Genomic DNA, 115,343 nt, shown 5'->3' with positions numbered 1-115,343 from the left:
GGCCGCGCAGGGCCCCTTCGGGCGCACCATCGCCCACGGGTTCCTCACCCTGTCGCTGCTGGTGCCGCTCACCAACCAGGCCACCACGGTCCATGGAATCCGCATGGGAATCAACTACGGGCTCAACAAGGTTCGCTTCATCACCCCGGTGCCCGTGGGCGGCCGCATCCGCGCCCGCGTGCGGCTCGATTCGGTCACCGACATTCCCGGTGGGGTGCAGGCGCAGCGCACCGTCACCCTCGAACTGGAGGGTGCCGAGAAACCGGCCTGCGTCGCGGAAGGTATTGCGCGCTACCTGGTTTGAGGCCTAGGTGGCCGGAGTCAGCCTCAGGACGGGGAGCTGGCGATCGGTCTTCTGGGCGTATTCCGAATACCGCGGCTGTTCGGCGGTGATTCGTTTCCAGGCGGCCTCGCGGGCGGCGCCCTCCAACTGCTCGGCCCGCACCCGGAACTTGGTACCGCCCACCTCCGCCCACACCTGATCGGGGTGGGCGGCGATGTTGTGATACCAGGCCGGATGCTGGCGTGAGCCGCCGAGGGAGGCGACCACCAGCCAGCCGTCGTCCTCCGGGAAACGTGTCACCGGAACCCGCCGCTGCTGCCCCGACTTCGCCCCCACCGTCGTCAGATACAGCAGATCCATCCCCATGAACCGGTCCCCGCGCCAGCGGTGATACCGCTCCATCCCCCGCATCAGCAAGCGTGTGACCGCATTCGATTGCGGCGCATTCTTTCCCCGTGTCCCCGCCGGAATCTTCTGGAAGCTCATGGCCTGCTCCTCGCTGCCCTGCTCCCTGAAGTTTAGAAGGTTTCGACTCCCCGTCAGTCCGAACCGAGTTGGTTGGTGACGGTGACCCAGCGATCCAGCAGGGCCGCCGCGGCGCCGCTGTCGACGGCGTGCGCGGCCCGCTGCAGGGCCGCGCCGAGGGCGTCGTGGAGGTCGTTGTCGGCGGTCTCCGGGCTCAGGTCGCAGGCGGCGATGGCGGCGGCGGAGTTGAGCAGCACCGCGTCACGCACCGGGCCGGGCGCGCCGGCGAGCATATTGCGGGCGATGACGGCATTGGTTTCGGCGTCGCCACCGCGCAGGTCGTCGGGCTGGGCGCGGCCGACACCCAGCCGGGTCGGATCGATGGTCGTGTGCGTGAGATGTCCGCCGCTCACCACCCACGCCTCGGTCGTGTCGGCGGTGGTGATCTCGTCCAGACCGTCGTTACCGCGCACGACGAGCGCATTGGCGCCGCGCTCGGCGAATGCGCCCGCGATCACCGGCAGCAGGTCGGTGAATGCGCAGCCGATCAGCCCGGCGCGGGGCTGGGCCGGATTGGTGAGCGGCCCCAGCACATTGAACACCGTCGGAATGCCGATATCCCGGCGCGCGGCCGCGGCGAACCGCAGCGCCGGATGGAACAGGGGCGCGAAACAGAATCCGATGCCCACCTCGGTGACGCACTGTGCGACCGCCTTGGGGCCCAGCGCGATCCGCACGCCGAGCGCCTCGAGCACATCGGCGCCGCCGCTCTTGGACGAGGCCGCCCGGTTGCCGTGCTTGACCACCGGCACCCCCGCGGCGGCCACCACGATCGACGACATCGTGGAGATGTTGACCGTGCCCGACCGGTCGCCGCCGGTGCCGACGATATCGACCGCCCCCACGTCCAGCGTGACCCGCCGCGCGTGCCCCAGCATGCCCTGGGCCAGGCCGGACAGCTCGGTCGCGGTGGGGCCCTTCATCTTCATGGCCACGCCGAAGGCGGCGATCTGGGCGGGGGTGGCATTGTCGGAGAAGATTTCGTCGATGGCCCACGCCGCCTGCTCCGCGGTCAGATCGACCCCGTCGGTGAGGGCACCGAGAATCTCGGGCCAGCTGCGCGCGCTCATCAACATCTCCTGTCGCGTACTTCGCACCTCACGTGCTCGGCTAGCAGCCTAGTGCGATCCCGCAATCCGTTTATCGCCCGGCTGCAATGCGTCCCACCCCCGCGCGACCCCGTCGTGGCGCTGGGCCAGCCCCGCCATCCGCGAGCGTTCCTGCGAACAATGCAGCGCATCGAGCAGCTGCACCCGCCGCAGGACCAATTCCACGATCTGCGCATCGGACTCGGTGCGCTCGGCGGGCGCGTACCCGTCCTGGGCGGCGATATCGATGACCCGATCCGCCTGGTCGACGGGAACCCGCAGGTGATGGCGCAGGACGGCCGGGTCCTCGGGCACCCAGCCCGCCGCCCGCCGCAGGGCTGCCGAGCATGCCTCGGCATCGTCGAAACTCGACACGACCACGACCAGATCGTCCCGATCCGGATCCAACCCCGTCGCGTCGGCGCGCCCGAGCAGGCGCCGCCACCCCGATCGCAGTCCCATCACACCCGCTTTCGAAATTTTTCCGTTTCCCGGGAACCGGGAGCCTCACCCATCCGACTTCAACAGTAGAAAACACCTCCGTCCGGACCCGCGGAACCGGCCCGAGCTGCGCATTTGCATGACACGCCGGGCCGCCGGTGAGACCCCGTCTCGCCGTGCGGTTTCCGACACGGACCATGAAGAATCCCACCCGGGTACGCCTGTCGTACTACGACGAGTCATACTTACCGGCGTGACGACCGCAGTAGGGACCCCAGGATCGGCCATTACTCAGCGTGTGCACTCGCTGAACCGGCCCAACATGGTCAGCGTCGGAACCATCATCTGGCTGTCGAGCGAGCTGATGTTCTTCGCCGGCCTGTTCGCCATGTACTTCGTCGCGCGCGCGCAGGCGCACGGCAACTGGCCGCCGGAACCGACCGAGCTGAACATGTATCTCGCCGTGCCGGTCACCACGGTGCTCATCCTGTCCTCGTTCACCTGCCAGATGGGCGTGTTCGCGGCGGAGAAGGGCGACGTCTTCGGCCTGCGGCGCTGGTATGTGATCACCTTCCTGATGGGCCTGTTCTTCGTGCTCGGCCAGGGGTACGAGTACTACAACCTCTACAACGAGGGCACCACGATCTCGAGCAGCGTCTACGGCTCGGTGTTCTTCATCACCACCGGCTTCCACGGTCTGCACGTCATCGGTGGTCTGATCGCCTTCATCTTCCTGCTCGTCCGCACCACGGTCAGCAAGTTCACCCCGGCGCAGGCCACGGCGGCGATCGTCGTCTCCTACTACTGGCACTTCGTCGACATCGTGTGGATCGGGCTGTTCGCCACGATCTACTTCGTCCGGTAAACGGGCAGCCACGCTTCGAAGAGCACACCAGCTTCAGCATCAGTCGGTTCCGTCTACTCCAAAGGGACACAGATGAGTTCATCTCCCCCGTCAGCGCCAGATCCCATCAGCCCCGGGGTCGGCAGCGCGAAGAACGACCAGGCCACCAAGACTCGCAAGCAGCGCCGGATGCGCCGCAAGCTGGCGGGCGGCCTGGTTCTTCTGATGGGCCTCGTCGGAGCCGGCTTCGCGGCGTCGGCGCTGACCCCGCGTGCGCAGGTCGCGACGGCGAACGAGGATCAGAGCGCCCTGATCCGCGAGGGTAAGCAGATCTACGACACCTCCTGCATCACCTGCCACGGTGCCAACCTGCAGGGTGTGCCCGATCGCGGCCCGAGCCTCATCGGCGTCGGTGAGGCCGCCGTCTACTTCCAGGTCTCCACCGGCCGCATGCCCGCCGCCGCCAACGGCGCGCAGATCCAGCGCAAGCCGCCGAAGTTCGACGAGCGCATGACCGACGCCCTGGGCGCCTATGTCGCGGCCAACGGCGGTGGCCCCACGGTCGTGCGCGATCCGGACGGCAAGATCGCCGAAGAGTCGCTGACCAAGAACGCCGACATCGCCCGCGGTGGCGAGCTGTTCCGCATGAACTGCGCGTCGTGTCACAACTTCACCGGTCGCGGTGGCGCCCTGTCGTCGGGTAAGTTCGCCCCGCCGCTGGTCCCCGCGAGCGAACAGCAGATCTACACCGCGATGCTGACCGGCCCGCAGAACATGCCGAAGTTCTCCGACCGGCAGCTGACCCCGGAGGAGAAGCGCGACATCGTCGCCTACGTCAAGAACCGGACCGAGTCGCATCCGGAGGGCGGTTACGGCCTCGGCGGCTTCGGTCCCGCGACCGAGGGCCTGGCCATCTGGGTGGTCGGGATCGTGGTCCTGGTCGGAGCGGCGATGTGGATTGGATCTCGCTCATGAGTGAACAGGAGCCCAAGGACATGGGTCGGCCCGAAGACCCCCACGGAAATCTGAACCCGACCGACGACCAGCTCGACGCCATGTCGCGCGACGATCTGGTCAAGCTCGGCACCGAACTCGACGGCGTCGACGTCGCCTACCGCGCGCCGCGCTGGCCGGTTCCGGGCACCCGCGCGGAGAAGCGGGCCGAGCGGCAGGTGGCGCTGTGGTTCGCCATCTCGGCGCTGTCGGGTATCGCACTGATCGGTGTGTTCCTGTTCTGGCCCTGGCACTACAAGGGCGAGGGCGAGGACGGCGCGGGCATCTACTCGCTGACCACCCCGCTCTACGGTCTGCTGCTGGGTATCGCGGTGCTGGCCATCGGCATCGCCGCGGTGCTCATCCGCAAGAAGTTCATCCCGGCCGAGATCTCGATCCAGGATCGCCACGACGGCCCCTCCGACGAGGTCAACCGCCGCACGCTGGTCGCCGAGCTGACCGACGCGCTGGACACCTCCACGCTGGGCCGCCGCAAGCTGATCACCCGCACCGCGGGGCTGGGCGTCGGCGCGCTGGGTATCGGCGCGCTGTTCATGTTCGTCGGTGGTCTGGTCAAGAACCCGTGGGCCAAGGGCGACAAGTCGGAGCTGTGGGTGTCGGGCTGGACCCCGGACTACCCGGGCCAGACCATCTACCTGCGCAAGGACACCGGCCGCCCGGAGGACATCGTGCTGGTGCGTCCGGAGGATCTGGACGCCGGTGGCATGGAGACCGTCTTCCCGTGGAAGGAAGAGTGGCGCGGTAACGAGCACGAGACCCTCGAGTCGCTGCGCGGTATCCGCAACGCCGTCATGCTGATCCGCCTGCGCACCGAGGACGCGCAGAAGGCGATCAAGCGCAAGGGCCAGGAGAGCTTCAACTACGGCGACTACTTCGCCTACTCGAAGATCTGCACCCACCTGGGCTGCCCGACCTCGCTGTACGAGCAGCAGACCAACCGGATCCTGTGCCCGTGCCACCAGTCGCAGTTCTCGGCGACCGAGTGGGGTAAGCCGGTCTTCGGTCCCGCCGCTCGTGCGCTGCCGCAGCTGCCCATCACCGTCAACACCGAGGGCTACCTGGTCGCCAACGGCGACTTCATCGAGCCGCTCGGCCCGGCTTACTGGGAGCGTCGTTCATGAGTCCTAGCAAAGCGGCCGCACAGGCCAATGAAATGGATGAGCGCTACCACATGGCGGCGTTCGTCAAGCGGTCGATCAACAAGGTCTTTCCGACCCACTGGTCGTTCCTGCTCGGCGAGATCGCGCTGTACGCCTTCATCATCCTGATCCTGTCGGGTGTGTACCTGACCCTGTTCTTCGATCCGTCGATGAGCGAGGTCGTGTACAACGGCGCATATCAGCCGCTGCGCGGCGTCACCATGTCGCGGGCCTACGAGACCGCGCTGAACATCTCCTTCGAGGTGCGCGGCGGTCTGTTCGTGCGCCAGGTGCACCACTGGGCGGCACTGCTGTTCGCGGCGTCGATCATCATCCACCTGTTCCGCATCTTCTTCACCGGCGCGTTCCGCAAGCCGCGCGAGGCGAACTGGGTGATCGGTTCGCTGCTGCTGATCCTGGCGATGTTCGAGGGCTTCTTCGGCTACTCGCTGCCCGACGATCTGCTCTCGGGTACCGGTCTGCGCGCGGCGTTCGGCGGTATCACCATGGGTATCCCGGTGATCGGCACCTGGATGCACTGGCTGATCTTCGGCGGTGACTTCCCGGGCACCATCATCATTCCGCGGTTGTTCATCGCGCACGTGCTGCTGTTCCCGGGCATCATGCTGGCCCTGGTCGCCGCGCACGTGGCGCTGGTCTGGTACCAGAAGCACACGCAGTTCCCCGGTCCCGGCCGCACCGAGAAGAACGTGGTGGGCGCCCGCATCGTGCCGGTGTTCGCCGCCGATCAGGGTGCGTTCTTCATGTTCACGCTGGGCATCGTCGCCATCATGGGTGGTGTCCTGCAGATCAATCCGATCTGGAACCTGGGCCCCTACAACCCCTCTCAGGTGTCGGCGGGGTCGCAGCCGGACTTCTACATGATGTGGACCGACGGTATGGCGCGTCTGATGCCGCCGTGGGAGCTGTACCTGGGCCGCTACACCGTGCCCGGGCCGTTCTGGGTGGCGCTGATCATGGGGCTGGTGTTCACGGTGCTGATCGCCTACCCGTGGATCGAGAAGAAGCTGACCGGCGACGACGCGCACCACAACCTGCTGCAGCGGCCGCGTGACGTCCCGGTGCGCACCTCGATCGGTGCCATGGCCATCGCCTTCTATCTGGTGCTGACCCTGGCCTGCGTCAACGACATCATCTCGCTGAAGTTCGATGTCTCGCTGAACGCGACGACCTGGTTCTTCCGGATCGCGCTGCTGGTCGCTCCGCCGCTGGCCTACTTCGTGGCCTACCGGATGTGCCTGGGTCTGCAGCGCAGCGACCGCGCGGTGCTCGAGCACGGCATCGAGACCGGCGTGATCAAGCGGCTGCCGCACGGTGAGTACATCGAGGTGCACCAGCCGCTGGGCCCGGTCGACGAGCACGGCCACCCGATTCCGCTGGAGTACCAGGGCGCCCCGGTGCCGAAGAAGATGAACAAGCTCGGTTCGGCCGGCAAGCCGGGCCTGGGTTCGCTGCTGCGGCCGGATCCGGCACAGCAGGCCGAGGCGCTCGTCGAGTACGAGCACGAGCAGGAGCGCAAGCAACTGGCGGTACTGGCCGAATACCAGGACCGCACCAGTGGCGGTAAGCACAGCCACTGACGGCAGAACCACGAAGGCCCCGAGTCGCATGCGACTCGGGGCCTTCGCTGCGCTCAGGCAACAAGGGTTCTGCGCAGGCCATGGGGCCGACTATTCGCCGATGGAGAACCCGGCCTCCACTTCGGCGCGCGAGTACGACTTGAACGCGATGTGAGTGTCGGTGCGCAGCACGCCTTGGGTCTTGTTGATCCGGCCGGTCACCACCTCGGCGATCTGCTCGTGATTGCGAACCCGCACGACCGCGATGAGGTCGACGTCGCCCGCGCACGAATACACCTCGGTCACACCCTCGAGATCGGCCAGCGCCTGCGCGGTCTCGGCGATACGGGCGGCTTCGGCGTGGATCAACACGATCGCGGTAATCATGCCGCCGAGTCTATGTTTTCGGCGCTGTGTTTTTGGCGTCGGCTCCGCGAACCGTTGTGGTCGCCGTCGCCGTGAGCTAGGGCAGCCCGGGGTCATTTCAGCGGGTCGGCGTGGGTCAGGGAGGCGGCGCGGGCGGCGGATTCGGCGCGCTCTAGCCAGGACAGCCAGGGGCCCGCGCCGAGGCGGGGCTCGCAGTAGCCGGCGGTGGTGCGGACGATGCGGGTGCCCGGTTGGTCGAGCCAGCGGACGATCAGGGCCGTTTCCTCGGGTGGGGCGCCGCGCAGGGGAGGGTACGGCTCGTCGCACGCGGTGGCGAGGCGGGTCGGCACGACGGTTTCGGCGGAGGCGACGAGGCTCTCCACGACCGGCATGGGGGCGATGCCGCGGGTGGCGGTGCCCGCGGCGGCCAGGCGGCCGTAGCGGATGACGGCGAATTCCCAGCCGCCGGTGCCATCGGGTCGGGCGGCGATCAGTTCGGCGATGCGGGTCAGTGCCGAGAGGCGCTGGGTGCGGCGCAATGCCCGCACGACCGCGGCGAATCGGTCGCGTAGGCGGGCGGCGGCCTCGAAGTTCTCTGCGGTGGCGTGATTTTGGACCCGGTCGCGCATGGCTCGCAGGGGTGCGTCGCCGAGGCCGGTGAACAGGTCGCGCACCGCTCGCGGCGCGGGGGAGTACTCGGTCGAATCCAGGTGCCGTCCGGAGGCACCGGCCGGGCAGCCGCCGACCGCCGCGGGCGGGCAGTCGGCGCCGTGGCTGCCGTGCCGGGGAATGCGTGTGGTGCAGGTGCGCAGTCCGCAGTATTCGGCGAGGGTGGCGGCGACCTCGGTGGCCTCGGCGCGGGAGCCGAACGGACCCAGCGCATCCCGATTCGGGGTGCGGACGATCGCGAAGCGGGGGAACGGTTCCTCGGTGAGCGTGATCCACCAGGCCCGTTTGGGAAACTTCGAGCGTCGGTTGTACGGCGGCGTGTGCGCGACCAGCAGGCGCAGCTCCCGCACCCCGGCCTCGAGCCCGTGCGCACACGCCACATGGTCGACCCGGGTGGCCAGCGCCACCATTTCCCGCATGCGCGTGCGGGTCTCGGAACCGGTGAAGTAGTTGCGCACGCGGCGGCGCAGATTCACCGCGGTCCCTATATAGAGGACTTCCTCCGAGGGCCCCCGGAACAGATACACCCCTGGACCGGTCGGGAGATCGGCGGCGAGAAAGCGTTTGGACCGCTGGCGCCTGCTCACCTCCGGCAGATAGTCGACCAGTTCGGTCAGGCTGTGCACGCCCTGGTTCCCGACCCGTTCGATCAGCGCATGCAGGACATCGACGGTGGCGCGGGCATCGTCGAGGGCGCGGTGGGTCGGCATCGTCCGTGCTCCCAACAGCCGTGCCAGCGCGGACAATCGGACCGTCGGCGTCTCGTCACGGGCCAGGATGCGCCGGGCCAACTGCACGGTGCAGAGCACCTGGAAGGCGGGCCAAGCGATCGCGCAGCGGGCGGCGGCGGCCTTCAGGAAGCCCATATCGAAGCGCGCATTGTGGGCGACGAGCACTGCGCCGGAGGCGAATTCGAGAAAGCCCGGCAGCACCGCCTCGATCCGCGGGGCATCGCGCACCATCGCCGTCGTGATGCCGGTGACCTGAACGACCTGCGGCGGGATCGGACAACCCGGATCGACCAGGGTGGCGAATTCGCCCAATACCTCGCCCCCGCACACCTTCACCGCCCCGATCTCGGTGATCGCATCACCCTCCGGGCTGGTGCCCGTGGTTTCCAGGTCGACCACGACGAATGTGGTGGCATACAGCGGCGTATCAAGATCGTCGAAGGCCAGCTGGGCCGGACGCGGCGCGGTCTCGGGCACGGCGTGCAGCGTAGAGCGGGGGTACGACAAGTCGTCGTGGCGCGAAGAATGTCCGGTATGACGCTTCGGGCGATTTGTCGGAGAGGGTGCGAAGGGGCTGTCTACACCTGAATGAGACCAGGGTCACAGCAATTCGGTTCTGCTATCAATCCGGCGAGTCGACCCGAAGGTGGCGTAGCGGTGCCCGGGGCATGCCCGCCGACGAGCCCGTGATCGTTAACAAGAGGGAAACTGATCGGTCGCGTTTGACACGAAAGGCTCTTGCCGACGTGGTGATTCCCCAGTCTGCCCGGCGTGAAACCGATTCTCGCCAGACCGTTCTGACCGGCCGGTAGCTTGACGGAAACCCGCAGGTCGCGGGCCTGCGTTATTGTTTCGTGATTGGTGTGATTTATCTCGCAGAAGGCAGGGGTGGAAATTCTTGGGAACCCTGTTTTGGCATGTCTGCGGCTTTACAACGCGCCGTTATGCCCCCGTAACCTTTTCGAGACCTCACGGAGTCCGACGCACCACCGGGTGCGGCGTCGTGGGGCAGATGAGGAGTACCGCATCATGGCGATCAAGCGACAGGTCTTGGGGCTGCCTCGCAACGCCCACCGGGCCGTTGCGGCCGGAGCCGTTGGAGCTGCCACCCTCAGCGCTTTGCTGCTGCCCGCCGCGCCCGCCTCGGCGGCGCCGGTCACCGTTCCGGGCGTCGGGACCGTCGACGTGCCGGATCAGATCCTGGCTCAGATCCCGCCGGGTGCCATCCCGGCCAACATCCTTCCCCCGGGCTTCGAGATTCCGGGCGTGAACATCCCGGGTCCGGGCCTGGCCCCGCAGGAGACCGTCGGCCAGCGCGCGGTCGATGCCGCGATGAGCAAGGTCGGCGCGCCCTACTCGTACGGCGCCGCCGGTCCGAATGCCTTCGACTGCTCCGGCCTGGTGAAGTGGTCCTACGAGCAGGCCGGCATGGAGCTGCCGCGCACCAGCTACGAGCAGCTGTCCGCCGGCGCCCCGGTGTCGATGGACGACCTGCAGCCCGGCGACGTGGTGTCGTTCTACGGCGGCAGCCACTCCGGCCTGTACGTCGGCGACGGCAATGTCGTGCACGCCTCCACCTACGGCCAGCCCGTCTCCGTCGCGCCGATCTCCTCGATGCCGGTCGCGGGCGCCCGCCGCTACTGAGATTCCGGCGATTCCGGCACACCTTCGGTCGGAATCCGGGCATACGGGACGGGCGACCGTGATCATTCTGTGGCCTGCTGGACATAGACGGTCGCCGTTCCGTAACCTGATCGAGACCTTCGTGTGAGCACAGAAACGGGGCACGGCAGGCAGTGACAGGGCAGCGTCGCAACAACAGAACCAGACGCCTGGTAGGCGGCTCGCTGGCCGTGGGAGCACTGATCTTCGGGAGCCTCCCCGGCGGGGCCGCGGCCGATCCGGCCGCCGCGCCGGCCAGCGCCAGCGATGCCGTGCAGCGGCTGATCGATCTGTCGCATCAGTCCGAACAGCTCAACCAGCAGGCCCTGGCCGCACAGGCCGATCTCGACGCCAAGCAGGCCGTCGCCCGCGACGCCGAGGCGAAACTCGCCACCGCCAACGAGGCCGTCACGGCCGCCGAGGCGGAGATCCACAAGTATCAGCCGGTCATCGATCGCACCGCGATCGCCGCCTATCAGGGCGCCCGCACCAACCGCCTGTTCTCGGTGCTGGTCAGCGATTCCCCACAGCAGCTGCTGGACCAGATGTCCACGCTGGACGTGATGACCACCCAGACCCAGGATCAGCTGGCTCAGTTCCAGAAGGCGACCGATGCGGCCACCGCGGCGCAGACCGCGGCCCACACCGCCGCCGAGGCGGCCGAGGCGGCCTCGAAGAAGGCCGACGAGGTCCGCGCCGATCTGGAACGCAAGCGCGCCGATCTGCAGGGGTCGATCGCCCAGACGATCCAGGCGTGGGGCTCGATGTCGGCGGGTGACAAGGCTTCTCTGGCCGGGACGCTGTTCCCGCCCGGCTTCGATCGCGACGCCCTGCTGCGCGGGCTGGTGCCCGGCAGCGGAACCAGTGCTCTCGCCGCCGGACTCACCCGGGTCGGCGATCCGTACGTGTGGGGCGCGACCGGTCCCGATCAGTTCGACTGTTCGGGCCTGGTGCAGTGGGCGTTCCACCAGGTCGGCATCAACCTGCCGCGAACCAGTCAGGCGCAGGCCAATGTCGGCACGCCGGTCGACAAGAACCATTTGCAGCCCGGCGATGTGGTGTTCTTCTATTCGGATGTCTCGCACGTGGGTATCTACGCGGGCAACGGCCTGATGCTGCACGCCTCGACCTTCGGTGTTCCGGTCCAGGTGGCTCCGATGGGCTCGACTCCGTACCATTCCGCGCGGCGCTATTGGATCGGGATGCCGTAACCACACCGAGGTGAGGATGACTGCGTTGCTGCGGGTCCGTACCTGGCTGGCGGCGCGACGACGGTTCGAATTCGTCGCCACCGTCGCAACGGTGGTCGCGTTGACCGCGATCACCGGAGCCCTCGTGCTGCTACCGAAGTCGGCGCTGCCCAAAATGCGCCCGGAGCCCGCCGCCGCGCAGTTCGCGGCACCGCTCGTTCCGGCCGACCCGCAGCTGGCCGAGGTGCGCCGTGTGATGGAGTCCTACGGTCCCGTTGTCACCCAACAGGTGTCGGCCGAGGACGGCCGCCTGTCGGTGGTGTTCGGGCACCCCTACCAGCGCGCGGAGGTCGACACCCTGGCCCGCGAGATCGGCCCGGCGGTCGAGGCGGTGACCTCGGTGTGGGGACCGGACTGGTCTCGCGCGGCCGTAATCGCGGTTGCCTCCGGCCCGGCCGAATTCGCCGCCCTCACCCACGCCACGCATACGGTGTCGAGCGAGGTGGCCGCGGCGTCGGTCTCCGACCCCTTCCTGCCCGGCGCCCGGCCGACCGGTCAGCGGGTCGTGTTCGCGGCCGATGCGGGTCGCCGGCTCGGCGCCGATGGGCTGCGCGAAACGCTGCGGCACGAGCTGACCCATGTGGCCGCGCGGGCGCGGACGGTGGACGGTTCGCCGCAGTGGGTGCTGGAGGGCTTCGCCGAATTCTGCGCGCACCGTGGCGAACAGCGCAGTTTCGAGCAGCTGGCACCGACGGTCACCGCCCGCGCCCGCAGCGGTGAGTTGCCCGCCGACCTGCCGTCGGACGCGGCGTTCGCGCCCACGCCCGGCAACAATGCCGCCCTCGCCTACGAACAGGCATGGGCCGCCAACGCCTTCACCGCCGCCCAGTTCGGCGAAACCGAACTGGTCGACCTCTACCGCCACCTCGCCACCGGCCCGAAGGATTCCGCCGCCCTCGACGACGTCCTGCAGGACACCCTCGGCATCGGCCACGCCGATTTCGTCTCCCGCTGGCGCGACTGGATCAAATCCCGCACCTCCTGAGCCGAATCCGCGCACCGTCCCACACGGCTGTGCCGCCCCGCTGGCCTTGTGGCCCAAACGGTTTCATACCCCGTGGGCCCGGCGGGCCGCGGCGGCGGACGCGGCAATAGACTCGCCCCATGGCGCGCACCCTGCTGGTTACCAACGACTTTCCGCCGCGTCCCGGTGGGATCCAGTCGTATCTGCATTCGCTGGCCATGCAGCTGCCGGCGGACGAGCTGGTGGTGTACGCGCCGCGATGGCGAGGGGAAAGTCATCTGAAATTCGATGCCGACCAGCCGTTTCAGGTGGTGCGGCATCCGACGACGCTCATGCTGCCGACACCGCTGGTGCTGCGGCGGGCGGCGAAGCTGCTGCGCGACGAGCGCTGCGACACCGTCTGGTTCGGGGCCGCGGCCCCGCTGGCGCTGCTGTCGCCGCTACTGCGTCGCGCGGGGGCCCAGCGCATCGTCGCGAGCACACACGGTCACGAGGTCGGCTGGTCGATGCTGCCGGCGGCCCGGCAGGCGCTGCGAGTGATCGGCAATCACACCGATGCGATCACCTACGTCAGCAAATACACGCGGCGGCGGTTCTCGGCCGCGTTCGGCCCGCAGGCGGGGCTCGAGTATCTGCCGCCCGGCGTCGATACCGAGGTGTTCCGGCCGGATCCGGCGGCGCGGGCCGAACTGCGCGCCCGCTACGGCCTGGGGGAGCGGCCCACCATTCTGTGCCTGTCGCGGCTGGTCCCGCGCAAGGGTCAGGACATGCTGATCATTGCCATGCGCGAGATCAAGGAGCGGATCGACGGCGCGGTGCTGGTGATCGCCGGAAGCGGGCCCTACGAGGACAAGCTGCGCGCGCTGGCCACCGCCCTCGGCGTCGGCGACGACGTGGTCTTCACCGGCCGGGTGCCCGCCGCCGAACTGGCCGCACACCACACCATCGCCGACGTATTCGCCATGCCGTGCCGCACCCGCGGCGCCGGACTGGACGTGGAGGGCCTGGGCATCGTGTTCCTGGAGGCCTCGGCGACCGGCGTGCCGGTGGTGGCGGGCAACTCCGGCGGTGCCCCGGAAACGGTCCAGGAGGGCCGCACCGGCACCGTGGTCGACGGCCGCAACTACCGCCAGCTCACCGACGCCATCGTCACCATCCTGTCCGACCCCGACGCCGCCACCCGAATGGGCGCCGCCGGCCGCGACTGGGTGAGCGAACACTGGCGCTGGGATGTCCTCGGCGCCCGCCTGCGCGAACTGCTCGACGGCACCGCACGATCCAGCAGGACGGGCGGGTCGATGTAGGCTCGCCGCATGAGGGAGTCATGAGTGAGGCGGAGTCATGAGTTCTGTGCAGGTGGCTGATCAGACCTTTGTCGCTGCGCCGGGGGCGCGGGTTGCGGAGGTGCTTGCCGACCGTGGGCGGTGGCGGCGGTGGTGGCCGGATCTGACGCTCGAGGTGCGGGAAGATCGGGGCGACAAGGGGATTCGCTGGGTCGTGCGTGGGGCGCTGACCGGCACGATGGAGGTGTGGCTGGAACCCTGCCTGGACGGGGTGATCCTGCACTACTTCCTGCACGCCGAACCGCAGGGCGCGGCCACACTGTCGATGCGGGAGCTGATGGCGGTCAATCGGGCCCGGCGGGTGGCCGGTAAGAAGATGTCGTTCGAGGTCAAGGCCCGTTTGGAGGCCGGCCGCGCGGCCGGTGTCCCCCCGGCGCCGGTGCCCTCGGTCTCCTGATTCCGGCCGCGAGCATGCCGGAAACCATTCTCCCGTAGCCGGAAAGGAAACGCTGTCAGTCATGGCCGACCGGACCCAGAGGTCGATCATCATCGACGCCCCATCGGATCGGGTGATGGCCGTCATCGCCGACCTGGAGTCGTACCCGGAGTGGGTGTCGGCGGCCCGGTCGGTGGAGGTGCTCGACAAATTCCCCGACGGCCGCGCCCGCACCGCGCGCTTCGTGCTCGACGCGGGCGTCGTCAAGGACAGCTACGTGCTGTCCTACACCTGGCGTCCCGACGGTAAGGCCGTGACCTGGCAGCTGGTCAGCGGTGATCTGCAGCGGGCCCAGGACGGCACCTACGAGCTGATCGACCAGCCCGACGGCACCACCCAGGTGATCTACGAGCTGACCGTGGATCTGACGATCCCGATGATCGGCATGTTCAAACGCAAGGCCGAGAAGGTGATCACCGATACGGCGCTGAAGGAACTCAAGAAACGGGTCGAAGGCTGACCACTTCCGTGTCGTCGGGGCGCGCGGCGGGGACGCGTCTGGAGCTGTTCATCGGCAAGGGCGGGGTGGGCAAGACGACGCTGGCCTGCGCGACGGCCATGGCACACGTCCGCGCCGGAGAGCGGGTGCTGATCGCCTCGATGGATCAGGCCCATTCGCTCGGTGACGCTCTCGGTTTCCGGTTCCCGCACGATCCGGGCACGGTGGCCGGGGTGCGCACGGTCGCGCCCGGGCTGGACGTGACCGAGATCGATTCCCTTGCCCTGCTGGAGGATCGGTTCCGCGAGGTGGTTCGGATGCTGGCCGGGGCGGGTCACGACCACGGCATCGATCTGGCGGCCATGGATCCGGCCGAGCTCACCGGCCTGCCCGGCGTGCAGGAGTTGCTGATGCTCACCGAGATCGCCGACTATGCCGACGAGGACGACTGGGATGTCATCGTCGTCGACTGCCCGCCCTCGGCGGATATGTTGCGCATCGTCACCGCCCCCGAGACACTGCTGGGCTATCTGGATCGGATGTGGCCCGCGCATGCCCGCGTACTCAGTGCCACCGGGGCGGACCTGCGTCGCGCCGTGCTGGCCACGACCGTCGAGCGGATCGCGGCGGCGGTGACCGCGGTCCGGGATCTGCTGGCCGACCACCGCCGCACCGGGGCCCGCCTGATCACCGGACCCGAACGGGTGGCGCTGGCCGAATCCGCGCGGGTGCGCTCGGCCGCCGCGCTGCTGGGCCTGCGCCTGGACGAGGTGGTGGTGAACAAGGTGCTGCCGCCGGTCCCGCCCGCCGACCAGTCCGCCCACCCGGCCGTGCGGTGGTATCTCGACCGGCGGGCCGAACAGCTCGACGTGATTGCCGAACTGCGCCGCCGCCTGCCCGACGTGCCGGTGACCGTCGCCCATCACAGCGGTCCGGAGCCGGTCGGGCTCCCCGCGCTGACCGCGCTGTCGCAGTCGGTGGATTCGCGCGGGAACCGGGTAGTACCAGATCCAGACCCTATGCTTGGCGACGAAGCGGATACCGGGCCCGCCCGCGCCGGTGCGCCGAGTGTGCGTCTGGAATCGGGTGCGGGCCTGCACTCGGTGTTCGCGCTGCGGATGCAACTGCCCGTGGTCGACCCGGCGACGCTGCGACTGGGACGAGTGGAGGACGATTTGATCGTGGGAGCGGACGGGGTCCGGCGTCGGCTGCGCCTGGCGCCGGTATTGCGGCGATGCACGGTCGAGGGCGCCGAACTCGTCGGGGATCAGCTCGTGGTGCGTTTTCGTCCCGATCCCGAGGTGTGGCCGCAATGACCGACAGCGAGCGCGGCGCCGCCGGGCACACCCGCGACGATCATTTCGCCGAATTGGCCGAGGAACTGCGGCTGCTGGCCGAGGCGGTGCTCGAACGGGTGGAACCGGTCCTGCGCCGGGCCGCGGCCGACGGCCGGACCGAATGGGACAGCTGCAGCTGGTGCCCGGTGTGCGCGGCGGCCGCGCTGGTACGCGGCGAACACCACGATGTGGCGGCCGCCGTCGCCGACCACGGCATCGCCATCGTGACCGTGCTGCGCGAGGCCCTGGCGGGGGTGCCGGTGGAACCGGTCGTCCCGCCGGATCTCGAGCAGGACGACTCTGCCCCGCACGGGGATTCGGGCCCGGCGAGCCCGCCTGGGGGCGGTACGGCCGAGGCGGGTGATCCGCCCGCCGGGCCCGATGGCACGATGGGGCGAGTGTCCGAAACCGCACCCACGACTTCCTCCGGTACCACCGCCGCAGGTCGCCACGCCGACGATCGGGACCCCGGCGGCCGGCCGTCGTTCGGAACGGCATTGTTCGGCGCCGTGGCCGAGCGTCTCTCCAACGCCTCCACGGGCCGCGATTCGCGTGGCGGCACGGGCGATTCCGCATCCGGTGTCCGCCCGCGCGCCGGCAGGCGGTCCGGCTACATGCCGATCCCGGTGCACATCAAGGCATGACGACACGGATCGGGCGAGAGATGCCCCTCACCGTCGGAATCGATATCGGCGGCACCAATATCCGCGCCTCGGTGGTCGACGGCGCCGGTGAGGTGCTCGACACCGTGCAGGCCCCGACCCCGCACGCGGAGCAGGCGCTCGAGGACGGACTCGAGCGGGCCGTGCGCGAGCTGTGCTCCCGCCACACCATCGGTGCGGTCGGGCTGGCCGTGGCCGGATTCGTCGACGAGACCCGCTCCTCGGTGCGGTTCGCCCCGCATCTGCCGTGGGAGGACACACCTGTCGCGCATCGGCTCGGCGAGCGGCTCGGGCTGCCGGTCATCCTCGAGCACGACGCCAACGCCGCGATGTGGGCGGAGTACCGGTTCGGCGCGGCCGCCGGGGCGCACAACGGCGTGCTGGTGGCGATCGGCACCGGCATCGGCGCCGCGCTGCTGGTGGGCGGCGAGCTGTATCGCGGAAGTTACGGCGTGGCACCCGAATTGGGGCACCTGCAGGTGGTCCCGCACGGCCGGGCCTGCCCGTGCGGCAAGCGCGGCTGCTGGGAACGCTATTGCAGCGGAACGGCTCTGGTGGAGACCGCCATCGAGATGCTGGCCACCGATCCGGTGCGCTCGACGATCCTGGCGCGCGAGGTGTTTCGCGATCCGGGCTCGCTGACCGGTCGGCGGGTGGCCGGTGCCGCGCAGGACGGTGATCCGGTGGCGCTGCGGGTGATGGCCGATTTCGCGCGCTGGCTGGGGCTCGGCCTGGCCTTCGTCAGCGATATCTTCGATCCGGATCTGATCGTGATCGCCGGTGGTGTGAGTTCGTCGGCGCCACTGTTTCTCGACGACGCCCGCGATCACTACGCGGCCTCCATCACCGGGGCGCGGCACCGGCCGCTGGCCCGCATCCGCACCACTCAGCTGGGGGAGGCCGCCGGCATGATCGGGGCGGCGGAGCTGGCCCGTGCCGCGCTGACACCCAAACGCGCTGCGGGCGCGGGGGTTGCGACGAAGGCCGGGACGGGCCGCCGGACCAATGCCGCGGACCGGTCGGCCAAGGGCGCGAAGGGCGGCGGATCCGGCGCGTCGGCCGAACGCGCCGCGAGCCCGGACGGCAAGGCGGGCGCCCGGCGGTGACAGTGTGGTCCGAGCCGGTGTGAAATCCGCGTGCGGGCTTGGTCACAACTCGATACCGACGGTAGAGTCGGCACCGACGATTGGTGCCTGCGACGAGGCCGGTCCCGAAGGCTTACAGGGGAAAGGACGCGATGTTCTACTGGCTGCTGAAGTTCGTGTTTCCGGGACCGTTCATGCACCTCTACAACCGGCCCAAGGCCGAAGGCGTGGAGAATATCCCGACCCACGGCCCAGCCATCCTCGCCGGGAATCACCTGTCGTTCACCGACTGGCTGTTCACCCCCCTGATGAGCCCGCGCAGGATCACCTATCTGGCCAAGGCCGAGTACTTCACCACCCCGGGCCTGAAGGGCCGGTTGCAGAAGTGGTTCTTCTCCGGCGCCGGGCAGTACCCGATCGACCGCAGTGGCGCCGACGCCGCGGAAAGTGCGCTGAACACCGCGCGCAAGCTGCTGGAGGAGGGCCGCCTGGTGGGCCTCTACCCGGAGGGCACCCGCTCGCCGGACGGCCGACTGTACAAGGGCAAAACCGGCGTGGCGCGCCTCGCGCTGGAGACCGGCGTCCCGGTGATTCCGGTGGCGCTGATCGGGACCGACGAGGTGTGCCCGCCCGGTCCGTTCCGCTGGCGCCGCCGCAAGGTGACCGTGAAGTTCGGCGCCCCCATCGACTTCTCGCGCTACGAGGGCATGGGCGGTAACCGCTTCGTCGAGCGCGCCGTCACCGACGAGATCATGTACGAGCTGATGCGGATGTCCGGCCAGGAATACGTGGACGTCTACGCCGCCAGCCTCAAGAAGGCCGCCCCCTCCGACACCCGCCCCGACGCCGACCGCATCCCGGAGACCATCGCCTCCTGACGGCCCCGCCACCAGCCGCACCACTTATTCACACACGCACCCCCTTCAAGCCCTGAAGGGGGTGCGTGTGTCGGTAAGGGGTGCGGCTGGTGGGGCTAGGACGCCTGGCGGCGGCGGTATGCCTCGATCGCCTCGTACTTCGCGAGGTTGTGGCGGGCGTCGGCGAGCGCGTCGTGTGCGTCGGCGGGAACCGGCGGCAGCGGGGGGCGGCCGAACATCTCCCAGTACTGGCGCAGCTCGTTGGTGTAGCGGGGCAGGGCGGTGGGCAGATCCACCATCGACCCCCACAGCTGGCACAGCGCCACATGGTCGTAGGCCCCGACCCAGGCCCACAGCTGCGGCTCCACGCTCGCCCGCGGCACCAGGAACCGGTAGAGCTCGTCGCGGATCTGCTCGCGGCTGCGCCACAGCGGCGAGGCCGGGGCGGGAAGTTTGGGCAGCACATTGCGCCGCACCCAGGGCCCGGCCCGGTCCGGATCGAATTCGGTTGAGACCGCGTAATACTCGCGCCCGTCCTCGCAGACCACGCCGATCGAGACCAGGTCGATGACCCTGCCGTCCTCGATGAACTCGCAGTCGTAAAAGTATTTCAACGCGATCGGTCTGCTCCTCGTGCGGCGGTGCCGGTTCCGGCGGTCGGTTCGAGACTACGGACACACCGGGCCACTCCCGAGCACCGCCCCCTCACCTCCGGGTTACCACACCATGCACTACGGTCTCTATTCTGATCTGGTGAACTGGACCGTCGACGTACCGATCGATCGCTTGCCGGAACTGCCTCCGTTGCCCGCCGAGCTGCGTCGGCGTCTCGACGATGCCCTGGCCCGTCCCGCCCTGCAGCAGCCGTCCTGGGATCCGGACCTGGCCGCCAAGATGCGCACCGTGCTGGAGAGCGTGCCGCCGATCTGCGTGCCCGCGGAGGTGGAGGAGCTGCGGCAGCGGCTGGCCGAGGTCGCGCGGGGCGAGGCATTCCTGATGCAGGGCGGGGACTGCGCGGAAACCTTCGCCGACAACACCGAACCGCATATCCGCGGCAACATCCGCACCCTGCTGCAGATGGCGGTCGTGCTCACCTACGGCGCCAGCCTGCCGGTGGTGAAGGTGGCCCGCATCGCCGGACAGTACGCCAAACCCCGCTCGGCCGACCTGGATTCGCTGGGCCTGCGGTCCTACCGCGGCGATATGGTCAACTCGCTGGTGGCCGACGCCGCCCTGCGCGAACACGATCCGTCGCGGCTGGTGCGCGCCTACGCCAACGCCAGCGCCGCGATGAACCTGGTGCGCGCGCTCACCGGCGCGGGCATGGCCGATCTGCACAAGGTGCACGACTGGAACCGCGATTTCGTCGCCCAGTCCCCGGCCGGTGCCCGCTACGAGCAGATGGCCGAGGACATCGACCGCGCGCTGGCGTTCATGACCGCCTGCCGCGTCCAGGATCCGAGCCTGCAGGCCGCCAAGATCTACTGCAGCCACGAGGCGCTGGTCCTCGACTACGAGCGGGCGATGCTGCGCCTGGCCGAGAACGCCGCCGGGGATCCGGTGCTCTACGACCTGTCGGCGCATTTCCTGTGGATCGGCGAGCGCACCCGCCAGCTCGACGGCGCCCACATCGCCTTCGCCGAACTGCTGGCCAACCCGATCGGGCTGAAGATCGGCCCGTCCACCACGCCGGAGCAGGCGGTGGAATACGTCGAGCGGCTGGATCCCAACAACGAGCCGGGCCGGTTGACCCTGGTGTCGCGGATGGGCAACAACCGGGTCCGCGATGCGCTGCCGCCGATCATCGAGAAGGTGCAGGCCACCGGCCATCAGGTGATCTGGCAGTGCGATCCGATGCACGGCAACACCCACGAATCCTCCACCGGCTACAAGACCCGCCACTTCGACCGCATCGTCGACGAGGTGCAGGGTTTCTTCGAGGTGCACCATGCGCTGGGCACCCACCCGGGCGGCCTGCACATCGAGCTGACCGGCGAGAACGTCACCGAATGCCTCGGCGGCGCCCAGGACATCTCCGACCTGGACCTCGAGGACCGCTACGAGACGGCCTGCGACCCGCGCCTGAACACCCAGCAATCGCTGGAGCTGGCGTTCCTGGTCGCCGAGATGCTGCGGTGACGGTCCGGCAGTGAACGTCGTCTTCCGCGAGGACGGTCTCCGCCGGGTCGACCCGGCGGACCGGACCATTCTGCGGCTGCTGCGCGATCGCGACCGTGACGGGGTGCCGTCGGAGGTCGTGCTGCGCGACGGCAGCCGCCTGCTCATCTTCAACATCTCCTGGGGCTACGACCCGTCGGCGGTATCCGCGCAGGTGACCACGAATATCAGCCCGGCGGTCGGCGGTGCGCCGGTGGACGTGTTCACCACCGCCGCGGTGGTCGCGATCAACGATCCCGAAACCGGGACACCCCTACTCGCCGTCGCCTGATTCCGCCACCGGGGGATGTCATCGAGGTTAAAAGTTAGCCAAAGTGTTGCTGACTTGAGTTCCCTGGCGTAGTTTCGGGTCTGTCCGATTGCTCAGCGATCGGGCTCTATGCGGGATCTGTCGTGGGAGGCCTGATGAAAAGGGTAGCGGTAGCCGAGGAATTGCGACTGGGCTCCGGCGGAATCGGAGCCAGTCTGCGGCCGGAGCGGCGGACGACCGCCCTGGCGCAGCACGAGTTCACCCTGGACGGGGTGCCGGTGTCGGTGGTGATCGAACGACCCGAGGTCGACCTGGCGGGCATCGCCTGGCGCTGCCGGGTGCGGGTGCTGCGCGGCGCCGGCCGGGTGGAGCAGTCGCAGGTCGTCGGGGGCAGCGCCAGCGCGGTCCTGCAGCAGGCTCTGGACCTGGTGTCGACGCGGCTGGGAATCAGCGAGAGCGAACTGCTCGGCGGCGCGAGCGTGGGGTTGTTGCTCTAGAACGGCAGCACCGTCAGCGTGACGGTGGACCCGGGCTCCACCGCCGACCCGGCGAACGGGGTCTGCACCCGGACGGTGCCGCGATCGTTGCTGAAGACCTGATTCAATACGACCTTCAAGCCCATGCCCTCCAGTTGGGCGCGGGCGGAGGCGGCGGTCATACCCGTGACGTCGGGGACGTGGACCGCGTCGGAGACGATCAGCGCGACCGCTTGGCCGGACAGGGCGCTGGAGTCGGCGGCGGGATCGGTGCCGATCACCTGACCGGACTTGATCTTCGGATCGAACTGGGTCCTGGTGTCGCTGACCGTGAATCCCTTTTTCTCCAGCGCCGCGCGGGCCTCGTCGACCGTTTTGCCGCGCACGTCGGGCACCTTCGTCGGCTGGGATCCCTTGCTGCGGAACACCTTCACCGACGCGCCCTCGGGTAGCACCGTGCCCGGCTGCGGATCCAGCCTGGCCACACTGCCTTTGGGCGAGGTGTCGGCCACTTCGCCGCCGTCCACCGGTTGGAGCCCGGCGTCGCGGATGAGCTGTTGGACGGCCTTCACATCCTGGCCGGGGTGGAACTGCGGCACCTGTGGTTTGCCGCTGGACACCAGGATCGCCACCGTCGAGCCCTTGACGACGCGGGTGCCCGCGGGCGGATCGGTGCCGACGACGCCTCCGACCGGGATGATGTCGGAGGCCCGGTTGCGGACCGTCGTCTCGAATCCGGCGTCGCGCAGGGCCGTGGTGGCGCGGCCCGTATCCATCCCGCCGATCGGCGGTACCGCCGAATACCGCTCCACGCCGAGCCACCAGCCGCCCGCGCCGAGCAGCAGCGCCAGCGCCACCACGATCCCCACCCAGATCAGCACTCGCCGCCGGGAACGGCCGCGGTCGGTCCCGTAGCCCGGGCGGTGCGGTGGTGCGGGCGGCGGGGCGACTGCGGTGTGCCCGTTGGCTTCCGAACGCGGCTGGGTCGCGGTCATCACCCGGGTGGGATGCGGCGCCGCTTGCTGGGGCGGTTCGGCCGCCAGGCGGGTGGTCGCATCGGGTACGGCGACGGGGGCGACGCGGGGCGCCGGGGTGGGCCCGACCCGGTAGCGGGCCGAGAGATGTTCGGCCGACTCCTTCGGCGCGGGCACCCGGTACACCGGTAGTCGCAGGTCGGCGGCGATGCGGCGGAGATCGGCGGCCATCTCGTCGGCGTCGGCGAACCGGTGGGCGGGTTCGCGGGCGGTGGCGTGGGCGACCAGTTCGTCGAATTCCGGCGGCACCCCGGCGATGAACCGGCTCGGGCTCGGCACGTCCTTCTCGACTCGCTGGTAGGCGATCGACAGCGAGTTGTCGCCGGTGAACGGGGTTCGGCCGGTGAGCATCTCGAAGATCAGGACGCCGAAGGAGTACACGTCGCTGCGGGCGTCGGCGCTGCCGTCGGTGACCTGTTCCGGTGACAGGTAGTGGGCGGTGCCGAGGATCACGCTGGCCGAGGTCATATTGGATCCGGCCACCGCGCGCACCAGGCCGAAGTCGGCGATCTTCACCTCGCCGGCATCGGAGATCAGCACGTTCTCCGGTTTGATGTCGCGATGGATCAGCCCGGCCCGGTGCGCCACCCCGATCGCCTCCAGCACCGGTTCGGCGACCGCGCGCACCGCGTGCGGGGGCATCGGCCCGCGCTCGCGCAGCAGTTCGCGCAGCGTGCCGCCCTCCACCAGCTCCATGATCAGGAACGGGTACTCGCCGTCGATGCCCTGGTCGTACACCGCGACCAGCGACGGATGCTTGAGCTTGGCCACCGACCGGGCCTCGAATTCGAACCGGTTCAGAAACTGCGGATCCCCGGCGAACTTCGGATCCATCACCTTGATCGCCACCGGCCGGTCCAGGCGGGTGTCCACCCCCCGGAACACCATCGACATACCACCCCGCGCAATCGGCGCATCGATGCGGTAGCGCCCGTCCAGCATCTGGCCGATCAACTGATGTCCTCCGACTTTCACAAAGCTCTCACCTCTCGCTTCGGCTGCGACAAGCGGATGCCGCCCCCGTGGCGGCTCACCCGATGGTATAGGCGGAAACGGGCCGGGTGTCTCACCCCGGGCGGGACGGGACGGTCTACCGTTGTTCGCGTGAGTGCATTTCCATGCAGCGACGATGTCCTTCCGGAGTCGGTGACCCTGATCCCACTACCGGACGTGGCCGAGCAGCTCGGCATCGCGGTGACCAGGGTGCATCAGATGCTGCGCGACCATCAGCTCATCGCGGTTCGCCGGGACGGTGTCGCCGGTGTGCCGAAGGATTTCTTCGACTCCACCGGTGCCGTAGTCAAGCCCCTGCCCGGCCTGATCACCGTGATGCGTGACGCAAAATACACCGACGAGGAAATCCTCGAGTGGATCTACACCGAGGACGAAAGCCTCCCCGGCCGCCCCGTAGACGCCATCCACGGCCCCCTGGCCAGAGAGGTAGTCCGCCGCGCCGCGGCCGAGCCGTTCTGACCCCTCGCTCCGCTCGGGGAGGTAAGTGACTGCCCGGGGACGGTAAGTGATTGCCCGGGGACGGTAAGTGATTGCCCGGGGACGGTAAGTGATTGCCCGGGACGGCCGATGACCGCCCGGACGGCAAGTGGCCGCTCGGGCTGGAGATGGCCGCTCAGGGACCCGCATACCTTCCCCAGCATCGGGTTGTCCGCATTCCTCGCCTCCCCGGCCCTGGGCGGGGGAGGCGAGGATCTCCCAACGCGAGTCAGCGCGGCCGCCGGATAGGCCATTCACCTTCCGAGCCGCCAAGGCGTCCTTCTTCCGGCGCCCGGGGATCGTCCACGCATCCCTCATGCCCGGTGGGCTGCCAACGCGAATTGTCTTGCGGCGACGTATAAGCGGCGGTGGGTTGGGACGATGGCGCGGCGGTTGAATACTGCGTAGTCCGATCGTTCGATCTCGCTGAGGATTTCGGCGTACAGCACCGCGGCGGTGCGGATGGCCGGGCGTACCCGCGGCTGTAGGAGATCGATGCCGGAGGTGGCGGTGCGGTACAGGTCGCGATTGATCGCGATCAGATGGGTCAGGGCGCGGCGCATGCGCGGGTCGGTGTGGGCGGTGCGGCGGCAGTGGGCCAGGAGTTCGTCGTCGACGCCGAAGGCGGCCAGTTCCTGGGCGGGGAGATACACCCGACCGCGGTCCAGGTCCTCGCCGACGTCGCGCAGGAAATTGGTCAGCTGGAATGCCTCGCCCAGGGCGGCGGCCGCGGGCTCGGCCTCGGCGACCGGCACCACCGTCCCCAGGACCGGCAACAGCTGCAGGCCGATGGCGGCGGCCGAACCGCGCATATAGGCGCGCAGATCGGTCATCGTCGGATAGCGGTTGCGGAACAGCGGCGTGCCCGGGATATCCATCCGCATGGCGTCCAGGAACACCCAGAAATGTTCGGGGGCAATGCGATACCGGGTGATGGTGTCGGCCACCGCGAACAGCACCGAGTCGGCCGGATCGGGTGGATTCGGGCCGTCGAGTCGTTCGCGCAGCCGCTTCTCGAGGCGATCCAGCTGTCCGGCGGCATCGGGCGCGCCGCAGTCGACGATGTCGTCGACGGTGCGGGCGAAGGCGTAGAGCGCGTGCACGGCCGGGCGGCGGTCCGCCGACAGCAGCCTGGTGGCCAGGAAGTACGTGCGCCCGTGGGCGGCGGCGACCGTCCTGCAGTGCCGATAGGCCGCTAGCTCACCGCCGGAATCGCGCGTCATTCCTTCGTCTTGCCCGTGCCCGCGCGCAACCGCAACGGATCCACGGTGCGCAGCGACAGCGCCGCCACGACGGCGGCGAAGGTGGCCGCCGCGACATGCCCGAAGTTGTACAGCCCGATGGACCCGTCCGGCTGGAACACCAGCATGAGCCAGGTACACAGCCCCACCAGCACCATCAGCGTCGGCGTCGACAGCGCGAACCCGGCCGCCAGCGCCAGCGGCCACGAGTAGTACCAGGGCAGCGCGGCGGGGGACAGGATCACGATCGCGACGAAGGCGATCAGGATGCCGAACACGGCCTCCCGCTCGCTGTGCTTGAACCGCCACCACGTCCACGCCAGGATCGCCACCAGCGCGACCGCGCACAGCAGGCGGGTGCCCTCATTCAGGATGACGTCGAACCGCAGCGGCGTCACCCAATCCACCACGTACGCCAGCACGGTCGGCAACGACAGCCAGTTGATGATCTTCTTCGATCCCGACAGCGCGGTGAGCCAGCCGATCCCGACCCCGGCGGTCACCGAGGCCGCCGCGAACACCACCGCGAACACCGACAGTCCCAGACCGCCGATCTTCACGAACGTCCGAACCGGATGCGGCATCGGCCCCTTGTTCTCCGCCGCGCGGCGTTCGCGCTCGTGAATCATCCAGATCCACACCAGGAACGGCAGTGCCACACCCGCGGTCGCCTTGATCGCCACGCCGATCGCGACCACCACGATGCCCGCCACGTGCCGATGCTCGAGCACCAGCGCGATACCCGCGGCCATCAGGCCCACCATCAGCATCTCGTTGTGCACGCCGCCGATCAGATGGATCAGCACCAGCGGGTTGAGCACCGCCAGCCACAGCGCGACCGTGGGCTTGCCACCGAGATGTTTGGTCAGATGCGGGATGGCCCACATCATCAACGCCAGCCCCGGCAGCATCACCAGGCGCATCGCGATCGTGCCCGCCACCACATTGTCGCCGGTCACCATGGTGATGGCCCGGCCGAGCAGCAGGAAGATGGGGCCGTAGGGGGCCGTGGTGTCGGTCCAGACCGAGCTCACGTTGTCCAGCAGCACGTTGCCCGGCTGCAGGCCCTGCACGGGGCTGACCCGGTACGGGTCCAACCCGTTGCGCAGCAGCGTGCCCTGGGCCAGGTAGGAGTAGACGTCCTTGCTGAACATCGGCACCGCGAACAGCAGCGGGAAGATCCAGATGCCGACGATCGCGCGCAGTTCGTTGAGCGTGACCGTGCTGGTCCCGGCGTAGGGGCCAGTGCCGATCGTGATGCGCCCCAAGCGGACCCACGCCACGATCATCGCCAGCACGCCGACCCAGACCACGATCGACGCCAGCGCGTAGCCGTGGCCGAAACGCAGCCACGACAGGTGCGCCTGTTCGAGCAACGGATCGTTGCGACGCGTCGCGCCCGCGCCCAGACCGCCGAAGGTGATCATGAGCGCGCCCCAGAAGCCGAGCAGCGCGGCATGGCCCTCGGGGCTACGGAAGAAGTCGGCGGACAGGCGTGTCCGCCAACGCAGGTTGTGGGATACCGCCGCGGCGGGCAGCGGCGTGGGCTCAGCGGCCACGGTGGTCGCCGCGGTGGCGGTATCCGGCTCGGGGGTCGGCATAGGTCGTCGTTTCCCCCCGGAAAGTCGGTGCGGTCGAGACCGCGATGAATAGGTCGCGGGCCAGTTTAGTAGTTCGTCGGAGACATTACTGCGTCGGTTGGCCCGGAGAGCCTTTCGGTATGTCGTAGCTCACCGGTGAGACGCTCGGCGGCGAGCCTTCCGGACAGCAGCGTGGTCGGCACGCCGACGCCCGGTGTGGTGCCGCATCCGGCCAGGACCACGTTGGCGGCGGTGCGCGGCAGATTGCGGGTGCGGAACGGCCCGGTCTGGCGGAACAGGTGGGCCGCCGAGAACGGGGTGCCCGCGAGCATGCCCTGGTCGTGCCAGGTCTGGGGCGTGTCGAGATGGTCGACGGCGAAGTGTTCGCCGATGCCGTGATAGCCGCGCCGCTCCAGCACGGTCAGCAGCTCGCGCAGATAGGCCGGGCCCAGCCGGTCCCAATCCAGCGGGGCCGCATCGAGATTCGGACAGGGGGCCAGCAGCGATAGGGGTTCGTGCCGGCCGTCGGCCCGGTCGATGAACAGTCCGGGGTCGGTGAGGGCGGGACGGGTCAGCAGCAGCGACGGATCGCTCATGAGACGACCCTTCGTGCTGCTGAGCCCCCACCCGCGTAGGGGGGCGATCTCGGCGAAGGTGCGGTCCCAGGCGGCGCCGAAGTCGATGGTGTGGTGGGCCTGAACCGGCCATCCGGCGGCGATGTCGGCGGGGATCGTGCCGTGCGCGACGACGGCCGACGGCGCGGCCCGCAAGCGGCGGGGCCGGATGCCGAACCGGTGCAGTGACCCCAGGTCGGCGGTGAGGATCACGGCGTCGCAGTCGAAGTCGCGGCCGTCGGCGCTGCGGACCCGGCGGGCCCGGCCGTCGGCGTAGTCGATGCCGGTCACCTCGGTGCCCAATTCCAGTCGGCCTCCGGCGGCGGTGAACGCACGGGCGAGTGCGGCGGTGATCGCGCGCATCCCGCCTTCGGGGAAGTACACGCCCAGCGAGGTGTCCATGTGGGGGATCGCGCCGTAGACGGCCAGCGCCTGCGCGGGTCCCATTCCGGCGTAGAGGGCCTGGAAGGTGAACAGCCGGGCCAGGCGCCGATCGTGCAGGATCCGGCCCACCTGGGGCCCGAGCCGCCCGAAGGCGCCCAGCCGCACCAACTCGGCCAGGGCCGCGCGCTTGTCCGGATAGCGGATCATGTCCAGCGGCGAGTCGAAGTTGGTGTCCATGAACTGCTCGTAGGCCGCGCCGTAGATACCGGCCAGCCACTGCCGCAGCCTCCGATAACGCCGCACCTCCGCGGGCCCGCAGGTGCGTGCCACCTCGGCGGCCATCTCGTCCGGATCGTCGAATACCGCGATCGTCGAACCGTCGGCGAAGCGCGCCCGATAGGCGGGCGCGAGCCGGTGAATGCGCAGCCCACACGCCCGAGCGTCGGTACCGACCGCCCCCAGCACCTCATCGATGAGTCCGGGCAACGTGAGAACCGTAGCCCCGGAATCGATCTCGTAATCCGGTCCGCGATACACACCGACCCTGCCCCCGGGATGATCGGCCCGCTCCAGCACCGTGACCGCCCGCCCCGCCCCCACCAGATGCAACGCGGCCGACAATCCGGCCAGCCCCGCCCCGACCACTACAACCCGATCGGTCGGTCCTGCAACGGTTTTCACAGCCACCCCAGTCCACCCCGGCGACGAAGAACGCGGATCATGCGACGCGTTTGGTTGCGGCCGAGGCCATGGTGCGCAGGCGCTGTTTGGCCTCGGGGGTGGCGGAGCTGGAGTCGAGGGCGGACAGGCCGCGGTCGGTGAGGTCGGTGATGCGGCGCTCGACGTCGTCGACCGCGCCGAGTTCGGTGATGACCGCGCGCAGGCGGGTGACCTCGTCCGGGCTCAGGTCGGTGCCGAGAGAGGTGCGCAGCAGTTTCGCCGCGGTCGGGTCGGTGCCGTCGGCGCGGCGCAGCGCCTCGGCGACCAGGACGGTGCGCTTACCCTCGCGCAGGTCGTCGCCGGAGGGCTTGCCGGTGACCGCTGGATCGCCGAAGACGCCGAGCAGATCGTCGCGCAGCTGGAAGGCGATGCCGATATCGGTGCCGAACTCGCGGTAGGCCGCGATCAGGCCGGGATCGGCATCGGCGAGCGCGGCGCCCAGGTGCAGTGGCCGCTCGATGGTGTAGGCGGCGGTCTTGTACCGGTTGATCCGCAGCGCCGCCTCGACCGAATCGTCGGCACCGGCCTCGCCGTGGATGTCCAGCAGCTGCCCGCCCAGCACCTCGGTCCGCATCGCGGCCCACACCGGCGCGAACCGGGCATGGGCGGCCGGGGCCAGACCCGCCGCGGCAACCATGTCGTCGGCCCAGGCCAGGGCGAGATCACCGATCAGAATCGCCACGCTGATCCCGAAATGCCCCGGGTCGCCGCCCCAGTCGCGCTCCCGGTGACGGCGTTCGAAATCCACGTGGACGGTCGGGAAGCCGCGGCGGGTGCGGGAGGAGTCGATGATGTCGTCGTGAATCAGGGCACACGCCTGCACCAGCTCGAGCGCCGCGCAGGCCTGCAGCACGGCCGGGGCGTCCGGACCGGCCGGGTCGCCGCCCGCGCCCAGCCAGCCGGTCCAGGCGAAGGCCGGGCGGGTGCGCTTCCCGCCGCGCAGCACGAAATCCTGCAGCGCCTCGGCCGCGCTCACGAAGACCGGGCCCAGTTCGGCGACGAGGTCGCGACGGGTGGCGAAGAATCCGGTGAGAGCGTCCTGCACGGCAGCGACCAGCGCCGCGGTGTCCGTGGAGGCCGGACGTGTCGGAGTATCCGGTCCAGCGGACAACAGAACCTCCCGAAGGTGACTCGATGCATTCGGGTGCGATCACACCCGGTGGGAACGATACTGCGTCCCCGACACCCCGGCCGACACGCCCACCTCCGACCGGGCGTACGGGATGGAGCCCGGGAAGGTCACCGAAGCCGCCAATTACACTGAACCGGTGAGTTCTGACAACGTACGGGGACGTTCGACCCCAGGCCGACCCACCCGGACGCCGCAGGTTTCCGGAACTCCGTCCGTCGTGGACGCGCTGCGAAAGCGCCCCGACGGGAAAATCCCCTTCTCGGCGGAGTTCAACCCGCCGCGCGACGCGGCCGCCGAGGCACGGTTGTGGCGGGCCGCACGCGAATTCGAGCGCATGCATCCGGCCTTCGTGTCGATGACCTACGGCGCGGGCGGCTCCACCCGCGATCGGACCGCCCGGGTGACCGGGCAGCTGGCGCGCGAGACCACCCTGCTGACCGTGGCCCATCTCACCGCGGTCGGTCACAGCGTCGCCGAACTGCGCTCGATCATGGGCACCTACGCCGACTCCGGCATCCGCAATCTGCTGGTGTTGCGCGGCGACCCGCCGGGCGACCCGCTGGGGGAGTGGCGCAAACATCCCGAGGGCCTGGAGTACGCCGAGGAATTGGTGCGCATGGTGCGCGGGCTCGGCGACTTCCACGTCGGGGTGGCCTCGTTCCCGCAGGGCCATCACCGCTCCCCGGACCTGGACCACGACACCCGCTACCTGTGCGCGAAACTGCGTGCGGGCGCGGAATATTCGATCACCCAGATGTTCTTCGACGTGGAGGACTATCTGCGGCTGCGTGACCGGGTGATCGCCTGCGATCCGATCGAGGGCGCCAAACCGATCATTCCGGAGCTGATGCCGATCACCTCGCTGCGCACCGTCGCGCGGGCCGAGGAATTGTCCGGGCGTCCCCTCCCGGCGCGGTTGATGGAGCGGCTGGAGAAGGCCGCGGGCAACGATCCGGAAGCCAACCGCGACGCCGTGCGCGCGGTCGGCATCGAGATCGCCACCGAGATCGGCCAGCGCCTGATCGACGAGGGCGCACCGTGCCTGCACTTCATCACCCTCAACTTCGCCAAGGCCACCAGCGAGGTGCTGACCAACCTCGGCTATACGGTCACCGCCGCACCGATCAGCGCCTGATCCGGCGTTTCGCACGAAGATAGCGGTCCATTTGCCCGAACCCGGGGTACCGTCACGTCGTCCGTGACGAGGGAGATTGTCCGACAGGAGAATTCCGTGTCCCGTGTGTCCGCTCGGCTATCCGTGGCTGTCGCCGCATCGACCGCTCTGATCTGCGTATTTTCTGGCGTTTCGGTGGCCGCCGAGCCGGCACCGGCCGCGGTGATCGCCCGAGCCGGACAGGCCGCACAGCTCGCGCCGGAAGCCGATCTGGCGGCCTACGAGAGCGCTCTCGAGGGTTTGCAGCGGTTGGGTGTGATGCCATTCCTCTGGCCGTCGGTATCCCCGTTCTGCTCGGACTTCACCCAGCTGGGCATGGCCCCGGCGATGGCAGGCGCACTGCCGGGACCCTGGCCGAAGCGCACGCTGGTGATTCCGGGCCTCGAGCTGGCGGAAGTGCAGGCCGGGCACACGTTGTTCGCCTTCGTGCCCTTCGGCCTGTGGCCGGACGGTCCGGACACCTCCGGCATGCACGTGGCCTGGCTCAACACCACGACCGGCCAAGGCGGTCTCGCCCCGATGGGCCCGCTGTCGAAACTGGTGAGCGTCATGGTCCCACCGCAGGTGCCCCCCGCGATGCGCCCGCTGGCCGAACACCTCGTGCGCACCCTGCTGTTCTCCGTCCTCCCCTTCGGTGGCGTCCGGATGGCTCCGGTGAACACCGGCTCGGGCACCGTCCTCGCCGCCATCTTCGGCACCGTCCGCAACGGCCTGAAAACCTGCTTCTTCCTCCCCACCGTAGGAATCGTCAGCGTCCCTTGAGGCCCCACCGCCATCCCGGCATGCTGCCCACCGCCATCCCGGCATGCTTTTGGCCGGGATCAGCCCGCGCGGGCGGTGAGGGGGCGGCCCTTCCAGGTCAGCTCGCCCGCGCGGTGCAGGCGGTGGGAGCGGGCCGACAAGCGGAGGTAGGCGGCGATGGACAGCGGGTGGGCAAGGGCGGCAAGGACATCCGCGGGGGCGGGCGCGCCGCCGGATTCCAGCGAGCGGGCGAGCAGGCGGCCGGTGACGGCGGCGGTGTACCCGAGCAGGCCGGTGCGGCGGGTGGTGCCGCGGCCGAAAAGTGCGGCCAGCGGCGGAATCCAGTAGGCGAGGGCCGCCGCCGCGCCGACGGCGGTGCTGCCCGCCGCCGAGCCGTAGGCCGACCACAGCCAGCGGGTGTACCCGGCGTCGAGATCGCCTGCGCCCCGGTACATCCGCGTGTGCGCGACCCGTCCGGCCGCGATCAGCACGGTGCGGTACCCGGCCCGGCGCAGCGTGCGCCCCAGTGCCAGATCCTCGGTGACGTCCCCGGCCACCGCGGCATGGCCGCCCACGGCGTGGTAGGCGGCGGTATCGAATACCAGGAACTGCCCGCAGGACACGGCGGTCGAGGGCCGCAGGCTGTGGTTGGCCACCCGCACCGGCAGCGTGCTGGCCCACGACCAGCACAGCAACGGCTGCACCAGCGCCTCGGCCGGCGACCCGGCCTGCTGATACGGCCACGGCGACACCGACCCCGCACCGGCCCTGCGCAATTCGCCGACCGCCGCCGCGATCGCGCCCGGCCCCAGCCGCACGTCGGCGTCGAGGAAGATCAGTACTCCGGCGGGGGAGTCCTCGGAATCGGCCGTGACACCGGCGATCTCGGCGAGCCGAGCGCAGGCGGCGGTCTTGCCGGTCCAGCCCGGCGGCGGGTCGGTATCGGTGGTGGCCACGGTGAACCGCTCGTCACCCTCCACTGCCGCCACCGCGGCCTGGTAGGTCTCGTCGTCGGATCGGTCGTCGAGGATCAGCACCCGCATCCGCGACACTCCGCGCTGGGCACGCAGATCGGCGATCAGCTCCGGTAGCCGATCGGCCTCGTCCCGGGCGGGCACGCAGACCGTCACCGGTTCGATGACCGTGGTGGCCACGGGACCGAGCTGGCGCACCGTGAGCCGGTTCGCCGCCGCCAGCGCGCATCCCGCCACGGCGACGACGCCGCCCGCGGCGACCAGTCCCCGCGTGGTTAGCTCAGCAGTCCTGTTCATCCGAACTCCAGCCTTCCACACCCGGTTCGCGCTGTCGCCCCCCGAACGACGGCGCGTAGGGGTCAGGCGTCGTGCCGGGTCACCCAGGGCGGGCTGGGGTTGCGGTTGACGTAGGCCAGCACCGCGACCAGGGCGGCGACCGCCAGGGTGATACCACCGACGATGCCCGCCCACCCGGCGAACGAGCGGGTATTGGGATCGGCGTAGCTGACCTCGGCACGCAAGTTGCTCACATCGCCGGCAGGCAGCTTCCACGACACGATCGAATCACCCTCGCGGGTGCCGTTGGTGGTGGCCACCCGGGCCGGAAAGGCAATGCTGAACTGCACATCCGAGCCCTGCGGCGGCAAGGTCTTCAGATCGACTCGGCCCTTGAGGGTGACCAGATCGCCGGTGCGGGTGAACTGCAGATCGAACATGCCCTGAGTCTGATCCGACAGCGCACCGAGCTGCTGTATCTCGCCGAAGGTGAGATCGTCGAAGTACACCTGGCTGCCCACGTAGCCGTCCTGCGAATAGGGCTCGACGCGCACGTTGGCGGCCAGCGTCTCCGGCGCCTTCAGTTGCGGGCCCTTGTCCTTGTCGTTGGCCGGCACCGCCGCCGCGACGATGCGTCCGGACACCCGGTCGTTCGACGACACGCCCATCGACACCTGCACGCGCAGGCACCCGGCCAGCAGCGGCAGCAGCAACGCGGCCAACAACGCTATGGACCAGCCACGATGGCGGCTACGGCGCGGCGATGGCGCGCTCGTGAAGTCGGATGTCGATATCGTCGGACTCGGCTGCACGGCTCACATCGTGCCATGACACGCCGACCGCAGCGGCATGCGACGGCGCGCGCCACCGCACGGACCGCCGTGGCGGGATCTCACCGCCAACGCCATTGCGAGAATGCCCATGCCGATCCCTCCGTAGACCGCCGAACTGGGCAGGTGCAGGAAGACCGCATGGGCGAGGGTGGAGCCGAGCCACGTCCACAGGAATACGGCGATCGGCACCGCGAGCGAAGGATCCCTGGGCGCGGCGCCGCGGGTGAGCAGTTCCAGCAGCGCGGCCATGATCACTGCGACGGCGAACCAGCCCAGATAGTTGGTGTAGGGAATCTGCGGCAGGCCGGGCAGTCCCGGCGCTGCGGAGCACCACGTCCACTGACCGTCGGCGACCATCTGCGGATCCAGGAACAGATCCCACCCGACCGCCCCCAGCGCCGTCATCGGAATGCGCAGGGACGCATGGTGGTACACCCGCCGGGCCACCACCCACACCGGATACATTCCACCGGTCCAGGCCAGCGGAACCAGCAGCGGCACAGTCGCCAGCTCCGGTCCCAGCCTGCCGTGTGCGTAGTGATAACAACCGAACGGGAATCCGTATGCGGTGCCGATGATTTCGGCCGTCAGTCCCAGGCCCGAGACGATCAGCAGGAATCCGGCGGCGAACCGCGGCCCGCGGCTCACCCAGGCGTGCGCCAGCGCCGTCGCCGCCGACAGCAGCACGACCACGACCGTGACCCGGTCGCGCGCCGCACCGCCGGTGAGCGGATAGGCGATCTGGGCCAGCACCCACGCGACCGCCGGAAGCACCGGCAGCCAGCGGCTTTTCATCGCCGTCCGAACAGCGGCAGCCGGGGTCCACGCAGTTCCCGCAGTGCCAGCTGCGCCGCCGTGCGGCCGCTGGCCCCGGACACTCCGCCGCCGGGATGGGTGGAGGCTCCCGTCAGATACAGCCCGGGCGCGCCCGGAACCCGCTGCCCGGACAGCTCGGGCAGCGGCCGCCACAGAAACATCTGGTCGAGCGACATCTCCACGTGCATCACATTGCCGCCGAGCAGCCCGAGCTCCCGCTCCAGATCGGCGGGCGTCTGCACGAACCGCTGCCGTACCGATGCGGCGAATCCCGGTGCGACGGCGTCGACCTCGGCGATGATGCGGTCGCCCTCCCGGTCGGCATGGTCACTCCAGTCGCTGCCGTCGGCGAGCCGGTACGGATGCCACTGCGCCCACAGCGACAGCTGATGCTCCCCGGCCGGGGCGATCGATGGATCCAGTGCACTGAAACTCATGGCCAGCACCGCCGGCCGCGGCGGCAGCTCTCCCGCGAGCGCGGCGCCGTGCGCGGCACGCAGCTGCCGCCGGTCCGAGACGAGAAGTTGCAGCCCGCGGGCGGATTCGTCGGCCGTGGCCCCGGGATACCGGGGCAGCGCGGAGGTGGCCGCGCGCACCACCATGCCGATACCGGGCCCGACCCGGATGCGGCGTCGCCAACCGCCGAGCACGGTGGGGTCGAAACCGCCGCGCTGCAACAGATCCAGCGTGGTCAGGATGTGGGTTCCGGCAATGACCGTGCGCGCGGACAGATTCCGCCCCGCCGCCGTCCGGACCCGCCAGCCGTCGCCCTCGCGCCGCAGCTCGGTGACCGCGTCACCGGCCGTCACCACGCCGCCGTCGGCGCGCAGCCGAGCCATCAGAGCCGTTGTCAGCGCGCCACTTCCGCCCACCGCCCGGCCCGGCGGCAGGGTGTGCATCAGCGCGGCGAAACCCACCATCGGTGCGGTGCCCGGCTCCGACATCGGCGGCCCGGACTGGGCGCCGAACCAGGCCAGGGCCGCCTTGAGCCGTTCGCTGTCGAAGTAGCTGTCCAGCAGCGCATCCCCGGACTGCAGAAACTCTCGCGAGAGCGCGCTGCCGCCGTCGCGGGCGTCCAGCCCCCAGAACGAGCGAACCAGCCGCCCGGGTCGCGGCGGCCCGGAGAAGGATCGCATCACCCGCTGGGTGCGCGGACCCCACACGCGCACGAACCGCCGATACGCGTCGGCGTCGCGGGCGCCGCAGGCGGCGGCGATCGAGGCGCAGGTGCGGTCGAGATCCCGGTGGAAGACGAGGGGTGCGAGATCGCTCCCGGGCGGGGCGGGCGCGAAAGCCCAGGGATCGCAGTCGATATAGCGCAGCCCGAACCGCTCGAGCTCGAGTTCCTCGACGATACCGGTGTGCCGGATCATGATGTGCGCCGACGAGCCGCGATCGACCAGATGGCCGGGGAAGCGCGGCACCGTCGAGACCGCCCCGCCCAGCACCTCGTCGCGCTCGAGCACCTCCACGGAATGACCGGCGCGCGCCAGATAACAGGCGGCGACCAGCGCATTGTGGCCGGAACCGACGATCAGGACCGTCACTGCCGCGGCGCTTCCAGCGGCAGCGGCCGACCCAGCACCGCGAAGCGGCGGGTGTCGCCGGAGAAGACGAAATGCCGCACCACATCGGTGAATCCCTGCCGCCGATACAGCCGCCAGGCCCGGTTGTCCTCCTGATCCACCTCCGGGGTGGACAGCAGCGCCGTCTGCTCGGGGCGATTGCGCAACAGCCGCACCAGCAGCGTCTCGCCGATCCCGCGGCCCTGCGCGCTGGGGTGCACATGCAACTCGGTCAGCTCGAAATAGTCCGCCAGCAGGTCCCGGGCCGCGTGCTCCGGCCAGCCCGACCGGCGCATCCCGCTGTGCACCTGCTGATGCCACCACTGATGCGGGGCGCCGTGATAGCCGTAGGCGATCGCCACCAGCGGTGCGGTGCGCAGATCGAAGTAGCCGCTGTCCTCGGGCAGCACCGCGGCCACGGCCTGCCAGCCGGGCCGGGTGGTGTGCTCGGTCCACATCGGCGCGCGATGGTGTTCGGTGCCGCGCGGATAGTCCATGGCCGCGACGTAGACCGACAGGGCGTCGTGCAGTCGGGCGCGCAGGGCCGCGGCCGAGAGGTCGACGACGACGGGGGCGGGAGCGTGATGGGATCTGACGGCGGTCATGTCTCGGCGGCGCGGCTCTCGTTCGACGCGGGCGTCCGGCTCGAGGAACGTGAGCGCGGGCGCGGAAAGTTGTCGGTGGTCCTCTCTATATTCACACTCGAACGACATTCGAATACCTGTTCGGTCCGTGCGGTCGGCGATGCACCGGTGGGCCGGGGTATGCGAGGGGTGGAGGTACAGCGATGGCTGGTCGGATGGACCATCCGGGGCGTTCCGGGCGGGCGGGAAATTTGCTGGACCGCGCCGACGGCCTGCTGCTGCAGGCGGGTGCCGAACCCGACCCGCGCGAGCGTTTTCGCACCGCGTACCTGGCGGCGCTGCGCGGCGCGGGGGCTGTGCTGGCGCTCACAGGGGCCGATCGCGCGCCGCGGGCACGTTCGCGCAACGCCTGGGTGCTGATGCAGCAGGCCGCGCCCGAATTCGTGATGTGGTCCGATTATTTCAGCTCCTTCTCCGAGACACGCGCGGCCCTCGAGGCCGGGCTCGACCGCCCGATCGATGTGCGCAGGGCCGACGAGTTCGCTTCCCGTGTAGGAGCATTCCTGCACGACGTGGAAGATCTGATCAGCGCCAACGCCCGGCTGAGGCCGATTGCGGGGTGGGTTGCCGACGGCACGGCCTGAACATCGTGGAGTAGGTGGTAGCACGCTGATCGAACTCGTATCATTGGTGGCAGGTAGCCGCCAAGGTCGGCTACTAGTCGTCTACCCGGAGGCGACCACCACGACCTAGTGCCGGGGGAGGTACCGTGCCACTCTCCGAGCACGAGCAGCGCATGCTCGAACAGATCGAGAGCGCGCTCTATGCTGAGGACCCCAAGTTCGCCTCGACCGTCCGCGGCGGGCGACTACGTTCGGCCAGCGGCAGACGCAGACTTCAAGCGGCCGCTCTGTTCGTCCTCGGCCTTGTTCTTCTCATTGCGGGTATCGCGCTGCCGGTGAAGCCGGGCGGATTCCCGATCATCAGCCTGCTCGGTTTCATCGTGATGTTCGGTGCGGGCGTGCTGTTGCTGGTGGGCAGTTCGGCGGCACCGGGCGCCGGTCGCCGCGGTGGTGAGCCGCAGCCGGGCCCGAGCGGGGGCGGCGGCGGGCGCGGTAAGCAGCGCAAATCGGGCGGCTTCTCCGCCCGGATGGAGGACCGGTTCAGGCGCCGGTTCGAGGAGGGCGGTTAGCGGCGCCGACTCGGGTTCGAACGCCGGGACCGACACGACAACAGAGATCTACGCGACACGCCGTGCATTGCGCGGCGTGTCGTTTTGTTCTGTCCGAGTCCTCCGGGGGGTTCACGGCACTCCCCACCGATATCCCCGAAACACCCCACATCTCCCCACGTGACGTCCCCACAGTGCCCCACCGGCCGCGGTGAGCGGCCGCGATCTGCGGGTTTGCTGATAGTTGTCGGATGATCCGCCGTGTCGCCTGCGCGTGTCGGGGGAACTCGGGGAAATCTCCCCACCTGGGTGATAGCTGGTGTGACCTGGGAAATCCGCCACGCGGGGATCGAGATCACCGTGGGATTCGATTGAAAGTGGGGGAAAGTGGGGTAATGTGGAGCGCGCACTGAAGGAGGCCGACCAGACGGGGTGATCGAGCGGGAGGTGTCGAGACGGTGTTTCTCGGTACCTACACGCCCCGGCTGGACGACAAAGGGCGACTGACGTTGCCTGCGAAGTTTCGCGACGAACTGGCGGGAGGGTTGATGGTCACGAAGGGGCAGGACCACAGCCTTGCCGTGTATCCCAAGGAGGAATTCACCGCGCTCGCGCGGCGAGCCGCCGCGGCTTCGCGAAACAACCCGCAGGCAAGGGCTTTCGTCCGCGCCCTGGCGGCCTCCACGGATGAGCAACGTCCGGACGCACAGGGCCGGATCATGTTGTCGGCCGAACACCGGCGCTACGCGAACCTGTCGAAGGACTGCGTGGTGATCGGCTCGGTCGACTTCCTCGAGATATGGGACAAGCAGGCGTGGGAGTCCTACCTCGCCGAACACGAGGAGGATTACTCGCTGGCCAGAGACGAGTCGCTGGGCGGAATCTTCTAGCCCCGAGCGAGGCGAGTGCCCTGCGGCCTCTGCCCGACGCCGGACCCTGACGTACTTCCCCAACGCCAGGTGCCGTCGCTCGGTCAGAGACCACGGGGCATTGGCCATCCGACGTGAGAGTCCAATCGCCCAGGATCCGGGAGGTCGAGGTGAACCATGAAGACCCCGGCCCCCGCCATGTTCCGGTTCTACTCCGCCGCGCCGACGAAATCCTCGGTCCGGCACTGAGTTCCGGCGGCGTCCTCATCGACGCCACGCTCGGCCTGGGCGGACACGCCGAACACTTCCTGCGCACCTACCCGGCCATTCGGTTGGTGGGGCTGGACCGCGACACCGAGGCACTGAGGCTGGCCGGTGCACGGCTGCGGCCGTTCCAGGACCGAATCACCCTGGTGCACACTCGATACGATGGCATTCCCCAGGCGTTGCACGAGGCCGGGCTGCCCGCGAGGAATTCGGTCCGCGCGATTCTGATGGATCTGGGCGTGTCCTCGATGCAGCTCGACGAGGCCGACCGCGGATTCGCGTATTCGGTCGACGCACCGCTGGATATGCGCATGGACTCCACCGGCGGGCCGACCGCGGCCGATGTGCTCAACACCTACAGCCACGGCGAGCTGGCCCGAATTCTGAAGACCTACGGCGAGGAACGCTTCGCCGGGCGCATCGCGAGCGAGATCGTCAAGCGCCGCCAGCGCCGCCCCTTCACCACCAGCGGCGAATTGGTGGAGCTGCTCTACGACGCGATCCCCGCCGCCACCCGGCGCACCGGCGGGCATCCCGCCAAGCGCACCTTCCAGGCGCTGCGCATCGAGGTCAACCGCGAACTGGAATCGCTCGAGGCCGCGCTGCCCGCGGCGCTGGATGCGCTGGAGGTGGGTGGCCGCATCGTCGTCATGTCCTATCAGTCGTTGGAGGACAAGCTGGTCAAACAGCTGTTCGCGCAGCGGTCCGCGTCCCGGACACCGGTCGACCTGCCGGTCGAACTGCCGGGCATGGGGCCGGAATTCCGGCTGCTGACCCGCGGTGCGGAGAAGGCGTCGGAGGACGAGATCGCCGAGAACCCCCGCGCCGCGCCGGTGCGCATGCGGGCGGCGGAACGGATTCAGGTGGTAGGGGAGGCGAGAGCATGAGTGTGCGTACCCGGGTCGACGCACCGGATCGGGCGACGCGGCGGTCTGCGAAGCAGCCGGCGCGGCGAGACACGCCGCGGCGTGCCGAGTCCGCGGAGCGTGTGAAATCCGGTGCGGCGCAACGTGCCTATGCCCGCCGACGCAACCGCACCCAGACCGGTGACGGCCGTGCCCCGCTGCCGGGCCGCGCCGCCTCGGCCATGGCGGGCCGGCTGCCGTTCGTCGCCGGAATCATGGCGCTGCTGGGCTGCGGCCTGGCGCTGACCCTGCTGTTGACCACGCGCGCCGCCGAAGACAGTTACCAACTGGGCGACGCACGCCGCATCAACCGCGCCCTGCTCGACGAGCGCGCGGCCCTGCAGCGCGAAGTGGAGGCCGCCGACTCGGCCCCGGCCCTGGCCGACCGCGCCCGCGAACTGGGCATGATCCCGGCCAAGGACCCGGCCCGCCTGATCATCGCCCCCGACGGCTCGGTCACGGTCATCGGCAAGGAAACCCCCGCTGAGGGCGCTCCGCCCCCACCCCTGAACACCTCCCCGGCCTCCCCGGCCGCCCCACCCCCGAAACTGGTTCAGGCCCAGGGCGAACGCCTGGTCCCGGTCACCCCCAAGCCCCAACCCCCGGGCCAACCCCAAAATCCGGCCACCCAGGCCGCCGCGGGCCAACCGGCCCAGAACCCGGCCACCCCGCCCGCACCGGGCCAAGCCGCCACCCCCGGAGCCGCCCCCGCCCAAGCCGCTCCAGCCCCGGCTGCGCAGCCCGCGCCGGGTGCCGATCCCGCGACCCCGGGCACTGCGCCCGGCCAGGCCGCCGCTTCCGTCCCGGGTGCACAGCCTGCCGCCGCTCCCGCTCCGGACGCCGATACCTCCATCGCGGGAACTGCCACCGCACCTGAGGTACCCGCCCCTGCGCCGGGTGCGTCGGTTGGGGGCGGCCGATGAGGTCGGGTAGGTCCGGCACCTCCCAGCGTGGTCGTCAAACTGCGCGGAAGGCGGCGCCGCGGCGGCGCCCGCCTGCCAGACCTCGGACGGGGACCGCGCTCGACGGCTCGTTCCGGCTGCGGTTCGGGATGGGGCGCATCGTCATGCTGGTGGCGTTGCTGGTGGTGGCGGTCCAATTGCTCTGGGTGCAAACGGTTTCCGCGCCGACCCTGTCGGCCGAGGCCGCCAATCAGCGCACCGTGCACGTGACCGATCACGCCATCCGCGGGGCTATCACCGATCGCAACGGCAAACCGCTGGCCTTCTCGATACCGACCAAGAACCTGCACTTCCAGCCGGTCGCGGTCCGTAAACAGTTGGCCGAGGCACGCGCCAAGAGTGACAAGGCCCCCGATCCGGACGAGCGGCTGAAGGCGATCGCCAAGACCGTTCACGAGAAACTCGGCGAGGGCGCACCCTCGGAGGCTGAGCTGCTCGCCAAGCTGCGCAGCGACGACCAATTCACCTATCTGGCGCACCGAGTCGACCCCCGCGTGGTGAGCCAGATCCGGGAGCAGTTCCCGGAGGTGGGTGAGGACGACGAGCCGTCGCGCCCCCATCCCGGTGGCTCGTTGGCCGCCAACGTGATCGGCGCTACCGGTTGGGACGGCCACGGACAGCTCGGGCTGGAAGCGACGATGGATTCGGTGCTGGCCGGCACCGACGGTTCGCACACCTACGACAAGGGCTCCGACGGCGCCGTGATCCCCGGAAGCGAACGCGACAGGCAGCCCGCCGTGAACGGCTCCCAGGTCGAGCTGACCCTGGACTCGGATCTGCAGTACTACGTCCAGCAGCAGGTGCAGCAGGCCAAGGAGACCTCCGGCGCCCAGAGCGTGACGGCCGTCGTCCTCGACGCCCACACCGCCCAGGTGCTGGCCATGGCCAACGACAACACCTTCAATCCGGATCTCCCGCCGCGGCATTGGAACCCGAACCAGATGGGCAACCCGTCGGTCACCGATGTGTTCGAACCCGGTTCGGTCAACAAGATCGTGACGGCGTCCGCGGCGATCGAATACGGCCTGACACATCCCGAGGAGGTGCTGCAGGTCCCGGGCAGTATCCATATGGGCGGGGTGGACGTGAGTGATGCATGGGCGCACGGAGTTGTGCCCTTCACCACCACCGGCATCTTCGGCCACTCGTCGAATGTGGGGACGCTGATGCTCGCCCAGCGAGTCGGCGAGGACCGCTATGCCGACATGCTGAAGCGTTTCGGGCTGGGGCAGCGCACGGGCGTCGGATTGCCGGGCGAGAGCGCCGGTGTGGTGCCGCCGCGGGACCAGTGGTCGGGCTCGACCTTCGCCAACCTCCCGATCGGTCAGGGCCTTTCGATGACCCTGTTGCAGATGACCGGCATGTATCAGGCGATCGCGAACGACGGTGTGCGAATCCCGCCCCGCATCATCAAGGACACGGTCGCCCCGGACGGCTCCCGCAGCCAGGAGCCCGCCCCGGAGGGGGTGCGGGTCGTGAGCCCGCAGACCGCCAAAACCCTGCAGAGCATGTTCCAGGCCGTCACACAGCGGGATCGCAACGCCGCGCAGCAGGGCACCGGCCCCTCGGCGGCCGTCGACGGTTACCAGATCGCGGGGAAAACAGGAACGGCGCAGAAAATCGACCAGAAATGCAAGTGCTATTCCAACGACAGCTACTACATCACATTCGCGGGTATCGCACCGGCGGACAATCCGCGCTATGTCGTCGGCCTCATGATGGACGAGCCGATTCGCGCCAGTGACGGCGGCGGCGCCCCGACTGCCGCCCCGCTGTTCCACAATATTGCGTCCTGGGCGCTGCAGCGGGACCGCATTCCGCCGTCCCCACCGTCGAAACGTTTGGTGCTGCAAGTAGATTGAGAGCGGCACAATGATAGGCTTCGGGCCTGCTCGGGAAATCGAGGACGACGTCGTACCATCGACCGGGATTTCGGAGTGGTCTGCCATCGTTCGATCCGACTACTGCCGGAGGGGCCTTTCCGCCGAATGGCTCGGGGAAAGCGCCCCCTCGTCGCGTATTCATCGAGATTCGGTTACCGGCCGTGCGCTCGCACGGGTGAACCGGCCGGGAGGCGCCCCGCTCCGGAGCTTTCGACATCCGGTGAGAAGTCCGGCGCGGACCGGCGCGCTGGGTGCCGAACCGTCCGGTAGGACAGGCAGAATACGAGCCGCGTTGCCCGGGCGTGACACATCGTCGGTAACCTGACTCGTCGATCCGAGTCCAGCCACGCCGGATTGCCGACGAAACCGTATAGACCGAGAGGAGCTCCGTGCCCGTGCAGCCCAGCCCGCAGGTGCTGCGTCCGGCCGCACCGCCGGCCACACCGCTGCGGACGCTCGTCGAGCGCACGGGCCTGCGCCCGAGCGGTGACGACAGCGACGTCGTCGTCACCGGGATCGAGCAGCGCTCGCATGCCGTGCAACGGGGTGACCTGTTCGCCGGATTGGCCGGGGCCCGGGCGCACGGTGCCCGTTTCGCCCACGACGCCGTCGAGCGGGGCGCGGTCGCCGTGCTCACCGATCCGGCCGGGGCCGAGCTGATCGGAGCCATCGACGTCCCGGTCCTGGTGCACGACGCCCCGCGCGCGGTGCTCGGCGAGGTATCGGCGGCGATCTACGGTGATCCGTCGCAGCGGCTGCAGGTGATCGGCATCACCGGCACCTCCGGCAAGACCACCACCTCCTATCTGATCGAGGCGGGTCTGGCCGCGGCCGGATTGTCCACGGCCCTGATCGGCACCATCGAGACCCGCATCGGCGGGCAGCGGGTGCCCAGCGCGCTGACCACCCCCGAGGCGCCGCAGCTGCACGCGATGTTCGCGCTGATGGTCGAGCAGGGTGTGCAGGCGGTGGTGATGGAGGTGTCCAGTCACGCGCTGGCGCTGGGCCGCGTCGACGGGGTGCGCTTCGCGGTGGGTGCCTTCACCAACCTGTCTCAGGATCATCTGGATTTCCACGCCGATTTCGAGGACTACTTCGCGGCCAAGCGGCGGCTGTTCGAACCGGAGTCGCCGGTCGCGGCCCGCACCTCTGTCGTTTGCGTCGACGACGCGTGGGGGCGGCGCCTGGCCCGCGAGGTGGGCGGCCGCACGACAGTGGTGACGGTCGCGACCACGCCCAGCCCCACCGACGAGGCGACGCCGGACTGGTCGGTCACCGCCGCCGGGTCCGTACCGGGTGGCGGACAGGAATTCACCGCGACCGGTCCCGACATGGAAGTCGATGTCCGGCTGCGTCTCCCGGGCCGCTACAACATCGCCAACGGGCTGCTGGCCGTCGCGGTGTGCGCGGTGGCCGGTGTCGACCCGGCGGTGGCGGCCGCGGCGCTGGCGCAGGTGGACGTGCCGGGCCGGATGCAGCGAGTCGATCGCGGACAGGACTTCCTGGCCGTGGTGGATTATGCGCACAAGCCCGCGGCCATCGAATCGGTCATCGCGACGCTGCGGGAGTATCTGAAGCAATCCGGCGGGCGGCTGGCCGTGGTGGTCGGCGCGGGCGGTGATCGCGATTCCGGTAAGCGGCCGCTGATGGGCGCGACCGCGGCCCGCGGCGCCGATCTGCTGATCGTCACCGACGACAATCCGCGCAGCGAGGACCCCGCGGCCATTCGGTCCGCGATCCGGTCCGGGGCGCTGGGAATCGCGGAGTCCGAACGCGGCGAGGTCGCCGAGATCGGCGACCGCGCCGCCGCCATCGCCGCCGCCGTCGACTGGGCCCAGCCCGGCGACGTGGTCCTGGTGGCGGGCAAGGGACACGAGACGGGGCAGGAGATTGCGGGTGTGAAGTATCCGTTCGACGACCGCGAGGTGCTGGCGGAGGCCCTCTCTCGGAAAACGAAGGACCTGACGGTTTCATGATCGAGATGACCCTGCGGGAGATCGCGGACGTCGTCGGCGGCACGCTGCACGACGTACCCGACCCTGCGGTGACGGTGACCGGCGCGGTCGAATTCGACTCGCGCCGAATCGGATCCGGCGGCCTGTTCCTCGCCCTGCCGGGCGAGCGGGTGGACGGCCACGACTTCGCGGCCGCCGCGGTGGAAGCCGGTGCGGTGGCGGTGCTGGCCGCGCGGCCCGTGGGCGTGCCCGCGATCGTGGTCGAGCCTCTCCCCGGCGAAAAGCATGCCGGGGAACGAGGATTTTCTGGTGCCGGGGAACGAGAGGTTTCTGGTGCCGGGGAACGAGAGGTTACTGGTGCCGGGGAACGAGAGGTCTCTGGTTCCGGGGAACGGGGGGGCTCGCGGCAGGGCACTGCCTACGCGTTGGCCCACGACACCGATGGTTCGGGGGCGGCGGTGCTGGCGGCGCTCGCGAAACTGGCTCGGGCCGTGGTGGATCGTCTGGTCGCGGAGAACGGCCTGACGGTCATCGGTGTCACCGGGTCCTCCGGCAAGACCTCGACCAAGGATCTGCTGGCGCGCGTGCTGGCCCCGCTCGGCCCGGTGGTCGCCCCGCCGGGATCGTTCAACAACGAGATCGGTCATCCCTGGACCGCCCTGCGCGCGACCACCGATACACGGTTCCTCGTGCTGGAGCTGTCCGCGCGCGGGCACGGACATATCAAGTCGCTCACCGAGATCGCCCCGCCGAAGATCGGCGTGGTGCTCAATGTCGGCACCGCGCACCTGGGCGAGTTCGGCAGCCGCGAGGCGATCGCGCAGGCCAAGGGCGAACTGGTGGAGGCGCTTCCGGCCGACGGTGTCGCGGTGCTCAATGCCGACGATTCCAACGTCGCCGCCATGGCCTCGCGCACCGCGGCCCGGGTGGTGACGGTCGGCCGAGCCGAGGGCGCCGACGTGCGCGCCACCGACATCGTCCTCGACGAGGCCGCTCGCGCACGATTCACCCTGTCCGCCAAGGGGTCCACCGTCGAGATCCGGCTGGCCGTGCATGGCGAGCACCACGTCGGCAACGCGTTGGCCGCCGCCGCGGTGGCCTTGGAATGCGGTGCCGATCTCGATACCGTCGCGCGCGCCCTGTCCGGTGCGACCGCCGCGTCGGCCCATCGCATGGACGTGCGCACCCGCGCCGATGGCGTGACCGTGATCAACGACGCCTACAACGCCAATCCGGATTCCGTGCGCGCCGCGCTCAAGGCCCTGGTGACCATGTCCAAGGCCGGTGAGCGACCCCGCCGCAGCTGGGCGGTGCTGGGCGAAATGGCCGAACTGGGCGAGGAATCGGTGGTCGAGCACGACCGCATCGGCCGACTGGCCGTGCGGCTGGATGTGGATCGGCTGGTCGTCGTCGGCACCGGACGCCCGTCCCGCGGCATGCATCAGGGCGCGGTCATGGAAGGGTCGTGGGGCGAGGAATCGGTGCTCGTACCCGATATCGACGCCGCGATCGCACTGCTGGACAACGAGATCGCGGCGGGTGACGTGGTGTTGGTCAAGGCGTCGAAAGCCGTCGGGCTGTGGGTCGTCGCCCAACACCTGACCGAGTCCGCCGTGCCCGCGGCGGGCGCGGAGGCGGACACGGAGGCGGCCGGATGAGACAGATTCTGTTCGCGGCGGCGATCGCGCTGGCGGTGTCGATTCTGTTGACGCCGCTGCTGATCCGCATGTTCGCCCGCCGCGGGTTCGGCCAGGAGATCCGCATCGACGGCCCGGAGAGCCACAAGGCCAAGCGCGGCACGCCGACCATGGGCGGTGTGGCGATCCTGATCGGCATGTGGGCCGGGTATCTGGGATCACATTTGATCGGGATCGGCTATCGCGCCGAGGGCCCGACCGTGTCGGCGATGCTGGTGCTCGGCCTGGCCACCGCGCTGGGCGCGGTCGGTTTCATCGACGACTTCATCAAGATCCGCAAACAGCGCAACCTCGGATTGACCGCGGCGGGCAAATACATCGGGCAGCTGGCCTCCGCGGTGATCTTCGGCGTGCTGGCATTGCAGTTCCCCGGCGCGAGCGACCGCACCCCGGCCAGCCGTCACCTGTCCTATGTGCGCGACATCAACACCGTCTCGATGGGTGTGGTGATCTTCCTGGCGTTCGTATGCCTGGTCGTGGTCGCCTGGTCCAATGCGGTCAATCTGACCGACGGGCTCGACGGCCTGGCCGCCGGATCGATGAGCCTGGTGCTGGGCGCCTACGTGATCATCACGTTCTGGCAGTACTACCACGCCTGCGAGGTCAAGGCCGAGGCCGGCTGCTACAACGTGCGCGATCCGCTGGATCTGGCGCTGGTCTGCGCCGCGGGCGCCGCCGCCTGCATCGGATTCCTGTGGTGGAACGCGGCTCCGGCGAAGATCTTCATGGGCGACACCGGCTCGCTGGCGCTGGGCGGCCTGATCGCGGGCCTGTCCATCACCACCCGCACCGAACTGCTGATGGTCGTGATCGGCGCGCTGTTCGTGGCCGAGGCCGCGTCGGTGGTGCTGCAGGTGGCGGTGTTCCGGACCACCCGCAACCGGTTGTTCAAGATGGCGCCGTTCCACCACCACTTCGAACTCAGCAAATGGGCCGAGACTACGGTAATCATTCGGTTCTGGTTGCTGGCCGGCATCGCTTCGGCGGTCGGACTGGGCTTGTTCTACAGCGAATACCTCTCTCAGGTCGGGTAAATAGGCAGCGATGGTCGAACACACTCCGCGGGCCCTGCGATCGCCAGGGCCCATGCTCGAATTTCTGCGTGGCCGCGACGTTCTCGTCGCCGGATGGGGGGTGTCGGGCCGCTCGCTGGTCGAGCCGTTGCGCGATATCGGCGCCCGACCGGTGGTCACCGACGCCGGTGAGAAGGCGATGGCCGAGGCCGCCGAGCTCGGCTTGACCACGGCCACCGGCGACGAGCTGCTCGAGCCCGGCGCCCTGGACCGCTTCGCGCTGGTCATCACCAGCCCGGGCTGGCGCCCGGATTCGCCGGTGCTGGTCTCGGCCGTCACCGAGGGCATTCCGGTCTGGGGCGACGTCGAATTCGCCTGGTGGGTGGATCAGGCCCGGCTGTACGGGCCGGTCCGCAAATGGCTGGTGGTGACCGGGACCAACGGCAAGACCACCACCACCCAGATGACCCACGCCATCCTGCGCGCGGCCGGTATCGCCAGCGTCGCCTGCGGCAATATCGGCCTGCCCATCCTGGATGCGTTGCGGCGCAATCCGGGTCCGCAGATCCTCGCCGTGGAGCTGTCGTCGTTCCAGCTGCACTGGGCGCCGTCGGTGCGTCCGGAGGCGGGCGTGGTGCTGAATGTGGCCGAGGATCACCTGGATTGGCACGGCGGGCTGGACGCCTATGCCGCGGCCAAGGCGCGCGCGCTGACCGGCCGGGTGGGTGTGGTCGGCCTGGACGATCCGGTCGCCGCGGCGCTGGCACGAAAGTCCAAGGCGCGCCGCACGGTCGGCTTCCGGGTGGGTGTGCCCGCCGACGGCGAACTGGGCGTGGTGGACGGCAAACTGCTCGACCGTGCCTTCACCAAGGCCGCCATCCTGGCCGAGACGGGCGATATCAGCCCGCCCGGTCCGGCCGGTATCGCCGATGCGCTGGCCGCGGCCGCGCTCACCCGATCCATCGACGTGGCACCGCAATTCGTCAAGGAGGGTCTGCAGGAGCACAAGGTGGGCCCGCATCGGGCGGCCTTCGTGCGGGAGCTCGCGGGCGTGGAATTCGTCGACGACTCCAAGGCCACCAACCCGCATGCCACGCGCACCTCGATCCTGGCCCATCAGCAGGTGGTCTGGATCGCGGGCGGTCAGCTCAAGGGCGCCCACATCGACGATCTCATCGAAGAGATCGCCGACAGGTTGGTCGCGGCCGTGCTGTTGGGCCAGGACGCCGCCGTGTTCGCCGCCGCATTGGCGCGACACGCGCCCGATGTCCCGGTCGTCGAGCTCCGTTCGGGTGACGATGCTGGGATGGGTGTGGAATTCACGTCCGAGGTCGACAGCGCGGACGAGGTGATGGCCCGCGCCGTCCGCATCGCCGCCGGATACGCCCGCCGCGGTGACACGGTGCTGCTGGCGCCGTCCGCGGCCTCATTGGATATGTTCGCCGACTACACCCACCGGGGACGCAGTTTCGTCGCGGCGGTGCAGGCGCTCGACGAGGGAGATATCGGGAGCACGCAGTGAGCGAGCTTGCGAGCGAACCATCGACACAGCGACCTTCGGTCAGGGTGGCACCGAGCGCTAGCGAGGGGACAGCATGACAGAAAAGGCGCGCAAGCACACGGGCACCTGGTTCGGTGCCTGGCTGGCGCGCCCGCTGGCCGACTTCCATCTGGTGGTCACCATCGCCACCCTGCTCACCACGCTCGGGCTGGTGATGGTGCTGTCGGCGTCCAGCGTCGAATCCTATTCGGCCGACGGGTCGGCGTATTCGCTGTTCATCCAGCAGGCGGCCTTCGCCGTGCTGGGTGTGGTGCTGTTCTATCTGGCCCTGCGGATTCCGCTGCGCATGCTGCGGCGGATGTCGTTTCCGGTGTTCGCGATCTCGGTGGTGGCGCTGGCGCTGGTGCTGGTTCCCGGCATCGGGTCGCGGGTGCAGGGCTCGCGGCGGTGGTTCGATCTGGGGTTCGTGTCGCTGCAGCCCTCGGAGATCGTCAAGGTGACGCTGATCGTGTGGGGTGCGCACCTGCTGGCCGCGCGGCGCTCGGACAACGTCGGTTACCGCGACATTCTCATGCCGCTGGTTCCGGCCGGGCTGCTGGTGTGTCTGCTGATCGTGCTGGAGCCGAATCTGTCCACCACGATCGCGGTCGGCATCGTGCTGGCGGCGCTGCTGTGGTTCGGCGGGCTGCCGGTGCGGCTGTTCGTGACCATCGGCGTCTCCGGTTCGGTGGCCGCGGGCATTCTGGCGCTGACCGCCGGTTATCGCTCCGACCGCATGCGGGCCTTCCTCAATCCCAGCGAGGATCCGCAGGGCATGGGCTATCAGGCCCGCCAGGCGCTGTTCTCGCTGGCCGACGGCGGTATCTGGGGCCGCGGGCTGGGACAGAGCCGGGCCAAGTGGAGCTATCTGCCCAACGCGCACAACGACTTCATCTTCGCCATCATCGGCGAGGAACTCGGCTTCCTCGGATGCGCGCTGGTGCTGGGACTTTTCGCGCTGTTCGTCTATGTCGGGCTGCGCATCGCGAGCCGCTCGGTGGATCCGTTCCTGCGGCTGATGGCGGCGACCGCCACCACCTGGATCACCGGTCAGGCCCTGATCAATATCGGATATGTGGTCGGGTTGCTGCCGGTGACCGGCCTGCAGTTGCCGCTCGTCTCGGCGGGCGGGTCGTCATTGGCGATTACGCTGTTCATGTTCGGCCTCATCGCCAGCGCCGCCCGGCACGAACCGGAGGCCGTGGCCGCGCTGCACGCCGGGCAGGACGGGCGCTTCAGCCGGCTGCTGCGGCTGCCCAAGCCCGAGGTGTATTCGCCGAGCCGGGCGCAGGCCGCGCGGTCACGCAACGGACTGCGGGCGGCGCCGCCGAAGCGGGAGCTGCCGCCGTCGCGGCGGCGGGGTGGTGCCGACCCGGCCCCGCGCCGGTCGATAGATTCGGATTCGGCGCGTCGGCGCGCCGGCAGCACCATGTCCTGGCGGTCCACGCGGGCATGGGAGCCCAGCTATCCGATGACACATGCGAGAGAACGGGGTAATCCGAGGTGACACGGGCGATCTCGGTGATCGTCGCGGGCGGTGGTACCGCCGGCCATATCGAACCCGCCATGGCGGTCGCCGATGCGCTGCGTCGGCTCGATCCGTCGATCAGGATCACCGCGCTGGGCACGCAGCGGGGCCTGGAGACCACGCTGGTACCCGAACGCGGATACCCGCTGGAGCTGATTCCGCCGGTGCCGTTGCCGCGCAAGCCGACCGCGGATCTGTTGCGGCTGCCCGGCCGGGTGCGGTTGGCGGTCGCCCGCACCCGCGAGGTGATCGATGCGGTCGAGGCCGATGTGATCATCGGCTTCGGGGGATATGTCGCGCTGCCCGCCTATCTGGCCGCCGGTCGCGGTCTGCGCAGGCGGCGGCCGGTGCCGGTGGTGGTGCACGAGGCGAATGTGAAGGCGGGTATCGCCAACAAGATCGGTGCCCGCCGGGCGACCCGGGTATTGGCCGCCGTGCCGAATTCGGGAGTGCATGTGCGCGGGCGCGCCGATGCCGAGATCGTCGGCATCCCCGTGCGGGAGTCGATCGCGACCCTGGACCGGGCGGGGCTGCGGGCGCAGGCGCGCGACCACTTCGGTCTGCCCGCGGAGGGACCGGTGCTGCTGGTGTTCGGCGGTTCGCAGGGCGCGCGCCGGCTCAACGAGGCGGTCTCGGCGGCCGCAGCGCAGTTGACCGCCGCGGGAATCTCGGTGCTGCACGCCCATGGGCCCAAGAACACCGTCGAGATCACCGGCATCGATCCGGAGGGTCCGGCGAAGTATGTGGCCGTGCCCTACCTGTCGCGGATGGATCTGGCCTATGCGGCCGCCGATGCGGCGGTGTGCCGCTCGGGCGCCATGACCGTCGCGGAGGTGTCGGCGGTCGGCCTGCCCGCCTTCTACGTCCCGCTGCCGCACGGCAACGGCGAACAGGAGTTCAATGCCCGCCCCATCGTGGATCAGGGCGGTGGCAGGATTGTTCCCGATGCGGAGTTGACCCCGAAGTACGTGATCGATGAGGTAATCCCGCTGCTCACCGACCCGTTGAGGTTGTCGAATATGGCGGTGGCCGCGGCCGGTGCGGGGCATCGGGACGCGGCGGAGAAGGTGGCGCGGATCGTGGTGGAGGTGGCGGGCAGGTGACGGAGGGCAACGACACGGCCGACGGCCACCCGGCCCCGGTCGCACCACACACCGATCTGCCGCCGCTGCTGCAGCGCGTGCACATGGTCGGCATCGGCGGCGCGGGCATGTCCGGTATCGCGCGGATTCTGCTGTCGCGCGGCGGCGCGGTCTCCGGCTCCGACGCCAAGGAGAGCCGCGGTGTGCTGGCCCTGCGGGCCCGCGGCGCCGAAGTGCGCATCGGCCACGACGCCGGTGCGCTGGATCTGCTGCCCGGCGGGCCCACCGCGGTCGTCACCACCTACGCCGCCATCCCCAAGACCAATCCGGAACTGGTCGAGGCGAACCGGCGCGGGGTGCCGGTGCTGCTGCGCCCGGCCGTGCTCGCCGAACTCATGCGCGGGCACCGCACGCTGCTGGTGTCGGGCACCCACGGCAAGACCTCGACCACCTCCATGCTGGTGGTGGCGTTGCAGCACTGTGGGTTCGATCCGTCGTTCGCGGTGGGCGGCGAACTCAACGAGGCGGGGACCAACGCCCATCACGGCACCGGCGGCTACTTCGTCGCCGAGGCCGACGAATCCGACGGTTCGCTGCTGCAGTACGACCCGGACGTCGCGGTGGTCACCAATATCGAATCCGACCATCTGGACTTCTTCGGCTCCGATGAGGCCTATGTCCAGGTCTTCGACGATTTCGTGGCCCGGTTGACCGCCGGTGGACTGCTGGTGGTGTGCCTGGACGACCCGGGGTCGTGGGCGCTGGCCGAGCGCGTCGCCGCCCGGATCGCCGCCGGGGAACTCGACATCCGCGTCCTGGGCTACGGCGCGGGGGATCTGTCCGGTGCGCCCGTCCCGATCGGGGTGCGGCTGCTGGCGTGGGAGCCGCGCGATGTGGGCGGGGTGGCCACCTTCCAGCTCGCCGACGAGCCCGCCCCGCGCACGCTACGACTGTCGGTGCCCGGACGGCATATGGCGCTCAACGCCCTGGGCGCGCTGCTGGCCGCGCGCGACGCCGGTGCCGATCTCGACGAGATCCTGCAGGGACTGGAGGGTTTCGGCGGGGTGCACCGCCGGTTCCAGTTCGTCGGGCGGGAGAACGGGGTGCGCGTCTTCGATGACTACGCGCATCATCCGACCGAGGTGCGGGCCGTGCTCGGTGCCGCCGCGGAGTTGGTCCGCCAGGAGGCCGCCGACGGCGCGCGCTCCCGCCAGGGGCGGGTCATCGTGGTCTTCCAGCCGCATTTGTACAGCCGCACAGCCACATTCGCGGCCGAATTCGGGGCCGCCCTGTCGGTGGCCGACGAGGTGGTGGTGCTCGACGTCTACGGCGCGCGGGAGAAGCCGCTGCCCGGTATCAACGGAGCGCTGGTCGCCCAGGCCGTCACCGAGCCCGTGCACTACCAACCGGATATGTCACGGGTGGGCCGCCAGGTCGCGAGCCTGGCCCGTCCCGGCGACGTCGTGATCACCATGGGCGCCGGTGATGTCACCATGCTCGGCAGCCAGATACTCGACGGTCTGCGGGTGCGCCCGCCCGCCGGACGATGAGTGCGCGCCGGTCCGGGGAGAGCCGGGATCCACAGTCCGAAACCGGCTTCCGCCGCTTCCGGAGTGGCGGTCGCCGCACGACCCCCGCGCAGCGTCGTCGAATCGCCTTGTGGTCCTTGGGCGTTGTCGCCGTGCTGATCGTGCTGGCCGGGGTGGCGTGGTTCACCCCGGTGCTGTCGGTGCGCAAGGTGGAGATCCGGGGGCTGGCCGCGGTGCCCGAGGAGCAGGTGCGCGAGGTGCTGCGGATTCCCGAGGGGATCTCTATGCTGCGCATCGATACCGATGCGGTGGCCGAGCGGGTGGCGGCGCTGCCCAAGGTGCGTTCGGTGCGCGTGCAGCGGGTGTTCCCGGCCACCGTGCGGGTCACCGTCGTGGAGCGGGTCCCGGTGCTGTACTTCGACAGTCCGGAGGGCCCGCACCTGCTCGACGCCGATAGCGTGGAATTCGCCATCGAGCCGCCACCGCCGGGAGTGCCCAAACTCACCACCGATCATCCCGGTGTCGACGATCCGGTCACCCGGGCCGCCGTGGCGGTGCTCGACGTCGTTCCCGCTCCGCTGCGTGCCCAGGTGGGAGAGGTTGTGGCACGGTCGGTTTCGGATATCGAGCTGAATCTGCGCGACGGGCGTACAGTGCTGTGGGGAGGGACGGGCGATGCCGAGCGCAAGGCGGCGGTGGTGCTGCCGGTGCTGACCCGGCCCGGAACGGTATTCGACGTTTCGAGTCCCGATCTGGTAACGGTAAAGTAAGTGATACCCGTTGTGGCTTCAGCGTTTTCGGTGCTCACCGGATTCGCCGCGGACACAAGGAACGATTCCCGGTACCGGGTGCAGCCGTTCACGATACGATGCGGGGCGGGGCTCGAACGAGAAGGATCACACAAGATTCTCAGGACTCGTTTCGGCGCGCCTGCGCGCGTATCGCGGCGGGTGCGAATAGCGTTCCGCACCATCGGATACTTGACATAACGCTAACCCTATGGTTGAGGTTGAGGGTTTGCCCGAGCGAAAGCCCGGGTTTGCCGCCTCGGACCATTTCCGGTCGGCGTTCTGCCGAGAATCCGAAAACGACAGGCTTTAGATCGAAGGAAGGCGAGAGCCCATGACGCCCCCGCACAACTACCTTGCAGTGATCAAGGTCGTCGGTATCGGCGGCGGCGGCGTGAATGCCGTCAACCGGATGATCGAACAGGGACTCAAGGGTGTCGAGTTCATCGCGGTCAATACCGACGCGCAGGCACTGCTGATGAGTGATGCGGACGTCAAGCTCGACGTCGGCCGTGAACTCACCCGCGGCCTGGGCGCCGGTGCCGATCCCGAGGTGGGCCGCAAGGCCGCCGAGGACCACAAGGACGAGATCGAAGAGGTGCTCAAGGGCGCCGATATGGTCTTCGTGACCGCCGGTGAGGGCGGCGGCACCGGAACCGGCGGTGCGCCCGTGGTGGCCAGCATCGCCCGGAAGCTGGGCGCGCTGACCATCGGCGTGGTCACCCGGCCGTTCTCGTTCGAGGGCAAGCGGCGCAGCAACCAGGCCGAGGCCGGTATCCAGGGGCTGCGCGAATCCTGCGACACGTTGATCGTGATCCCCAACGACCGGCTGCTGCAGCTGGGCGATGCGGCGGTGAGCCTCATGGACGCCTTCCGCTCGGCCGACGAGGTGCTGCTCAACGGTGTTCAGGGCATCACGGATCTGATCACCACGCCCGGCCTGATCAACGTCGACTTCGCCGACGTCAAGAGCGTCATGTCCGGCGCGGGCTCGGCCCTGATGGGTATCGGCTCCGCGCGCGGCGAGGGCCGGTCGGTGAAAGCGGCCGAGGCCGCGATCAATTCGCCGCTGCTGGAGGCGTCCATGGACGGTGCGCACGGCGTGCTGCTGTCCATCGCGGGCGGTTCGGATCTGGGCCTGTTCGAGATCAACGAGGCGGCGTCGCTGGTGCAGGAGGCGGCCCACATCGAGGCCAACATCATCTTCGGCACCGTCATCGACGATTCGCTCGGCGACGAGGTCCGCGTCACCGTCATCGCCGCGGGCTTCGACGGCGGCACTCCCGCCCGGCGCATCGACACCGCGGGCCGCGGCACCATCGGCTCTGGCCGCGCAGGCGAAATCGGCCAGCACACCCCCCGCGGGTCCGACTTCCCCACCCCCCGCCCCGCCGAGCCCACCCCCGCCCCGTCCACGGTCGAACGCGGCCCCGCGCCTTCCTACGGCGCCCCACCCCGCCCCACACCCGACCCTACGGTTGCCCACAACGCCCGCAACCACATCCAACCCCCCGACGAAGACTCCGACGACGACGTAGACGTCCCGTCGTTCATGCGTCGCTAGGCCCTGTATCCGGCGCCGGCGCCGGATACAGGGATTGTGAGAGCCCACGCGGCCCTGGAAGGGGATTGCGGCTGAGCCTGTAGGCGGCATGACGGCGGTGGTTGCCGCGGGGTGGCTACTAATCTCGTCGGTATGACGACTTTGGTGCGGACTCGGCGGGTTACTACGACGCGGGCGGGTGGGGTCTCGCGGGCGCCGTACGATTCGTTCAACTTGGGGGATCACGTCGGGGACGATCCGGAGGCCGTGCGGCGCAATCGGTTACGGCTGGCCGAGGGGATCGGGCTGGCGCCGGAGCGGCTGGTGTGGATGGAGCAGGTGCACGGCCGGACCGTGGAGATCGTGGACGGGCCGCGCGCCGAACCGGTTCCGGTGACCGATGCGCTGGTGACCCGCGTGCCGGAGCTGGCGCTGGTGGTGCTGACTGCCGACTGTGTGCCGATCCTGCTGTCCGACGACGAGGCGGGCGTCATCGCCGCCGTGCACGCGGGCCGGGTGGGGGCCCGGATCGGCATCGTGCCGCGCGTGCTGGACGCGATGGTGTCGCTGGGCGCGCACCCCGAACGCATCGGCGCCTTTCTCGGCCCGGCCGCCAGCGGCCGCAATTACGAGGTCCCCGCCGCCATGCGCGACGACGTCGAGGCCCATCTGCCCGGCAGCGCCACCACCACCGACAAGGGCACCCCGGGACTTGATCTGCGCGCCGGAATCCGCCGACAGCTCGAACAGGCCGGTGTCGGCGCGGTCGCGGTCGACCCGCGCTGCACCATCGAGGACGAAACCCTTTTCAGCCACCGCCGCGGCGCACCGACCGGTCGTCTCGCGAGCGTCATCTGGATGCACACCGAGGAGCCGCATGCATGAAACCCCGATCCGCCCTGCCCCGCGCGCATGAACCCGCAATCTTCCTTGCCCCTATTTTCTGGGGTTGCCGTCGAGATCAGGACGAGATATGAGCAGAAATTCTCCCAATCGGCACTTTCGGGGGCATTCGTGATGAGTTTCGCAATTCAGGGAGTTCTTCTATGACCACCGAATCCGGAGCCACCGCCGTGGAATCCACGCGCACGGCCGAACTGTCCAGTGCTCTGACCGGTCTGTTGGCGCGAATCGAGTCCGCCTGCCGGGCGGTCGGGAGGGATCCGGCCGAGGTGAAGTTGCTTCCGGTCACAAAGTTTTTCCCCGCCTCGGATATCGAGATCCTCTATGGATTGGGGCGGCGCGAATTCGGTGAATCGCGAGATCAGGAGGCCGGAGCGAAGGTGGCCTCTTTGGGACATCTGTCCCAAATACGCTGGCACATGATCGGCCGGTTGCAGCGGAACAAGGCCAAGTCGGTGGCGCGCTGGGCAGATGCCGTCCACTCGGTCGACAGCGAACGCCTGGCAACGGCTCTTGACGCCGGTGTCGGGGCCGCGCGCGACGCCGGGGAGCGGGACGTGCCGCTGCAGGTGTTAATCCAGGTCAGCCTGGACCGCGACCCCGGCCGAGGCGGGGTGGCCCCGGCTGATCTCCCGGCCCTGGCCGCGCACGTCGCCGAGTCCGCGAACCTGCAGCTGGCAGGCCTGATGGCTATCCCTCCGCTGGACGTCGACCCGGAGCCCGAATTCGCCCGGCTGGCAACGCTGCACGAGCGGCTGCTGGCCGAGCACCCGCAGGCGAGGGAACTGTCGGCCGGCATGTCGGGCGATTTGGAGGCCGCCATTCGACACGGCTCGACCTGCGTGCGTGTCGGTACTGCCTTGATGGGCGCTCGACCGATAACCTCGAGATAGCAAACAAACCTCATCAGTCACATTCGAAACATATGCTTGTGACGGAAGAGGTTGAGCAGGACTTAACACCCCAGGCCAGCCGGGTGCCGTAGGAAGGTCGACCAGGATGAGCACGCTGCACAGGTTCAAGGCGTACTTCGGCATGGTTCCGCTCGAGGAATACGAAGACGACTACGTCGACGACCGCGGTCCGCGGGGTGTCGAGGAGCGTGGCTCGCGCCGGTCCCGCGAGTACGGCGAGCCGCGCTACTACGACGATGAGCCCGGCTACCCCGAACCCACCTACAAGGCTCCCTACCAGCCCGGATACACCGTGGCCCGCCGCGACGACTACGCCGACGAGCCCTACGCCGACGACCGCTACGAGCCGCCGCGCCGTCCCACCCGCATCGAGTCCGCGCCGTCGGGGCGTTCGCGCGGCCTGGGTGCCGCCCCGATGGTGCGCGGCACCACGCACGGCGCGCTGGCGGTGGACCCCGAGGTCGAGCGCAGGATGGAAGAGCGGCGGGTGGAGGAGCGTGCCCGCTTCGAACCGGCCCCGCGCCGCGCGCCGGTCTTCGAGGACGGAGGCCCCTTGTCCAAGATCACCACGCTGCGCCCGCGCACCTACGCCGAGGCCGCCATCATCGGCGAGCGGTTCCGTGACGGCACACCGGTGATCATGGACCTGGTCGAGATGAGCAATGCCGACGCGCGCCGCCTCGTCGATTTCGCCGCCGGGCTGGCCTTCGCGCTGCGCGGCTCGTTCGACAAGGTCGCGACGAAGGTGTTCCTGCTCTCACCGGCCGATGTCGACGTATCGGCCGAGGAGCGCCGCCGGATCGCCGAAAACGGCTTCTACAACCAGAAATAACCGTTTCTCCCAGGGCGATGCGGGCGACCGTCCGCCCTGGTGGACACGCCGCCAGCGGGGGGAGCGCCGCCGGTCCGGACGGCGCGGGGAGTTTGCAGGACACCGAATCTGAGGCAAAGTGGACGCGTGGCCTTGTTCCAGGTGCTGTATGTACTCCTGTTCCTCTTCTGGCTGTTGTTGATCAGCCGAGTGATCGTCGAGTTCATCCGGAGCTTCGCCCGGGACTGGCACCCCCGGGGCGCCGTCGCCGTCATCTTGGAGGTGATCTTCACGATCACCGATCCTCCGGTGAAACTGCTGAGGCGTTTGATACCTCCGGTGAACTTGGGTGGAATTCGCCTCGATCTGTCGATTATGGTGCTGCTTTTCATCGTGTTCATCTTGATGACGATCACGAACAGGCTCGGGCAGCCGGTAGCCCCGGTGTGACAGAATGGGCCGTGAAGAATAGCTTGCTAGATCTACTGCTAGATCTCCGTACGAAGCGTGAAGGGATCCTTCCATGCCGCTGACCCCAGCCGATGTGCACAACGTCGCGTTCAGCAAACCGCCGATCGGGAAGCGCGGCTACAACGAGGATGAAGTCGACGCCTTCCTCGACCTGGTCGAGCAGGAGCTCTCACGCCTCATCGAGGAGAATGCCGATCTGCGCCAGCGGGTTGCCGAGCTGGATGCCGAACTGGCAGAGGCCAAGAAGGCGCGTCCGGCGCCGCAGGCGGTGAAACAGGCTCCGCCGCAGCCGGAACCGCCCAAGCCCGCCCCGGTGGCCCCGCCGGCCCCGATGCCCGCCGCCCCCGCCGCGCCGAAGGATGCGGCCGCAGCCGACGCGAACCTACAGGCGGCCAAGGTGCTCAGCCTGGCCCAGGAGATGGCCGACCGCCTCACCAGCGATGCGAAGACCGAGGCCGAGCAACTGCTGGCCAACGCGCGGGCCAACTCCGAGCGGCTGGTCAGCGACGCTCGCACCCGTTCCGAGGCGATGATCGCCGAGGCCCGGCAGAAGGCCGAGGCCATGCTGTCGGATGCGCAGTCCCGCTCGGACAGCCAGCTGCGCCAGGCCAAGGAGAAGGCCGACGCCCTGCAGGCCGACGCCGAGCGCAAGCACACCGAGATCATGGCCACCATCACCCAGCAGCGCAGCGTGCTGGAGAGCCGGATCGAACAGCTGAAGACCTTCGAACGCGAGTACCGGGTGCGGCTGAAGTCCTACCTGGAATCGCAGCTCGAGGAACTGGAGAACCGCGGCTCGGCGGTGCCGGTCGACGGTGGCGACGCCTTCGACGGCGCCGGCGCCAACAACCACGCCCCGGCATCGTTCGCCAAGGGCGGCAAGTAGTTTCCGTTTCGAATAGTCGCCGCGCCCGCGAGGCGGCAGTTTGTGTGGTCGGAAGTCTTGTCGAGCCACCTGGCCCGTCTAGGGGGTGACCATGCTCGTTCTGACGCTCGTCCTGGCCGCGATCGGTTTCGCCCTGTTGGTGACCGCGCTGACCACCGGTTCGGTGATCTGGGCCTGGGGCTGCATCGTGGTGTGTGTCATCGGCGCGGTCCTGCTGCTGGTGAGCGCGCTGTCCATGCGCGACTCCGACGACGATTCCCAGTCTCGCCCAGGCCGTCACGCCAAAAGGTAGTCCTCCTCATGGCCCGGCGGAGGCCTGAAAACTGGATTGCCCATACTCGCTACAATCAAACCTGACAACGGCAGTGATCCGGCTATCACCGGGGAGCCTTCGGAAGAACGGCACGCCTACGGGCCGCGCTCAGTAGAACCGAACGGGTGAGCCCGTCACAGCTCACAACGAGAGGTCCTCGGACTGACGTCCGGGATGACGGAGTCATCGAGGACAAGCGGGGTGGTACCGCGGTTTCGGCGCACCGGGCGCCGGGGTCGTCCCCGTGCCCACCGGGATGCGCCCGACAGGCGCACTGGCACGAGGAGACCACTGCCCGACATGGCAGACGAGACAGCGACCCGCGACGCCTATCCACGCGCCGATCTGTCGACCGGCGGTCAGGTGTCGTTCCCCGAGCTGGAGCGGCGCGTCCTGGACTACTGGGCGGCCGATGACACCTTCCGCGCCAGCATCCAGAACCGCGCCGGGGCACAGGAGTTCGTCTTCTACGACGGACCGCCCTTCGCCAACGGATTGCCGCATTACGGGCATCTGCTCACTGGATACGTCAAGGATTTGATCCCCCGTTTCCAGACCATGCGCGGCAAGAAGGTCGAGCGGCGTTTCGGCTGGGACACCCACGGGCTGCCGGCGGAAATCGAAGCGGAGAAGCAGCTCGGTATCACGGACAAATCACAGATCGATGCGATGGGCCTCGCGGAATTCAACGCCGCGTGCAAATCCTCGGTGCTGCGCTACACCGGTGAGTGGCGCGACTATGTGACGCGTCAGGCGCGCTGGGTCGACTTCGACAACGACTACAAGACCCTCGACATCGACTTCATGGAGTCGGTGATGTGGGCGTTCAAGACGCTGTACGACAAGGGGCTGATCTACCAGGGCTTCCGCGTGCTGCCCTACAGCTGGTACGAGCAGACGCCGCTGTCGAACCAGGAGACCCGCCTCGACGACGCGTACAAGATGCGCCAGGACCCGGCGGTCACCGTCGACATGGTGCTGAGCGTGCCGGAGGGGCATCCGCTGCACGAGCTGGACGGCGCGAACGCGCTGATCTGGACCACCACGCCGTGGACGCTGCCGTCCAACCTGGCGATCGCGGTGCACCCGGATCTGACCTACGTGCAGGTGCGCGGCAAGGACGGCAAGCGGTACCTGCTCGCCGCCGAGCGCGTCTCGCACTATGCGCGGGAACTGGGGGAGGAGCCGGAGGTCCTCTCGGAGCACCTGGGCGCCGCGCTGGCCGACCTGAGCTATACGCCGCCGTTCGACTTCTTCCGCGGCCACCCCAACGCCTTCCGCGTGCTCAATGCCGACTACGTCACCACCGACTCCGGTACCGGCGTGGTGCATCTGGCCCCGGCGTTCGGTGAGGAAGACATCGCGGTCGCCGCGGAGGCCGGCATCGAGGTGGTGCAGCCGCTGGACGCGGGCGGCAAGTTCACCTCGATGGTGCCGCCGTACGAGGGCCTGATGGTGTTCGACGCCAACCCGGTCATCATCAAGGACCTCAAGGCCGCCGGAAAGCTGTTGCGGCACGAGACGATCGAGCACTCCTATCCGCACAGCTGGCGCTCGGGTCAGCCGCTGATCTACATGGCGGTGCCGTCGTGGTTCGTGGCGGTGACCAAGTTCCGCGACCGCATGGTGGAGCTGAACAAGCAGATCACCTGGGTGCCCGAGCACATCCGCGACGGTCAGTTCGGCAAGTGGCTCGAGGGTGCGCGCGACTGGAACATCAGCCGCAACCGGTACTGGGGCGCGCCGATCCCGGTGTGGGTGTCGGACGATCCGGAGTACCCGCGCACCGACGTGTACGGCTCGCTGGACGAGCTGGAGCGCGACTTCGGCGTGCGGCCGACCGATCTGCACCGGCCGATGATCGATGAGCTGGTGCGCCCGAATCCCGATGACCCGACCGGCAAGTCGATGATGCGGCGCGTGCCGGAGGTGCTGGACTGCTGGTTCGAGTCCGGGTCGATGCCGTATGCGCAGGTGCACTACCCGTTCAAGAACAAGGAGTGGTTCGACGGTACGGCCGCCGAACCTGCCCACAACCCCGGCGATTTCATCGTCGAATACAACGGGCAGACCCGCGGCTGGTTCTACACCCTGCATGTGCTGGCCACCGCGCTGTTCGATCGGCCCGCGTTCAAGTCCGTGGTGGCGCACGGCATCGTGCTCGGCGACGACGGATTGAAGATGTCGAAGTCCAAGGGCAACTACCCGGACGTCAACGAGGTCTTCGACCGCGACGGCTCCGATGCCATGCGCTGGTTCCTGATGGCCTCGCCGGTGCTGCGGGGTGGCAACCTCATCGTCACCGAGCGCGGCATCCGCGAGGGTGTCGGCCATGCGCTGCGGCCGCTGTGGAACGCGTGGACGTTCCTGCAGCTGTATGCGTCGAAGGCCGGTGAGTGGCGCACGGATTCGACGCATGTGCTGGATCGCTACATCCTGGCCAAGCTGGCCGAGACGCGCGATGTGATGACCGAGGCGCTCGAGGTCTATGACATCGCGACCGCCTGCGATCAGCTGCGGTCGTTCGCCGACGCGCTCACCAACTGGTACGTGCGCCGGTCGCGGCAGCGGTTCTGGGACGAGGACCGAGACGCCATCGACACCCTGCACACCGTGCTGGAGGTGACCACCCGGCTGGCGGCGCCGCTGCTGCCGCTGATCTCGGAGGTAATCTGGCGCGGGCTGACCGGCGGTCGTTCGGTGCATCTGGCCGATTGGCCGGGGGAGACCGAGCTGCCGAAGGATCCGGAGCTGGTGTCGGCCATGGACGAGGTGCGCACGGTGTGCTCGACGGTGCTGAGCCTGCGCAAGGCGCAGAACCTGCGGGTGCGGTTGCCGCTGTCGGAGGTGACCATCGCCGCCCCCGATGCGGAACGGCTCGCCCCGTTCGTGGACCTGATCGCCGATGAGGTGAACGTCAAGAAGGTCGACCTGACCACCGACGTCGCCGCGCACGGCCGCTTCGAACTGGCCGTCAACGCGCGCGTCGCGGGCCCCCGCCTGGGCAAGGACGTGCAGACGGTGATCAAGGCGGTCAAGGCCGGGCAGTGGACCGAGAGCCCGGAGGGCGTGGTCAGCGCCGCCGGCATCGACCTGCTCCCCGAGGAGTACACCCAGCGCCTGGTGGCCGCCGAACCCGAATCCACCGCCGCCCTCCCCGGCAACGCCGGCCTGGTGGTGCTGAATTCGGAGGTGACCGAGGACCTCGAGGCCGAGGGCTGGGCCCGCGACCTCATCCGCGACCTCCAGGAAACCCGAAAGTCTCTGGGCCTGGACGTCTCCGACCGCATCACGGTCGTCCTGGACGTCCCCGGCGACCGCTCGCAGTGGGCGCAAACCCACCGCGACCTGATCGCCGGCGAAATCCTCGCCACCACCCTGACCTTCGGCGACCCGGGCACAGACGCAGCCGACCTCGTCGGCGGCGTCCGAGCCTCGATCACGAAGGCCTGAGCCGCGCGGCACTACACGCCGCATGGGCCCCGTATCCGGCGCTGGCGCGCCGGATACGGGGAACCAGGGGCGTAGCCGTGGGGATACGGGGAGCCAGGGGCGTGCCGTGGGGGTGCGGGGAGCCAGGGGCGTGCCGTGGGGGTGCGGGAGGCAGGGGCGTGCCGTGGGGGTGCGGGAGGCAGGGGCGTGCCGTGGGGGTGCGGGAGGCAGGGGCGTGCCGTGGGGGTGCGGGGAGCCAGGGGCGTGCCGTGGGGGTGCGGGGAGCCAGGGGCGTGCCGTGAGGGTGCGGGGAGCCAGGGGCGTGCCGTGAGGGTGCGGGGAGCCAGGGGCGTGCCGTGGGGGTGTGGGGAGCCAGGGGCGTGCCGTGGGGGTGTGGGGAGCCAGGGGCGTGCCGTGAGGATACGGGGAACCAGGGGCGCGCTGTGGGTGGGTGCGGGGAAACCGGGCGTGAGCCCCCGGGGGTGCTCGTTTCCGCGTGAGGTTCGCTTCCTACGTCGGGTTCGTCTCTCGTCCTTGTAGCCGGCGGGTTCGCCTCTCATTCCCTGCATCCGGCGCGCCAGCGCCGGATGCAGGGGCGTTCTTTCACCCCGCGTGGGACTTCGATTCCTACGCCGGGTTCGGGTCGCCCTGTGTTCGGTAGGGCCGACGTTTCACGGGTTCTGCTGTTGGAGTGGGCTTATCGATCTGTTCGCGGAGGATGTCGCCGTGACCCGCGTGTCGGGCGAACTCTTCGATCATGGCGAGCAGGGTCCAGCGCATGCTGACCTTGCCCTCGCGGGGATTGTCCTTGGTGTCATCGAGGTCGAAGCGGGACGCGATCTCTCGTGATCGTTGGCTTGCGCGCTCGAACTCGGCGATGACGTCGGTCAGCGACTCGTCGTCGGCGACGGCGAATGTGCCCTCGTCGCGGCGCGAGTATCCGTCGCATTCGGATTCGTCGAGTCCCGCCCAGAACCGTTGGAACCAGATCCGTTCCGCGGCAGCGGCATGCTTGATCAAGGAGATCGGAGTCGTCAGCGACGCGACGAGTCGTCAGCGGGCGTCCGCCTCGGACAGGCCGCGGACGGTCTCGATGAGCGCTTCGCGGTTGCGATCGAGCGTGTTCTCGATGATCACTCGCTCGGTGCCGATGGTAATCGGGTTGGTACTCATGGGCTTTCACTCCATTCTGTGGTGTCGTGAGGTCTGCATCGGTCGCGCTGAATGACACAAAGCGGCGGCGCAGCGATCGATCTCGGGAGACAGACGAAGCATCCGGCGTCAGGGAACGACCGGGAAAAGAGAAGCGCTCACCGCGCGGATTGCGGACCGAGCGTGGGCGATGCGGGCCTACATCGACACCGCAGCCCAGGCCTGTCAGAAGGCCTGCCGCCTAGTGGCCAGTATGTCGCAGATTTTGATTCCTGGCTACATCCGCCGGGGCTCGCCTCTCATAGCCTTTCAACCCCTTTGGTGGGGAGGGGTATTCATTTGGCGATGGACTGCCAGTTGGATTTCCAGGAGGAGGCGGTCGGCGGGGGAGTCGAGGTCGATGCCCATGAGTTGGGTGGCGCGGCGGATGCGGTAGCGCAGGGTGTTGGGGTGGATGCGCAATTGGGTTGCGGCGGTGCGGACGTCGCCGCGGTGGGTCAGGTAGGCCTCGATGCTCAGGCGTAGTTCGGCGGAGTACTTGTCGTCGTAGTCGGTCAGGGTGTCCAGGCGAGGGTCGCGCAGTTCGGGATGATCGCCGATGAGGGTGAGGATTTCGGCGAGGAGCACCGTCGTGCGGGAACGGGCGAGGGTGGTCACCGGTTCATTGCTGGGCAGATCCACGGTCCGGTCCAGCACCCGATCCACCTCGCCGCGGGCCCGGGCCACATCGGCGAGCCCATCGACCGGTGCGGCAATGGCCGCGCGCAGCGTCACCCCGGAGCGCTCACCCAGCTGCCCGATGACCTGCCTGGCCCACGAGGTCACCCGTTCCACCGAATGATGTTCGGGGAACAGCACATACACCCTGTCCCCGATCAGGCTGGTCACACAGTCCTGCCGGAAGGCGCTGGCGTGCAGTCGCAATGTCACCATGCCGCGATGCAGGGTGTCGTCATCCGGTCGCTGCCCGCCGCTCAGGGCGAAGCCGACCACCGCCGCGCGCCCGTCGGCGGCCATGGTGAAGGTCTCGGCGAAGGCGGGAATGTCGACCTCGCCGCCGTGCGCCCCGAACAGCCGCCGGATCAGCAGCGCATCCGAGGTCGGGGCCTGGCGGGCGCGCCAGATCACCCGCGCCGCAATGGAAGCCGCGCCCCGCAGCACACGCGCACTGTCGGCATGCAGCGGCTCGGTGGCCTCCTGCACCCAGATGGTGCCCAGCACGGTGCGCCCACGCCCGCCGCGGCGCCCGGGCTCGCGGATGCCGATCGCGATGCGCCGCCGCGTCTCCCACTCCGATTGCGCCGGAACCTCCACCACGTCACCGGTATTGCGCAGCCGGTCGAACACCCCCTCCCGCTGCAGCCAGTGCATATAACCGGCGGGGCCTTGCCGTCCCAGCACCGAGGCGCGCCGAACCACATCGGCGGAGGCGGTGTTGTCGGCCGAATACGCCAGCAGCCGGTACTGATCGTCTTCGATACTGACCAGCCCGCGGGTCGATTCGGCCACCGACTGCGCCAGCCCGAACAGATCGGTATCCACCGCGGGCGCCGACTCCACCGTAGTCCGCGACCCGATCCCGTCGCCGATGATCCGCCCGATCAGCGAATGCACCATCTCCCAGCGGGCGTGCGGATGCACCGCCACCACCGCGACCCCGGCGTCGAGCGCGGCGGCCCGCAGCTGCGGCGAGGCCTCCTTCGAGAACACCACCCGCGGCCGATGCTCGGGCGGGCAGCGCTCACCGAGCGCACGCAGCCACCGGGTGGCGTCCTCGTCGTCGACGCCCACCTGCAGATACGCATCCGGCAGCGCCCGTCCCGGCGGCAACTCCATGGTCAGATCGTCCACATCCATGAACGCCACCGAATCCACGATCACGTCCTCGCCCGCGGGCGCGTCGAGCAGCGTGACAACGGCGCTGGTCAGGGCCGATAGCAGCTCCGACAGCGGTATGAACCGGTTCACACTCTTCATTCAATCGGACGAAAAAGCCAAACGCAATTCGTTCTCCTGTACAACGGTAGCCACCGTCGGACGGTGTTTATTGCTGCGTATGGACGCCATCACCACGGTTCCCGCACCGTCCAACGAACCAGTCAACTCCTACGCGCCCGGTACTCCGGAACGAGCCCGGCTGCGCGCCGCGCTGCGCGAGCTGGCGGCCAACCCCACCGAGATCTGCCACGTCATCGACGGTGAGCACCGCGCCGGCACCGGCGCCCGCGTCGAGGTCGTGCAGCCGCACAACCACGCGGCCGTGCTCGGCACCTTCAGCGTCGCCGAGGCGGGCGATGTGCAGGACGCGGTCGACACCGCCGTCAAGGCCGCATCCGCGTGGCGCGCACTGCCTTTCGACGAGCGCGCTGCGGTATTCCTGCGCGCCGCCGATCTGCTGGCCGGTCCCTGGCGCGAAACCATCGCCGCGGCAACGATGTTGGGTCAGTCCAAGTCGCCGTATCAGGCCGAGATCGACGCGCCGTGCGAACTGGTCGACTTCTGGCGCTTCAATGTGCATTTCGCCCGGAATCTGCTGGCCGAGCAGCCGATCTCCTCGCCCGGGGTGTGGAACCGCACCGACTACCGCCCGCTGGAGGGCTTCGTCTACGCGATCACCCCGTTCAACTTCACCGCCATCGCCGGAAATCTGCCCACCGCACCGGCTTTGATGGGCAATACGGTGGTGTGGAAGCCCTCGCCGACTCAGGCCGTGGCCGCGTACCACACCATGCGGTTGCTCGAGGCGGCCGGACTGCCGCCGGGCGTGATCAACCTCGTGCACGGTCACGGTCCGGAGGTGTCGGATGTGCTGCTGACCGATCCGCGGCTGGCGGGCATCCACTTCACCGGCTCCACCCGCACCTTCCAGCACCTGTGGCGGGAGGTCGGCCTCCGCATCGACCGCTACCGCACCTACCCGCGGCTGGTGGGGGAGACCGGCGGCAAGGATTTCGTGCTCGCCCACTCCTCGGCCGACCCCGAGGTGCTGACCACGGCGCTGATCCGCGGCGCCTACGAGTACCAGGGCCAGAAGTGTTCGGCCGCCTCACGCGCGTTCGTGCCGAAGTCGCTGTGGTCGCGCATCGGTGACGAGCTGATCGGGCGGATCGGCACGCTCACCTACGGCGACGTCACCGATTTCACGAATTTCGGTGGCGCGGTGATCGATCGGCGCGCCTTCGACCGCAATGTCGGCGCCATCGAACGGGCCAAGGCCACCCCGAATCTGACCGTCGCGGCCGGCGGCACCTATGACGATGCGGTCGGCTACTTCGTCGCCCCGACCCTGCTGCTCGGCGACGACCCGACCGACGAGGCGTTCCGCACCGAATACTTCGGCCCGATCCTGTCGGTGCACGTCTATGACGATGCCCGCCCGCATGCCTTCGACGACGTGCTGAAACTGGTCGACGGCGGTGCGGCCTACGGCCTGACCGGCGCGGTCCTGGCGCGCGAGCGGGCGGCCGTCGACAAGGCAAGTGCGGCATTGCGGTTCGCGGCCGGAAACTTCTACGTCAACGACAAGCCCACCGGCGCGGTGGTCGGGCAGCAGCCGTTCGGCGGTTCGCGCGCCTCGGGCACCAACGACAAGGCCGGGTCGGCGCTGAATCTGCTGCGCTGGACCTCACCGCGGTCGATCAAGGAGACCTTCGTCCCGGCGACGACCCACGAATATCCGCACCAGGGAGAGGACGCGTAGATGAGCACGGTGGTGTTGAGCAACCCGCTGCGTCCCGCCCTGCTGGCCGCGGCCCGGTCGCAGCGGGCCGAACGCGGTCTGACCCGGATGCCGGTGACCAAACGCATCGTCGACCGGTTCGTCGCCGGGGAGTCTCGCGATGCGGCTTTGGAGAACGTGCGAGAACTGTTGCGACAGAACAGGTTCGTCACCATCGACTATCTGGGCGAGGACACCCTCGATCCGGCGCAGGCTCAGCATGTGGTCGACGAATATCTGGCGCTGATCGATGCGCTGGCGCAGGTGCCGGGACGCTCCGAGTCGGGATGCGCGCGCCCGCTCGAGGTGTCGGTCAAGCTGTCGGCATTCGGGCAGGCGCTGCCCGGCGACGGTCACGCGGTGGCACTGAACAATGCGCGCAAGGTCGTCGAGGCGGCCGAAAACGCCGGGGTCTGGGTGACTTTCGACGCGGAGGACCACACCACCACCGACTCCACCCTGTCCATCGTGCGCGAACTGCGCCGCGACCACCCCGACACGGTCGGCACGGTGCTGCAGGCGTATCTGCGGCGCACCGAGGACGACTGCCGGGCCTTTGCCGAGGAGGGTGCGCGGATCCGGCTGTGCAAGGGCGCCTACAACGAACCGGAGACGGTGGCGTTCCGGCGCAAGCGGGAGGTCGACGCCTCGTATCTGCGGTGTCTGCGAATCCTGATGCGCGGCAAGGGTTATCCGATGGTCGCCACGCACGATCCGGCGATGATCGAGGCGGCGGCGCTGCTGGCCACGGCGGTGCCGCGCGGGCGCGACGACTTCGAATTCCAGATGCTCTACGGCATCCGGCCCGCCGAACAGGACCGCCTGGTCCGCATGGGCCAGCACCTGCGGGTGTATGTGCCCTTCGGCGACCAGTGGTACGGCTACTTCGTGCGACGCCTCGCGGAACGGCCGGCCAACCTCATGTTCTTCCTCCGGTCGGCTGCACCGGGGAGGTGAGCCGCCGCTCGGCGGGCGCGGCGCCCCTACCTGACGCCACTGCGCCGCTCACGCCGAGCGCGGCAAAATACATCGGACCGTTATTTAACGTGCCGTTGTATAGCGGCAAATGGTGGTAGGGTTTGGGGCAAGACAGTGACAAAGCCCACTGCCCGTCGGCTCCCGTGAGGGGGGAGTGCGGCGCCCCATCCCCTCCTGGTCTTCCCGCGGTCTCCGACAGCGGGAAAGCGAAACCGCTGCTCGGCGGGTGCGACACTCATCAGTGACGCCACCTGGTCGCACCCGCCGAGCGCGGCGAGCCCGCCACGTCTCCCTCGTTTCCCGGCCGCCTCTTCCTCGTTTCGGCGCAGGGGTCGCGATGGTCTGGAGCCTGGCGCTGTTCCCCGCTGCTGTCCATCCTCGCCCTGCCCGAGACGCGGGAGCGGGATCTGGAACGGGTGTGACTGCGGGCCCGCTCATACCAGCGTGACCGGACCGTGCGGCCCGTCGAGGGTGGCGATCAGCGCGGGGCGGATACCCGGCAGCAGTTCGATGGCGGCCGAAACGGCCTGCAGCAGAGCCGAAGTCGTGGCCACGTCGGGGTGGACGGCGGTCAGCGACAGCAGCTTCGCCTGCGGCAGATCCAGCGCGGGATGCCTGGTCGACCCCCAGTCGATGAGGAACGGGACGATCCCGGTACCGCGGCCGCCGCGGTCGAGGGTCAACCGCCAGCGCAGCGTCTCCCCGCCCGGAGTGGCGCGCGACATCTCCGACGGATCACCGGGGTCGAATCCGGCCGCCCGGGCGGCCGTCACCGCCGCGTCGATATCGGTCACGCCGATGGCCCAGGCGACCAGGCGGGGACCGGTCAGCTCGTCGACGCCGAACGGGCGCGGCGACTCCGGTTCGGGCTGCTCGGGATCCGGCCCGATGATCTCGAGATAGCCGCCCGCACCCAGGCCCAGCAGGAAGTTGCGCGTGCCGCGGCCGACATGCCGGCCACCGGGAACGGGCTCGACGCCCACGAGCCGGGTCAGGTGCGCGACCGTCTCGGACAGCTGCGGCGTCGCCAACACCAGGTGATCGAGTGCGTTCACCCCGTCCACGGTAGAGCCGGGCACCGACACGGACACCGGTTGTGATCGCCGTGAGCGCACTCCGGCGCTCGCTCGCATGCGACACACCCGGCTCCGGGTGGAATTAGATCTTGTTTTTCGCTTATCGCCTGCTAGATGGGGTTATGCTTCAGCAACCATGACCGTCTAGTTGAACTTGCGTCTTGTACCCGATCGACCCAGCTGAGACAACTGCACCACCAAGGCATGTCGGCCCGGAGTGTGTGCTGAGCAGTCGCCGGGCCTGCCCGTCACGGTGGTGTATGCCAACCGGAGGGCAAAACATTGTGACCACAACACCGCATCACAGACGTACCCGGCTCCTCCTCGCCGCGCTGGCCGGAACCATGGCCGCCGCAGGCTGGGCCGGACCGGCGGCGGCCGATATCGCACACGTGAGCGGCAGCAGCGGTAGCAGTTCCGGCTCCGGGACGGGGTCGGCCTCCCTCAGCGCGGACGGGATCGCGAACCTGCCGATGGCCAGCCCGCGGGCGATGGCCGCCCTGAGCCTCGCGACCTCGCAAACCGGAAAACCCTACGAGTGGGGCGCCGAAGGCCCGCACGCCTTCGACTGTTCCGGGCTGGTGCAGTGGGCGTTTCGTCAGGTGGGCATTCTGCTGCCGCGCACCACCTGGCAGCAGGCCCGCTCCGGCAGCGCGGTGCCGTTCTGGGCGCTCATGCCCGGTGACGTGGTGATCGTCAATCCGGACGGTTCGCACGGCGGCATCTACGCCGGGGGCGGGCTGCTGCTCAACGCCTACGGCGCCGGAGTGGGAGTGACGCTGACGCCGTTGAGCCACTTCCACATCTACGCGATCCGCCGCTACTTCTGAGCCTCAGACACCGACCGCCTCCTCCATCTCCTCCTCGGCGGACTCCATCCGGTCGGTCTCGATCGCGTGTCGTCCGTGCGCCGCATCGGCCGCGACGGCCGCCGCGGCCCGGCGCTTCTCGACCACTCCGGCGATCGCCACGAGCGCGAGCCCGGCCGCGAACCACAGCACCAGGCTCAGGATCCGGCCGTCGAATCCGGCCCGGCCGTCGAAATACAGCAGACTGCGAGCGCCCTCCACGAAGCCGGCGCCGTTCCAGAACGAGTGCAGCGCCCCGAAGAAGCCGCTCTGCAGCTCCGGACGATAGACACCGCCGGAGGTGGTGAAGTTCAGCATCACGAACAGCACCATGAGCGCCAAGGTGGTCCACCGCTGCAGGAAGGTGTGCAGGCCGAGGCCGATCAGCAGGATTCCGGCCGAATAGATCCAGCCCATCGCCCAGATCTGGGCGTAGTCGTGGTCGACGACGTGGAAGACCGGACCCGCCATGACGATTCCGATCACGCTGACCAGCAGCGAGGTCATCAGCCCGCACAGGGCGCGCACACCCGCACTCAGGCCCGCCCCGGCCGCACCGATCGCCGCGACGCTGCCGTAGGAGCCGATACTCAGCGCCACCAACAGGAAGAACAGGCCCTGCCCGGTCGGATCACCGGCGGCCAGGGCAGTGATGTCGGTGGTCCGCAGCGGCACGTCCTGCTGAGCGGCGACCCGTCCGAACACGGTCTGCACGGCCATCGCGGTGGTGTCGGAGTTGGCCTTGGCCACCAGCAGTTCGGGATGCTGCGCATCGGGGACGTACGCCCCGGCCAGATCGCGATCCTGCAGCCGATGCACCGCCGCGTCGCGGCTGGGCAGCGTGATGACCTCGAGTTTGTCGCCCGCGGTGTCCTTCAGCGTCTGCGCCAGCACCTTCTCCTGCGGTGCTTCGCCGACGACGGCCACCTTCAGATGGTTCGGCCCGGGCTGATGGAATGCGCCGAGATACGCCAGCGCCATACCCGCGCACATCAACAGCGGGGTCAGCAGATGCGCGGCGACGTGCCGAAGCTGGTGTGAGGCCATGAAAGTCCGCTCCAAGGTTGGTAAATACAACTATTAATAGTTGCACTATACAACCTTATTGTTGTACTATGCAACCATGACGGAGCGTTCCGCCACGCCGTCGCGCAGCGCGGCGATCCAGACCATCCAGCGTGAGCTCACGGCCTTCGCGCGGCGGGCGCGCGGCCGGGCGGCGGAGCTGCACCCGGAGCTGTCATTGGTCGCCGCAAGCATCCTCGATCTGGTCATCGACCGCGACGGCTGCCTGGCCTCGGAGCTGGCCGAGCACTTCCTGCTGGACAAGTCCACGGTGAGCCGACAGGTCGCCACCCTGGAGCGCCAGGGCTATCTCACCCGCGAGGCGGATCCGGCCAATCGCCGCAACCACATCCTGCGCGCCACCACCGAGGGCAGAAGGCGTGCGCGAGAGGCGGAACGCGCCCGCGCTCGCGCCTTCACCGACCGCTTCCGGGATTGGGACGACCGCGATATCGCCCGGTTCGCCGCGTATCTGGTGCGCTACGACAAGGCTTAATCGGTGATCAGCTGCCGCAGCCGGGGGCCGTATTCGGGATGTGCCAGTGCCGAGGCGAACTGGGCGATCAGGTAGTCGGCCGGATTGCCGGTGTCGTACCAGCTGCCGCGAATCACCTGGCCGTACACCGCATTCGAGGCCGCGTATTCGTTGATGGCGTCGGTCAGGTACACCTCGCCGGTGCGGTGGGTGTACCAGTCGGCCACCTGCTTGCGCAGCTCCTCGATGATGCCCGGGGTGACCACATAGCCTCCGATGGCGGCGTAGGCCGACGGCGCGTCCTCCGGCTTGGGCTTCTCCCGCAGGCCGCCGATGCGCAGCAATCCGTCCTCGAGGGTCTCGCGGACCACCGGCACGCCGTAGCGCTTCGAATCGGCCGGGTCCATCGGCATCAGCGCCAGCACCGGGGCCTTGGTCTTGTTGTAGGCGTCGATGAGCTGCTGGGCACGCGGGATCTCGGCGACGAACACGTCGTCGGGCCACAGCACCAGCATCGGCTCGTCGCCCAGATTGCGGGCCGCGTTCAACACGGGCGTGCCGTTGCCGTAGGGGCCGTGCTGATCCAGGTAGGTGATGTGGCCGAGGCGGCCCAGCTCGCCCACCTCCTCCACGGCGTCGGCGTACGCGGTCTTGCCGTCGGAGCGCAGCTGCGCCACCAGCGCCGGGTTGGGGCGGAAGTGATCCTGGATCAGCGACTTACCGGCGCTGACCACGATGGTGATGTCGGTGATACCCGAGGCCACCAGCTCGCGAACGGTGTGCTCGATCACCGGCTTGTCGCCGACCGGCAGCATCTCCTTGGGGATGGCCTTGGTCAGCGGCAGCAGGCGAGAACCGATACCGGCGGCGGGGATCACGGCCTTGCGGATAGTCATGGACGAATCATCACATACTCGTGCGCGGGGACATGTCGGTAGCCGAGCGTAGATTTCGGGGCATGCATCGCGACCCCGACCCGGCTACGACACGGCTTTTGCCTGGTCAGGAGGCATCCGAGGGGGTCGGGCAGGGTAGCGCGGCGACGGCGCGGCCGGGGGCGGATCCCCAGGAATTCAACAGCAATTCCGCAGCTGGTCGCCTGAATCGGGCAGTCGGCGGTGCCGACCTCGAGGTAAGGGCCCGGCGCTGGGTGCTGCACATCGATATGGACGCCTTTTTCGCCTCGGTCGAACAGCTGACCCGGCCCACGTTGCGCGGGCGTCCGGTGCTGGTCGGGGGCACCGGAGGGCGCGGGGTGGTGGCCGGGGCCAGCTACGAGGCGCGGGTGTTCGGGGCGCGCTCGGCCATGCCGATGCATCAGGCTCGCCGTCTGGTCGGGGTGACGGCGGTGGTGGTGCCGCCGCGCGGCGTGGTCTACGGCGAGGTGAGTGGGCAGGTCTTCGAGACGCTGCGCTCGCGCATCCCGGTATTGGAGACGCTGTCGTTCGACGAGGCGTTCGGCGAGCCCGCCGAGCTGGCGGGGGCGAGCGTGGGGGAGGTGCTGGAATTCTGCGAGCAGCTGCGGGCGCTGGTGCGCGAACGCACCGGGCTGGTCGCCTCGGTCGGGGCGGGCACCGGTAAGCAGCTGGCGAAGATCGCCTCGGGCCTGGCCAAACCCGACGGTGTGCGGGTGGTGTCCCCGGCCGACCAGCAGCAGCTGCTGGCCGCGCTGCCGGTGCGCAAGCTGTGGGGGATCGGGCCGGTGGCCGAGGGGCGGTTGCGGTCGGTAGGCATCGAAACCGTCGGTGCGTTCGCGGCCCTGCCCGAGTTGGAGGCCGTTTCGCTGCTGGGTGGCAGTGTGGGCGCGGCCCTGCATCGGCTCGCCCGCGGCATCGACGACCGGCCCGTCGCCGAGCGCGCCGAGGCCAAACAGATCAGTGCCGAAACCACGTACGAGACCGACATCCTCACCCTGGCCCAGCTGCGCCCGGCGATCGAGGAGATGGCCGCGGCCGCCCACCGGCGGTTGACCCGCGACGGCCGCGCGGCCCGCACGGTGGTGCTGAAACTGAAGAAGGCCGATATGGGGATCGTGACCCGCTCGTTCACCCTGCCTTACGCCACCGAGGATCTGGCCACCTTGACCGCCGCCGCCCTGCGCTCGGCCATCGACCCCGGCGAGCTGGGCCCGATCCGCCTGGTGGGCGTGGGATTCGGCGGGCTGTCGACGGTGCGGCAGGAGTCGCTGTTCCCGGAATTGGATCAGGACTTGGTCGCGCGCCCCTCGACACCCGCCGCGCTCGATCGTCGTTCCGCCGCGCTCGATCATCATTCCGCCGCGCTCGATCACCTTCCCGGCGCCAGCCGGGACGCCCTCGACGAATTCGTCGCGCCCGAGCCCACTTTCGCCGTCGCCGCGGAATCCGGCGTCGCCGTCGCCGAAGCCGCCGTCCCGCCCGCGACCCGCTCCTACACCACCGAATTCTGGTATCCGGGCCGCGACGTGCACCATCGCGAACACGGCCACGGCTGGGTGCAGGGCAGCGGGCACGGGCGCGTCACGGTGCGTTTCGAGACACGCTCGACAGGACCGGGTCCGGCGTATACGTTTGCCGCCGACGATCTCGATCTCGCCCCGGCCGACCCGCTCCTTAGTCTTCGTTGAATTTTGGCGGGTAGCGTGAGGCCACTCGTGCAGCGCTGCCGGTCGGGTGGTAGCTGTCACGTGCACGGAACAGACCAACTCGAACGTAAAGGACGAGCATTGAAGCTTCAGATGACTGGACGCATCGCGGTCGCCACCCTGGCCGTGGTGGCGGCGCTCGGCATGTCGGCCTGCGGTAACGGCGACAAGAAGTCCGACAGCACGCCCACGAAGGCGACGACCAGCGCGTCGGCCACCACGGCGGAGAACGTCCCGCCGGCGCCGACCGTCGCGGAGCTGAACCAGGAACTGCAGCAGACGCTGGACCCGAACGTGCCGGACGCACAGAAGGTGCAGTACCTCGAGGACGGCGAGGAGGCGCTGCAGAAGGATCCCGACATGATCAAGAAGCTGGTCAAGGCGTACCAGGAGAACAACGCCAAGATCGACATCACCAACGTGCAGCAGCTGGGTGACCAGCTGACCGCGAAGGTGAACTTCTCGGTCAACAACGCCGCGCCCACCGAGGCCGACGTGCCGTTCATCGCCCAGGACGGCAAGTGGAAGCTGCAGAAGAGCTGGGCGTGCGCCGGCCTGCAGAACCTCGGGCAGCAGTCGCCCGCCTGCAGCTGACAGTCGTGTTCCCGACGCGGCCGGCATCCGGATGGCACGGATGCCGGCCGCTGCCGTTTCCATCCGGAACAGACCGGCGAGTCTAAGCGGAGGCTGAGAATCGCGGGACGATTTGGCCGGTCACGAAAGCGTCACGCTACGATCGGCCCCCGTGACCGACACGATGGTGAGGGCGGACGAGACGTCCGCGGCAGGCGAGAAACCCGGGATCACCGGCACACGTCGGGGGAACTGGGCCAAGCCGGTGGCCTTCCTCGCCGGACTGCTCGCCGCGCTGTGCGCCGTTGCCGTGCCGCTGCTGCCGGTTCGCGTCGATCACACGACACTGTCGTGGCCGCAACAGGATTCGACCCGCAGCATCACCGCGCCGCTGATCGGCTATGCGCCGTTGACCTTCGACGCGACGATTCCGGGCCGTGCCGCGGCGCAGCTGAGCGCGGGCGGCGGGATCGTCGCCTCGACCCTGCCCAACGGGGCGCCCGACCTGGAGCACTACGGTTTCGTCGCGCGCGTGCGGCCCGCGCAGGACGATAAGCCCGCCCAGCTCGAGGTGGTGCTGCGCAACCAGGCGCTGCTGAGCGTCCCGCTCGACCGGCTCGCCGACGGCGCCCTCACCGTGCACTCCGATATCTCCTCCACCACCGTCTCCGGTGCGGGGGTGAAACCCGTTGAGCTGCACGGTGATTACCGGCCGCAGCTGGTGGGTGTGTTCAGCGATCTGACCGGTGCCGAGGGTGCGCGCGTGAGCGCCCAGGTGGACAGCCGCTTCTCGGTCACTCCGACCTTCCTCAAGCGCGCCGCCTCGGTCCTGGCCGTGGTGTTCACGCTGATCGCGCTGTTCGCCCTGCATCGTCTCGACCTGCTCGATGGGCACCGGGTGCGGCGGTGGGTGCCGCAGCGGTGGCGGCGGTTCACCGGCGTGGACGCGGTGGTGCTCGCGACGCTGGTGGTGTGGCATTTCATCGGCTCCACCACCTCCGATGACGGCTACCAGTTCGGCATGGCCCGCGCGTCGCTGGTCTCGGGCTACATGGCCAACTACTTCCGCTTCTTCGGCGTGCCCGAAAACCCGGTCGGCACACCGCCGTACGACGTGATCGCGCATATGGCCGAGATCAGCACGGCCAGTCCGTGGGTGCGGTTGCCGACGCTGCTGGCGGGCGTCATCACCTGGTTGGCGCTGAGCCGCGAGGTGATCCCGCGCCTGGGCGTGGCCGTGCGGCACGACAGGGTCGCGGTGTGGACCGGTGCGCTGGGCTTTCTAGCGGTTTGGCTGCCCTACAACAACGGCCTGCGCCCGGAGCCGGTGATCGCGGTCTGCGTGCTGCTCACCTGGTGCTTCGTCGAGCGCGCCATTGCGACACGGCGGCTGCTGCCCTATGCGATCGCGATCGTGATCGCCGCCTTCAGCTTCACCGCGGCACCGTCGGGTCTGATCTGCCTGGCGCCGTTGATCGCGGGGATGCGGACGGCGGTGCGGAGCGGGATTGCCCGGGCCCGGGAGCTTGCGGGCGCGGATTCCCATGGGGGAGCGCCGATTTCCTGGTGGGCATGGGTGCGCGGCTACGGTGCGCTGGTCGCCCCGCTCGCCGCGGCCGGGACGGTGATGCTGGTGTGCATGTTCGGCGTCCAGCCGCTGTCGGCGATGTTCGAGATGAAGCGCGTGCACAATGCGGTCGGACCGGCGGATCCCTGGTACAACGACTATCTGGCCTATCAGTGGCTGTTCATGCCCACCGCCGACGGGTCGATCGCGCGCCGGTTCGGCATGGTCGCCATGTGGCTGGGCCTGCTGGTGTGCGTCTTCGTGCTGTTGCGCAAGGGCGGGCGCATCCCGTTCACCGCATCCGGGCCCGCCAAACGGCTGCTCGGCATCACCTTCGGCGCGATGCTGTTGATGGCGCTCGCGCCGACCAAGTTCACGCATCACAACGGCATCTACGCCGGGCTGGCGGGATCGCTGGCGGTGCTGACCGCCGTCGCGGTCGGCCCGCGCGTGATGCGGTCGCCGCGCAATCGCGCGCTGTTCGCGGCCGTGGTCTCGCTGGTGCTCGCCCAGATCTTCACCAGCGTCAACGAATGGTGGTGGATTTCCAGTTTCGGCGTCCCGTGGCACGACAAGCCGCCGTCGTTCCACGGCTTCGGGCTGTACCTGGTGTTCCTGGCGGCCGCCGGGGTGTTCCTGGCGCTGGCCGCGTGGTGGCATGTGCGCGCTCCGGAACCCGGTACGCCGCATCGTGTTTCGCCCCGGGCCTGGCGGCTGGCCAAGATTCCGCCGCTGACGGTGGCGGCGGCGCTGCTGGTGGTCTTCGAGGTGGGCTCGTTCGCCAAGGGCGCCGTCTCGCAGTATCCGGCGTTCTCGCTGGCCAAGTCGAATATCAATGCCGTACTGGGTAAGCCGTGCGGGCTGGCCAACGATGTGCTGGTCGAAACCGATCCGAACGCCTCGATGCTGGCGCCGCTGACCGGTGATGCCTTCGGCACCTTCGCCGCCGAGGCCACCGGCTTCGTGCCGGGCGGCGTCGGAGATCTCACGCCGGACGGCGAACCGAACAACGGCAGCAGTATCGCCAATGCCTTCAACAACAAGCCCGGTGGTGACAGCGGCACCCAAACCGGTGGCCTGCCACTGCCGTTCGGGCTGGACTCCGCGACCACGCCCGAACTCGGCACCGCGGGACACCCGGGCACGGCCGATCTGACCACCGGGTGGTACCGCCTGCCCGCGTCGGGCGATCGCAGCGGGATCGTGGCGATCGCCGCGGCCGGACGCATCCGCTCGGTCGACAAGGACGGCGTGGTCACGCCCGGGCAGTCGGTGGAACTCGAGTACGGCACAACCGATTCCGCGACCAGTGCGCGGCCGCTGGGCCGGGTCACCCCGATCGATATCGGCCCGGCGCCGTCGTGGCGGAACCTGCGGGTGCCGCTCGATCAGATTCCCGCACAGGCCGATGTGGTTCGCATCGTGGCCGGCGCCCGCAGCCTGGACCCGGGCCAGTGGCTGGCGCTGACCCCGCCGCGCGTCCCGCAGACCCGCACGGTCAACGACCTGATCGGCTCGCACAGCCCGGTGCTGCTGGATTGGGCGGTGGGCCTGCAGTTCCCGTGCCAGCGCCCGTACGACCACAAAGACGGCATCGCCCAGATCCCGGCCTGGCGCATCCTCCCCGACCGTGGCGGCGCCCACGACACCAACCTGTGGGAAAGCCACGACGGCGGCGGCCCCCTCGGCTGGAGCCAGCAACTCCTGCACTCCCAAACCCTGGCCACCTACCTGAACCACGCCTGGCGCCAAGACTGGGGCGAACTCCAAAAACTCACCCCCATCGACCCCACCGCCACCCCGGCAGTCCCCACGGTCACCCAGGAAACCCACACGGGTTGGTGGAACCCGGGCCACATCAACACCAACTGGTAGCCCCCGTCGTTCCGGCCAAAAGCACGCCGGAACGACGGGGAACGAGGCTGGCTCCGCACGCCGGAACGACGGGAACGAGGCTTGCTCCGCACGCCGGGCAACCATTTGCAGCCCGGCGTGGGTGCCCCATAGTTCCCCCGCGCGTTCTGTCTTACGTCCCCCGGCGTGCGTTCTCTCCCCGGCGTGGGTTCCCTCTCGTGTCCCGGCGTGGGTTCCCCCTATTGCCCGGGGTGCGTTCCCTCCTACTTCCCCGGCGTGCTTTTCGCCGGGGTCAGCCGCGGCGGTAGTTGTTGAATCGGCGGGGTGGGATTGCTGGGCGGCCGGGGTTGGTGATCTTGCCGGTGAAGGGGTTGTCGGTCGGTTGGGATCGGTCGGAGGCCTTGCGGCGGCGTTCGCGACGGGACAGGGTGGATGCCTCCTCGGTTGGTACTCGCGTCGAGGCGGGGGCGGCGAGGGTGAATGCGGTGCGGTGGGAAGTATCGTGCGAAGCAGGCATGGGTGGCCCTCCTGAGGGTATGTGTGGCCGACTCACCGGCAGCGGCCGGCCGAGATCGAATGCCGGGGAACGGCAAGGGATTCGGACGCCTCGGGCCGAGAAGGCACCGGGCGGGGCGCGGGATCGCGCTCAGGAGAACAAAGTCGACATGCGGAGAACCGTAGCAGCGGCCCCGTGAGGGATGCATCCGATTTTTTGGCGGGCCGCCCGCCTGCTCACACCCCCCCGCATCACGGCCCGAGGACGCCCTGCAGGCGCATCACCTGTTTGGCGGTCAGATCCCGCAACGTGGCCGGATCGATCGGGGTGGGCGCGCTCTCGGCGATCTGCACGACACTGCTGCCGACCAACACCACCGTCGCCGCCGTGTACAGCGTCACGCCCTCGCTGGTGGTGTGCACCTGAAAAGAGGTGGAGGCGTCCCCGGCCTTCGGCTGATCCAGCCCGCCCGTCCGGTAGTCCATCGCGGTGCCGTCGGCATCGGTGCCCGAATACTTCCCGCACTGCCGCACGAGATTCTGCACGGTGGAGAAGGCCTGGGCCGCACCACCGTTCGGATAGCTCGCGATATCGATATCGATCCCGGCGAAATCCGGCGTCGAATAGTGCACGGCCCCACGCGCACTGGCACCGGAGGCCTGATCACCCACGGGCGCGAGCACTTTCGCGCACGAGGCGGGGTCGGTGCGCGACCGGTCCGCCGGCTGCTGCGGCCCGTTACCCGGTGCGGCGTCGTCGAGCCGGGTGTACCCCGGCGGCAGATCGGCCGCGGTCAGCAAACGAGCCTGCAGCGCGGCCGAATCGGTGACCGCGGGCGCCGAGACGGGCGCGGGCGTCACCGCCGGCCCGAACCCGGGCAGCGAATCCTGCTGCTGCGAGCCGCATCCCGCGCAGGCGACCACACCCGCCAGCAGCCACCCGGCGTGCTTCACTCGTCCCATTGCACCTGGGTGCTGATCTTCTGCCGCAGCACCACGGAGGTGTTCGGATCCCGATAGGCCTGGCGCCCGCCGATGGTGACCGAGCCCGAAACCGGCAGCGGCAGACCCAGATCCACCGTGATCGTGCCGGTGCCCTGCATCAGGTAGTCGACGATGTCGAGCGACGCGGCGTTGTTGGGCAGGTTCCACACCATCGACCGCGGCTTCTGCGTCACGTTCAACTCGATGGTCAACCGGTTGCCGTCGCGTTCGGTCAGCGTGGCCGTCGTCACCTGATCGAGCATCACCCCGCCGGACACCTGCTGGCGCACCGTCCACACCGCGCCCTCGCCCACCGGTTCGTTCGGCAGCGTGATCGACTGGTACACGGCCTGATAGAAGGCCTGCTCCAGGGCGGCGCGGGCGGTGTCGGGGGTGGCGGGCTTGGGCGCCAGCCGCAGCGCCGTGACCGCGCCCAAGTCGCTGATCTCGAAGCCGGCGCGCGAACCGTTGGCCGACAGCAGCTGCTGGGCCAGGGTCGGATCGGTGGAGGTGACCGTGCCCAGGGTCAGATCGACGCCGTCCTGACCGGTCCGCGCGGTCAGCGGAATCGTCACCGACGGCGGCGAGGAGTCCCGCATCGGCTGGTCGTTGATCTGCTGTTCGATGCGATGATCGGTGCGCAGCGTCACCTGCTGCGCGGTGCCGGGGCCGATCGCCGGGCGCAGCAGCGAGCGCGGTTCGTCACCCGGCTGCACGACGGTCGTCACCGCCGCCGCGATGGGCATGGTGACTTCCCGACCGGATCCGGACGGCTCCACCTCGGCATCACCGGCGGATTCCGTGCTGTCACCGCAGCCGACGCCCAGCGTCGACAGTGCGACCGCGAGCACCACCAGTAAGAGACCCGAGCGGGCGGATCGCAGGGATAGGGAAGACAACACCGTCACGCCGAACAGGGTACGACCGGTTCCTGAAAATCAGCTGGGACGCGCTGCGCGCACGGTGGCCCCGAGCGCCGGCGAGGGGCGGCGTGAACGCCGAGCGACGGGGCCGCTATCTCTATAAGGGATGATGTCTGCTGTGAGTACCGACCGGCAGCGCGAGCAGCACACCGATGACCACGACGAGCCGCCCCGGGATCCGGGCCTACCCGTCCGCCCGCGCCGTCTGCCCGCCCTGCTGCTGGTCGCCGCCGTTGTCTTCGCCCTGGATCTGGGCACCAAGGCCCTGGTGGTGGCGAAAATGAAGCCCGGTGAGCCCATTTCGATCATCGACGACGTGGTGCGGCTGACCCTGGTGCGCAACCCGGGCGCCGCATTCTCCATGGCCACCGGCATGACCTGGCTGCTGACCCTGATCGCGGCGGCCGTCGTCGTGGGCGTGATCCGGATCGGTCGCTCGCTGCGCTCGGTGGGCTGGGCGGTCGGTCTGGGCCTGGTGCTCGGTGGCGCCGTCGGCAACCTGATCGACCGGCTGTTCCGGGCCCCCGGTCCGCTGCAGGGGCATGTGGTCGACTTCATCTCGGTGACCAAGTGGTGGCCGGTGTTCAACGTGGCCGACTCCTCGATCGTGTGCGGGGCGATCCTGCTGGTGGTGTTGACCGTGTTCGGATTCGAACCGGACGGCACCCGTTCCGGCCGCGACGATCACGGGGCGGAGGCCGGCGCATGAGGGAGACTCGTGCCATGCCGGTACCCGACGGTCTCGACGGCATGCGGGTCGACGCCGGGCTGTCGCGTCTACTGGGGTTGTCGCGCACCGCGGTCGCCACCCTCGCCGAGGAGGGCTCGGTGCAGATCGATGGCGCGCCGGTCGGCAAATCGGATCGGCTCGCGGCCGGCGCCTGGCTCGAGGTGGAGTTCCCCGAGCCCAAGCGGGAACTGACGGTCGAGGCCACTCCGGTCGAGGGGATGAAGATCCTCTACGCCGACGACGACATCGTGGCCGTGGACAAGCCGGTCGGAGTGGCCGCGCATACGGGTGTGGGCTGGTCCGGTCCGACCGTTGTGGGCGGGCTGGCCGCGATGGGCTATCGGATCTCGACCTCGGGCGCGCACGAACGCCAGGGCATCGTGCACCGGTTGGACGTGGGGACGTCCGGGGTGATGGTGGTGGCGCAGTCCGAACACGCGTACACCGTTCTCAAGCGGGCGTTCAAGCAGCGCACGGTGGACAAGCGTTATCACGCGCTGGTGCAGGGGCATCCGGATCCGTCCAGCGGCACGATCGACGCGCCGATCGGGCGGGCCCGCGGCAACGATTGGAAGTTCGCCGTCACCGCCGACGGCCGCCCGAGTGTCACCCACTACGACACCGTCGAGGCGTTCCAGGCCGCAAGCCTGCTCGACATCCACCTGGAGACCGGCCGCACCCATCAGATTCGCGTGCACTTCTCCGCCATCCGCCATCCCTGCTGCGGAGATCTGACCTATGGCGCGGATCCCAAGCTGGCCGAGCGGCTCGGCCTGCAGCGGCAGTGGTTGCACGCCCGCTCGCTCGGGTTCGCGCATCCCGCCGACGGCCGGTGGGTCGAGATCACCAGCGAGTATCCGGCGGATCTGGAGCATGCGCTGGACGTGCTGCGCCATGCGTGAGCGGCGGGTTGCGCTGCTGGTCGCCGCCGCTGCCGTGCTCGCGGTCGTGATCGTGGTGCTCGGCTGGGCGTATCCGCCGCGCCCGTCGGTCGTGACCACCGACCGGCTCGGCCCGGAGACGGGCGAGCCGGTCGCGCAGTACCTCGACCGGGCGAAAGATTCGCTGACCGGAACCGACTCCGACGAGCACTGGGCGCTGGTGTCCTTCGCCGTCGGCATCGCGCCGGAGCGCATCCCGGACCACGCCGGGGGCCTGCGGATCTCCCAGGTGCTCCACCACGTTCCGATCGACCGCGTGTACACCCCGGTCCTCGCCGTCCCCGTTCCCGCGGGCGACGCCGTCGCCGTCGCGTCCGCTCGGGCCGCCGCCAACACCCTGGCCGCCGTTCACCCGGTCGACGAACGCTCCGCCCGCGTCGCTGCGGTCGTCTCGGAGCGCCTGCGCGCGGGCTGCGCCTGCACCGTCGGCCTGGTCGTCCGCGGCCGCCTCGACCGGCTCCGAGAGTTGGCCTCCCACACCGGTATTCGAGCCGTCCAGGCGCTCCCGGCCGATGCCGCGGCGGGCGCGTTCGCGATAGTCCCACTCCTGCCCGAACAGACCGACATCGCCGCCCCCGGCCCCGACGACGGGCCGGTTCCGGACCGCTGACATCCCGCTGGGTGAGGGCGTTCCGCGCCCCGCATCCTGACCGATTCGTCGCGCACGTTCTAGGCTGTCGAGCATGTCGATCACCGAGCAGACCTCGCGTGCGCCGGGGCTGACCGCGGCCGAGGTGGAGCAGCGGGTCCGCGACGGGCAGACCAACGATGTTCCGGATCGGGCCAGCCGCTCGGCCGCCGATATCATCCGGGCGAACGTGTTCACCCGGATCAACGCGATCCTCGGTGTGCTGTTCATCCTGGTGATGGCCACCGGCTCGCCCATCGACGGCATGTTCGGCCTGCTCATCGTCGCCAACAGCATCGTCGGCATCGTGCAGGAGTTGCGCGCCAAACAGACCCTGGACAAGCTCGCGATCGTCGGGCAGGCCAAGCCGGTGGTACGCCGCGACGGCACCGCCCACGAGGTGGCACCCAAGGATGTGGTGCTCGACGACCTCATCGAACTCGGACCCGGCGACCAGATCGTGGTCGACGGCGTGGTCGAGGAGTGCGAACTGCTCGAGGTCGACGAGTCGCTGCTCACCGGCGAGGCCGATCCCATCGACAAATCCATTGGCGCCGAGGTCATGTCGGGCAGCTACGTGGTGTCGGGTTCGGGCGCCTACCGGGCCACGAAGGTCGGCCGGGACGCGTACGCCGCGAAACTGGCCGAGGAGGCCAGCAAGTTCACGCTGGTGAATTCCGAGCTGCGCAACGGCATCAACACGATTCTGAAGGTCATCACCTATCTGCTGATTCCGGCGGGTTTGGTGACCATCTACAACCAGCTGTTCTCCAGCCACGAGTCGTGGCGGTCCGCGGTCAACGGCATGGTGGCGGCGCTGGTGCCGATGGTGCCCGAAGGTCTGGTGCTGATGACCTCGATCGCGTTCGCGGTCGGCGTCGTGCGGCTGGGCCGGCGCAAATGCCTGGTGCAGGAGTTGCCCGCGATCGAGGGCCTGGCGCGGGTCGATGTGGTGTGCGCCGACAAGACCGGCACCCTCACCGAGAACGGTATGCGCCTGGCGGAACTGCGCACCGTGGGCGATGCCGACGAATCCGCATTGCGAGAAGTCCTGTCCGCCATGGCTTCCGACGATCCACGGCCCAACGCCAGCATGGTGGCCATCAAGGAGGCCTCCGGCGACGGCCCCGGCTGGCGGACGACCGGTGTCGCGCCGTTCTCCTCGGCCAAGAAGTGGAGTGGCTGTTCCTACGGCGAGCACGGCAACTGGCTGCTCGGCGCCCCGGATGTGCTGCTGGATTCCGACTCCGAGATCGCCGCGACCGCACAGGACATCGGCTCGCAGGGGTTGCGGGTGCTGCTGCTGGCCAGCAGTGACCGGGGGGTGGACGCCCCTGATGCGCCCGGCGTGGTGACACCGCAGGCGCTGGTGGTCCTGGAGCAGAAGATACGCCCCGACGCCCGCGCCACCCTCGACTACTTCGCCGAACAGAACGTGGCGATCAAGGTGATCTCCGGCGACAACGCCGTCTCGGTCGGTGCGGTCGCCTCCTCACTCGGGCTGCCCGGCGGCGACCATGCCCTCGATGCCCGCAAACTGCCTTCCGAGCAGGACGAATTGGCCGATGTGCTGGATCGCGAGACCACCTTCGGCCGGGTGCGGCCGGATCAGAAGCGGGCCATGGTCGGTGCGCTGCAGTCGCGCGGGCATACCGTCGCCATGACCGGCGACGGCGTCAACGACGTGCTGGCACTCAAGGATGCCGATATCGGCGTGGCGATGGGCGCGGGCAGCCCGGCCACCCGCGCGGTCGCGCAGATCGTGCTGCTGGACAACAAATTCGCCACGCTGCCGTATGTCGTGGGCGAGGGCCGCCGAGTCATCGGCAATATCGAGCGGGTCTCGAATCTGTTCCTCACCAAGACCGTGTACTCGGTGCTGCTGGCGTTTCTGGTCGGTGTGGCGGGTATCGGATCGCAGCTGTTCCACTACGAGCCGCTGCCGTATCCGTTCCTGCCCCGGCACGTGACGATCGCGGCCTGGTTCACCATCGGTATTCCGGCGTTCATCCTGTCGCTGGCGCCCAACAACGAAAGGGCCCGAACCGGTTTCGTGCCGCGCGTGTTGCGGCTCGCGGTGCCCTCGGGCGTGGTGATCGGGGCGATGACCTTCATCGCGTACATGATCGCCTACCGGGGCGCGGACCAGACCGAGACCGAGAAGGTGCAGGCGGGCACGACCGCGCTGATCACCCTGCTGATCATTGCGGTGTGGGTGCTGGCGATCGTGGCGCGGCCGTGGAACTGGTGGAAGCTGCTGTTGATCTTCGGCTCGGTGGCGGGTTATCTGATCCTGTTCACCGTGCCGTTCACGCGGCACTTCTTCAAACTCGATCCGTCCAATATCGCGCTCACCGGCACGGCCGCCATCTGCGGATTCATCGGCATCGTCCTGGTGGAGGCGGCGTGGTGGTTCAGCGCGGAGTTGACCGGTGAGAAGCGACGGCTGATCCCCGCAGCGCCCGGCGAAAACAGCTGACCGCCGCTGGCGAAAACAGCTGACCGCCGCTGGCGAAAACAGCTGACCGCCGCGTCTTTTGGCGGTCCCCAACTGGTCACATGCTATGGCACGCCGTGAACTGCGTTGTGCCGTGTGTCGATTGGCGACGCGGGTACCTTCGGCTGTATGGAGGTCCTGCTGCATCAGATCGATGCGTTTGCCGACGCGCCGTTCACCGGTAATCCGGCGGCGGTGATGCCGCTGCTGGAATGGTTGCCCGACGCGCTCATGCAGCAGGTTGCCGAGGAGAACAACCTCGCCGAAACCGCCTTCTACACTTCGATTCTGCCGCCGGAGGCGGGGGAGCCGCCGGCCGACGGACCCGCCTACCATCTGCGCTGGTTCACCCCGACGACCGAGATGGACATGTGCGGCCACGCCACCATGGCGGCCGCGGCCCAATTGCTCGCGGACCTGCATCCGGGCGAGGACCGCGTCCATTTCTTCACCCGCAGCGGCTGGCTGGTGGTGGACCGCACCGACGACGACGAATTCGTCCTCGACCTGCCGGTGATCGCCTCGGTCGACGTCGTCCCCGACCCCGCCCTCGTCTCGGCCCTGCGCGTGCGTCCCCTGCGTGCGCTCACCGGCCAGGACGAGGTGATCGTGGTGGCCACCGAGGCCGAGGTCCGCGAAATCCGCCCCGACTTCTCGGCCTTCCCGAGGCTGCCGCGCGGCGTCATCGTCACCGCCCCCGGCGACACCGCCGACTTCGTCTCCCGCGTCTTCGCCCCCGCCGCGGGCATCCCCGAAGATCCCGTCACCGGCTCCGCCCACGCCCAACTGACCCCGATCTGGGCCCGCGATTTCGGCCGCCCCGACCTCACCGCCCGCCAACTCTCCCCCCGCGGCGGCCGCCTCCACTGCACCCTCTCCGACGACCGAGTCCTCCTCACCGGCCGTTGCCACCGCTACCTCGACGGCGTGGTCACCCTCCCGGACTGATTGCCGCCGATTCGATTCTGGATTCGATGGCGTCGAGAAGGAGATCGAGGCCGTAGGTGAAGCGCTCCAGTGCTCGCTGCAGCAGATAGGGTGCCGATGACTCGGCGACGGTGAACGCGCCTGCGGCGTCCATCGCGGCGAGTACCGGGAATCGCCCGGCCATCCGTTCCTCGAGCAGCGGTGCGCGCTGCTGCCACCACTGTTCGTCGCTGCTGCCGGTTGCCGCGGGTGCCTGTTCGGCGTCGACCACCGCCGAGGCCGCGCCGCGGGTGTAGGAGTCCACGGCCGCCACGCAGCGGATGATGTCGGAGGCCGACAGGCCACAGCCGTCCAGGAGAGCGACGGAGGCCTCGTAGCGGGCCACGTAGTGAGGGCCGAATACCGTGCGCGAGGTGGCCACCTGCAGCAGCCAGGGATGTGCGCGGAAGGTCGCGAGATCGCTGTGCGCGAGGTCGCTCAGCCCGTGTCGCCACCCGGTGTCGGCTCTCGGAAGCGGCTGGCCGCCGATGACACGGTCGACCATCAGCTCCAACAGTTCCGCCTTGCCCGGCACATAGGTATAGAGCGTCGCGGCACCGACATTCAGTGTCTGCGCGAGTGCGCGAATCGAGAGCGAGGACGGTCCGCAGCGGTCGGCCTCGGCGATCGCGGCGTCGACGATCGCCGACAGGTCGAGCCGATGACGTGGCCCGCGCCGCGGCACCGGCGTCCCGCCGTCCCACAGCAGCGCCATGGTCCGGACGGCGTCGCCACGTCCTGCGTATTCCATCCGCGAATCCTCCTCCGGCAATACTCCGAACAGCGTACGATGTTTTCATGTCCGCCGTGACCGTCATTCCCATGCTTCCCTGCCGCGAATTGGACGACATCCTGCCCTTCTACGCCGCCCTCGGATTCGAGCAGACCTACCGTCAGGACCGGCCCAACCCGTATGTGGCCCTGCGTCGAGACGAGGTCGAGATGCACTTCTTCGGCGTGCCCGGGTTCGATCCCGCCGAGTCGATGGGCAGCGTCGGCCTGGCGGTCCCCGACACGGCCGCGTTGTATTCGGCGTTCGCGGCCGGGCTGCGCGCCGAGTTCGGCAAGGTGCCGGTGTCCGGAATCCCGCGGATGACCCGACCGCGAAAAAAGCAAGGCATGCCCACCGGGTTTTCCGTCGTCGATCCCGGTGGGAACTGGCTTCGAATCTTCCGGAAAGACGACCCCGGCGACGACCCTTCCGCACGGGAGAGCCGACTGGAGCGAACGGTGAAAGCCGCTGCCCGGCAAGCAGACTCACACGGCGACGAAAACGCCGGCATCCTCGTCCTGGAGAACGGGCTGGCCCGGCACGCCGACGCCCCCGCGGCCCAGCGCGTCCCGGCCCTGGTCTACCTCGCCGAACTGTACATCCGCACCGGCGACCACCCCCGCGCCTCATCCCTCCTCACCCAGATAGCGGCCCTGGACCTCTCCGACGCCGACCGCCAAACCCTCGCCCCCGACCTAGCCCTCGCCGCCGACCTCGCCGCCGACCTCGATTGATCGCCGAGCGAGCACCGGGGACAGCGAACAGCGAGAACACGGCTGCCGGATTGCTCGCTCACCGGGGGAAACTCGCTCGACGGTGGTGCCGGGTGGAAGTAGCGTCGGGGCGGTGGAGTTGCGGAGTGTGGAAGCGGAGGGTGGTTCGGGGGCGGGAGGCGAGGTGGGCCGATCGGGGTGGCGCGATGGCGGGGGAGTGGTTTTCGGGGCCGGGGCCTATCTCACGTGGGGGCTCTTTCCGGCGTTTTTCGGGCTTTTGGGGTTTGCGAGTTCGGTGGAGATTTTGGTTCATCGGATTCTCTGGACGTTGGTTGTGGTTCTCGTGCTTCTCGCGGCGATGGGCCGGATCCGGGAGTTGGCGGCGATCGATGGGCGGACCTGGCTGGTCGCTGCGGTGGCGGGAGCGGCGATCGCGGCCAATTGGGGGTTCTATGTGTACGGGGTCACCTCGGGGCATGTGGTCGAATGTGCGCTCGGGTACTTCATCAATCCCCTTGTGACGGTCTTGTTCGGGGTGGTGATCTTCCGCGAGCGACTCGCCTGGCCGCAGTGGCTGGCCCTGGCGTTGGGGGCGAGCGCGGTCGTCGTTCTCACCGTCGATTACGGCAAACCGCCGATCATCGCGCTCGTACTCGCCTGTTCGTTCGCCACCTATGGGCTGGTGAAGAAGGTGATCCGGCTCGATCCCATGCGCAGTGTCGCGGCCGAGGGCCTGGTGTCCGCGCCCATCGCACTCGCCGTCGCCATCGGGCTCGGGGTGAGCGGCCAGGCGACGTTCGGTCATGGGGCCGGGCACACCGCCCTGCTCATCGCTTGCGGTCCGGTCACCCTCGTGCCGCTGCTGCTGTTCGCGCTCGCCGCATCCCGCGTGCCGCTGTCGACCATGGGCATCCTGCAGTACCTCACTCCGGCACTGCAAATGGCCTGGGGTGTACTCGTCGGCCACGAGTCGATGCCCGCCACCCGGTGGGCCGGATTCGGGCTGATCTGGCTGGCGCTGCTCGTGTTCACCGGCCACGCGCTGTACCGCTCACGAGTGAAAACTGCTGTGGCGCAACCCGAACCGGTGTGACCGATTGTGCCGCCCGGAACCGGCGCGGTATACTTGATCTTCGTGGCGATGCTCCTGTAGGCCGACTTGTACCGGTCCAGGGTCGGGATCGTCACGACCACAGGAGAAATTCACTGTCTGTTCAGTTCAATCACACCATCGTCGGCTGTCGGGACCCTCGGGAGACCGCCGAATTCTGGGGAGATGTCCTGGGTGTGGACGTCGGGGAGCCATGGGGACCGTTCATCCCGGTCACCGTGGCCAACGGCGTCACCTTCGACTTCGCCCGGGTTCCACCGGATGTCACCGACATCTCGCCGATGCATTACGCCTTCCTGGTGTCCGAGGACGAATTCGACGCGTCGTTCGCCAAGATTCGTGCTCGGGGGCTGCGCTTCTGGGCGGATCCGCACCAGCAGCACGAGGGTGAGATCAACCATAACGACGGGGGCCGAGGGGTGTACTTCCCCGACCCCGATGGCAACTACCTGGAATTGATCACCGTCCCGTACGGTGGCTGGCCCGAGTAGTTTCCGCACAACCGGCAACCGCCCGGCCCGCACGTCGCGGGCCGGGCGGTCGTCATCTCAGCGAAAGTTGTCGCCCACCAAGCGAATTGCCGCCACCAGCGCCTCGGTGAGGGGGTCTCCGCGCAGTGCCGCGGCACGCACGGCGGAAATGGCGGCACCGATGAACGCGCCGACCATCGCCGCCGCGGTCGTCTCGTCCAGATGCGGAAAGCTCTCGCGCAGTGCGGCGGTCATGCGCTCCTGTGCGGCGAAGGTGCGCTGCAGCATGGCGCCGTACAGGGTCGGCACCGTGAACAGCAGCCGGGCCCGATTCTGCTCGAATTCGTCCTCGGGATCGTCGAGACGGGTCACCTCCTGCATGGCATCGAACGCTCGCAAGAGCGCATCGGCCGGCGCGTCGCCGGGCTCCCGTCGCGCCAGCACCCGCAACCCGGCCCCGATCACCTCGGAGCGATCCCCGAAGACCAACTCCTCCTTCGTCCCGAAGTAGTTGAAGAAGGTGCCCGGCGACACCTCCGCCGCATGTGCGATCTCGCTCGTCGTGGTCCGGTCGTAGCCCTTCTCCTCGAACAGCCGATAGGCCGCGCGCAAGAGGGCGCGGCGGGTGCGTTCCTTCTTGCGTTCCCGCAGGCCGATCTCGCCATCTCCCATACCGGGACTCTACTACGGGCGCTACAAACTTATAGTTTCACTAATTTTAGAGAGGCAACAAACTGGAAGTATGTGTGGAATCACCGGATGGGTATCCTTCGACCGAGATCTGACCGAGGAACGCGGGATCGTGGAGGCAATGACCGCCACCATGGCCCGGCGCGGCCCCGACGACGGCGGGGTGTGGATCGAGGGTCATGCCGCGCTGGGACACCGGCGGCTGGCCGTTATCGACATCGCGGGCGGCGCACAGCCGATGACCGTCGAGACCCCGAACGGCCCTGTGACACTGGTCTATTCGGGGGAGACCTACAACTTCACCGAGCTGCGTGCCGAATTGGCGGCGCGCGGCCACCGCTTCCGCAGCCGCTCCGACACCGAGGTCGTGCTGCGCGGCTACCTGGAGTGGGGTGACGCGGTGGCCGAACGCCTGGTCGGGATGTCGGCCTTCGCGATCTGGGACGCCCGGGACGAGCGCCTGGTGCTGATCCGCGACCGGCTGGGCATCAAACCGCTGTACCTGTGGCGCACGCCGGACGGGGTGCTGTTCGGATCGGAACCCAAAGCGATACTGGCCAATCCGCTCGCTCGTCCGCGCCTCGGACTCGACGGTCTGCGGGAACTGTTCACCATGCTGGCCGACTGCCGGACCGCGGTGTGGGACGGCATGGGGCAGGTCGACCCGGGCACCGTGGTCACCGTGACGCGCTCGGGAGTTCGTCGCCGCCGCTACTGGGAGCTGAGCACGGCAGAACACACCGAGGACCTACCGGCCACCATCGCCACCGTGCGGGAACTGCTCGAGGACAGCATCGCCGGGCAATTGGTCGCCGATGTGCCGCTGTGCACGCTGCTGTCGGGCGGACTGGACTCCTCGGCCATCACCGCCTTGGCGGCGGCACGGCTGGCCGCCGACGGGGAATCGGTGCGCAGCTTCACCGTCGACTTCGTCGACCAGGCAGAGAATTTCGTCGCCGACGACTGGCGGCAGACACCCGATTCCCCGTTCGCGCAGGAGGTGGCGCGGCACGTCGGCGCCCGGATGAGCACGCTCACCATCGACGTGGCGACCCTGGCCTCGCCGCAGGTGCGCGCGGCCGTGGTGGCCGCGCGGGATCTGCCGTTCGGCTTCGGCGACAGCGACGCCTCGCTGTATCTGCTGTCGCGGGCGGTGCGGGAGCAGTCCACGGTCGCGCTGTCGGGCGAATCCGCCGACGAGATCTTCGCCGGCTACCGCTGGTTCCACGAGCCGAGCATGCGCGACGCCGACACCTTCCCCTGGCAGGCGGCCATGCCGAAGGAGCTGACCCGGCGCACGGGACAGCTGCGGCCCGAGCTGGTGCGCGAACTCGATCTGGAAACCTATGTGCAGGACAAATATCGGGAGGCGATCGCACCGGTGGAGCCGGTGCCGGGGGACAGCGAACTCGACACGCGGATGCGGCAGCTGTCCTATCTGCATCTGACCCGATTCCTGCGGGCGATGCTGGACCGCAAGGACCGGCTCAGCATGGCGACCGGATTGGAGGTCCGGGTGCCCTACTGCGATCACCGGCTCATCGAATACGTCTACAACGTGCCGTGGTCGATGCGCGCGTTCGACGGCCGGGAAAAGAGCCTGCTGCGCGCGGCCACCACCGACCTGCTCCCGAAGTCGGTGGTCGAACGGGTGAAGGTGCACTACCCGCTGGCCCAGGACCGCGCGTATGTGATTGCCCTGCAGGAACAATCGGCGCAGATCTCGGCCGACCGCCCCACCCACCGGGTATTCGACATCATCGACCCCGACGTCATCGCGAAACTCTCCACCCGCCCGGCCGAGGCCATCGACCTCCCCGACCGGATCGGCCTGGAACAGTTCCTCGACCTCGTCATCTGGCTCGACCACTACGAACCCGAGCTACCGAGGGCCTGACCTGAGGTCGTTTGCGCCTTCTGGGCGAACTCGTTGGTGTAGGTCTGCTCCAGTTCGATGTGGTCGCGGACGGGTTTCACCGCGCGGGAGTACTGGCCGAGGATGTTCAGAACGTTCTGGGCGCCTTCGGGTTTCATCAGGCCGTCGCCGTTGAACATGCCGATCGAGTCGCGGATGGACTGCACGTACAGGTCCTTGCCGCCCGCGGCGTACTGCGGGGGCATCTGCGCGGCGATCTCCTCGGGCGTGTGGGCCTTGATCCACTGCAGCGTCTGCACGAACGCGTTGACCAGCTTCTGCACGATATCCGGATGCGATTCGACCATGTCGCAGCGCATGTACAGCGACGACGCGGGATACAGCCCGCCCAGGGCGGCGCGGGTTCCGGCCTCGGTACGCATATCCACCAGCACCTTCGCCTCACCGGTTCTGATCATCTGGGCGACGGTCGGGTCGGTGGTCATGCCCGCGTCGATGCCGCCATGGTTCATTGCCGCGATGAACGATTGTCCCGCACCGGCTTTCACTCGGTCATAGTCCTCGGTGGTCAGTCCGGCCTGCCCGGCCAGGGCCTGAGTGAGGAAGTCGGTGGACGATCCCAGCGAGGTCACGCCCAGCTTCTTGCCACGGAAGTCGCCGGGTCCGGAGATGGTGTCCGCCTGCGCCTTCGACACCAGCTCCACCTCGCCGGGCACGTCGGCCAGCTGCACCACGGTGCGCAGGCACTGGTCCTTGGCCTGCAGGTCGATGGTGTGGTCGTAGAACCCGACCACACCCTGCGCATCCCCGGTCAGCAGCGACAGTTCGGCGCTGGCGCCGGATTGGTCACCGACCAACTTGACGTCGATATCGTTGCGGGCGAAGGCACCCAGCCGCTGCGCGAGCATGGCGGGCAGGTAGATCACCTTCTCCAGACCGCCCACGACAATGGTGATCTGCGGGCGCCCGTTGGCCATCGGGATGCGCCGGGTGTCACGGCAGCCGGTGACCAGCAGCAGCGAACAGACGGCCACCAGGATCACGGCGAGGTGTTTGCGATACTTCATCGTCACACCTCGCGCGCCGACTGCGCCTGGGACGGACGCCATTTCAGCAGCCGGTTCTCGGCGAAGCCGATCGCCGATTCCGCCAGCAGCGCCACTACCGTGATGATGATCATCCCGGCATAGATGCCCGCGGAGTCGAATGTGCCCTGCGCGTTGGAGATCAGTAAGCCCAATCCCTTACTGGCACCGGCGTATTCGCCGACCACCGCGCCGATCAGCGCGAAGCCGAAGGCCGTGTGCAGGCTGGACAGGATCCAGGTGGTCGCGCTCGGCAGGACGATCTGCGACAGCACCTGCCAGCGTCCCGCGCCGAGGATGCGCGCATTGTCGATGATATGGCCGTCCACCTCGCGGGCACCGCTGAAGGCATTGAAGAACACCGCGAAGAAGACCAGCACGATCACCGTGGCGACCTTCGACTGCAGTCCCATGCCGAACCACACCAGGAACAGCACCGCCAGCACGATGCGCGGAACGGCGTTGAGCGCCTTGATGAACGGCGCCAGCACCTGCGCCCAGTAATGGTTGCGGCCCAGCAACACCCCCAGCACGACACCGGCGATGCTGCCGATCACGAAGCCCAGCACCGCCTCCTCGACGGTGGTGAAGATCTGCAGCCAGATCGAGCCGATCTGCGTTCCCTGGGTGAACCATTCGACCAGCCGGGACCAGATTCGCGACGGCTTGGAGTAGACGAACGGATCGATCCACAGGGTGGCGGTCAGTTCCCACGATCCCAGCCACAGCACCACCAGCAGGGCGCGCAGGCTCCAGGTGCGCAGCGTCGCCCGTCGTGCATGGGTGCGAGCCCGGGCGAGGATCTGCTCCTCGGTCTCGGCCTCGACTTCGGGTGTGGCAGTGGCGATTCGCTCGATGGCGCCGGGCGATGCGATGGTCTCATGCGACACGGTCGGCTCCCTTCGCGCGGGCGGCCTCGACCTGGTCGCGCAGCGTGCCCCAGATCTCGGCGTAGAGCCGGCGGAATTCCTCGGTGAGCCGGACCTCCTCCACATTGCGGGGCCGGTCCAGGGTCACCCGGAAATCGCCGCAGACGGTGGCCGGGCTCGCGGTCATCACCACCACGCGATCGGCGAGTGCGATGGCCTCCTCCAGATCGTGGGTCACGAATATGACGGCCGCACCGGTTCCCGACCACACCCGCAGCAACTCATCCTGCATGAGCTGGCGGGTCTGCACGTCCAGCGCGCTGAACGGCTCGTCCATGAGCATGATTTCGGGCTCGTTCACCAGGGTCTGCGCCAGGGCGACGCGTTTGCGCATGCCGCCGGACAGCTGATGCGGGTAGTACTTCTCGAACCCGGCCAGTCCCACCGTGCGCACCCATTCGGCGGCCCGTTCGCGCGCCTGCGCCTTCGACACGCCCTGAAACCGCGGTCCGAGTGCGACATTGTCGAGCACCGTGCGCCACGGCAGCACCGCGTCCTGCTGGAACATGTAGCCGATGCCCTCCGGGATGCCGTCGACATCCTTGCCGCGCACCAGGGTTCGCCCGGCGGAGGTCTTCTCCAGCCCCGACACCAGCGACAGTGTCGTCGACTTGCCGCACCCGGTGGGCCCGACCACCGCGACGAATTCGCCTGGGGCGACAGTGAAGTAAAGATTTCGCACCGCGGTGTGGATACCACCGCCGGAGCCGGGAAAGCGTTTGGTCGCTCCCCGCAACTCGATGAGTGGATCGGTCATGCCAGCTCCTGAAACTCGACGCCGCGCCACGTGAGCGCAACCCGTGGACCGACCATAAGTGCCCCCGCTCACACCCACCCCCTTGTGCGCACAACCCCCGCAACCCGCAATCCGCCCGTTCTGCGCATTCTGCTCAGAGTTCGGCCAGATGCACGCCGGGACCGACGAAGTGGGCATGCTGGGACCGGGAGAGGCATACGACGCGCAACGAGCGATGGGCGTTGTGATCATTCTGCGCACGGTGATAGAAATTGTCGCGATGAGGGTGTTCGGCCGCGGGGTGCGGCTGCGGACGCAGATCGTGTTGCTGCAGGTCGTGCTTGTCGCGCTGACCCTGGGTATCGCGTTCGGCGTATTCGCGTATGTGAGTGAGCAGCGGCTGTCCGGGGAATACGGCCAGCGGGCGCTGGCGATCGCGCGCACGGTCGCTGCCGATCCGGCGGTCCGGGCCGAGGCGGCCCGTTATTCGGCGGCAATCGCGCCGGTCGGCCCCGAACTGGAACAGGAATTGGCCGCCGGGCAGCTCGAGCGCATTGCCGAGCAGACTCGGCTGCGGACCGGTGCGCTGTATGTCGTCATCACCGACGACGCCGGTATCCGGTTGGCGCATCCGGACATTCAGCGGCTGGGGGAGAAGGTCAGCACCGATCCGTCGGCGGCGCTGGCCGGGTCGGAGGTCGTCGTCCAGGAGCACGGCACCCTCGGTGAATCCGTGCGGGCGAAGGTGCCGGTGCTGCAGCCCGACGGTGAGCGGGTGGCGGGGGAGGTCAGCGTCGGGATATCGACCGCCGCCGTCCACGAGCAGCTACTGCGGGACCTGCGGCGGGCGGCGGTGTTCGCCGGGGTCGCGCTGCTGGCCGGTGTGGCGGGTTCGCTGCTGCTGGCCCGGCGCTGGCACGGCCTGACGCTCGGCCTGGAACCGTCGGAGCTGGCGGAATTGGTGCGTGAGCAAGCGGTGGTGCTGCACGGCATCGGCGAGGGCGTGGTCGCGGTGGACAACCGCTGGCACGTCACCGTCGTCAACGACGAGGCGTGCCGATTGCTCGGCATCGAGGCCACCAGCGGACGACCGGTCGACGAGATCGGCCTCACGCCCAGGGTTTCGGCGGTATTCCGCGCCGCGGACGGACAACCCGTACCCGCCGCGGTCGGCGACCGCTTGGTCGTCGTCACCGCCCGGATGGTCAGCCGCGAGGGACGCCCCCTCGGCGCGGTGCTGAGCGTGCGCGACCGCACCGACGTGGAATCGCTGACCCGCCAACTCGATGCCGTGCGCTCGATGAGTACGGTGCTGCGAGCGCAACGCCACGAATTCGCCAACCGCCTGCACCTGCTCAGCGGTCTGCTGCACGGCGGCCGCCCCGAGGAGGCCTCGCAATACATCGACGAGCTGCTCGGCTCCGGCCCGCTCGGCGCGGCCCTGCCCGGCATGGACGCCATCCGCGATCCCTACCTCCAGGCCTTCCTCGCCGCCAAGGCCGCACACGCCCGCGAAAGCGGTGTGCACCTGCGCCTGGGCCCCAACACCTGGGCGGACGCGAATCTCGCCGCCCCCGTGGAGGTTACGACGGTACTGGGCAATCTGCTCGACAACGCGATAGAGGCCGCTCGGACGGCCGACAGACAGCCGGAGGGTGTCGGCAAACAGGTGGAGGTGGAGCTGGTTCAGGAAGGGTCGACGCTGCATATCACCGTGGCCGACAGCGGGGCCGGGGTGCGGGCGGATGTCGTGGATTCGGTATTCGCCGAAGGTGTTTCGACGCGGCCGGACAATGGGGTGCCCGGCGGGCGCGGGGTGGGGTTGGCGTTGTCGCGGCAGGTGGCGCGGGCGTTGGGCGGGGATGTGGTGCTGTCGCATCCGGGTGGCGGGGAGACCGCGCTGGGCGGTGCGGAGTTCATCGCGCGGTTGCCGGGGGTGCTGGTGGAGGGAGAAACGGTATGGGCACAGCCGATTTGAACGTTCTGGTCGTCGACGACGATTTCCGCGTGGCGAACCTGCACGCCGGAATCGTCTCGGCCGTACCGGGTTTCGCGGTCGCCGCCACGGTGAACACGCTGTCCGCGGCACGGTCGGCGATCGTGGACGCCTCCTTCGACCTGGCGTTGATCGATGTGTACCTGCCCGACGGGTCGGGTATCGACCTGGTTCGCGAAATCCGTTTCGACGCCATGATGCTCACGGCCGCCACCGAGGCCGACACCGTGCGCGCGGCCTTGTCCGCGGGCGCACTCGGCTACCTGGTGAAACCGTTCGACCACACGGCGCTGGCGACCCGGCTGGCCGGTTATGCCCGCTACCGCCGCCTCCTGTCGACCTCGGTGGTCACCGCCCGCGACATCGACGCGGCCGTCGAGGCATTGCGCCCATTCGGCGTCTCCGGCTCGGCACCCGCCCCCGCCTCACCGACCAGGGACCTGGTCCTGCAGGCCGTGCGCGCCTCATCGACCCCCCTGTCGGCCGCCGAGGTCTCCGCACTCACCGGCGTCTCCCGCGCCACCGCCCAGCGCTACCTGGCCACCCTCGTGGGCTCCGGCGCCCTGCGCATGCAGCTGCGCTACGGCAGCACCGGCCGCCCGGAACAGGAGTATTCGGCGCTACCGGGTCAGGGGTAGCGATATGGAAGGTGCCCGGTCTACGTCGCGACGGCGACCCCGAGCGATTGGGCGGCAAGGAATTTCGGGGCCGGCGGCTCGTAGAAACGCTCGCAGTCGCGGATCTCGAATCCGGCGCGCTCGAGCAGCGAGCGGATATCGCGATCGAGGTGGCAGCCGCCGAAGAAGGTCTTCTGGACGGGATTGAGCCGATGTTGCCACTTCTGCACCTCGGTGTCGGGTGCCAGGCCGTGCTCCACGAAATGCAGGGTGCCGCCGGGGACCAGCACGCGGCGAACCTCGCGCAGCGCGGTGTCGACATCGGGAATCGTGCACAGGGTCCACGTCGACAGTGCGCTGTCGAAACTGTCGTCCTCGAACGGCAGCGATTCCCCGTCCAGGCCCGCCCGGTCCACCGGAACCGCCGCCTTCGCCAGCCGCGGTGCCGCCAGCTTCCAGCCCAGATCGGCCGGTTCCACCGCGCTGACCGAGGCCACCGTCGTCGGATAGAAGGGAACATTGCGACCGGACCCGAAACCGATCTCGACGACTCGCCCGTGCAGTCCCGCGCACACCCGCCGCCGCTTGTCCTCGTTGCTCTTCAAACCGCACGTCAGATCGACGATCCGCGGCAGCACCTGTTCGCTGTAGATACCCACGCCTTCACTGTGCCACCCCCACCTCCCCCGCGCCCTCCGGGAAAGCCCCCATTCGGGCCGCGTGGTGCGGGGGATCGGCCGGGGCGTGGGATGCTGGGGGCCGTGACCGGGTTCGAGGTGTGGGCGCCGCAGGCGGGGCTGGTGCGGGTCGAGGTGGACGGTGAGGTGTCTGCGATGGAGCCGGGGGACGGGGGCTGGTGGCGGGCGGATGTCGAGGCCGGGGTGGGGTCGCGGTATGGGTTTCTGCTCGACGACGATGCGGTGGTATTGCCGGATCCGCGGTCGCCGCGGCAGCCGGACGGGGTGCACGGCAGGTCTGCGGTCCATGCGCTGGATCAGCGGGGATGGACGGATGCGGCGTGGACCGGGCGGCAGCTGCCCGGCTCGGTGATCTACGAACTGCACGTGGGCACCTTCACTCCCGAGGGCACCTTCGACGCGGCGATCCGGCGCCTGGATCACCTGGTCGACCTCGGTGTCACGACGGTGGAGCTGATGCCCGTCAATGCCTTCAACGGCGTGTGGAACTGGGGATACGACGGGGTGCTCTGGTACGCCGTGCACGAACCCTACGGCGGCCCGGACGGGCTGCAGCGCTTCGTGAACGCCTGCCACGGCCGGGGGCTGGCCGTGGCGCTCGACGTTGTCTACAACCACCTCGGCCCGTCGGGAAACTATCTGCCCCGGTTCGGCCCGTATCTGAGCGAGGGCCGCAACAGCTGGGGGCAGAGCCTCAACCTGGACGGACCCGGGTCGGACGAGGTGCGTCGCTTCATCATCGACAACGCCCTGCGCTGGTTCCGCGACTTCCACATCGACGCACTGCGTTTGGATGCCGTCCACGCGCTCGACGACCGTCGCGCCATCCCGCTGCTGGAGGAGCTCGCGGTCGAAACCGAAAGCCTCTCCGCACATCTGGGCCGCCCCCTCACCCTCATCGCCGAAAGCGATCTCAACGACCCCCGCCTGATCACCCCGCGCGCCGCCGGTGGCTACGGCCTGCACGGCCAGTGGAACGACGACCTGCACCACGCCATTCACACCGCAGTATCCGGCGAAAGGCAGGGCTACTACGCCGATTTCGGGTCACTGCGCTGCCTCGCCGATACCTTGCGGCACGGATTCTTTCACGCCGCAACCTATTCCAGCTTCCGTGGCCGTATCCACGGGCGCCCCTTGGACACCCGGACCACTCCGGCCAGTTCCCTGCTCGCCTACACCTGCACCCACGACCAGATCGGCAACCGTGCCCTCGGCGACCGGCCCAGTGCCTACCTCACCGACGGGCAGCTGGCGATCAAGGCGGCCCTGGTGCTGCTGTCGCCGTACACGCCGATGCTGTTCATGGGCGAGGAGTGGGGCGCTCGCACCCCGTTCCAGTTCTTCACCTCCCATCCCGAACCCGACCTGGCCGCCGCCGTCGCGCAGGGCCGCAAGACCGAATTCGCCGACCACGGCTGGCCCGCCGCCGACATTCCCGACCCGCAGGATCCCGCCACCTTCGACCGCTCCACGCTCGACTGGGCCGAGCCGTCGAAACCCGCCCACGCCCGCCTGCTGCGGTGCTATCGAGACCTGCTCACTCTGCGCCGCACCCACGCGGACATCACCGACCCCCGTCTGGATCTTCTGCACATCGAATACGACGAGGGCCAGCGCTGGATCATCCTGCACCGCAACCGCATCCATCTGATCTGCAACCTGTCGGCCGTCCCGGTCACGGTCGCGCTGACCGGACGGCCGCTGCTGGCGTGGGATCCGGTCGACCGAACGGCGACGCACACCACGGTCCCGGGGCACGGCTTCGTCGTCCTCGACAGCGTTACCGAGCCGGGGGAACGCGCTTGGTCAACCAGTCGGTGATGTAGGTCAAAACTTCGGGGGCGATGGTGGTTTCGATCGCCGCATACTCCTCGAGCAGGCCGGTGCCCGCCGGTTGCATCAGATGGTTGAGGCCGTCGAAGACGTGGACGTCCGCGTCCGGATTCTCGGCGAGGGCCTGGCGGGCCAGTGGTTCGCTCTGCTCGGGCGGCACCTGAAGATCCTTGGCGCCGTAGAAGGCGAGCACGGGCATGCGCAGCGCCCGCAGCGCCGGGGCGGGGTCGTAGCCGAGGAATGCGGCGAAGTACGGCGAGGTGTAGAAGTCGATCGCCTCGGGCGACATCTGTTCATCCGTCGGCACCGACGCATTGTGCTGGAGCAGAAACTGCCGCACCTGTTCCGGATTGCCGCTGCGCGCCAATGTGGCCACCGTGCTGGCGAATTCGATCTGCTTGCGCTTCTTCTCCGGACTCGCCTGCTGCGCGGCCAGGATCTGCCAATTCTGCTCGACCAGCACATCCGAACCCGGTGCGGCCGGTCCGGCCATCATGATCACGAATGCCACGCCGCTGTCCGGGCGCGACGCCACCAGCGGTGCGATATACCCGCCTTCGCTGTGGCCGAGCAGCCCGATGCGGTTCCGATCGATATCGGCGCGGCTGCGCAGATAGTCCAGCCCGGCCGTGACATCGCCTGCCAGCTCCGTGTAGCTGGCGTGGGCCAGCTTGCCTCCGGTGCCGCCCACGCCGCGATCGTCGGTGCGCAGCACCGCGTATCCGGCCTTGGTGAGGGTGTCGGCCAGCAGCAGGAACGGCTTGTGGCCGAGCAGTTCCTCGTTGCGATCCTGGGGACCACTGCCGGTGATCAACACGACCGCGGGATACGGGCCGGGCGCGTCCGGCACTGTCAGCGTGCCCGCGACGGTGAGGGCGCCGCTGCGGTAGCTCACGTCCTCGGACCTGTACGGCCACGGTGGCTTCGGCTCCTGCGGGCGTGGCGGTGCGGGCACCTCTCCACGTTTCAGCGTCAGCGGCCAGTTGTGGCCGCCCTGGCTGAACGTTCCGGTGATGGTGTCGTTGCCGCGGTCGTAGGTGCCGTGGAAGTTGGCGGCGCCGGGCAGGCCGGGGACGGCGAATTGCACATCCTCCGGTTTCGTCGACAGCTGGGCCAGGGGTCTGTCGTAGATGCCCTGCTTCGGCACGGTGAAGGTGCCGCCGTCGGCGGTGAAGCTCAGCCCCAGCGGCAGTTCCTGATCCGGCAGCGGAAGGACGCCGGTCCAGTCGCCGACCAGCGAGTGGTCTGCCGGTGTCGTCGTCGGTGTCGCTTGCGGTGGCTCCGATTTCGCGCAGCCCGCGACCAGGGCGAGAAGAAATACCACGACGGCCACCGAACGCAACGATCCCATAACCCAGCGTATCCATCCGGTCGTCGCCGGGGCGGCGACTTCGCACCGACTCGGTGGTCGGATTCCGCTCCCTCCTTGCAGATCACGGCGTGTCGGAGCCGTGTGCGGGGACCGTCCGGCGGTGGCGAGATCACCGGCGACGCCGATGCCGATCACTGTTACGCGGAAATCACCGCTCGGACAACATCATTGCCGAATGCTATCGCCCGACCGTACCGTGGAGATGTGAGCAACGTCGCTTTCTCTTCTGATCGAGCCGATCTACCCGCCGACGTGGACGGGTACGCGGCCCCCGGGTTCGAACCGCTGGTGCGTGCGTTCGCCAGACTGGTCGGCAACCGCCCCGGCGCCGGTGGCGCCCTGTCGGTTCATCGGCACGGCGAACCGCTGGTCGAGATCTGGACCGGGCAGTCCTCGCCGACCCAGCCGTGGACGCGCGAGACCGGCAGCATCGTGTTTTCGGCGACGAAAGGCGTTGCGGCGACGGTCGTCCATCGCCTCGCCGATCGGGGGCTGGTCGACTACGACGCTCCGGTGGCCGACTATTGGCCGGACTTCGGCGTCAACGGTAAAGAGACAATCACGGTGCGGCAGTTGCTCACCCACCGTGCGGGCCTGTCCGCGCTGCCGCCGATCGCCGCGGGCCTGGAGGAAGTGCTCGACCACGAGTTGATGGAGCAGCGGCTGGCCGCGGCGAAACCCGATCGGCTGCTGGGGCGTCCGACCTATCACGCGCTGACCTTCGGATGGTTGCTGGCCGGGCTGGCCCGCGCCGTCACCGGTCGCGGGATGGGTGAGCTGATCCGCACCGAGGTGTGCGAACCGCTCGGCATCGACGGCATTCATCTCGGCCGCCCGGCCGCGGGCGCGTCCACGACCGTCGCCACTCTGGCGGGGTCGCGGTTGGCGCTGGCCGGATCGGCCGCGGGTGCCCTGTTCCTCGGCCGTGCCTACGGCATTCCCGGTGCCGCCGGTGCCGCGACCCGTGCGCTGTTCCTGCCCGGGCTCGAGGCGCTGCTCGAGGGTGACGAGCCGCCGATCCTGGACACCGAGCTGGCCGCCGGCAACGGTGTCTGCACCGCCGACGGTCTGGCGAGGATGTACGGCGCGCTGGCCTGCGGCGGAATGGTGAACGGCCGCCCCTACCTGTCGGCCCGCACCATCAAGGCCCTGCGGCGCGTGGAGTGCTACCAACTCGACCACGCCCTGTTCTACGTGCCGATGATGTGGCACCTGGGCTACCACTCCCTGCCGGTCCCCGGGGCCCGCGCCGGTTTCGGCCACATCGGCCTGGGCGGTTCCTTCGGCTGGGCCGAACCCCGCCTGGGCCTCTCGGTCGGCTACGTCCACAACCGCCTCACCCTGAACAAGTTCGCCTGGGACCAACTGGCTTCCGCCTGGGTGCTCCCCCTGGTAGTCCGCAGCTCCCGAGCCGCCCGCCGCTCCGCCCCCATCGCCCGACCCCGCGCCGCCTAACTACCGCCGTCTCCTGTCAGGTGAGGTAGCGGTAGGCGGGCGAGTCCGGGTCGAGGCGTTCGCACTGGATGGGGGAGTCGTGCATGCGCTTGATGAGGGGTTCCAGGCCGTCGGGGCTACCCAGTTCGATGCCGACCAGCGCGGCGCCGGTTTCGCGGTTGTTGCGCTTGACGTACTCGAACAGGGTGATGTCGTCCTCGGGCCCCAGCACCTCGTCCAGGAAGCGGCGCAGCGCGCCCGGTTCCTGCGGGAAATCCACCAGGAAGTAGTGCTTGAGCCCCTGATGCACCAGCGAGCGTTCGATGACCTCGCCGTAGCGGGACACATCGTTGTTGCCGCCCGACAGCAGGCACACCACCGTCGAATCCGGCGCCACCTGGACCGCGGCCAGCCCGGCCACCGCCAGCGCACCGGCGGGTTCGGCGATGACGCCCTCGTTCTGATACAGCTCCAGCATGGCCGTGCAGATCGCACCCTCGTCGACCTGCATCATGCGGAAAGAGCCTGCGCCCCTGGGTGATTCGGTGGCCGTCAGCAACGGCAGCGAGGCATGCGAGATCACCTGTCCGCCGAATCCGGCGACCGTCGCGTACGGCAGGTCCCCGACCCGGCGGACCGCGGCCCCGTCGACGAACGGATCGATCTCCGGCAGCGTCACCGGCCCCCCGGCCACCAGCGCCGCCGTCATCGACGCGGCACCCGACGGCTCCACACCGAGAATCGCCGTCGCGGGCGACCGTTCCCGCAGATACGTCCCGATTCCGGCCAGGCAGCCGCCGCCACCGACCGGCACGATCACCAGATCCGGGGCGCCGCCCAGCTGTTCGAGGATTTCGGCGGCGATGGTGCCCTGCCCGGCGGCGGTGCGCGGATCGTCGAACGGCGGCACCATCGTGGCACCGGTCTGGGAGACATCCCCGGCGGCCGCCGCGGCCGCGGCGTCATAGGTGTCGCCCACGGCGATCAACTGCACGAATTCGCCGCCGTGGGCGCGGATGCGGTCACGCTTCTGCCGCGGCGTCGTCGTCGGCACGTAGATGCGGCCCTTGATCTTCATCGCCCGGCACGCGAATGCGACGCCCTGCGCGTGATTTCCGGCGCTGGCCGTCACCACGCCCGCCGCCCGCTCGGCGGCGGTCAGCTGCACGATCAGGTTGTAGGCGCCCCGCAGCTTGTAGGAGCGCACCGCCGTCAGATCCTCGCGCTTGAGGTAGACGTTCGCACCGGACCGGGCCGACAACCGCTCGACTCGCTGCAGCGGGGTCGGCTCGATAATGTCCGAAATTCGCTTGGCGGCAGCATCGATCTCGTCCGCGCTCAGTTCGGGCAACGGACCGGACACCTTTTCTGCGACATCAAGCGGGTTGGACACCCGAACATGCTATCCGGGAGCCGTTCGACGGCTGCTTTCCACTCGGCGAGTTCGGCGGTCCTGCGGCCCGTGTCGCCGCCGCGGCATCGGTGCATTCCCCGCTGACGGCGGTGCCCGGCCCACTGGAAGCCGGGCACCGGCATCGGATTACTGCGGTGTCAGCACGAAGACCGGGATCTGGCGGTCGGTCTTCTTCTGATATTCGGCATAGTCGGGCCAGGCCGCCACGGCCCGCTCCCACCACTGCGCCTTCTCTTCGCCGAAGACTTCGCGCGCGGTGTAGTCCTTCACCACCGCGCCGTCGCGCAGCTCGACATGTGGATCGGCCTTGATGTTGTAGTACCAGACCGGGTGCTTCGGCGCCCCGCCGAGCGAGGCCACCACGGCGTACTCGCCGTTGTGCTCCACCCGCATCAGCGCGGTCTTGCGGAGTTTGCCGGTCTTCGCGCCGCGCGTGGTGAGCAGAATGATCGGCTTGCCCTTGATGGTGTTGGCCTCCGCGCCGTTGGAGGCCTCGTACTGCTCGGCCTGTTCGCGGGCCCAATCCGAGGTGCTGGGTTCGTACTCTCCGGTGAGTGGCATGCTTCTGACAATAACCCGCGTGCGCCGCATATTCCCTCAGGGGGCAAATGTTCGCCTTGCCGAACTTGGCGATCCGAGTACCCTGACACCATGGCAGCGGTCGACCCCACCCCGCCGCCGGCGAGCGTCGATATCGCCGGAACGGCGTGGCCCGTGTACAAGCTCGAGGCACTGGGCCTCGCGCTGCTGACCTGCCTGGTTCTGCTTCTGGTCACCGGATCGCCTCAGGTGGCCGTGCTCACCGCCGCCGCGGTGGCCACATTTCGCTGGGTACTTGCCGTCGCCCGCCGGCAGTGGTACCTGTTACGTTGAAAAACGCCTAGGTCTGCGCGAATCGTAGTGTCGGCCGGTTTTTCTGCGTTTTGCTCGACGTACTGCGAGGCGAATCATGTCCGACAGCGCGCATGCCCTGTCCTTCCACGAGAACACCGACGCCCGGCGCCTGGACGAACAGGTATGGCTGCTTGATGTGCAGGACCGGGTGCCGGGCATCGCGCACCTGCGGGAATGGACCAGGTCAGCGCTTGCCCTGCGTCCCGGTGAGCGGGTTCTCGACGTCGGCAGCGGCACCGGTTCCGAGGTGCTGGCACTGGCCGAGCAGGTCGGGCCGACGGGCGAAGCGGTCGGGGTGGAACCCAATCCGGGCATGGTCGCCCTCGCCCGCGACCGCGCCGCCCGCACTCCCGCGACGCGTTTCGTCACCGGTTCGGCGTATCGGCTGCCGTTCCCCGATGCCTGTTTCGATGCGATCCGCTGCGAGCGTGTGTACCAGCATCTCGAGGATCCCCGGGGCGCGACGGCGGAAATCGTGCGAGTCCTGCGGCCCGGCGGGCGGGTCGTGTTGGTGGACACCGATTGGCCCACCGTGATCGTGCATCCCGGCGACCCGATGGTGTTGCGCGCCTTGCACGACTTCATGCTGGCCGGAATCCCGAACCCCGCGGCCGGACGGCGCCTGCGCGGTCACCTCGCCGCCGCCGGTTGCGTCGTCGACCGGGTCGTCGCCGAGGCGGGGGTGTGGGACCCCGACCAGTTCTGGCCCCCCTATGTCGAGCTGAGCCGCCGCGCGGTCGCCGCCGGGGTGATCAGCGCGGCACAGCGCGAGCGGTTCCTCGCCGATCTGGACCGCGGTATCGCCGCCGACGACTTCCACGTGGCGGTGACGCTGGCGGCGGTGCTGGCGCACAAGTCGTAAAGCATTGGGCTCGAGGGCGCTTCGGCGGGCGCTAACCTGGCTCCGGGGCACACCGGAAGGCGGGATGTGACAGACAGGGCACGGATGACCGATGTCGCCGCACTGGCTGGGGTCTCGCATCAGACCGTGTCGCGAGTGCTCAACGGCAGCCCGCAGGTGCGGCCGGAGACGCGCGAGCGGGTGCTGCGGGCCGTGGCGGAGCTGGACTACCGGCCCAACGCGATGGCGCGCGGACTGGTCAGCCGACGGTCGAAGGTGCTCGGGGTGATCACCTTCGACACCATTCTCTACGGTCCGGCCTGCATGCTGCTGGGGATCGAAAGGGCCGCGCGCGCAGCGGATTACGGGGTGAGCATCGTGACGCTCGACCGGGGCGGCGTGCTGGCGGCGGTGAACCGGCTCGCCGATCAGGGCGTGGACGGGGTGATCGTGATCGCGCCGCAACAGGACACCGCCACCGCCCTGCAGAGCCTGACCACACCGCTGGCGGCGGTGGTGGTGGAGGCGGGCCAGGGCGTGGGTCTGCCGTCGGCCTCGGTGGATCAGTTCGAAGGCACGCGGCTGGTGGTGCGGCACCTGCTGGATCTGGGCCACCGGACGGTGTGGCACGTCGCCGGCCCCGACGGCTGGCTGGAGGCGCGCGACAGGGTGGAGGGATGGCGGCGCACGCTCCGTGCGGCGGCGGCGCCGGTGCCGCCGCCGCTGCGCGGCGATTGGAGTGCGCGCTCGGGATACGAGGCCGGGCTGGCTCTGTCCGAACGACAGGACGTGACCGCGGTGTTCGCGGCCAACGATCAGATGGCGCTCGGGCTGCTGCGGGCGTTCGCGGAGCGCGGCATCCGGGTGCCCGAACAGGTGTCGGTGGTCGGCTTCGACGACATTCCCGAGGCCGCGTATCTGTCGCCGCCGCTGACCACCGTGCGCCAGGACTTCGACGAGGTCGGGCGGCGCTGTATGCGACTGCTGCTGCACATGCTCGAGTCCGGTGCCGCGGTGCCGGAACCGCCGCCGGTGGTGCCGACGCTAATGGTGCGGGAAAGTGCGGCCGCACCGCGGTGAACCGCGTGTCCGTCCCGTGGGAAATAGCCGTCTGCTACTAAAGTTTGCGTTCATGACGTCCGCCGCGTGGAAGGTCTGTCTGTTCGCCCTCACTCTCGCGCTGGCATGCACGCCGACCGCGCAGGCAGAGGTCGAGATGATGTCCCCGCACGAGAAGACCTTCGCCTCGAGCTTCGGCAGTTTCACGGTGGGCAGCCAGCACGAGGCCATCAACCGGATTCCGCCGCTCAATCTGATGGGCACGTCGCGCGAGGCGCTGATCAGCGGCATCTCCTACGGGCGGATCAACGGTCCCGCCATCGGGGTGTTGAAGACCGGCTATCACGTCGGGTGCGCGGTCTCCATCGGCGGGACGACCCTGGGCCTGAACCCTCAGGTCAGCGTCACCACCCCCGGCACACAGAACGGATTGCCGCAGGCCCAGGTGCAGGCGCAGCCGCTGCTGACGGTGAGCCTGGCCGCCGGGGAGGTGAAGGAGGTTCCGCTCGGCCAGAAGGAGATGGCGCCGGGCCGGACCGTGCAGATCGTGATGCGCGACTTCCACCTCACCGTCAACCAGTGCACCGGCCCGGTCACCCTGCGCCAATTCGCCTACGTCTACGCCAAATCCGCCGATGTCGACGACAGCGGAGCCGTCTTCGGCGATCCCACCTGGCTGTAGTCGACCGATCAGAGGGTCAGGCAGCCGGGCCCCAGCAGTGCTTTCAGATCACCCATCAGCGCCGATGACGGCGATACCCGCAGGGTGTCGTCGAGCTTCAGCAGCGTCGTCTTCTCGCGCGCGCCGACGTGGCGGACGTGGACGTCGGCCGTGCCCGGGTGGCTGCGCAGCACGCGCTTGAGGGCGTTCACCTTGTCGGGGGTGCACAGCCGGGTCGGAATGGTCACCGCCAGCGGCTTCTCGACGCCGATGGCCGACAGGTCGGGCACCACCAGATCGTTGGCGATCAGCGAGATGCGGTCGTCGCGCACCGACACCCGTGCCTTCACGAGCACGATGGCGTCCTCGACCACGTCCATGCCGTACACCGAGAACGCCTGCGGGAAGAACAGCACCTCGATGCCACCGGACAGGTCCTCCAATTGGGCGGAGGCCCAGGGCATCCCGTTCTTGTTGACGCGCCGGGTCACCGACGCCAGGATGCCGCCGACGGTGACCTGCGACCCGTCCTTGAGGTCCCCTTCGAGAATGGTGGGGATCTGGGTGTCGGACTGCGCGGCGAGCACGTGGGAGACGCCGTCGAGCGGATGCCCGGAAATGTAGAGGCCCAGCATCTCCCGCTCGAGTGCGAGCTTGTGTTTGGTGTCCCATTCCTCGTCGGGCACCTTGACGTTGAACACCGAGGCGACCGATTCGTCGGTGTCGTCCAGGCCGCCGAACAGGTCGAACTGACCGATCGCCTCGGCCTTCTTGGTGGCCATCACCGCGTCGATGGCATCGGAGTGCACCAGCATCAGACCCTTGCGCGGATGTCCGAGCGAGTCGAACGCACCGGCCTTGATCAGTGATTCGGTGACCTTCTTGGTGCAGGCGATGGTGTCGATCTTGTTGAGGTAGTCCGAGAAATCGGTGAACTTCGACTTCTCCTTGCGCGCATGAATGATCGAGGCCACCACGTTGGCGCCGACATTGCGCACCGCCCCCAGGCCGAAGCGGATGTCGTTGCCGACCGATGCGAAGTTGTGCTCGGACTCGTTGACATCGGGCGGCAGCACCTGAATGCCGAGGCGACGGCAATCGGCCAGATAGACCGCGGCCTTGTCCTTGTCGTCGCCGACGGAGGTGAGCAGTGCCGCCATGTATTCGGCCTTGTAGTTGGCCTTGAGGTAGGCGGTCCAGAACGACACCAGGCCGTAGCCGGCGGCGTGCGATTTGTTGAACGCGTATCCGGCGAACGGCAGAATCGTGTCCCACAGCGCCTTGATGGCGGGCTTGGAGAAGCCGTTCTCCTGCATGCCCTTTTCGAAGCCCTCGAATTCCGCCTCGAGGACCTCGGCCTTCTTCTTACCCATCGCGCGGCGCAGAATGTCTGCTCGACCGAGCGAATACCCGGCCACCTTCTGCGCGATCTGCATGATCTGCTCCTGGTACACGATCAAACCGAACGTGTCGGCCAGGATGTCCTTCAGCGGTTCTTCCAGCTCCGGATGGATGGGCTTGACTTCTTGGCGCCCATTCTTGCGGTCGGCGTAGTCGTTGTGGGCGTTCATGCCCATCGGGCCGGGGCGATACAGCGCGAGCACCGCGACGATGTCCTCGAAGCCGGTGGGCTGCATGCGGCGCAGCAGGTCCCGCATGGCGCCGCCGTCGAGCTGGAACACGCCCAGAGTGTCGCCGCGCGAGAGCAGTTCGTAGGTCGCGGGATCGTCCAGCGGCAGGTTGTCCATATCGAGGTCGATGCCGCGGTTGGCCTTGATGTTGTCCAGGGCGTCACCGATCACGGTGAGGTTGCGCAGGCCCAGGAAGTCCATCTTCAGCAGGCCGATGGCCTCACAGGACGGGTAGTCCCAGCCGGTGATGATCGCCCCGTCCTGGGCCCTCTTCCAGAGCGGGATGGCGTCCATCAGCGGTTCGGAGGACATGATCACCGCGCAGGCGTGCACACCCGCGTTACGGATCAGGCCCTCGAGGCCGCGGGCGGTCTCGTAGATCTTGGCGACGTCCGGGTTGGTGTTGATCAGCTCCCGGACCTCGGCGGCCTCCTTGTACCGCTCGTGTTCGGGATCCATGATTCCCGACAGCGGAATGTCCTTGGCCATGATCGGCGGCGGCAGCGCCTTGGAGATCTGGTCGGCGATCGCGAAGCCCGGCTGGCCGAACTGCACGCGCGCCGAATCCTTCAGCGCGGCTTTGGTTTTAATGGTGCCGAAGGTGATCACCTGGGCGACCCGGTCGCTGCCCCACTTCTCGGTGGCGTAGCGGACCATTTCGCCGCGGCGGCGATCGTCGAAGTCGATATCGATATCGGGCATCGACACGCGTTCGGGATTGAGGAATCGCTCGAACAGCAGGCCGTGCGGGATCGGGTCGATATTCGTGATGCCCATGGCGTAGGCGACCAGTGAACCGGCCGCCGAACCACGGCCCGGGCCGACATTGATGCCGACCTCGCGGGCGTGGTTGATCAGGTCGCCGACCACCAGGAAGTAGGCCGGGAAGCCCATTTCGATGATGACGTTGAGCTCGTAGTCGGCGCGGCGGGCGTACTCGTCGGGCACGCCGCCCGGGAACCGGCGCTCCAGGCCGCGGAAGACCTCCTTGCGCAGCCAGGTCGCCTGGGTCTCGCCCTCGGGGACCGGGAAGATCGGCATCCGGTCGCGGTGGGTCCACACCTCGTCGTAGGACTGCACCCGCTCGCCGATGAGCACCGTGTTGTCGCAGGCGCCCGGGACTTCCGCGTCCCAGATGGCGCGCATCTCCGCGGCGGATTTGAGGTAGTAGCCGCTGCCGTCGAATTTGAAGCGGGTGGGATCCGACAGCGTCTTACCGGTCTGCACGCACAGCAGCGCCTCGTGGTTCTTGGCGTCGGATTCGTAGACGTAGTGGCAGTCGTTGGTGGCCAGCGGCGGGATGCCGAGCTTGCGGCCGACCTCGAGCAGGCCCTCGCGGACGCGGCGCTCGATGGACAGGCCGTGGTCCATGATCTCGAGGAAGAAGTTCTGTTTGCCGAAGATCTCCTGCCACTTGGCCGCCGCCTCCAGCGCCTCGCGCTCGTGGCCCAGCCGCAGCCGCGTCTGCACCTCGCCCGAGGGACAGCCGGTGGTGGCGATGATGCCCTCGGCGTGCTGGGCGATGATCTCGGCGTCCATACGCGACCACTTGCCGAGCTGGCCCTCGATGGAGGCCAGCGACGACAGCCTGAACAGGTTCTTCAGGCCCGTCGCGTTCTCGGCGACCATCGTCATGTGGGTGTAGGCACCCGAGCCCGAGACGTCGTCGCTCTTCTGGCTCGGATCGCCCCACAGCACGCGCTTGGTGTTGAACCGGGATTCGGGGGCGATGTAGGCCTCGATGCCGATGATCGGCTTGATGCCCTGCTTCTTGGCGGAGTTGTAGAACTCCGACGCACCGAACATGTTTCCGTGGTCGGTCATGCCGACCGCGCTCATCCCCAGCCGCTCGGCCTCCTTGAACAGGGGCGTGATCTTCGCCGCACCATCGAGCATGGAGTACTCGGTGTGGTTGTGGAGATGGACGAAAGATCCCGACGAGGCTGACACGCCATCGGATTCTAGAGGCACCCACCGACGAGAACGGCCCGCCACGCTGGCGACCCGCCGAACCGCCGCATGGTATAGCTCACGCCCCTGGTCACCCCGGCACCAAGATCGGCGTGTCGCACCTCAGCGTGTCGGCCGCCGCAAGCCGCGAGCACCCCATTCCTCGGAACCACCACCGCCACAATGACTTCCGCTGCGCACCCCTTCTCGTCCCGCTGCGCCTTCTGGCTCACCTCCCTGCGGCCCGTTCCCCTGCGCGGCCCGTTCCCCTGCGTGGCCCGCCTTCGTTCCCCTGCGCGGCCCGCCCTCGTTCCCTGCGTGGCCGTCCCTCGTTTCCTTGCGTGGCCGTCCCTCGGTTTCCCCGCGCCGCGGCCCCCTAGGGTCGCGGCGCAGGGATCCACCTCACGCCTGCAGGGTCACAGCAGCCACGGATTGGTGGTGCAGACCGAATTCGGGTGCGCCACCGGGTCCAGGGCGTGCAGGGCGATGGACACGGCTCTGGGGGAGTAGAGCATCGAGTTGTGGTCGGAGGTGTCGATCGGGCAGCCGTCCTGCAGGGTGACGTTGTCGACCGTGGCGCCCGGTCCCGCGGTGAGGAAAGTGCGGGTATCGGGAGTGGAGACCTCGTCCAGGTCGTCGGCGACGATGGTGTAGTCGACGCCGGGAACGGTGTCGCCGCCGGCATTGAGTTTCGTCAGGACGGGTGAACCGATCAATTGCTGGATTCCCGCATGACCGATCAGATCCTCGGTCGGCTGGGTGATATCGGTTCCCGTGCGTGCCTTGATGATTCCGAGCAGATTACCCAGTCCGCTCATTGTGGTGCCGTGATTGGTGGCGCCGAAGGTGATGAGGTGTTTCACCTTGTTGCGGGACGGGTCGGCGGGGTCGGCGCCACCGTCGAATTTCAGATACTGCCGGGCGACCACACCGCCCTGGGAATGGCCGATCATATCCACTCGGTCGGCACCCGTGGCGGCCAGGACGCGATCGACGAAGGCGGCCAACTGTTTCCCAGAATCCTCGATGGAGCCGGTGGCCCCGATGGTCGGCTGGACCAGACCTTTGCCGGGGGAGTCGGCGCGGCCGTAATTGAAGGTGAATACGCAGTATCCGGCCTTGGCCAGCTGCGGTGACATGTAGGAATAGGCGCCGAAGGCGCTGGCCCAGGTGCCGTGCACGAGCACGACCGGGCGGGGGTGGGCCGCATCCGGCTTACACGCCCAGTTGTTGGAGCCCTGGGGTGCGACATCGGGATTGGCCAGCCCGTACACGAAGGCGACCGCTTCGTCGGTGAATATCGGCCCGTAGCCGACGGTATCGGAGGAATGGGAGCCGGAATCGGCAAGGGCGGTGCCGGTGACCGGACCGAGGGCGATCATTGCGGCCATTGCGGCGATCGCCGCGGTCCGGGGCATGCGGCGAAGAACTCTCATGGTGTTGCCTTTGGAATTTCGTGCGCGAAGCACATGTCTCGAATAACAACTGGTCGGCCGTCCAGCTGTGAAGAGATTAGCGCCCAGATGGAAATAATGTTGCTGTGAGTGTGCTCACGAGTGTGTTGTAGCTTGGATTAACGCCAAATACGCATATGAATCTGCAGACTGAAAGCTGAGTGGCCGTACAGTCCCCCGGTCGCGTATTCGGTGTTCACCCAATGAATCTCGGCGATGCAGCGGCACGTCGCGGATTTCGTGCGATCTCGGAGAGGCCATGTTCGACAGTGGGAGTCATGCCTGTTGTGCATGGGTTGTCGGGTGGTTCACAGCCGTTGCACCGCAGCGACCCGTCGGCCGCAGACCCCTATCGGTCGCTGTGCGCGTGATCACGACTGTCGGCCCCACTGGTAGCGTGAGCGATGCGTCACAACGACATGACCATCACCAACCACTTGGGGGTAATGATGCGTTCAGTTCGATCCGTGAGTGCCCTGTCCGCCGCTGCCGCCGTCTCCACCGCGGCCGTAATCGCCACCGCCGCACCGGCTTCCGCCGACCCGAACGGCGGCAAGTTCACCACCGTCTACTCCTTGGCGAACGGCCCCTGTGTCGCCATCGTCGACACCTCGGTCAACGGCAATGCCTATCCGGGCGCGGCGGCCTTCACCGTCGGCGCGAATCTGCTGGGCGTCGGCCCATGCTCACTCCCCATCACACTGAACTGGCGCAATCTCGACAACGGCCAGGCGGGCAGCTTCACCCAAATCGCCAACGGCCCCGGCTTCTGGGGCAACAGCGGCCCCGGCGCCATCTTCAACCCCGGCTACGGCAATTTCGCCGCCACCGTCTCCGTCGCCGCCCCCCACATCCCCGAATCCGGCGAACTCCGCTTCACCGTCCAGCCCTACCAGGGCTAGTCACCGGCATCGAACGGCCACCCGGCATCACACCCGGGTGGCCGGGGTCCCGCCGAACCTTGGTCCAGTCGTCTCGGAACGCTTGGCATCAGGGCACTCTCATCGACCCTTGCACCCACCACTCGGGGGATATCGAACTCTGCGTCGCGGGCCCTGAACTCGGCCGCGCCGAGATCTTCCGGCCGCAGCGCAGACGCTGAGAGGGCGTGCTGTCGGTGGCGACCGCCATCGCCGCCGCCACCCTCGGCTCCAGTGATGGCCTCCGTCGCCTTCGACGCCGGCATTATCAATGCCCCGTTCTTCACCACCCTGGTCCTGACCGCGGTACTCACGTCCCAGGCCTGCGGCATCTGGCTCGATCACGTCCTGCGCAAAGGGTGGCCCCTATTGTCGGGGGCAGACCTGCGCCGCCGCGGCATCGAACCGGAACCCGAGCATTCACCTCAGCGGACGCCGTAAGGGCGCGAGGATCACGATGCCGGTTCGTTCGTGAGAAAACCGTGAGCACGGCGAAACCGATCGGGCGAGACTATTAACGCCTGCGTACCGGCGTCCCGATATTCGGGTAGTTGGCTACGCGCGATCCCGGAGATACGGGGCGGGAGGATCTGCTCATGAAACGTCTGGTGGTGTGCTGTGACGGCACCTGGGGTTCCGAATCCAATCCCACGGTGTCGAATATCGTCAAAATCGCGGAATCGGTCCGGCTGAACACCACTCTGCGCACCGGGAAGCCGGTGGAGCAGCGAGTGTTCTACGCCGATGGGCCCGGCTCCCAGGGCTATCTGGCGGACAAACTGCTCGGTGGGGCGTTCGGGCTGGGGCTGGATGCGAACCTGTCCACGATGTACTGGCAGCTGGCGCTGAAC

104 protein-coding genes and 1 pseudogene (2 of these 105 running past the window's edge) are annotated in these 115,343 nt (G+C 68.8%); 70 read left to right on the top strand and 35 right to left on the bottom strand.

Features of this window, described 5'->3' with window-relative positions; translation table 11 throughout:
* Window positions 1–304, top strand: the 3' portion of a protein-coding gene (locus IU452_RS16935; protein WP_195110012.1) for a MaoC family dehydratase. Its footprint begins 149 nt before the window's first position; only the last 304 of its 453 coding nucleotides appear in the window; its start codon lies beyond the left edge, outside the window; its stop codon occupies window positions 302–304.
* Window positions 305–307: 3 nt separating this feature from the next.
* On the opposite strand, the gene IU452_RS16930 is transcribed toward IU452_RS16935, so the two are convergent.
* From IU452_RS16930 to IU452_RS16920, 3 genes are read right to left on the bottom strand one after another with little or no spacing between them, the layout of a single operon-like run.
* The gene (locus tag IU452_RS16930; RefSeq protein ID WP_228817959.1) at window positions 308–769 is read right to left on the bottom strand and encodes a nitroreductase/quinone reductase family protein; all 462 of its coding nucleotides are present in this window, start codon (window positions 767–769) and stop codon (window positions 308–310) included.
* 53 nt (window positions 770–822) lie between these two features.
* Complete coding sequence (gene trpD / locus IU452_RS16925; protein ID WP_195110011.1) at window positions 823–1,878, bottom strand: anthranilate phosphoribosyltransferase; 1,056 nt, start codon at window positions 1,876–1,878, stop codon at window positions 823–825.
* A 48-nt stretch (window positions 1,879–1,926) separates the two neighbouring features.
* Entirely contained in the window at window positions 1,927–2,358 is a 432-nt protein-coding gene (locus IU452_RS16920; protein ID WP_195110010.1) for a hypothetical protein, read from the bottom strand.
* Between the two features lie 232 nt (window positions 2,359–2,590).
* Between IU452_RS16920 and IU452_RS16915 the strand changes: the two genes are divergently transcribed.
* From IU452_RS16915 to IU452_RS16900, 4 genes are all read left to right on the top strand, one after another.
* Window positions 2,591–3,202: a cytochrome c oxidase subunit 3 gene (locus IU452_RS16915; protein ID WP_195110009.1), complete on the top strand. Its 612-nt coding sequence runs from the start codon at window positions 2,591–2,593 to the stop codon at window positions 3,200–3,202.
* A 72-nt stretch (window positions 3,203–3,274) separates the two neighbouring features.
* On the top strand, window positions 3,275–4,156 hold the full coding sequence (locus IU452_RS16910; RefSeq protein ID WP_195110008.1) for a cytochrome c: 882 nt from the start codon (window positions 3,275–3,277) through the stop codon (window positions 4,154–4,156).
* Between the two features lie 20 nt (window positions 4,157–4,176).
* Window positions 4,177–5,316 (top strand): ubiquinol-cytochrome c reductase iron-sulfur subunit, encoded by a 1,140-nt coding sequence (locus IU452_RS16905; protein WP_228818137.1) that lies wholly within the window; start codon window positions 4,177–4,179, stop codon window positions 5,314–5,316.
* Window positions 5,313–6,935, top strand: a complete 1,623-nt coding sequence (locus tag IU452_RS16900) for a cytochrome b (protein WP_195110006.1) — start codon at window positions 5,313–5,315, stop codon at window positions 6,933–6,935. Before IU452_RS16905 ends, IU452_RS16900 begins: the two co-directional genes overlap by 4 nt.
* 90 nt (window positions 6,936–7,025) lie before the next feature.
* Here IU452_RS16900 and IU452_RS16895 read toward each other — a convergent pair whose 3' ends face one another.
* Both IU452_RS16895 and IU452_RS16890 read right to left on the bottom strand, forming a co-directional pair.
* Window positions 7,026–7,301, bottom strand: a complete 276-nt coding sequence (locus IU452_RS16895) for an Lrp/AsnC family transcriptional regulator (protein WP_195110005.1) — start codon at window positions 7,299–7,301, stop codon at window positions 7,026–7,028.
* Between the two features lie 92 nt (window positions 7,302–7,393).
* The gene (locus tag IU452_RS16890) at window positions 7,394–9,157 is read right to left on the bottom strand and encodes a DEDD exonuclease domain-containing protein (protein WP_195110004.1); all 1,764 of its coding nucleotides are present in this window, start codon (window positions 9,155–9,157) and stop codon (window positions 7,394–7,396) included.
* 552 nt (window positions 9,158–9,709) lie between these two features.
* Here IU452_RS16890 and IU452_RS16885 point away from each other — a divergent pair.
* The 10 genes from IU452_RS16885 to IU452_RS16840 all read left to right on the top strand — a co-directional run bounded on the left by IU452_RS16885 (window position 9,710) and on the right by IU452_RS16840 (window position 18,736).
* Window positions 9,710–10,324, top strand: a complete 615-nt coding sequence (locus IU452_RS16885; protein ID WP_195110003.1) for a C40 family peptidase — start codon at window positions 9,710–9,712, stop codon at window positions 10,322–10,324.
* 209 nt (window positions 10,325–10,533) lie between these two features.
* Complete coding sequence (locus IU452_RS16880; RefSeq protein ID WP_324192671.1) at window positions 10,534–11,553, top strand: NlpC/P60 family protein; 1,020 nt, start codon at window positions 10,534–10,536, stop codon at window positions 11,551–11,553.
* Window positions 11,554–11,569: 16 nt separating this feature from the next.
* The gene (locus tag IU452_RS16875) at window positions 11,570–12,577 is read left to right on the top strand and encodes a hypothetical protein (protein WP_195110002.1); all 1,008 of its coding nucleotides are present in this window, start codon (window positions 11,570–11,572) and stop codon (window positions 12,575–12,577) included.
* 119 nt (window positions 12,578–12,696) lie between these two features.
* Entirely contained in the window at window positions 12,697–13,860 is a 1,164-nt protein-coding gene (locus tag IU452_RS16870) for a glycosyltransferase family 4 protein (RefSeq protein WP_195110001.1), read from the top strand.
* Window positions 13,861–13,897: 37 nt separating this feature from the next.
* Window positions 13,898–14,296, top strand: coding sequence for a polyketide cyclase / dehydrase and lipid transport (locus IU452_RS16865; protein WP_195110000.1), 399 nt, complete (start codon window positions 13,898–13,900; stop codon window positions 14,294–14,296).
* Window positions 14,297–14,357: 61 nt separating this feature from the next.
* On the top strand, window positions 14,358–14,795 hold the full coding sequence (locus tag IU452_RS16860) for an SRPBCC family protein (protein ID WP_195109999.1): 438 nt from the start codon (window positions 14,358–14,360) through the stop codon (window positions 14,793–14,795).
* 8 nt (window positions 14,796–14,803) lie between these two features.
* Window positions 14,804–16,090, top strand: a complete 1,287-nt coding sequence (locus tag IU452_RS16855) for an ArsA family ATPase (RefSeq protein ID WP_324192670.1) — start codon at window positions 14,804–14,806, stop codon at window positions 16,088–16,090.
* Window positions 16,087–16,755, top strand: coding sequence for a hypothetical protein (locus tag IU452_RS38180; RefSeq protein WP_228817957.1), 669 nt, complete (start codon window positions 16,087–16,089; stop codon window positions 16,753–16,755). Before IU452_RS16855 ends, IU452_RS38180 begins: the two co-directional genes overlap by 4 nt.
* The gene (locus tag IU452_RS16845; protein WP_195109998.1) at window positions 16,752–17,879 is read left to right on the top strand and encodes an ROK family protein; all 1,128 of its coding nucleotides are present in this window, start codon (window positions 16,752–16,754) and stop codon (window positions 17,877–17,879) included. The genes IU452_RS38180 and IU452_RS16845 overlap by 4 nt, the downstream gene beginning before the upstream one ends.
* A gap of 131 nt (window positions 17,880–18,010) precedes the next feature.
* Window positions 18,011–18,736: a lysophospholipid acyltransferase family protein gene (locus tag IU452_RS16840; RefSeq protein ID WP_195109997.1), complete on the top strand. Its 726-nt coding sequence runs from the start codon at window positions 18,011–18,013 to the stop codon at window positions 18,734–18,736.
* A gap of 95 nt (window positions 18,737–18,831) precedes the next feature.
* Here IU452_RS16840 and IU452_RS16835 read toward each other — a convergent pair whose 3' ends face one another.
* Window positions 18,832–19,329 carry a polyadenylate-specific 3'-exoribonuclease AS gene (locus IU452_RS16835; protein WP_195109996.1) on the bottom strand — a complete coding sequence of 166 codons (498 nt, stop codon included), beginning with the start codon at window positions 19,327–19,329 and terminating at the stop codon, window positions 18,832–18,834.
* 139 nt (window positions 19,330–19,468) lie between these two features.
* On the opposite strand from IU452_RS16835, the gene IU452_RS16830 reads away from it, so the two are divergent.
* From IU452_RS16830 to IU452_RS16820, 3 genes are all read left to right on the top strand, one after another.
* Complete coding sequence (locus IU452_RS16830) at window positions 19,469–20,854, top strand: class II 3-deoxy-7-phosphoheptulonate synthase (RefSeq protein ID WP_195109995.1); 1,386 nt, start codon at window positions 19,469–19,471, stop codon at window positions 20,852–20,854.
* 10 nt (window positions 20,855–20,864) lie between these two features.
* The gene (locus IU452_RS16825) at window positions 20,865–21,164 is read left to right on the top strand and encodes a hypothetical protein (protein ID WP_195109994.1); all 300 of its coding nucleotides are present in this window, start codon (window positions 20,865–20,867) and stop codon (window positions 21,162–21,164) included.
* A gap of 134 nt (window positions 21,165–21,298) precedes the next feature.
* On the top strand, window positions 21,299–21,640 hold the full coding sequence (locus tag IU452_RS16820) for a hypothetical protein (protein WP_228817953.1): 342 nt from the start codon (window positions 21,299–21,301) through the stop codon (window positions 21,638–21,640).
* Here the strand turns inward: IU452_RS16820 and pknB are convergent.
* Window positions 21,637–23,628: a Stk1 family PASTA domain-containing Ser/Thr kinase gene (gene pknB / locus IU452_RS16815; RefSeq protein WP_324192669.1), complete on the bottom strand. Its 1,992-nt coding sequence runs from the start codon at window positions 23,626–23,628 to the stop codon at window positions 21,637–21,639. The genes IU452_RS16820 and pknB overlap by 4 nt on opposite strands.
* Window positions 23,629–23,757: 129 nt before the next feature.
* Between pknB and IU452_RS16810 the strand changes: the two genes are divergently transcribed.
* A complete protein-coding gene (locus tag IU452_RS16810; RefSeq protein WP_324192668.1) occupies window positions 23,758–24,126 on the top strand; it encodes an Rv2175c family DNA-binding protein in 369 nt (122 codons plus the stop codon).
* A gap of 332 nt (window positions 24,127–24,458) precedes the next feature.
* On the opposite strand, the gene IU452_RS16805 is transcribed toward IU452_RS16810, so the two are convergent.
* From IU452_RS16805 to IU452_RS16790, 4 genes are all read right to left on the bottom strand, one after another.
* Complete coding sequence (locus tag IU452_RS16805) at window positions 24,459–25,367, bottom strand: phytoene/squalene synthase family protein (protein ID WP_195109993.1); 909 nt, start codon at window positions 25,365–25,367, stop codon at window positions 24,459–24,461.
* Window positions 25,364–26,986 (bottom strand): alpha-(1->6)-mannopyranosyltransferase A, encoded by a 1,623-nt coding sequence (locus IU452_RS16800; RefSeq protein WP_195109992.1) that lies wholly within the window; start codon window positions 26,984–26,986, stop codon window positions 25,364–25,366. Before IU452_RS16800 ends, IU452_RS16805 begins: the two co-directional genes overlap by 4 nt.
* Before the next feature lie 65 nt (window positions 26,987–27,051).
* On the bottom strand, window positions 27,052–28,644 hold the full coding sequence (gene crtI, locus IU452_RS16795; protein ID WP_195110241.1) for a phytoene desaturase family protein: 1,593 nt from the start codon (window positions 28,642–28,644) through the stop codon (window positions 27,052–27,054).
* A 37-nt stretch (window positions 28,645–28,681) separates the two neighbouring features.
* Window positions 28,682–29,794, bottom strand: a complete 1,113-nt coding sequence (locus IU452_RS16790; RefSeq protein WP_416382331.1) for a polyprenyl synthetase family protein — start codon at window positions 29,792–29,794, stop codon at window positions 28,682–28,684.
* Window positions 29,795–29,951: 157 nt separating this feature from the next.
* On the opposite strand from IU452_RS16790, the gene IU452_RS16785 reads away from it, so the two are divergent.
* Both IU452_RS16785 and IU452_RS16780 read left to right on the top strand, forming a co-directional pair.
* Complete coding sequence (locus IU452_RS16785; protein WP_324192667.1) at window positions 29,952–30,950, top strand: methylenetetrahydrofolate reductase; 999 nt, start codon at window positions 29,952–29,954, stop codon at window positions 30,948–30,950.
* A gap of 174 nt (window positions 30,951–31,124) precedes the next feature.
* The gene (locus tag IU452_RS16780; protein ID WP_324192666.1) at window positions 31,125–31,751 is read left to right on the top strand and encodes a hypothetical protein; all 627 of its coding nucleotides are present in this window, start codon (window positions 31,125–31,127) and stop codon (window positions 31,749–31,751) included.
* A 59-nt stretch (window positions 31,752–31,810) separates the two neighbouring features.
* Here IU452_RS16780 and IU452_RS16775 read toward each other — a convergent pair whose 3' ends face one another.
* From IU452_RS16775 to IU452_RS16755, 5 genes are all read right to left on the bottom strand, one after another.
* Window positions 31,811–33,001: a glycosyltransferase gene (locus IU452_RS16775; RefSeq protein ID WP_195109990.1), complete on the bottom strand. Its 1,191-nt coding sequence runs from the start codon at window positions 32,999–33,001 to the stop codon at window positions 31,811–31,813.
* Window positions 33,002–33,063: 62 nt separating this feature from the next.
* The gene (locus tag IU452_RS16770; protein WP_416382330.1) at window positions 33,064–33,702 is read right to left on the bottom strand and encodes an LppM family (lipo)protein; all 639 of its coding nucleotides are present in this window, start codon (window positions 33,700–33,702) and stop codon (window positions 33,064–33,066) included.
* A gap of 93 nt (window positions 33,703–33,795) precedes the next feature.
* Window positions 33,796–34,608: a carotenoid biosynthesis protein gene (locus IU452_RS16765; RefSeq protein ID WP_195109989.1), complete on the bottom strand. Its 813-nt coding sequence runs from the start codon at window positions 34,606–34,608 to the stop codon at window positions 33,796–33,798.
* Complete coding sequence (locus IU452_RS16760; RefSeq protein ID WP_195109988.1) at window positions 34,605–36,176, bottom strand: phytoene desaturase family protein; 1,572 nt, start codon at window positions 36,174–36,176, stop codon at window positions 34,605–34,607. The genes IU452_RS16765 and IU452_RS16760 overlap by 4 nt, the downstream gene beginning before the upstream one ends.
* A complete protein-coding gene (locus IU452_RS16755; RefSeq protein ID WP_195110237.1) occupies window positions 36,173–36,799 on the bottom strand; it encodes a GNAT family N-acetyltransferase in 627 nt (208 codons plus the stop codon). The genes IU452_RS16760 and IU452_RS16755 overlap by 4 nt, the downstream gene beginning before the upstream one ends.
* 182 nt (window positions 36,800–36,981) lie before the next feature.
* Between IU452_RS16755 and IU452_RS16750 the strand changes: the two genes are divergently transcribed.
* The 22 genes from IU452_RS16750 to ileS all read left to right on the top strand — a co-directional run bounded on the left by IU452_RS16750 (window position 36,982) and on the right by ileS (window position 63,261).
* A complete protein-coding gene (locus IU452_RS16750) occupies window positions 36,982–37,422 on the top strand; it encodes an SAV_6107 family HEPN domain-containing protein (protein WP_228817951.1) in 441 nt (146 codons plus the stop codon).
* A gap of 125 nt (window positions 37,423–37,547) precedes the next feature.
* Window positions 37,548–37,970, top strand: coding sequence for a DUF3040 domain-containing protein (locus IU452_RS16745; protein ID WP_195109987.1), 423 nt, complete (start codon window positions 37,548–37,550; stop codon window positions 37,968–37,970).
* Between the two features lie 437 nt (window positions 37,971–38,407).
* Window positions 38,408–38,839, top strand: coding sequence for a division/cell wall cluster transcriptional repressor MraZ (gene mraZ, locus IU452_RS16740; RefSeq protein ID WP_195109986.1), 432 nt, complete (start codon window positions 38,408–38,410; stop codon window positions 38,837–38,839).
* Between the two features lie 134 nt (window positions 38,840–38,973).
* Window positions 38,974–39,972, top strand: coding sequence for a 16S rRNA (cytosine(1402)-N(4))-methyltransferase RsmH (rsmH, locus tag IU452_RS16735; protein WP_416382335.1), 999 nt, complete (start codon window positions 38,974–38,976; stop codon window positions 39,970–39,972).
* Window positions 39,969–40,913, top strand: a complete 945-nt coding sequence (locus tag IU452_RS16730) for a hypothetical protein (protein ID WP_195109984.1) — start codon at window positions 39,969–39,971, stop codon at window positions 40,911–40,913. The genes rsmH and IU452_RS16730 overlap by 4 nt, the downstream gene beginning before the upstream one ends.
* The gene (locus tag IU452_RS16725) at window positions 40,910–42,814 is read left to right on the top strand and encodes a peptidoglycan D,D-transpeptidase FtsI family protein (protein WP_195109983.1); all 1,905 of its coding nucleotides are present in this window, start codon (window positions 40,910–40,912) and stop codon (window positions 42,812–42,814) included. The genes IU452_RS16730 and IU452_RS16725 overlap by 4 nt, the downstream gene beginning before the upstream one ends.
* Window positions 42,815–43,224: 410 nt before the next feature.
* Window positions 43,225–44,811, top strand: a complete 1,587-nt coding sequence (locus IU452_RS16720; RefSeq protein WP_324192665.1) for a UDP-N-acetylmuramoyl-L-alanyl-D-glutamate--2,6-diaminopimelate ligase — start codon at window positions 43,225–43,227, stop codon at window positions 44,809–44,811.
* Complete coding sequence (locus IU452_RS16715; protein ID WP_195109982.1) at window positions 44,808–46,448, top strand: UDP-N-acetylmuramoyl-tripeptide--D-alanyl-D-alanine ligase; 1,641 nt, start codon at window positions 44,808–44,810, stop codon at window positions 46,446–46,448. The genes IU452_RS16720 and IU452_RS16715 overlap by 4 nt, the downstream gene beginning before the upstream one ends.
* Window positions 46,445–47,521, top strand: coding sequence for a phospho-N-acetylmuramoyl-pentapeptide-transferase (gene mraY, locus IU452_RS16710; protein WP_195109981.1), 1,077 nt, complete (start codon window positions 46,445–46,447; stop codon window positions 47,519–47,521). The genes IU452_RS16715 and mraY overlap by 4 nt, the downstream gene beginning before the upstream one ends.
* Before the next feature lie 52 nt (window positions 47,522–47,573).
* Window positions 47,574–49,022, top strand: a complete 1,449-nt coding sequence (gene murD, locus IU452_RS16705; protein ID WP_195109980.1) for a UDP-N-acetylmuramoyl-L-alanine--D-glutamate ligase — start codon at window positions 47,574–47,576, stop codon at window positions 49,020–49,022.
* 73 nt (window positions 49,023–49,095) lie between these two features.
* The gene (gene ftsW, locus IU452_RS16700) at window positions 49,096–50,547 is read left to right on the top strand and encodes a putative lipid II flippase FtsW (protein WP_195109979.1); all 1,452 of its coding nucleotides are present in this window, start codon (window positions 49,096–49,098) and stop codon (window positions 50,545–50,547) included.
* A gap of 59 nt (window positions 50,548–50,606) precedes the next feature.
* Complete coding sequence (murG, locus tag IU452_RS16695) at window positions 50,607–51,671, top strand: undecaprenyldiphospho-muramoylpentapeptide beta-N-acetylglucosaminyltransferase (RefSeq protein WP_228818113.1); 1,065 nt, start codon at window positions 50,607–50,609, stop codon at window positions 51,669–51,671.
* An 83-nt stretch (window positions 51,672–51,754) separates the two neighbouring features.
* Window positions 51,755–53,200: a UDP-N-acetylmuramate--L-alanine ligase gene (murC, locus tag IU452_RS16690; protein WP_228818111.1), complete on the top strand. Its 1,446-nt coding sequence runs from the start codon at window positions 51,755–51,757 to the stop codon at window positions 53,198–53,200.
* A gap of 116 nt (window positions 53,201–53,316) precedes the next feature.
* On the top strand, window positions 53,317–53,949 hold the full coding sequence (locus tag IU452_RS16685; RefSeq protein ID WP_416382329.1) for a cell division protein FtsQ/DivIB: 633 nt from the start codon (window positions 53,317–53,319) through the stop codon (window positions 53,947–53,949).
* Window positions 53,950–54,301: 352 nt separating this feature from the next.
* A complete protein-coding gene (gene ftsZ / locus IU452_RS16680; protein WP_195109976.1) occupies window positions 54,302–55,531 on the top strand; it encodes a cell division protein FtsZ in 1,230 nt (409 codons plus the stop codon).
* A 132-nt stretch (window positions 55,532–55,663) separates the two neighbouring features.
* Window positions 55,664–56,395 (top strand): peptidoglycan editing factor PgeF, encoded by a 732-nt coding sequence (gene pgeF, locus IU452_RS16675; RefSeq protein ID WP_195109975.1) that lies wholly within the window; start codon window positions 55,664–55,666, stop codon window positions 56,393–56,395.
* 161 nt (window positions 56,396–56,556) lie between these two features.
* Window positions 56,557–57,306: a YggS family pyridoxal phosphate-dependent enzyme gene (locus IU452_RS16670; RefSeq protein ID WP_195109974.1), complete on the top strand. Its 750-nt coding sequence runs from the start codon at window positions 56,557–56,559 to the stop codon at window positions 57,304–57,306.
* Between the two features lie 106 nt (window positions 57,307–57,412).
* Complete coding sequence (locus IU452_RS16665) at window positions 57,413–58,159, top strand: cell division protein SepF (RefSeq protein ID WP_195109973.1); 747 nt, start codon at window positions 57,413–57,415, stop codon at window positions 58,157–58,159.
* A gap of 126 nt (window positions 58,160–58,285) precedes the next feature.
* Window positions 58,286–58,588, top strand: coding sequence for a YggT family protein (locus IU452_RS16660; RefSeq protein ID WP_195109972.1), 303 nt, complete (start codon window positions 58,286–58,288; stop codon window positions 58,586–58,588).
* 73 nt (window positions 58,589–58,661) lie between these two features.
* On the top strand, window positions 58,662–59,495 hold the full coding sequence (locus IU452_RS16655) for a DivIVA domain-containing protein (protein ID WP_195109971.1): 834 nt from the start codon (window positions 58,662–58,664) through the stop codon (window positions 59,493–59,495).
* 91 nt (window positions 59,496–59,586) lie between these two features.
* On the top strand, window positions 59,587–59,787 hold the full coding sequence (locus IU452_RS16650; protein ID WP_098698573.1) for a hypothetical protein: 201 nt from the start codon (window positions 59,587–59,589) through the stop codon (window positions 59,785–59,787).
* Between the two features lie 321 nt (window positions 59,788–60,108).
* Window positions 60,109–63,261, top strand: coding sequence for an isoleucine--tRNA ligase (gene ileS / locus IU452_RS16645; RefSeq protein ID WP_195109970.1), 3,153 nt, complete (start codon window positions 60,109–60,111; stop codon window positions 63,259–63,261).
* A gap of 606 nt (window positions 63,262–63,867) precedes the next feature.
* Here ileS and IU452_RS16640 read toward each other — a convergent pair.
* Window positions 63,868–64,413, bottom strand: a pseudogene (locus IU452_RS16640) (DinB family protein).
* 288 nt (window positions 64,414–64,701) lie between these two features.
* On the bottom strand, window positions 64,702–66,360 hold the full coding sequence (locus IU452_RS16635) for a PucR family transcriptional regulator (RefSeq protein ID WP_324192664.1): 1,659 nt from the start codon (window positions 66,358–66,360) through the stop codon (window positions 64,702–64,704).
* Window positions 66,361–66,448: 88 nt separating this feature from the next.
* Between IU452_RS16635 and pruA the strand changes: the two genes are divergently transcribed.
* Both pruA and IU452_RS16625 read left to right on the top strand, forming a co-directional pair.
* Window positions 66,449–68,092: an L-glutamate gamma-semialdehyde dehydrogenase gene (pruA, locus tag IU452_RS16630; RefSeq protein WP_195109968.1), complete on the top strand. Its 1,644-nt coding sequence runs from the start codon at window positions 66,449–66,451 to the stop codon at window positions 68,090–68,092.
* Entirely contained in the window at window positions 68,093–69,067 is a 975-nt protein-coding gene (locus IU452_RS16625; RefSeq protein ID WP_195109967.1) for a proline dehydrogenase family protein, read from the top strand.
* A gap of 455 nt (window positions 69,068–69,522) precedes the next feature.
* On the opposite strand, the gene IU452_RS16620 is transcribed toward IU452_RS16625, so the two are convergent.
* The gene (locus IU452_RS16620; RefSeq protein WP_324192663.1) at window positions 69,523–70,143 is read right to left on the bottom strand and encodes a VOC family protein; all 621 of its coding nucleotides are present in this window, start codon (window positions 70,141–70,143) and stop codon (window positions 69,523–69,525) included.
* Window positions 70,144–70,508: 365 nt separating this feature from the next.
* On the opposite strand from IU452_RS16620, the gene IU452_RS16615 reads away from it, so the two are divergent.
* On the top strand, window positions 70,509–70,994 hold the full coding sequence (locus IU452_RS16615; RefSeq protein ID WP_228818105.1) for a C40 family peptidase: 486 nt from the start codon (window positions 70,509–70,511) through the stop codon (window positions 70,992–70,994).
* A 3-nt stretch (window positions 70,995–70,997) separates the two neighbouring features.
* Here the strand turns inward: IU452_RS16615 and IU452_RS16610 are convergent, their stop codons facing one another.
* Complete coding sequence (locus IU452_RS16610; RefSeq protein ID WP_195109964.1) at window positions 70,998–72,059, bottom strand: hypothetical protein; 1,062 nt, start codon at window positions 72,057–72,059, stop codon at window positions 70,998–71,000.
* A 76-nt stretch (window positions 72,060–72,135) separates the two neighbouring features.
* Between IU452_RS16610 and IU452_RS16605 the strand changes: the two genes are divergently transcribed.
* Window positions 72,136–72,573, top strand: coding sequence for a MarR family winged helix-turn-helix transcriptional regulator (locus tag IU452_RS16605; RefSeq protein WP_195109963.1), 438 nt, complete (start codon window positions 72,136–72,138; stop codon window positions 72,571–72,573).
* On the opposite strand, the gene IU452_RS16600 is transcribed toward IU452_RS16605, so the two are convergent.
* A complete protein-coding gene (locus IU452_RS16600) occupies window positions 72,570–73,448 on the bottom strand; it encodes a UTP--glucose-1-phosphate uridylyltransferase (protein ID WP_195109962.1) in 879 nt (292 codons plus the stop codon). The genes IU452_RS16605 and IU452_RS16600 overlap by 4 nt on opposite strands.
* A 269-nt stretch (window positions 73,449–73,717) precedes the next feature.
* Between IU452_RS16600 and IU452_RS16595 the strand changes: the two genes are divergently transcribed.
* The 3 genes from IU452_RS16595 (at window position 73,718) to IU452_RS16585 (ending at window position 79,190) form a co-directional block, all read left to right on the top strand.
* A complete protein-coding gene (locus IU452_RS16595; protein WP_228818103.1) occupies window positions 73,718–75,157 on the top strand; it encodes a DNA polymerase IV in 1,440 nt (479 codons plus the stop codon).
* Between the two features lie 111 nt (window positions 75,158–75,268).
* Complete coding sequence (locus IU452_RS16590; protein ID WP_228817945.1) at window positions 75,269–75,769, top strand: hypothetical protein; 501 nt, start codon at window positions 75,269–75,271, stop codon at window positions 75,767–75,769.
* Window positions 75,770–75,920: 151 nt separating this feature from the next.
* The gene (locus IU452_RS16585; protein WP_324192662.1) at window positions 75,921–79,190 is read left to right on the top strand and encodes an arabinosyltransferase domain-containing protein; all 3,270 of its coding nucleotides are present in this window, start codon (window positions 75,921–75,923) and stop codon (window positions 79,188–79,190) included.
* A gap of 271 nt (window positions 79,191–79,461) precedes the next feature.
* Here the strand turns inward: IU452_RS16585 and IU452_RS16580 are convergent, their stop codons facing one another.
* The 3 genes from IU452_RS16580 to IU452_RS16570 all read right to left on the bottom strand — a co-directional run bounded on the left by IU452_RS16580 (window position 79,462) and on the right by IU452_RS16570 (window position 81,556).
* Entirely contained in the window at window positions 79,462–79,686 is a 225-nt protein-coding gene (locus IU452_RS16580; RefSeq protein WP_195109959.1) for a hypothetical protein, read from the bottom strand.
* Between the two features lie 230 nt (window positions 79,687–79,916).
* The gene (locus tag IU452_RS16575; RefSeq protein WP_195109958.1) at window positions 79,917–80,627 is read right to left on the bottom strand and encodes a sensor domain-containing protein; all 711 of its coding nucleotides are present in this window, start codon (window positions 80,625–80,627) and stop codon (window positions 79,917–79,919) included.
* The gene (locus IU452_RS16570) at window positions 80,615–81,556 is read right to left on the bottom strand and encodes a hypothetical protein (protein ID WP_324192661.1); all 942 of its coding nucleotides are present in this window, start codon (window positions 81,554–81,556) and stop codon (window positions 80,615–80,617) included. The genes IU452_RS16575 and IU452_RS16570 overlap by 13 nt, the downstream gene beginning before the upstream one ends.
* A 124-nt stretch (window positions 81,557–81,680) precedes the next feature.
* On the opposite strand from IU452_RS16570, the gene lspA reads away from it, so the two are divergent.
* The 5 genes from lspA (at window position 81,681) to IU452_RS16545 (ending at window position 87,315) form a co-directional block, all read left to right on the top strand.
* Complete coding sequence (gene lspA / locus IU452_RS16565; protein WP_228817942.1) at window positions 81,681–82,280, top strand: signal peptidase II; 600 nt, start codon at window positions 81,681–81,683, stop codon at window positions 82,278–82,280.
* Window positions 82,277–83,203 carry an RluA family pseudouridine synthase gene (locus IU452_RS16560; RefSeq protein WP_195109956.1) on the top strand — a complete coding sequence of 309 codons (927 nt, stop codon included), beginning with the start codon at window positions 82,277–82,279 and terminating at the stop codon, window positions 83,201–83,203. Before lspA ends, IU452_RS16560 begins: the two co-directional genes overlap by 4 nt.
* Complete coding sequence (locus IU452_RS16555; protein ID WP_195109955.1) at window positions 83,196–83,852, top strand: hypothetical protein; 657 nt, start codon at window positions 83,196–83,198, stop codon at window positions 83,850–83,852. The genes IU452_RS16560 and IU452_RS16555 overlap by 8 nt, the downstream gene beginning before the upstream one ends.
* Before the next feature lie 73 nt (window positions 83,853–83,925).
* Window positions 83,926–86,349 carry a cation-translocating P-type ATPase gene (locus IU452_RS16550; protein ID WP_195109954.1) on the top strand — a complete coding sequence of 808 codons (2,424 nt, stop codon included), beginning with the start codon at window positions 83,926–83,928 and terminating at the stop codon, window positions 86,347–86,349.
* Between the two features lie 147 nt (window positions 86,350–86,496).
* Entirely contained in the window at window positions 86,497–87,315 is an 819-nt protein-coding gene (locus IU452_RS16545) for a PhzF family phenazine biosynthesis protein (protein WP_195109953.1), read from the top strand.
* Here IU452_RS16545 and IU452_RS16540 read toward each other — a convergent pair.
* A complete protein-coding gene (locus tag IU452_RS16540; protein ID WP_195109952.1) occupies window positions 87,299–88,084 on the bottom strand; it encodes a TetR/AcrR family transcriptional regulator in 786 nt (261 codons plus the stop codon). The genes IU452_RS16545 and IU452_RS16540 overlap by 17 nt on opposite strands.
* Window positions 88,085–88,131: 47 nt before the next feature.
* Here IU452_RS16540 and IU452_RS16535 point away from each other — a divergent pair, with 47 nt between their 5' ends.
* The 3 genes from IU452_RS16535 (at window position 88,132) to IU452_RS16525 (ending at window position 90,420) form a co-directional block, all read left to right on the top strand.
* The gene (locus tag IU452_RS16535; protein WP_195109951.1) at window positions 88,132–88,839 is read left to right on the top strand and encodes a hypothetical protein; all 708 of its coding nucleotides are present in this window, start codon (window positions 88,132–88,134) and stop codon (window positions 88,837–88,839) included.
* Window positions 88,840–89,002: 163 nt separating this feature from the next.
* Entirely contained in the window at window positions 89,003–89,911 is a 909-nt protein-coding gene (gene rarD / locus IU452_RS16530) for an EamA family transporter RarD (RefSeq protein ID WP_195110231.1), read from the top strand.
* 113 nt (window positions 89,912–90,024) lie between these two features.
* Window positions 90,025–90,420 carry a VOC family protein gene (locus tag IU452_RS16525; RefSeq protein WP_195110230.1) on the top strand — a complete coding sequence of 132 codons (396 nt, stop codon included), beginning with the start codon at window positions 90,025–90,027 and terminating at the stop codon, window positions 90,418–90,420.
* Between the two features lie 57 nt (window positions 90,421–90,477).
* Here IU452_RS16525 and IU452_RS16520 read toward each other — a convergent pair whose 3' ends face one another.
* A complete protein-coding gene (locus IU452_RS16520; protein WP_195109950.1) occupies window positions 90,478–91,071 on the bottom strand; it encodes a TetR/AcrR family transcriptional regulator in 594 nt (197 codons plus the stop codon).
* 70 nt (window positions 91,072–91,141) lie between these two features.
* Between IU452_RS16520 and asnB the strand changes: the two genes are divergently transcribed.
* Window positions 91,142–92,986 (top strand): asparagine synthase (glutamine-hydrolyzing), encoded by a 1,845-nt coding sequence (asnB, locus tag IU452_RS16515; protein WP_195109949.1) that lies wholly within the window; start codon window positions 91,142–91,144, stop codon window positions 92,984–92,986.
* Here the strand turns inward: asnB and IU452_RS16510 are convergent.
* Genes IU452_RS16510 through IU452_RS16500 form a run of 3 tightly spaced genes read right to left on the bottom strand, consistent with a single transcriptional unit; the run spans window position 92,959 to window position 95,736 of the window.
* Window positions 92,959–94,032, bottom strand: a complete 1,074-nt coding sequence (locus IU452_RS16510) for an ABC transporter substrate-binding protein (RefSeq protein ID WP_195109948.1) — start codon at window positions 94,030–94,032, stop codon at window positions 92,959–92,961. The genes asnB and IU452_RS16510 overlap by 28 nt on opposite strands.
* A gap of 2 nt (window positions 94,033–94,034) precedes the next feature.
* The gene (locus tag IU452_RS16505) at window positions 94,035–94,940 is read right to left on the bottom strand and encodes an ABC transporter permease (protein ID WP_324192660.1); all 906 of its coding nucleotides are present in this window, start codon (window positions 94,938–94,940) and stop codon (window positions 94,035–94,037) included.
* Window positions 94,930–95,736 carry an ABC transporter ATP-binding protein gene (locus IU452_RS16500; RefSeq protein ID WP_195109946.1) on the bottom strand — a complete coding sequence of 269 codons (807 nt, stop codon included), beginning with the start codon at window positions 95,734–95,736 and terminating at the stop codon, window positions 94,930–94,932. The genes IU452_RS16505 and IU452_RS16500 overlap by 11 nt, the downstream gene beginning before the upstream one ends.
* Window positions 95,737–96,016: 280 nt before the next feature.
* Here IU452_RS16500 and IU452_RS16495 point away from each other — a divergent pair, with 280 nt between their 5' ends.
* Together IU452_RS16495 and IU452_RS16490 are read left to right on the top strand one after the other, a co-directional pair.
* Complete coding sequence (locus IU452_RS16495; RefSeq protein WP_195110229.1) at window positions 96,017–97,693, top strand: sensor histidine kinase; 1,677 nt, start codon at window positions 96,017–96,019, stop codon at window positions 97,691–97,693.
* Complete coding sequence (locus IU452_RS16490; protein ID WP_195109945.1) at window positions 97,675–98,349, top strand: response regulator; 675 nt, start codon at window positions 97,675–97,677, stop codon at window positions 98,347–98,349. Before IU452_RS16495 ends, IU452_RS16490 begins: the two co-directional genes overlap by 19 nt.
* Window positions 98,350–98,369: 20 nt before the next feature.
* Here the strand turns inward: IU452_RS16490 and IU452_RS16485 are convergent, their stop codons facing one another.
* Window positions 98,370–98,987, bottom strand: coding sequence for a class I SAM-dependent methyltransferase (locus tag IU452_RS16485; protein WP_195109944.1), 618 nt, complete (start codon window positions 98,985–98,987; stop codon window positions 98,370–98,372).
* Between the two features lie 102 nt (window positions 98,988–99,089).
* Here IU452_RS16485 and treZ point away from each other — a divergent pair, with 102 nt between their 5' ends.
* Window positions 99,090–100,850 (top strand): malto-oligosyltrehalose trehalohydrolase, encoded by a 1,761-nt coding sequence (gene treZ, locus IU452_RS16480; RefSeq protein ID WP_195109943.1) that lies wholly within the window; start codon window positions 99,090–99,092, stop codon window positions 100,848–100,850.
* Here treZ and IU452_RS16475 read toward each other — a convergent pair.
* Window positions 100,810–102,213, bottom strand: coding sequence for an alpha/beta hydrolase family protein (locus IU452_RS16475; protein ID WP_195109942.1), 1,404 nt, complete (start codon window positions 102,211–102,213; stop codon window positions 100,810–100,812). The two genes, treZ and IU452_RS16475, sit on opposite strands and share 41 nt — an antisense overlap.
* Window positions 102,214–102,438: 225 nt before the next feature.
* Between IU452_RS16475 and IU452_RS16470 the strand changes: the two genes are divergently transcribed.
* Window positions 102,439–103,689, top strand: coding sequence for a serine hydrolase domain-containing protein (locus IU452_RS16470; protein WP_195109941.1), 1,251 nt, complete (start codon window positions 102,439–102,441; stop codon window positions 103,687–103,689).
* Window positions 103,690–103,705: 16 nt separating this feature from the next.
* Here IU452_RS16470 and ilvA read toward each other — a convergent pair whose 3' ends face one another.
* Entirely contained in the window at window positions 103,706–105,061 is a 1,356-nt protein-coding gene (gene ilvA, locus IU452_RS16465) for a threonine ammonia-lyase IlvA (protein WP_195109940.1), read from the bottom strand.
* 147 nt (window positions 105,062–105,208) lie between these two features.
* A complete protein-coding gene (locus IU452_RS16460) occupies window positions 105,209–105,643 on the bottom strand; it encodes a nitroreductase family deazaflavin-dependent oxidoreductase (RefSeq protein WP_195109939.1) in 435 nt (144 codons plus the stop codon).
* Window positions 105,644–105,733: 90 nt separating this feature from the next.
* Here IU452_RS16460 and IU452_RS16455 point away from each other — a divergent pair, with 90 nt between their 5' ends.
* The 4 genes from IU452_RS16455 (at window position 105,734) to IU452_RS16440 (ending at window position 108,558) form a co-directional block, all read left to right on the top strand.
* Window positions 105,734–105,955 (top strand): hypothetical protein, encoded by a 222-nt coding sequence (locus IU452_RS16455; RefSeq protein ID WP_195109938.1) that lies wholly within the window; start codon window positions 105,734–105,736, stop codon window positions 105,953–105,955.
* 76 nt (window positions 105,956–106,031) lie between these two features.
* Window positions 106,032–106,838, top strand: a complete 807-nt coding sequence (locus IU452_RS16450) for a methyltransferase domain-containing protein (protein WP_195109937.1) — start codon at window positions 106,032–106,034, stop codon at window positions 106,836–106,838.
* A 66-nt stretch (window positions 106,839–106,904) separates the two neighbouring features.
* A complete protein-coding gene (locus IU452_RS16445) occupies window positions 106,905–107,897 on the top strand; it encodes a LacI family DNA-binding transcriptional regulator (RefSeq protein WP_324192659.1) in 993 nt (330 codons plus the stop codon).
* A gap of 52 nt (window positions 107,898–107,949) precedes the next feature.
* Window positions 107,950–108,558 carry an MspA family porin gene (locus tag IU452_RS16440; RefSeq protein ID WP_195109936.1) on the top strand — a complete coding sequence of 203 codons (609 nt, stop codon included), beginning with the start codon at window positions 107,950–107,952 and terminating at the stop codon, window positions 108,556–108,558.
* Between the two features lie 8 nt (window positions 108,559–108,566).
* On the opposite strand, the gene dnaE is transcribed toward IU452_RS16440, so the two are convergent.
* On the bottom strand, window positions 108,567–112,118 hold the full coding sequence (gene dnaE, locus IU452_RS16435) for a DNA polymerase III subunit alpha (RefSeq protein WP_195109935.1): 3,552 nt from the start codon (window positions 112,116–112,118) through the stop codon (window positions 108,567–108,569).
* A gap of 416 nt (window positions 112,119–112,534) precedes the next feature.
* Window positions 112,535–113,554: an esterase/lipase family protein gene (locus IU452_RS16430; protein ID WP_195109934.1), complete on the bottom strand. Its 1,020-nt coding sequence runs from the start codon at window positions 113,552–113,554 to the stop codon at window positions 112,535–112,537.
* Window positions 113,555–114,039: 485 nt separating this feature from the next.
* On the opposite strand from IU452_RS16430, the gene IU452_RS16425 reads away from it, so the two are divergent.
* The 3 genes from IU452_RS16425 to IU452_RS16415 all read left to right on the top strand — a co-directional run.
* Window positions 114,040–114,474, top strand: a complete 435-nt coding sequence (locus IU452_RS16425; RefSeq protein WP_324192658.1) for a hypothetical protein — start codon at window positions 114,040–114,042, stop codon at window positions 114,472–114,474.
* 255 nt (window positions 114,475–114,729) lie between these two features.
* Window positions 114,730–114,933 (top strand): hypothetical protein, encoded by a 204-nt coding sequence (locus IU452_RS16420; RefSeq protein WP_228817940.1) that lies wholly within the window; start codon window positions 114,730–114,732, stop codon window positions 114,931–114,933.
* A 155-nt stretch (window positions 114,934–115,088) separates the two neighbouring features.
* Window positions 115,089–115,343, top strand: the start of a protein-coding gene (locus tag IU452_RS16415) for a DUF2235 domain-containing protein (RefSeq protein WP_195109932.1). The gene runs 906 nt beyond the window's last position; 255 of the gene's 1,161 nt are visible here — the first part of the coding sequence; its start codon is at window positions 115,089–115,091; the stop codon falls past the right edge of the window.

The sequence above is a fragment of the Nocardia transvalensis genome, from assembly GCF_015477765.1.
In the GTDB taxonomy this organism is placed as follows: domain Bacteria; phylum Actinomycetota; class Actinomycetes; order Mycobacteriales; family Mycobacteriaceae; genus Nocardia; species Nocardia transvalensis_A.
This window is presented reverse-complemented; position numbering and strand designations above follow the sequence as displayed.

Excerpts from the sequence above, each read along its gene's own strand:
- IU452_RS16930 (WP_228817959.1), bottom strand. The coding sequence starts at position 769 with ATGAGCTTCCAGAAGATTCCGGCGGGGACACGGGGAAAGAATGCGCCG.
- trpD (WP_195110011.1), bottom strand. The coding sequence starts at position 1,878 with ATGAGCGCGCGCAGCTGGCCCGAGATTCTCGGTGCCCTCACCGACGGG.
- IU452_RS16920 (WP_195110010.1), bottom strand. The coding sequence starts at position 2,358 with ATGGGACTGCGATCGGGGTGGCGGCGCCTGCTCGGGCGCGCCGACGCG.
- IU452_RS16910 (WP_195110008.1), top strand. The coding sequence starts at position 3,275 with ATGAGTTCATCTCCCCCGTCAGCGCCAGATCCCATCAGCCCCGGGGTC.
- IU452_RS16905 (WP_228818137.1), top strand. The coding sequence starts at position 4,177 with ATGGGTCGGCCCGAAGACCCCCACGGAAATCTGAACCCGACCGACGAC.
- IU452_RS16900 (WP_195110006.1), top strand. The coding sequence starts at position 5,313 with ATGAGTCCTAGCAAAGCGGCCGCACAGGCCAATGAAATGGATGAGCGC.
- IU452_RS16895 (WP_195110005.1), bottom strand. The coding sequence starts at position 7,301 with ATGATTACCGCGATCGTGTTGATCCACGCCGAAGCCGCCCGTATCGCC.
- IU452_RS16885 (WP_195110003.1), top strand. The coding sequence starts at position 9,710 with ATGGCGATCAAGCGACAGGTCTTGGGGCTGCCTCGCAACGCCCACCGG.
- IU452_RS16875 (WP_195110002.1), top strand. The coding sequence starts at position 11,570 with ATGACTGCGTTGCTGCGGGTCCGTACCTGGCTGGCGGCGCGACGACGG.
- IU452_RS16870 (WP_195110001.1), top strand. The coding sequence starts at position 12,697 with ATGGCGCGCACCCTGCTGGTTACCAACGACTTTCCGCCGCGTCCCGGT.
- IU452_RS16865 (WP_195110000.1), top strand. The coding sequence starts at position 13,898 with ATGAGTTCTGTGCAGGTGGCTGATCAGACCTTTGTCGCTGCGCCGGGG.
- IU452_RS16860 (WP_195109999.1), top strand. The coding sequence starts at position 14,358 with ATGGCCGACCGGACCCAGAGGTCGATCATCATCGACGCCCCATCGGAT.
- IU452_RS38180 (WP_228817957.1), top strand. The coding sequence starts at position 16,087 with ATGACCGACAGCGAGCGCGGCGCCGCCGGGCACACCCGCGACGATCAT.
- IU452_RS16845 (WP_195109998.1), top strand. The coding sequence starts at position 16,752 with ATGACGACACGGATCGGGCGAGAGATGCCCCTCACCGTCGGAATCGAT.
- IU452_RS16840 (WP_195109997.1), top strand. The coding sequence starts at position 18,011 with ATGTTCTACTGGCTGCTGAAGTTCGTGTTTCCGGGACCGTTCATGCAC.
- IU452_RS16820 (WP_228817953.1), top strand. The coding sequence starts at position 21,299 with ATGAAAAGGGTAGCGGTAGCCGAGGAATTGCGACTGGGCTCCGGCGGA.
- IU452_RS16805 (WP_195109993.1), bottom strand. The coding sequence starts at position 25,367 with ATGACGCGCGATTCCGGCGGTGAGCTAGCGGCCTATCGGCACTGCAGG.
- IU452_RS16800 (WP_195109992.1), bottom strand. The coding sequence starts at position 26,986 with ATGCCGACCCCCGAGCCGGATACCGCCACCGCGGCGACCACCGTGGCC.
- IU452_RS16775 (WP_195109990.1), bottom strand. The coding sequence starts at position 33,001 with ATGAACAGGACTGCTGAGCTAACCACGCGGGGACTGGTCGCCGCGGGC.
- IU452_RS16765 (WP_195109989.1), bottom strand. The coding sequence starts at position 34,608 with ATGAAAAGCCGCTGGCTGCCGGTGCTTCCGGCGGTCGCGTGGGTGCTG.
- IU452_RS16755 (WP_195110237.1), bottom strand. The coding sequence starts at position 36,799 with ATGACCGCCGTCAGATCCCATCACGCTCCCGCCCCCGTCGTCGTCGAC.
- IU452_RS16750 (WP_228817951.1), top strand. The coding sequence starts at position 36,982 with ATGGCTGGTCGGATGGACCATCCGGGGCGTTCCGGGCGGGCGGGAAAT.
- IU452_RS16730 (WP_195109984.1), top strand. The coding sequence starts at position 39,969 with ATGAGTGTGCGTACCCGGGTCGACGCACCGGATCGGGCGACGCGGCGG.
- IU452_RS16725 (WP_195109983.1), top strand. The coding sequence starts at position 40,910 with ATGAGGTCGGGTAGGTCCGGCACCTCCCAGCGTGGTCGTCAAACTGCG.
- IU452_RS16715 (WP_195109982.1), top strand. The coding sequence starts at position 44,808 with ATGATCGAGATGACCCTGCGGGAGATCGCGGACGTCGTCGGCGGCACG.
- mraY (WP_195109981.1), top strand. The coding sequence starts at position 46,445 with ATGAGACAGATTCTGTTCGCGGCGGCGATCGCGCTGGCGGTGTCGATT.
- murD (WP_195109980.1), top strand. The coding sequence starts at position 47,574 with ATGCTCGAATTTCTGCGTGGCCGCGACGTTCTCGTCGCCGGATGGGGG.
- ftsW (WP_195109979.1), top strand. The coding sequence starts at position 49,096 with ATGACAGAAAAGGCGCGCAAGCACACGGGCACCTGGTTCGGTGCCTGG.
- murG (WP_228818113.1), top strand. The coding sequence starts at position 50,607 with ATGGCGGTCGCCGATGCGCTGCGTCGGCTCGATCCGTCGATCAGGATC.
- murC (WP_228818111.1), top strand. The coding sequence starts at position 51,755 with ATGGTCGGCATCGGCGGCGCGGGCATGTCCGGTATCGCGCGGATTCTG.
- ftsZ (WP_195109976.1), top strand. The coding sequence starts at position 54,302 with ATGACGCCCCCGCACAACTACCTTGCAGTGATCAAGGTCGTCGGTATC.
- pgeF (WP_195109975.1), top strand. The coding sequence starts at position 55,664 with ATGACGACTTTGGTGCGGACTCGGCGGGTTACTACGACGCGGGCGGGT.
- IU452_RS16670 (WP_195109974.1), top strand. The coding sequence starts at position 56,557 with ATGACCACCGAATCCGGAGCCACCGCCGTGGAATCCACGCGCACGGCC.
- IU452_RS16665 (WP_195109973.1), top strand. The coding sequence starts at position 57,413 with ATGAGCACGCTGCACAGGTTCAAGGCGTACTTCGGCATGGTTCCGCTC.
- IU452_RS16655 (WP_195109971.1), top strand. The coding sequence starts at position 58,662 with ATGCCGCTGACCCCAGCCGATGTGCACAACGTCGCGTTCAGCAAACCG.
- IU452_RS16650 (WP_098698573.1), top strand. The coding sequence starts at position 59,587 with ATGCTCGTTCTGACGCTCGTCCTGGCCGCGATCGGTTTCGCCCTGTTG.
- ileS (WP_195109970.1), top strand. The coding sequence starts at position 60,109 with ATGGCAGACGAGACAGCGACCCGCGACGCCTATCCACGCGCCGATCTG.
- pruA (WP_195109968.1), top strand. The coding sequence starts at position 66,449 with ATGGACGCCATCACCACGGTTCCCGCACCGTCCAACGAACCAGTCAAC.
- IU452_RS16625 (WP_195109967.1), top strand. The coding sequence starts at position 68,093 with ATGAGCACGGTGGTGTTGAGCAACCCGCTGCGTCCCGCCCTGCTGGCC.
- IU452_RS16615 (WP_228818105.1), top strand. The coding sequence starts at position 70,509 with ATGGCCGCCGCAGGCTGGGCCGGACCGGCGGCGGCCGATATCGCACAC.
- IU452_RS16610 (WP_195109964.1), bottom strand. The coding sequence starts at position 72,059 with ATGGCCTCACACCAGCTTCGGCACGTCGCCGCGCATCTGCTGACCCCG.
- IU452_RS16605 (WP_195109963.1), top strand. The coding sequence starts at position 72,136 with ATGACGGAGCGTTCCGCCACGCCGTCGCGCAGCGCGGCGATCCAGACC.
- IU452_RS16600 (WP_195109962.1), bottom strand. The coding sequence starts at position 73,448 with ATGACTATCCGCAAGGCCGTGATCCCCGCCGCCGGTATCGGTTCTCGC.
- IU452_RS16595 (WP_228818103.1), top strand. The coding sequence starts at position 73,718 with ATGGACGCCTTTTTCGCCTCGGTCGAACAGCTGACCCGGCCCACGTTG.
- IU452_RS16590 (WP_228817945.1), top strand. The coding sequence starts at position 75,269 with ATGACTGGACGCATCGCGGTCGCCACCCTGGCCGTGGTGGCGGCGCTC.
- IU452_RS16580 (WP_195109959.1), bottom strand. The coding sequence starts at position 79,686 with ATGCCTGCTTCGCACGATACTTCCCACCGCACCGCATTCACCCTCGCC.
- IU452_RS16575 (WP_195109958.1), bottom strand. The coding sequence starts at position 80,627 with ATGGGACGAGTGAAGCACGCCGGGTGGCTGCTGGCGGGTGTGGTCGCC.
- lspA (WP_228817942.1), top strand. The coding sequence starts at position 81,681 with ATGTCTGCTGTGAGTACCGACCGGCAGCGCGAGCAGCACACCGATGAC.
- IU452_RS16560 (WP_195109956.1), top strand. The coding sequence starts at position 82,277 with ATGAGGGAGACTCGTGCCATGCCGGTACCCGACGGTCTCGACGGCATG.
- IU452_RS16555 (WP_195109955.1), top strand. The coding sequence starts at position 83,196 with ATGCGTGAGCGGCGGGTTGCGCTGCTGGTCGCCGCCGCTGCCGTGCTC.
- IU452_RS16550 (WP_195109954.1), top strand. The coding sequence starts at position 83,926 with ATGTCGATCACCGAGCAGACCTCGCGTGCGCCGGGGCTGACCGCGGCC.
- IU452_RS16545 (WP_195109953.1), top strand. The coding sequence starts at position 86,497 with ATGGAGGTCCTGCTGCATCAGATCGATGCGTTTGCCGACGCGCCGTTC.
- IU452_RS16540 (WP_195109952.1), bottom strand. The coding sequence starts at position 88,084 with ATGGAATACGCAGGACGTGGCGACGCCGTCCGGACCATGGCGCTGCTG.
- IU452_RS16535 (WP_195109951.1), top strand. The coding sequence starts at position 88,132 with ATGTCCGCCGTGACCGTCATTCCCATGCTTCCCTGCCGCGAATTGGAC.
- IU452_RS16520 (WP_195109950.1), bottom strand. The coding sequence starts at position 91,071 with ATGGGAGATGGCGAGATCGGCCTGCGGGAACGCAAGAAGGAACGCACC.
- asnB (WP_195109949.1), top strand. The coding sequence starts at position 91,142 with ATGTGTGGAATCACCGGATGGGTATCCTTCGACCGAGATCTGACCGAG.
- IU452_RS16510 (WP_195109948.1), bottom strand. The coding sequence starts at position 94,032 with ATGAAGTATCGCAAACACCTCGCCGTGATCCTGGTGGCCGTCTGTTCG.
- IU452_RS16500 (WP_195109946.1), bottom strand. The coding sequence starts at position 95,736 with ATGACCGATCCACTCATCGAGTTGCGGGGAGCGACCAAACGCTTTCCC.
- IU452_RS16490 (WP_195109945.1), top strand. The coding sequence starts at position 97,675 with ATGGGCACAGCCGATTTGAACGTTCTGGTCGTCGACGACGATTTCCGC.
- IU452_RS16475 (WP_195109942.1), bottom strand. The coding sequence starts at position 102,213 with ATGGGATCGTTGCGTTCGGTGGCCGTCGTGGTATTTCTTCTCGCCCTG.
- IU452_RS16460 (WP_195109939.1), bottom strand. The coding sequence starts at position 105,643 with ATGCCACTCACCGGAGAGTACGAACCCAGCACCTCGGATTGGGCCCGC.
- IU452_RS16455 (WP_195109938.1), top strand. The coding sequence starts at position 105,734 with ATGGCAGCGGTCGACCCCACCCCGCCGCCGGCGAGCGTCGATATCGCC.
- IU452_RS16450 (WP_195109937.1), top strand. The coding sequence starts at position 106,032 with ATGTCCGACAGCGCGCATGCCCTGTCCTTCCACGAGAACACCGACGCC.
- IU452_RS16440 (WP_195109936.1), top strand. The coding sequence starts at position 107,950 with ATGACGTCCGCCGCGTGGAAGGTCTGTCTGTTCGCCCTCACTCTCGCG.
- IU452_RS16430 (WP_195109934.1), bottom strand. The coding sequence starts at position 113,554 with ATGAGAGTTCTTCGCCGCATGCCCCGGACCGCGGCGATCGCCGCAATG.
- IU452_RS16420 (WP_228817940.1), top strand. The coding sequence starts at position 114,730 with ATGGCCTCCGTCGCCTTCGACGCCGGCATTATCAATGCCCCGTTCTTC.